Source organism: Pseudomonas sp. TUM22785, from assembly GCF_028198105.1.
Lineage (GTDB): Bacteria > Pseudomonadota > Gammaproteobacteria > Pseudomonadales > Pseudomonadaceae > Metapseudomonas > Metapseudomonas solani.
Window position 1 is genome coordinate 6316566 of the sequence record NZ_CP116239.1, and the last position, 115343, is coordinate 6431908.

Genomic DNA, 115343 nt, shown 5'->3' on the forward strand with positions numbered 1-115343 from the left:
GGTGCATGTCCAGCAGGATGAGGTCGAACGCCTGCTGGCGGCAGGCGGCCAGCGCTGGCTGGGCGTCCTCCACGGCCTGCACCCGGTGGCCGTCCCGCTCCAGCAGCCCCTGGGCCACGTCGCGGTTCAGGGCCACGTCCTCCACCAGCAGCACCTGCAGGGCACGACCCACGGGCGCATTGCCCTGCGGTCGGGCGACCGGCGACGTCGCGGGCTGCAGTTCGATGTCGAACCAGAAGCGGCTGCCCTCGCCCTCCCGGCTTTGCAGGCCGATCTGCCCGCCCATGGCGTCCACCAGCCGCTTGCTGATGGCCAGCCCCAGGCCGCTGCCACCGTAGCGGCGGGTGACGTCATCACTGGCCTGGACGAAGCGCTCGAAGATCCGCGCCTGGGCCGCCTCGGGGATGCCGATGCCGTTGTCGCTGACCACGAAGCGCACCCGCTGGGCTGCACCCGGCGCGGGGCTGGCGGTCACCTCCACCCGTACATCGCCGTCGGCGGTGAACTTCACGGCATTGGCCATCAGGTTGCTCAGCACCTGGCGGAGGAACTGCTCGGCCCCTCGGCAGCGGCGGTTCACAGACGGGTCCAGGCGCAGCGAGAGCACGGTGCCGTTGGCCTCGGCGCGGGGCTCCAGCAGCGTCAGCACCTCGTCCAGCAGCTCGCCCAGGTCGAACTCGACGGCCTCCGGCAGGCTCACCCCGTCTTCCAGGCGGGCGAACAGCAGGACTTCGTCCAGCACCGCCAGCAGGCCTTCCCCGGCCTTGTACAATGCATGCAGGCGCTTGCGCTCCAGCGTGCCCAGGTCGGCGTCGCGCAGCAGTTCGGCCATGCCGAGGATGCCGTTGAGCGGGGTGCGGATCTCGTGGCTCATGGTGGCCAGGAAGCGCATCTTCGCCTCGTTCGCGGCCTCGGCCTCCTCCTTGGCGCGCTGCAGGCTGGCGGTGCGCCGCTCGACCTGCCGCTGCAGCTCGCTGCGCTCGTGCCCCAGGGCCTGGCGCATGGTGTCGAGGGCCTGGGCCACGGTGTCGATCTCGTCGTGCCTAGTCCGAGCACGCTTGTCCAGCAGGAGCGGCTGCTGAAGGTCACCCTCGGCCATGCGCTGGGCAAAACCGGCCATGCGCTCCAGGTGACGCGTCACCAGGCTGTGGAACAACAGGCTCAGGGCCACGGCAAGACCGCAGAGGAACACGCCCATCCACAGCAGACCATCCAGCCCGCTCTGCCAGAGGCGCCGATGAACGGCCCCCAGATCGGTGGCCAGGGTCAGCTCGCCCAGGTGACGCTGCTCCCCGTCGGGCGGCTGATAGTCCAGCGAGAAATGCTCCACCCGCACCGGGCCGGGCACCTGGATATCGCCCTGGACCAGAGTGAAATCCTCGCTGGCGAGGCTCGCCCAGGCGACATCGGGAAAATCCACCAGCCCGCGCAACTGCACTTTGAGCTGGGCCTGGTCGAGGTCCCAGAGGCTGCGCTCGAAGCTGGCCAGGTAGCCGCTGCGGATCAGTTCCAGGCGCTGCTCGATGGCCTGCATCTCGCGCCGGTATTCCAGGCCCAGCTGCACCGCGCCGGCCAGCAGGGTGAAACACAGGCTGAAACCGAGAACCCGCTGCAGCAGGCGCCGGGCCAGCGGCCCGGGGGCGTGCCAGGCATTCATGGCGCCTCCAGGGCATCTCTAAAAACTACCTGCGTTGCCATTGCTGCGTTAAAAACAGGCTCAAAGTGCTCATTTACACTGCGTAAACTGCGCTTTTTCGCCTGTTTTTGCCTTGCACTGACGGCCTCGCCTACGTTTTTAGAGGTGCCCTCCAGGGGGCGACCCTGGGTGCGGTAGTCGCGCTCGCTCTCCTCCAGCCAGCGCTGCAGGCTGCCGTCGGCCTGCAGCGCCAGCAGGATGCGGTCGATGTCGTCGAGCCTCGCCAGGAGTGGCGAACGCCGCGACACGGCCAGCCGCAGGTAGTCCACCGCCAGGGGCTCGGGCGCGTCGACGATGGCCTCGCCTCCGGGCATGCCCGCCACGAAGAGCCGCCCGGTGCGCCGCTCGTAGGGGATGAAGTCGATGCGCTGGCGGATCAGCTTGCCGAAGTTCTGCCGGCTGTCCGAGACGTATTCGATGCGCCCCTGGCGGGTGACGAAGCGGTCGAACTCGGTGCCGTAACTTTCCCCGAACAGCAGCCCGCCGCGGTATCCGGCGAGATCGGCCAGGCTCTTCACCGCCAGGGGCTTATGGCGGTTGTAGAACAGCGCGACCTCCTCCCGCAGCACCGGCGCCTCGGCGAACGCCAGGTGCTGCTGGCGCTCCTCGGTGCGGTAGGCCAGCACCAGGTCGACGCGACCGCTGGCGGCGTCCATGAGGCATCGCTTCCAGTTGCCGAGGACCACCACCTGCATCTCGTAGCCCAGCTCCTCGAGCACCCGCTTCACCACCTGGGGCGCCAGGCCGCGCACGGCCTGGCCATCGCTCCAGGACACGGGCGGGTAAACCGGGTAGTCGCAGTAGCGCATGGCCTCGGCCGACAACCCGAGGCTGCACCAGCCCCAGGCCAGGAGTGCCAGCCAACGCATGCTCAAGCCTCGCTGGGGGTGGCCGTGAACAGGTAGCCGGCGCCGTGGATGGTGATGATCAGTTGCGGGTCGGCGGGATCATCGCGCAACTTGCGGCGCAGGCGCCCGACCAGCACGTCGATGGAGCGGTCGTTGGGCAACCATTCACGGTTGCGGATCTGGTCCATCAACTGGTCGCGGTTGAGGGTGTGGCCACTGTTGCGCAAGAAGGTACTGAGCAGTTGGAACTCGCCTTGCGTCAGCAGCGTTTCATGGCCGGAAGAGTCGATGATGCGCCGCCTGTCGGCATCCAGCAGCCAATCGCCGAACTGCTTGAGGACCTGGCGGACGGGACTGTGCTCCGCCTGGGCATGGCGAACCCTGCGAACCAGGTTCTTCGTCCGGGACACCAGCTCACGAGGGTTGAGGGGCTTGATCACATAGTCGTCCGCCCCGCACTCCAGGCCGACGATGCGGTCGATCTCATCGTTGCGCCCGGTGATCAGGATGATGCCGATCTCGGACCTGACCCGAAGCTCGCGGGTCAGGGTCAGCCCGTCCTTGCCTGGCAGACGGATGTCCAGCAACACCAGCTCGACAGGCTGGCCAAGATGGGAGGTCTCGGCCAACAGGACTTCAGCCTGCTCGGCATCGGCCGCGCAGAAGACCTCGTAGCCTTCATCGCCCAGGTAGGTCCGGAGCAGCTCACGAATCACCGGATCGTCGTCGACGACCAATACACGGGGAACCATCGCCATCACCCTTCACCTCCGGCGTACCGGAGATGTTTCTTATTCTGGTTTTCGGACGGTGACACCGAGGCCATGGCCTGGTGGCAGCAGCAGACTAGCCACTACTGAACAAACGATCAACAAGCGGATGTTCCGCCCTGAAAGCGCCGGTACGCGCCAGCCTGAAGGCCATCGACCCAGGCCTCGCAAATCAATACGCCCTGGTGGGGTGTGAAGGTCGTGGGGTTGAGCCCGGACTCCAGCCACAATCCATCCAGCAGCGCGCTCAGGCTTATAGCGGCCAGACCGGCGTCGAACGCGTGCCAATCCTCTTCGTCTGCCAAAAGGGCCAGGGCCCCGGCCAGCAGGTTGCGGTAATCGCCATAGGATTGATCGTGAATGCTCCTGATCGACTCGAGGCGAGTCACCGCACCCCAGAACACCAGCCAGGCGTCGAGCAGTTGGGGATCGAGCATCTCTGGCGAGAACGAGGCCTGGAAGAAGGCGGAGAGGCGCCTGCGGGCCGGGGCCGGGGCAGACTCGACGGCACAGTGCAGCAGGCCCATGACCCGCCCACTGACCGCCAGGTAGGCCTCGGCCACCAACGCATCCTTGCCCTCGTAGTGATGGTTGATCAGGCCAACGGAAACGCCGGCCTCGGCGCAGATCTTGCGCACGGAGGCGCCCTGGAAACCGTAGCGCTTCAGGCAGACCAGGGTAGCGTCCACCAGCAGGGCCTTGCGCTGCTCCGGCTCCAGCCGGGAAAACCGCACTTCCGTATTCATGTTAGGTCCTGTTGGTGCAACCACAAAAACGCCGGAGCCCGGCCCCGCAGAATGATACGTGGACACTCCGGGAAAAACCGACCCCGATCGAACGATTCATCGCCGGGACCGTTTCAGTCCCGGTAGTCGGGGGCCACCCGCTCCAGCAGCCTCAACAGCGCCTGCCAGGCCAGGTCCATCGCATCCGGGTCGGTCAGCTCGCCCTCCCCGACCGGTTGCGCGGGCTCGTTGAACTGGCGCTGGGTGTGCTCGCAGACTTCATGGGGCGGCAGCAGCAATTCGCCGCCGGCCTGTGCCGCCACCTGGATGTCGCAGGCCTTCTCCAGGTAGTACATGCGCAGGAAGGCCTGTGCGGGCGTCTCGCCAACGCTGAGCAGGCCGTGGTTGCGCAGGATCATCACCGGCTTGTCGCCCAGGTCCGCCACCAGGCGCTTCTGCTCATCGAGGTTGAGCGCCACGCCTTCGTAGTCGTGGTAGGCGACGCGGCCATAGAACTCCATGGATATCTGGTTCACCGGCAACAGCCCCGCCGGCTGCGCGGCCACGGCACAGCCGGCGCGGGTGTGGGTGTGCAACACGCACTGGGCATCTTCGCGGGCGGCATGGATGGCGCTGTGGATGACGAAGCCCGCCGGGTTGACCTTGTAGCGGGTGGGCTCCACCGCTTTGCCCTGCAGGTCGATCTTCACCAGGTCGCTGGCACGGATCTCATCGAACATCAGCCCGTAGGGGTTGATCAGGAAGTGATGCTCCGGCCCGGGTACCCGCACCGAGATGTGGGTGAAGATCAGGTCGGTCATGCGGAAGTGGGCGATCAGCCGGTAGCAGGCGGCCAGTTGCTGGCGCAGGGCGCGCTCCTCGGGGGAGCAGGACGATGGGGGCAGCGGGGCGTGCAGCGGCGTCATGGAAGGCTCCAGGGTCGATCGAAAAGGAAGCGGCCCACCGCCGAGGTGGGCCGGGCAAGGGGCACCCTATCAGCGTACCGCCCAGGCGTTGAAGCGCTCCTCCAACTCCTCGCCATGATCGACCCAGAACTCCACATCCATCGGCAGGCTCGCCGCCAGCGCATCGGGCGTCACCGGGATCCAGCGAGCCTGTTCGGCGTCCAGCGCGGCGGCAGCATCGCGGTTGGTCGGCCCGTAGGGGATACGGCGGATGTACTCCAGCTGCGGCGCCTTGCGGTTGGCGAAGGCGATCAGTCGCTCGGCCTGCTGCGCATGCCGGGAGCCCTTGATGATCGCCCAGTAATCCATGCCGTATAGGCTGCCCGGCAGCACCAGGTCGAGGTTGCGTCCGGCCTGGTGCGCCGCCGCCACGCGCCCGGAATAGGACGAGGTCATCACCACGTCACCGGCGGCGAGCCACTGGGTCGGCTGGGCGCCCGCCTCCCACCACTGGATCTGCGGCTTGATCTGGTCGAGCTTGGCGAAAGCGCGGTCCACGCCGCCCGGGCTGGCGAGCACCTTGTACACGTCGGCCACCGGCACGCCATCGGCCAGCAGGGCGAACTCGAGGTTGTACACCGCACGCTTGCGCAACCCGCGCTTGCCGGGGAATTTCTCCAAGTCCCAGAAATCGGCCCAGGACGTGGGCGCGACCTTCAACCGGTCGGCGTCATAGGCCAGGGCGACACCCCACACCAAGGCGGCCGAGCCGCACTCCTGGGCGGCGTCATCGATCAGCCGCTCACTGCCGCCCATGCGTTGCCAGTCCAGCCGCTCGAACATTCCGCTTTCACAGCCCCGCACCAGGTCCGGCCCTTCGATCTGCACCAGGTCCCAATCGACGTGGCCGGTGTCGGCCATCACGCGGATGCGCGCCATCTCGCCGTTGTATTCGCTCTGGATGATCGGCTTGCCGTCTTCGGCCTCGAACGGCTTGAAGAAGGCTTCGCTCTGGGCCTTCTGGCCGTCACCGCCATAGCCGACGACCACCATGTCGGGTGCGCCCTGGGCCGCCACGGCGGGCATCAGCGCGGCCAGCAGGGTGATGAGAGACAGGTTCGGGAAGCCGCGCGAAGGGCGCGAAGAGTCGTGTCGCATGAGGTTCTCCCATTGTTCTTGTTGTGCAGGGATGGCCCGTCAGGGGGCACGCATCACGCTAGTTGCCACCCAGTTAAAAAACAAGTTGATTTTTTACTACAGGTAAATCAGTAATGGATTAATAAGAATTCCAGCAACCCCGACGAGGATTGCCATGCACGCCTTCCCGCACCTGTTCGAACCCCTGCACATCCGTGGCAAGCGCCTGAAGAACCGCATCATGTCCAGCGGACACGACACCAGCCTGCCCACCGACAACCGGGTCAACGACGCGCTGATCGCCTACCAGCGAACCCGCGCCGAAGGCGGCGTCGGGCTGATCGTGCTGCAGGTGGCCGGGGTGCACGACAGCGCCCGCTACACCTCGCACGTGCTGATGGCCACCGACGACACCTGCATCGAGGGCTACCGCGAACTGGCCGAGGCCTGTCAGGCCCACGGCACCCTGGTGCTGTCGCAACTGTTCCACCCCGGGCGGGAAATCATGGAGACCGCCAGTGGGCTGCTGGCGGTGGCCTATGCGCCCTCGGTCAGCCCCAACGAGCGCTTCCGGGTAATGCCCCGGGCGCTCGACCAGCGGATGATCGACGAGATAGTCGCCGGCTACGGCACCGCCACCCGCCGTCTGCGCCAGGCCGGCCTCGATGGCGTGGAAGTGGTGGCCAGCCACGGCTACCTGCCCGCCCAGTTCCTCAACCCCCGGGTCAACCACCGCGAGGATGGCTACAACGGCGACCTCGACGCGCGCCTGCGCTTTCTCCGCGAGGTGCTGGCGGCCGTTCGCCAGGCCGGCGGCGAGGACTTCATCGTCGGCCTGCGCATCTCCGCCGACGAGCGCGATCCGCAGGGGCTCAGCGAGGATGAATCGCTGCAGGCCGTACTCGCCCTGGAAAGCGAGCTGGACTACGTGCACCTGGTAGCCGGCACCTCCGCCTCCCTCGGCGGCGCCGTGCACATCGCGCCGCCCATGGCCATCGCGGCGGCCTACCTCGCGCCGACCGCGGCCTGGTTCAAGGCACGACTGCACATCCCCCTGTTCGTCACCGGGCGCATCAACCAGCCCCAGGAAGCGGAGCAGATAATCGCCAACGGCCAGGCCGATGTCTGCGGCATGACCCGCGCCCTGATCTGCGACCCGTTGATGCCGGAGAAAACCGTCGGCGGCCGCGTCGAGGACGTGCGCGCCTGCATCGCCTGCAACCAGGCCTGCATCGGCCACTTCCACAAGGGCTACCCGATCTCCTGCATCCAGCACCCGGAAACCGGCCGCGAGCTGCGCTATGGCCAGCCGGCCAGAGCCACTCGGGCACAGCGCATCATGGTGGTCGGCGGCGGCCCAGCCGGCATGAAGGCCGCCGCCGTGGCGGCGCAGCGTGGCCATGAGGTGACCCTGTTCGAAGCCGCTGCGCAGCTCGGCGGCCAGGTGCTGCTGGCGCAACTGCTGCCCCGGCGCAGTGAGTTCGGCGGTGCCGCCACCAACCTGCAGCGGGAAATGGAACTGGCCGGCGTGAAGGTGGTGCGCAGTACCCGCGTCGACCGTGCCCTGGTGGAGCGCGAGCGCCCGGACCAGGTGATCATCGCCACGGGCGCCACGCCTTACTGGCCGGATTTCGAGCGCGGCGGTGCTCTGCAGGTGGTCGATGCCTGGCAGGTGCTCAGGGGCGAGGTGCAGCTCGGCCCTTCGGTGATGGTCGCCGACTGGCGTTGCGACTGGATCGGCCCCGGCATCGCCGAGCACCTGGCGCGCAACGGTCACCGGGTGCATCTGGCGGTGAATGGCACCCACTGCGGCGAAAGCCTGCCCCTCTATGTGCGCGACCAGATGGTGGGCGAGCTGCACCGCCTCGGCATCCCCATCACGCCCTACGCACGGCTCTATGGCTGCGATGACGACACCGTCTACATGATGCACACCGCCAGCGGCGAGCCCATGCTGTTCGAGGCCGTGGATACCCTGGTGCTGTGCCAGGGCCACCAGCCGCTGGATGAGCTGGGGGCGACCCTGGAAGGCCTGGTGCCCTTCCAGCGCATCGGTGATTGCCTGGCCGCACGCACGGCGGAGGAAGCCATATTCGAGGGGTTGCAGGCGGCCTGGGAAATCTAGGGCGCGACGGGCCCGCGCCTGCTTTACAATGCCGCGTTCGCGCGGGGCCAGCCCTCCGCCCAGCCCCAAGGACCGGAGGGATCATGAGCCCCAGCCTGCCGCCGCCCGGCACCGCCAATGCGCCCGAGAGCCAGTTCCTCGGTACGCGCATCCGCGCCCTGCGCAAGCGCCGCGACATGACCCTCGCCGAGCTGGCCGAACAGAGCTCGCTGACCGCCGGCTACATCAGCCAGCTGGAACGCAACCTGGCCTATCCCTCGATCCCCGCGCTGTTCAACATCGCCCGCAGCCTGGGCGTGACCATCCAGTGGTTCTTCGCCAGCGAAGCTCCCACCGCCGAAGCGGACAAAGGCTATGTGGTGCGCAAGAACAGCCGCATGAGCCTGCACTACGACGACGGCATCACTGACGAGTTGCTCAGCCCGCAGCCGAGCCGCTCGCTGGAAATCCTCCACTCGCGATTCCCCCCGGGCACCTACAGCGAAGAGAGCTACAGCCACGAGGGCGAAGAAGCGGGTTATGTACTCAGCGGTGAATTCGAGCTCTGGGTCGGCGAACGCCACTTCCTGCTGGGAGAGGGCGACAGCTTTGCCTTCTCCAGCCAGGAACCCCACCGCTATGGCAACCCCGGCGACAAGGACACGCTGATCCTCTGGATCATCACCCCGCCGACCTTCTGAGACGGGCCTGGCCCGGGCTCACCCCAGCAGGCGGGCGAGCCCCGCGAGCAACCGCTCCAGCGCCCCCTGGTTGGCCCTGAGCACCGCCAGCCCGGCATCGTGCATGCGGGTCGCGGCAGCGCTGTCGCGCCAGAGGCTGGCGACAGCGCTCTGCAGCGCTTCGGCGTCGGCCACTTCGATCAGGGCGCCGTTGTCGCGCAACTGCGCGGCGATGTCGAGGAAGTTGAACAGGTGCGGCCCACTGAGCACGGGCTTGCCCAGCGCCGCGGGTTCCAGCAGGTTGTGCCCGCCATTGGGCACCAAGCTGCCACCGACGAAGGCAATGTCGGCCAGGGCGAAGAGGAACAGCAGCTCGCCCATGGTGTCGCCCACCAGCACCGACGTCGCGGCGGTCAGCGGCTCGCCGGTGGAGCGACGCACGGCGGCGAAACCTTCGCGGCGGCACAGTTCGAATACCGGGTTGAAGCGCTCCGGGTGACGGGGTACCAGCAGCAGCAGCGCATCGGGGCGCTCGGCCAGCAGTTGGCGATGGGCGGCGAGGATGATCTCGTCCTCCCCCGCATGGGTGCTGGCGGCGATCCAGACCGGGCGTTGCTCGGCGCTCCACTGCCGGCGCAGGTCGGCGGCGCGGACGGGCAGCTCGGGGTCGATGCGCAGGTCGAACTTGATCGAGCCGGTCACCGTCACCGCTTCGGGACGGGCTCCGAGGGTGCGGAAGCGCTCGGCCTCGGCTTCGGTCTGCACCGCGAGCCAGCTCAGCTCGGCGAGCATGGGCGCCGTCAGCTTGTGGAAGCGCGCGTAGCCACGGGCGGAACGCTCGGACAACCGCGCATTGGCCAGCACCACCGGCACGCCGCGCGTGTGGCACTGGTGGATATGGTTGGGCCACAGCTCGGTTTCCATGATCACCGCCAGCTTCGGCTTGAGCAGGCGCTGGAAGCGCGCCGCCGCCCAGGGCAGGTCATAGGGCAGGTAGCAGTGCTGCACCTGGTCGCCGAACATCGCGCGGATGCGTTCGGAGCCGGTGGGGGTCATGCAGGTGACGGTGATCGGCAGTTGCGGGTGGCGTTCGCGCAGGGCGCGGATCATCGGCGCCGCGGCGATGCTCTCGCCCACGGATACCGCATGGACCCAGATGCCGCCCGGTTGCAGGGGCGGCAGGCCGAAGGCGAAGCGCTCGGCGATGCGCCGGGCATAGGCCGGCGCGCGCCAGGCCCGCCAGGCCAGGCGCAGGGCGATGAGGGGCAGGCCGAGGTGGAACAGCAGGGTATAGAGGGTGCGATTCATGGGCGCGGAGCTTATCAGAGCACGGGCCCGGGATCAGCCGACGGCCTTGAGGTGCTCGGCGAAGCAGTCGGCCAGCCACAGCGCCGCCGGGCCCAGCGCCTCGTCGCGGCGGCACACCAGCTCCACCACCAGCGGCGGCGGCGTCCAGTCGCTGCTCAGCTCCACCAGCTGGTTCTGGTAGGTCGGGTACTGCACCACGTGGCGTGGCAGCCAGGCCCAACCGAGGTTGCGCATCAGCAGCTCGGCCATGGTGTAGAAGCTGTCAGTACGCCAGATCGACGGGCTGAGCTGCTCGCCGCCGGGGTAGCGGCTGTCCTGGGGCGCCATCAGCAACTGGCGATGCCGGGCCAGCTCGCGGCGGTCGACATGGCCGACGCCCGCCAGGGGATGGCCGACGCCACAGACGGTGACCATTTCGATGGTGCCCAGGCGCTGGCGCTCCAGTGCCTCGGGCATCTGCTCGTGGTGGAACAGCAGGCCCAGGTCGGCGCGGCGCTCCAATAGCTTGCGCGCCACATCGCCCTGGGCACCGCTGGCCAGCTGCACCTCCAGCAGGGGGAAGGCCTGGGCCAGCGCCTCCAGGCTGTCGAGCACCGGCTGGTAGGGCATGGCTTCATCCTGGGCCAGGCGCAGGCGCACCTCCTCGCCCCGCACCAGCCCCAGCGCGCGGCCCTCCAGGCGCTCGCACTGGCGCAACACTTCTCGCGCCTCCTCCAGCAGGGTGCTGCCCGCGGCCGTCAGGCGTGGCTGGCGCCCGCTGCTGCGCTCGAACAGGGTGACGCCGAGATCCGCCTCCAGCAGGGCGATGGCGCTGCTGACCGCCGACTGCACGCGGTTGAGCCGGCGTGCCGCCGAGGAGAACGAGTGGCCCTCGGCGACGCTGACGAACAGGCGGATCTGCTCCAGGTTCCACTGCATGACCTATCTCCTATTCAGATAGGTAATCACTTTATCCCATCATCCAGATGACTAGAATCGGCAGCCTGATTTCAAAGGAGGCCATCATGACCGGCTATCTGTACCTCGCCATCGCCATCACCGCCGAAGTGATCGCCACCACCTCGATGAAGGCCCTCGACGGCTTCAGCAAACCCGTTCCGCTGCTGCTGGTGGTGATCGGCTACAGCATCTCCTTCTGGATGCTCAGCCTGGTGGTGAAAAGCATCCCCGTGGGCATCGCCTATGCGATCTGGGCGGGGCTGGGCATCGTCCTGGTGAGCATCGCCGCGGTCTTCCTCTACCAGCAGAAGCTGGATCTCCCGGCCATGCTCGGCATGGGCCTGATCGTCTCCGGCGTGGTGGTGATCCAGCTGTTCTCCAACAGCACCGGCCACTGATCCACGTCGGCCCCGCCTCACGGCGCGCGTTATACTGCGCGCCGGTTTTCTTCGAGGCAGCTTCCATGTCCCAGGTTCTCAGCACCGACGTCCTCATCGTCGGCGGCGGCGTCGCCGGTCTCTGGCTCGCCGCACGCCTGCGCGGCCAGGGTTACTCCACCCTGCTGGTGGAGAACGCCAGCCTCGGCGGCGGCCAGAGCGTGAAGTCCCAGGGCATCATCCACGGCGGCGCCAAGTACGCCCTGCATGGCGCGCTGACCGGCGCCTCGGAAGCCATCGCCGACATGCCCCGCCGCTGGCGCGAAGCCCTGGCCGGCAACGGCGAGCTGGACCTGCGCCCGGTGCGCCTGCTGTCCGACGCCCATTACCTGTGGTCGCCCGGCTCGCTGGCCGGCAACATCACCAGCTTCTTCGCCAGCAAGGCGGTACGCGGCCGCGTCGACCAGGTCAAGGGCGACGCCCTGCCCCCGGCGCTGCAACACCCGAAATTCAAGGGCAAGGTCTACCGCCTCGCCGAACTGGTGCTCGACGTGCCGAGCCTGATCCAGCGCCTGGCGGACCTCGCCGGCGACGGCCTGCTGGCGGGCCACAACATCGAACCGCTGCGCGAGGGTGACGAACTCGTCGGGCTGGTGGTCGATGGCCGCGCCATCCGCGCCCAGCGCATCGTCCTCAGTGCCGGCGCCGGCAACGAGGCGCTGCTGCAGGCCCTGGGCATCCAGCAGCCCGGCATGCAGCGCCGCCCGCTGCACATGGTGATGGTCAAGGCGCCCAGCCTGAAGCCGCTCTACGCCCACTGCCTCGGTGGCGGCCCCAAGCCGCGCGTCACCGTCACCACCCACCCAGCCGCCGATGGCCAGTGGGTCTGGTACCTGGGCGGCGACATCGCCGAAGCCGATGGCGTCGCGCGCAACGAAGCCGAGCAGATCGCCGCCGCCGAGAAGGAACTGCGCGACCTGCTGCCCTGGATCGACCTCTCCGCCGCCCAGTGGGCGACCCTGCGGGTGGACCGCGCCGAACCGAGCCAATCCGGCCTGGTGCGCCCGGACAATGCCTTCCTCGCCGACCAGGGCCGCCTGCTGGTGGGCTGGCCGACCAAGCTGGCGCTGGCCCCGGACTTCGCCGACCGGGTGATCGCCGCCCTGGAGCGCGACGGGGTGCAACCGACCCAGCAGCCGCCCCTGCCCGAACTGCCGCGCCCGAGCCTGGCGCAACCGGTATGGGAGGAACTGCTATGAGCCAGAGCAGCCTGCATCACCTGCACCGCCCCCTGGGCGACACCGGCCTGGCGGTCTCGCCGCTGGGCCTGGGCACCGTCAAGCTGGGCCGCGACCAGGGCGTCAAATACCCTTCCGGCTTCACCATCCCCGATGACGACGAAGCCGGCCGCCTGATCGGCCTGGCCCGCGAGCTGGGCATCAACCTGATCGACACCGCACCGGCCTATGGCCGCAGCGAAGAGCGCCTCGGCCCGCTGCTGCGCGGCCAGCGCCAGGACTGGGTGATCGTCAGCAAGAGCGGCGAGGAGTTCGAGGCGGGCCAGTCCAGCCATGACTTCAGCCCTGCGCACACGCGCCGTTCGGTGGAGCGCAGCCTCAAGCGCCTGGAGACCGACTACATCGACCTCCTGCTGCTGCATTCCGACGGCGACGACCTGCGCATCCTGCAGGACAGCGGCGCCTACGAGACCCTTGCCGAGCTCAAGCGCGAGGGCAAGATCCGCGCCTTCGGCCTCTCCGGCAAGACCGTGGAAGGCGGCCTGCTGGCGCTGGAGCGCGGCGACTGCGCCATGGTCACCTACAACCTCGCCGAACAGGGCGAGAAGCCGGTGCTGGACTATGCTGCCAGTCACGCCAAGGGCATCCTGATCAAGAAGGGCCTGGCCAGCGGCCATGCCTGTGTGGGAGCCGGCGTCGACCCGGTGAAGGCGAGCTTCGAGCTGATCTTCGGCCACCCGGGCGTCGGCAGTGCCATCATCGGAACCATCAATCCGCTGCACCTGTCCCACAATGTCACGACGGCCGCCGAGGTGCTGAAAGGCCGTCCCTAGAGCGCCGCAACTGCGGCCGACCCCGACGCAAGAAGGAGCCGACATGCCGCGAATACTCGCCCGTAAAGACCCGGGGGCGTTCAAGACCCTGCCCCTCCATGTCGAGGCCAATGCCGATGGCCTGGCCTACCAGGCCCTGGGGCTGCCGCTGAACTTCACCCAGATGCTCGAACGCCGCCGGCGCCCGGCGGAGATCGCCGACAGCCAGCGTTTCGCTGTCGAGCTGGCCAACCTGGGCGTCTCCGTGCGCCTGACCCTGGAGCTGCAGGGCCGCGAATACTGGGTGCTGGTGCGCCAGCGCCGGCTGGACCGCGGCGACACCGTGCTCAAGCTGATCTCCGGCTATGTGCCGGCCCATGAGCTCAACCTGCCGCTGCTCACTGCCATCCAGGAAGTGGCCGAGGAATGCCTGATCGAGACGCCCGAAGGCTGGCTCGGCGGGCGCTTCGCCGACACCTGGTTGCCCACGCCCTACCAGCGCCAACTGCATTACCGCGAGGCCAGCCACTTCCGCCTGAGCCCGCTGTCCGGCGCCGCACGCCCGGTGCAGAGCGGCAGCCTGACCCTGCTGGAGCGCCCCCGCGCCTATGTGCACCTGCCCACCGCCTCGTTGCAGCTGGTCTACGACATGAGCCTGGAGCTGCCCCGCGACGCTCGCCAGCTGAGCTTCTTCCACGTCGATGAAAGCCTGCGCGACGGCGAGCTGGTGGCCGCACTGGAGCGTCGCCGCCCGGACATCTACCTGCTGGCCCGCGACCACGGCAAGCCCACCGGCGAGCTGCTGACCCTGCGCAATGGCGAACTCAAGCCCGCCAGCACCCGGGGCATCTGGCTCTCGGAAAGCTTCGCCGAGCAGGACGGTTGGCTGGTGCGCGATGAACGCATCCGCTGGAAGGACTGGCTGGCCCGCGTCGGCACCGCCGAACAGGCCAAGCGCCTGGCCTGCTGAGCCCCTGATAGAGCCCGGCACCACAAAAAAAGAACCCCGCCGAGGCGGGGTCAATCGGGCACTACAACAGAATCACTTGAGTTCGCTTGAGCTCTTGCCCAGCAGGCGACGGGCGATGATCAGCAGCTGGATCTGCTGAGTCCCCTCGAAGATGTCGAGGATCTTCGAATCCCGCGCCCACTTCTCCAGCAGCTCGTCCTCGCCGTAGCCGAGGGCGCCGACCAGCTCCACACACTTGAGCGTCACCTCGTTGGCCACGCGCCCGGCCTTGGCCTTGGCGATGGAGGCCTCCTTGGAGTTGGGCAGCTTGTTGTCCGCCATCCACGCAGCCTTGAGGGTCAGCAGGCGCGCGGCCTCCCATTCGGCTTCCAGGCGGTAGAGGGTCGCCTCCACATGGCTGACGCTGAGCAGCGGCTTGCGGTAGTCGAAGGTGCAGCCGGCCTTCTTCAGCAGCTCACGGGTGCGGTCCAGGGAGGCCTTGGCCACGCCGATGGCCATGCCGGCCACCAGCGGGCGGGTGTTGTCGAAGGTCTCCATCACCCCGGCGAAACCCTTCTGCACATCGATCTCGGCATTGCCCAGCAGGTTGGCCGCCGGCACCCGGCAATCGCTGAAGCTGATGGACGCGGTGTCCGAGGCCTTGATACCGAGCTTCTTCTCCAGGCGGGTGACGCTCATGCCGGGCGTGCCCTTCTCCACCACGAAGGACTTGATCGCTGCGCGGCCCAGGCTCTTGTCCAGGGTCGCCCAGACCACCACCGCGTCGGCGCGCTCGCCGGAGGTGACGAAGATCTTCTCGCCATTGAGCACGTAGTGGTCGCCATCCTTCACCGCCGTGGTGCGGATGGCTGCGGAGTCGGAGCCACAACCCGGCTCGGTGATGGCCATGGCCGCCCAGGTGCTGCCGAAGCGCTTGAGCTGTTCCTCGTTGGCCACCGCCGCGATGGCGGCGTTGCCCAGCCCCTGGCGCGGCATGCCCAGCAACAGGCCAACATCGCCCCAGCAGAGTTCGATCACGCCCAGCAGCGCCGAGAGGTTGCCGCCGTTGCGCACGCCCTCCTCCACCTGCCCGCTGCCGCGCTTGCTGGCGGAGGTGGCACCAACGGCGTCGGGGGAGCCGGCGTTCATGCCGTCCAGCAGCGCAGCCAGCAGGTCCAGCTCCTTGGGATAGGCATGCTCGGCCTTGTCGTACTTGCGGGAAATGGGGCGGAAGTAGTTGGCCGCCACCTGGTGCGCCTGGTTGGCCAGGCCACGGAACTTCTTCGGGGTTTCAAGGTTCATCGTCATCCCCTTAAAGGTGCAAGCCGCCGGCCATGATGGCCACGGCGCGGAGGTCGCGGTACCAGCGCTCGGCCGGGTGCTCCTTGGTGAAACCGTGGCCACCGAGCAGTTGCACCGCGTCGGTGCCGATCTTCATCGCCTTCTCGGCGCACAGCAGCCGCGCCAGGTAGGCCTCGCGCTGGAACGGCTCGCCGCGCTCGGCCCGGGCACAGGCACGCCAGACCATCATGCGCATGGCGTCGAGCTCGATGGCGATGTCCGAGACCATGAAGGCGACGCCCTGCCGATGGCTGATGGGCTCGCCGAAGGCGACACGCTCGTTGCAGTAGGTGACCACGTAATCCAGCGCCGCCTGCCCGGTGCCCAGGGCCAGTGCGCACCAGCCCAGGGTGGCGAGGTCGAGGAAGCGTTGGTAGTCGAAATCGGCCGCGGCCAGACGGTTCTCCAGCGGCACCTTGACGCCCTTGAGCTGCACCCGCGCAGTGGAGCAGGCCTTCAGGCCCATGCCGGGTTCGGCCTGGCGTTCCAGCCCCTTGGCACCGCCCTCCACGAGGAACAGGGCCGGGCCGTCTTCGGCTTCGGCCGCGACGATCAGCTGGCTGGCGTTGAGCCCTTCGAGCACCAGGCTCTTCTCACCAGACAGCTGGTAGTGCTTGCCCTTGCGCCGCGCCTTGGTGGCCAGGCGATGGGGATCGGCCAGCAACCCCGGCTCGCTGACGGCGATGGCCATCAGCGGCGGGCGCTCTTCGCCCACGAAAGCCGGCAGCCAGCGGGCCTGCTGTTCGGGCGAGGCGGAACGACGGATGCAGTTGGCAGCGGAAAGCGGCACCAGCAGGGAGGCGGCCAGGGACAGGTCGCCCTGCCCCAGGGCCTCGGCGATCAGCGCGTTGCTGATGACGGTACGTTCGCCAGCCATGCCGCCGTGCACCTCACCCACGCCGTAGTGGGCAAGACCCAGCTCCAGCGCCTGGTTGAGCAGCTCGGCGGGGATGGCGCCACGGGCGTCGGCGTCATGGGCCGCCGGACGCAGCACCTCCAGGGCGAAACCCTGGAGCATCTCGCGGATCATCTGCTGCTCGTCGGACAGGGACAGGTCGAACAGCGCATCCGGATCGGCCGCACGCGGCTTCTTGGCGGCCTTGCCGGAACGCTCGGCGACCATCTGGAAGCCGGCACGGCTGCCGGTGTAGAGAAGTTTCTCGAAGGGTTTGCGCAGCTTGAACCGGTCCGGCCAGTCGGCCTGGGCAACGCGGTTCAGCACGGACAGGGCGCGTCCCTGTGCATCGGTACTCATGGGCATCTCGCTCCACGCGGGGTGAGGATGCCTCGATGATGCGCGCCGCGAATGGGCGCGCCTATGACCGACGGGACGCAGGCGAGTGGCACGACGGCCACCCACCCGGGGGAGGATCAGCGGCTGCGGATCTTCTCGACGATGGCGGTGGTGGAGCTGTTCTCCACCAGGCCGAGCACGCGCACTTCGCCGCCGTAGGCCTTGACGATGTCGGCACCCACCACCTGCTCGATGCCGTAGTCGCCGCCCTTGACCAGGATGTCCGGCTTGACCTGGCCCAGCAGGCGCTCGGGGGTGTCTTCGCCGAAGCTCACCACCCAGTCGACGGCACCGAGGCCGGCGAGCACGGCCATGCGCCGGTCCACCGAGTTGATCGGCCGGCCGGGGCCCTTGAGGCGGCTGACCGAGGCGTCGTCGTTGACCGCCAGCACCAGGCGATCACCCTGGGCACGGGCCTGCTCGAGGTAGGTCACGTGGCCGGCATGGAGGATGTCGAAGCAGCCGTTGGTGAAGACGATCTTCTCGCCGTGGGCGCGGGCGTCCTCGATGGCCAGCAGCAATTGGTCCAGGCTGAGCACACCGCGCTCGGAGCCCTGCTCGCGCTGCACGGCACGGCGCAGCTCGGGTGCGCTGATGGCGGCGGTCCCCAGCTTGCCGACCACGATGCCGGCGGCCAGGTTGGCGAGGGCGACGGCCTGGGGCAGGTCCTCGCCGGCAGCCAGGCTGGCGGCCAGGGTGGAGATCACGGTGTCGCCAGCGCCGGTGACGTCGAACACCTCACGGGCGCGGGCCGGCAGGTGCAGGGCAGGCTGGTCCGGGCGCAGCAGGGTCATGCCGTGTTCGCCACGGGTCACCAGCAGCGCGCCGAGGTCCAGCTCACGCATCAGCTGCGCGCCCTTGGCGACGAGGTCGGCCTCGTCGGTGCAACGCCCGACTATGGTTTCGAACTCGTTGAGATTGGGGGTGATCAGGCTGGCACCGCGGTAGATGCCGAAATCCTTGCCCTTGGGGTCGGCCAGCACCGGGATGCCCTTGCGACGGGCGGCCTGGATCAACGCCTGGTGGTTCTTCAGCGCGCCCTTGCCGTAGTCGGAGAGCACCAGCACCTTGACCCCGGAGAGCAAGCGCTCGACTTCGACGGCCAGTGCTTCGGCGTCGGTCTCGAAGGGCTCTTCGAAGTCCATGCGCAACAGTTGCTGGTGGCGGCTCATGACCCGCAGCTTGACGATGGTCGGCTGCGTGGGGATGCGCTGGAAGCGCGCGTCGACGCCAGCGGCGCCGAGGCTGGCGAGCAGGCTGGCGGCGGCCTCGTCCTCACCGGTCACGCCCACCAGGGCAGCCGGCGCGCCGAGGGCGGCGATGTTCAGCGCCACGTTGGCGGCACCACCCGGGCGATCCTCGATCTGGTCGACACGTACCACGGGCACCGGCGCTTCAGGGGAAATACGCGAGGTGCCGCCATGCCAATAACGGTCGAGCATGACATCGCCCACCACCAGAACGGGGGCCAGATCGAAACGGGGCATGGTGAGCTTCATGAAGACTCCAGGAGCATGGAAAAACGGCGCGGATCATAACATAGCAGCTGACCCGCCCCGTCGCCGGAGGCCGTCAATCGGAAAGGCGTCTCACCCAGAAAAGCTCGTGGCGGCGCACCGCCTTGCGGAAGAAGTCGTCCTCACCGCTCTCCGGCCAGCGCCGTGCGGCGAGCAGCCACTGGATGGTCCGACGCAGGCGCTTCTTGAACGACAGCGGCACCTGCAGGTCATGCTGCATGGCCAGCGCCTGAGCCTTGTCCAGGCGTGCCTGTTCACAGAGCACGGGGCTCCACAGGGCATCCGCCGGCAGCGGATCGATGCAGGGTGGCAGCGCGATGCCGCCACCGGCCGGGCCCATGGGCCAGCGGTCGTTGTCCACCAGATGGTTGGCGTAGAGCAGTTGCACGGAGGGGGTCCAGCCACTCTGCTCGATGGCCTGGTCCAGGGCGCGACTGGCCTGGATATGGTCCGGGTGCGGATCGAGCTGCGGATGGGGGACCACCACCACGTCGGGCTGCAGGCGCGCCAGCAGGGCCGCCAGGTCGCCCACCAGGTTGCGCCAGCTCGACGCGCCATCGAGGTCGCCGGGCAGGGCCAGGGCATTGAAGCGGCGCACGCTGCGGATGTCCGTCTCGCCCGACTCTAGCGAGGCGAAGGGTTTGTCCGGCTCGGCCTCCATGGCCTCCAGGCGCAGGCAGTAGTAGCCGAGTTGCAGGCAGCGGGTGGCCGGCACACCGCCCCATAGCGGTACCGCCAGGCTGCTCCAGCTGCGCAGGCGGCCCTTCAGGCGGGCGGCGGCGGCGCTATCCAACCCCAGGCGGCGATACACCTGAGCCTCGATCTCGCCCTGGGTCAGGGTGACGATATGCACATCGCTGCAGCGGCTATAGAGGCCGAAGGCCGCCAGCTCGGCATCATCCGCATGGGGCGCGATGACCAGCACCTTCTGCTTGGCGTAGTCGGGGTTGCTGAAGGCATAGAGCGAAGCGCCGGGAGCCAGGCGGCAGAAGCGCCCGCGCAGACGCAAAGTCCCAGCGGCGAGCGCGGCCTGGGCACCGGAAAGGTTGAGGTAGCGGCGCCCATTCACCCCGCGCTCGAAATCCTGGCGATCGGTGCACTCACCGCAGTCGATCAGTACATGAGGGTCTAGCCAGCGGCCAAGCCAGCCGCAGCGGATATTGACCTCCAGCATCAGGGTATCGACGCCCACCGGCAGATTTCCGGCTGCCGCCTCGACGCGCCCGTCCACCAGGCGCACTGGCAGCGGCTCGATGCCGGCCGGGAAACGGTATTGATAGTCGTCACGGGGGGAGTAGAACAGGTGGTCGGCGAACCAGGCCTCGTGGGCTATCCAGCCGAGCACCAGAAGCACTGGCGTGGTGCTCCAGGAACCGAACCAGTCCAGCGCAACCAAGACCAGCAGGGCGCCAAACATGAACAAACGCTTATGGCGCCGATGACGGCGCAGGAGCAGTTGCTTGCGTGTTTCCATTCACTCACACCCGAAAGACGGGAACCTTGTTGCACCAACGATCCTTGTATTCCACATCCGCGCGCCCGAACGAATAACGCAGGGCCTTGCCTCTGGCCCGGGCATCCTCCCAGGCGGCCTGCGTATTGACGAAGCTGAGAACGCTGCCAGGGCTGAAGTCCCGGCTTTGTGGATCGACGCCGCCGTTGATGTATTCGGCGCTGATCCATTCTGGAGATTCCACCCTGTACACCACCTGAACGGCGATGGGTGCTCGCTCCAGCATTAACAGGCTGCCGCTGAGGAACTCCCGGAGCAGCCCGAACACCTCTTCCAGATGCCCCTTGCCAGGCACATCGAACCCCCAGCGGCGCTCGAACAGGTCGGTATAGATAGTGGCCAACTCGCCAGCGCTGAGTTCAGCGACCGGGCGCAAGGTGCCACCCGCCTCTTCCAGCAACCGCAACTCACGGCGCTGGTTGTAGCGGAATTTCTTGGAAAACTCCTCGGGAGCACGGCACAGCGCCAGCGACTCTTTCTGCAGGCGCAATCCTAGCAAGCGGCTGCGGTTGGGCTCACCCAGGTAGCTGCTGCGGTGACGTAGGACAGCGCCGCTATCAGGGCGCGCCGGCAGGATGACCTCGGCGTTACCGAGGTCGAACAGGTGGCGTTTGCCAGCACGCTTGAGCACGTCCCGCGACAACGCGAGATAACGACCCCAGGTAGGGATCGCGGCCACCGGCTCGTCACCCTCGAACCAGCCGAGGTAACGCACGGGAATACCCGCCATCGCGGACAGGCGCTCCACCACATCCGGATGGGTCATCAGGCTGCCGCCGAAACGCAACCAGACGGCAGCGTAGTCGGCGGCACTCAAGGAACGCCAACCGCGCTCACGGCAGGCGCGTATCAGGTTCAGCACGGCCCGGTCCCTGGGAATGGACGCTTCATCTCAGACACATCGACGGCTCAACCGCGCTCCGCCGCCTGGACCTTGTCCTCGGCGAACTGGTTGGCATGCAGGCGCGCGTAGTAGCCATCCAGGGCGATCAGCTCGGCGTGGTTGCCGCGCTCGACGATGCGACCCTGGTCCATGACCAGAATCAGGTCGGCCTTCTCGATGGTGGAGAGGCGGTGGGCGATGACCAGGGTGGTGCGGCCATCCATCACACGGTCCAGCGCCTTCTGGATGTGGCGCTCGGATTCGTTGTCCAACGCAGAGGTGGCCTCGTCCAGCACCAGCAGCGGTGCGTTCTTCAGCAATGCACGGGCGATCGCCAGGCGCTGGCGCTGGCCGCCGGACAGCAGCACGCCGTTCTCGCCGACGTCGGTGTCCAGGCCGTGAGGCAGCTTTTCGATGAACTCGCTGGCATAGGCCGCCTCGGCCGCCTGCTCGATATCCGCACGCGGCGCACCGGCGAGGTCGCCATAGGCGATGTTGTTGGCCACCGAGTCGTTGAACAGGTTGACCTGCTGGGTGACCAGGGCGATATGCCGGCGCAGGTTGCGCAGACGGTAGTCCTGGACCTCGACACCGTCGAGGAGGATCTGCCCCTCGCTGTGCTGGTAGAAACGCGGGATCAGGTTGGCCAGCGTGGACTTGCCGCTGCCCGAGCGTCCCACCAGGGCGATCATCTGCCCTGGCTCGGCGGTGAAGCTGATGCTGTCCAGAACGGCCTTCTCGGTGCCGGGGTAGCGGAAGCTCAGGTCCCGTACTTCCAGTCGGCCAACGACCCGCTCGCGCTCGACGGAACCGGTATCCGTCTCCGGCACCTCGTCCAGCTGTTCGAAGATGCTCTCCGCCCCCGCAACGCCCTTCTGCACGGTGGAACTTACTTCGGAGAGTTGTCGGATAGGTTTTGGAAGCAGGCCGGCGATCGTGATGTAGGCGACAAGATCACCTGCCGAAGACTCACCGCGCATGTAGAGCACGAGGAACATCAGCACCGCCATTGCGGAAAAAATCACCAACTGCAGCATCGGCGTGTAGACGGCACCGGTCTTGGTCATGCGTAATTGCTTGTCGGTATTGCTCTGGCTGGCCTCGAGGAAGCGTGCCTCCTCATAAGGCTCGCCGCCAAAGCTGCGCACCACGCGGTACCCCTGGATAGTCTCGGACGCCACATGGGTGACATCGCCCATGGCCACCTGGATCTTCTTGCTCTGTTTGCGAAACTTTCGGCTTGCTCCTGTCACCATGAAAGCGATCAGCGGCAGGATCGCCACCATCACCAGAGTCAGCTCCCAGTTCATCCACAGCAAAGTGGCGAACAGGAAGATCACTGTCATGCCTTCACGGATGACAACCTTGATGGCGTCCGTTGCAGCACCCGTGACCATGGTGACGTTGAAGGTGATGCGAGAAATCAGATGACCGGAATTATTGTTATCAAAATAGCGGTTGGGTAATACCAGCAGGTTGTTGAACAGCGCCACCCGCAGGTCATGCACCAGCCCAAGGGAAACCTTGGCCAGATAGTAATTGCCCAGGTAAGAGCCCAGGCCCTGCCAGGCTGCGATCAGCACGATGAGCAATGGCACCGCCTGCAACAGCTGCAGATCACGCAGATAAGGGATATTGGGGAAGAGCACAGCTTCAGGGTTGCTCAGCCCGTCCACAAAGTACTTGAGAATCCCGCCCAGCATGGGCTGCGTGGAAGCGAAGATGATGAAGCCCAGAATACTGACCAGAAACATACCGACATAGGGGCGGACGTAGCCCAGCAGGCGCAGGTATATTCGCAGACTTGAAGTCGATGGCTGATCGTGACGACTCATAGGGCTCGGTACTCGAAAAAGAGCGCGGATTGTAGCACAGCGCCCCAAAGTCTCCGCCAACCGCGCCTCTCCCTTGGGGTAAGATACGCAGCCACTGAACGAGGCCCTTCGATGCAAGTTCTGAATCACGAGACTTATCTGGAGCTCAGCTCTGGAGCCGAAGTGCTGGAGCGAGATGGGCATGGGGAGAAGGTGCTGCTCCTAGTCGATGGCAGCATCCTCAAGTTGTTCAGGCGCAAGCGGCTTCTTTCTTCCACTGCTTTTTATCCTTACGCCCAGCGCTTTTCTGACAACGTCGAACAACTCAAGCATAAGGGGATACCTTGCCCAGAGATGATCGGCGTCTATCGAGTCAGGGGACTTGATAGAGATGTGGCGCACTACAAACCCCTTCAGGGAGAAACCCTAAGGCATATGAAGAACAGGTTAAGCAATGGTGATGTCCTCAGGAAGCGCCTGGGTATATTCATTGCAGAACTTCATGCCAGAGGAATTTACTTCCGCTCCCTGCACCTTGGAAACATCATCCTTACCCCTGATGACGAGCTGGGACTCATAGATATTGCAGACCTAAAAAGCCAGAGCAAGGCGCTCAGCCAGTCAATGCGACTGCGAAATTTCCATCATCTGTTGCGATACCAGGAAGACCGAAACTGGCTAATCCCAGAACAGAATACGGTTTTCCGCGACGCTTACTTGTCCGCCACAGAACTTGGCAACCGCACAACCTTCAGAGACCGCTTGAACTCCTTATGAGCGAAGACAAACAGCCGTATAGCCTCGCGACATTAAACAGCCACTTCGAGAAGGCCGCCGATTGGCTAACCGCCCACATCCTTCCTGCAGGATTATTCGTGCTACTGACAGGGATGTTCTGGGTTTGGGATCGAGCGCTCTACCACAAAGCTTATTATCTATTTCTGGCAACTCCGACCCTGCTTATCCTGTTGCTACGCCCCAAACGGATAAAACACCTGCTTTCATCCCCGCTGCTCATTGCATTTGTGGCGTTTAGTATCTACACACTGATTACCTTGAGCTGGACAAGCTCCGAGGACTCCGCAAGCTCTCTCGCGAAGCGCCCCGTCTATGTACTGTTTCTATTCTTCGCTACCGGCCTGCTGGCACATGTCGCGCCAGACAGAATCATGGGCAGCATACGTTGCAGTGCATGGCTCGCAAGCCTTGCTGGTGCCATGACCCTCGCATTCTATCTATATAGCGGAACATCCGATCGCCTAGCGGGGTACGGTGCGCTCTACAATCCACTCTTGAGTTCTCATGTCTATGGCTTCTTTCTCGTAGCCTGGGGGGGACTGTGGTTTTCTAAGAAACAAATTCTCGACATCCCATCACTCGTATCACTGGCCATCCTAGGTGCACTGATCATCGCCACAGGCTCGAGAACACCACTGCTGGCAATAGCGGCGGCAGTTATCTGGCTAGCCGTAATTCAGTGGAACAGGCGCAGCCTGATCGTATTGGCAATATTGGGACTTGTCGGAACATCGTTGCTTCTGCTTTTCCCCGAGGCGTTGATCAACAGGGGACTGTCCTATCGCCCCGAGATCTGGCAGCGGGCCTGGGCTCTCATCATGGAGAAGCCCTTGCTTGGGCACGGATACGATGCGCCATTGGCAATACCGGTGCCGGGCCTGATTACTATGGCCGACCCTCACAATATGTTGCTGGCCGTGGCGTACTACTGCGGCTTCATTGGCCTGGCATTGTGGCTGGCACTCTATCTAACTGCCCTTCTAACAGCCTTGCGCAATCACCAGGAACCGCTCGCCCGCATCGCATCGACGCTGCTGATCTTTGGATTCGTCGCCAGCATGACAGAAGGAGGAGCGTTCCTTTCCCGCCCCAAAGAGCACTGGTTCCTTATCTGGATTCCCATGGCACTTATATTGGCGACAGAGGTCATAGCCAAGAACAAGCAGCGTCAACTACACAGCCAAACGAAATGATCAAAAACCAGTAAAAGTCCACGCTCGTAAAACATGGACTTGCTTTGATCCCCTATAAGGGGAGGGGGGGGCAGCCAGACTTCGGAGTTTGGACGTAGGGTGTGCCACGCACACATAGAGTTCGCCGGAAGCACCGTGCAGCGGTGCGCGCGGTGTTCAGCCGGGGGACATAGGTGACAGGTGTCGGGAGACATAGGTAACGCATTTAGGCTTACGGAATCCTTCGAAGAGGAGTTCGAGCGATGCCGTGGCAGGAGTGCACCACCATGTCGATACGACGTGAATTCGTACTGTTGGCCCAACACCCGCAGAGCAACATCCGGGAGCTCTGTCGACGCTACGGCATCAGCCCCAAGACGGCTTACAAATGGCTGGAGCGATATCAAGAACTGGGTGATTCCGGTCTGCAGGACCAATCCCGTCGTCCGCTGACGAGTCCTGGACGCACCAGCGCCGAGCTGGAGCGAGAGGTGGTGCGCCTGCATCACCAATTCCCTTATTGGGGCGCTCGCAAGCTGCTCCATCTGTTGCCAAAGGCCATGGATCGCCCTCATCACAGCACCCTCGATGCGATTCTTCGGCGCCACGGCTGCCAGGTGCGCTATCACGCCGAGGACGTACAGGCGCCAGCTACCCATCGCTACGAGCACAAGCGGCCAAACGAGCTCTGGCAGATCGACTTCAAGGGCAACTTCCATCTTTCGGACCGCAACTCACCACGTTGCCACCCGCTGACGGTACTCGATGACCATTCACGCTTTGCGCTCTGCCTGGAGGGCTGTGAAGGGGAACGCCTGGAACTGGTGCGCCCCAAGCTGGCCGCGGTTTTCCGTCGCTATGGGCTGCCATGCCGGATAACGGCCGACAACGGCCCGCCCTGGGGCTCAAACATCGAGGGCGGCCTATCCGCCCTGGAAGTCTGGCTGATGCGCCTGGGTATCGATGTCAGTCATAGCCGCCCTTATCACCCGCAGACGCAAGGCAAGCTCGAGCGTTTCCATCAAACCCTCAAGCGTGAGCTGCTGCATCGCAGCTTCAGTGACATGGAGCACTGCCAGCGCGTGATGGACCAATGGCGAGACCAGTACAACCAACAACGACCTCATGAGGCACTGGGCCAGTTACCACCGATATCGCGCTATCAGCCAAGCCTAAGGGCGTACCCGGAGCAATTGCCGGAAATCGAGTACGAGCCGGAGGACAAGGTGCTCAAGGTAGGGGGAACCGGACAGGTGCAATTCAAAGGGAAAAGCCGGTTCGTCGGTGGTGGGTTATTGGGCGAGCGAATCGCAATACGCCCCACCGGTGTGGATGGTGTCTACGATGTGATTTTCATCCATAAGACAATCCGCCAGTTCGACCTGAGAGAGAAGAAGTAACGACCAGCAACCCGTTACCCATGTCCCCCGACAAGCGTTACCCATGTATCCCGGCTAAACACACGGCACACCCTACGGCACATGTTCATCCTGCTGGGGCTCTCAATTCAAATCGTCACAGGCAGAGTCGATGACTCATGACCACGCCCTAAGGACGTGGTTCCCCAAGTTCAAATGAGAAGTGCGCCGTCTAGCTCATGAGCGAGCAAGTAGGCGCCAAACCCCTCTCAACGTCTTCGCACCCCAGTACCTGAGTGGGATGTTCGCAAGCAACTCGCGCGCCAGAGCCTTATCTTTTTTCGCACACTTCAGCAGCATCGAATTTCGGTAGTTCGCACATACCTGCTCGTAAGCAGGGTGCCCACTGAAACGATCATAAGTCCGCAGAACGTTATCGACCATGAATCTGTAATTCTTGTAGGTATTACTCTCATGAACCCGATAAAGAGCCAGCACTTCAGCCAAGACATCAATGAAGTAACCTGCATTGGTTATCTTCAGCTCCACCATTAGATCCTCAAGGCGCACATCCACCTCGAATCCACCAACTTTCTCCAGCGCCTCGCGGCGAAATAACAACGTAGGAGCAGGCGCACCAGGCTTTCGGTTGAGAAATACATCCTCGAAGTCCAGTCGACGAGCAGAGCTGCAGCCCACTTTCCCCTCGGTCGCGCCAAGAGCATCTATGATGCGGATGTTTCCTGCGCAGATTCCCACCTCAGGCCTCCCTGACATATAGGCGACCTGGGTCTTGATCCGTTCAGGAAGCATGATGTCATCCGAGCCAAAAGGAGCAATCAGGCTTCCTTTCGCCCGAGCAACGGTCTCATTTAGTGTTCGCGAGAGCCCCTTGTTGGACTGGGTTCTAAAGTCGAACCCATGGGCCTGCCGAAGCAACTCGATGCGGGCAACGCTGTCATCACTGGAGCCATCATCTACCACCAGCAACTCGATATTCGTGTAGGTCTGTCCCAACACGCTAAGAATACTGGCCTCAATGTAGGGAGCATGGTTATAGGATGCAATAATCACACTGACCAAGGGCAACTGCTGGTCACTCATCTGAATCTACTCACATTGGGACTGAGGCGCTCGCGAAGCATGCTCCAAAAGGATGGAGGCTGAAACGAAGGCCAGGGCTCATTTATCACGTCAGACATATGCCGCGCCAACCTCACATGACTGAGATGCTCTTCCACAAACCGGCGACCACTATAGGAGATTGATATTGCTTGTCTGGGGTCGTTTCGCAGAGCGGCCAACCGTGCACGCAGCTCCTCAATATCGGAATAAAGGACCAGATCGATACCATCTCTGAGGCCAATGGCACTTTCCTCTATTCCCTGACGCCAAGCGAATAGAACACATCCACTTGCCATTGCCTCGAAGTTCTTGGCCATGTACTCGCCCAAGCCTACATCTGCGCTGATGAAGAACTTGATCCGATTAAGCATCCCCCAATATGGACGACCGGGCTCCGTACGCAGCAGCTGGAGAGGTTCGAGCTCAACCAACTGATCCAGAAGGGCTTTTCGCCCTGCATAAGCCGCACTCGCAGTGCGCCCAATGAACCCCAACTCGACGTCACGCTCAACGGCTTCGCTACAGACCATACGGGGATCATAGCCCTTGGGAATGAAGTAGACACTGAAGCCTTCCGCCCTGAGCCTCTCTGCAACGCCTGCCCCAGTCACTATCACACGCGCATTGGGAAGGCTTCGGTAGAAGCGACTGAACCGCCCCTTCCAACGAGAGTTATCCAGATAGTTCTGGCAGGCGTCCTCTTCATATATCAGAAGCCCCGGAATCCGGCGAAGGACGTGAGCCTGATTGGCGATGTTTTTAAAATGCAGATCGATCAATACGCGATCATATCTGGCGAGGTCCAGGCCGCAGAAGAACTGCTTCAGGTTACGTTGATCACTCTTGCTCAGCAGCTTCAGGTCGAGATCAACAGACCTCCCCAACTCTTCGTAAACACAAGAAATATCGGGCTCTCGCCGTGCAGAACTTAGGGCCAGAACCTTCATCAACGTCGTGTCAGACACAGAACGAGCGCCTTGCGGGTATATGACCATTTGAACAACGCTCGCCAGTCCGTTCGCAGCGCCTCCCTGTAGTAATGCCGGGCACCTGCATGATCACCAGCCAGCATGCAGGTACGGAACAGCGACAGACAACGCTGCGCCCTGTAGCGATGACGCAATCCTTGCCCCGCAGCGGGCAGGCTGCCGAACACCTCATCAACCAATTTCAGATCCACCTTCCGTGCGGCCTCGGCGCTGTGCCGCAGGCTGTCAGGGTGTTTGTGAATGCGTGCAAGGGAGAAGTCCAGGCGTCGTACCGGGCCTTGAGCCAGGGTGTAGGCGAACACGGGGATATCTTCGCTGTGCCGCAGGTGCTCCGGATAGGGGCGCTGGAGCAGGAGATCGCGCCTGAATACGCAGGCGCCGTGGCTGATGGCGATGGTCTTGTCCAGCAGGTAAGCGGACAGGCGCTGCTGCAGGTCGTTCGGCACTTCGGAAGCTGGGTGCTCGCGCTCGCGGCCATCAGGCTGAACCGCTACGTGCCCGGCCAGCCACAGGCCGGTATCGGGGTGTGCACGCAACTGCTCACTAAGCCGGGGCAGCACACTCGGCGCCAACTCGTCGTCGGCGTCCAGCAGCAGTACGAAACGGCCGCTGGCAAGGCGCACGCCATGGTTACGCGCGGCGGAGGGGCCGGCGTTTTCCTGACGGACCCCATGGAAGCGCTCGCCGTAGCGAGTCGCCAGTGCTTCGAATACAGCCGGGGTGTCATCGCTGGAACCATCGTCGATGACCCAGAGCTCTACGTCTCCATCAGCCTGGGAGAGCACCGACTCGACCGCTCGCGGCAGCACCCTGGCGTAGTTGTACGCCGGGATGATGACGCTGAGCAGCGGACTATCCGACATTGTCATACCAATCCACGCCATCCTTGACGACCAATACATCTTCCATGATCAGGTACTGCAGATCGGAGCCGTAGAACATGTTCAGCGCGTCGGTGGGTGAGCAGATCATCGGCTCGCCGCGACGGTTGAGGGAGGTGTTCAGGGAGACGCCGTTGCCGGTGAGGTTCTCCAGCTCCTTCATCAGGTCGTACCAGCGCGGGTTGTGGCGGCGCTCCAGTACCTGGGCACGGGAAGTGCCGTCCTCGTGCACCACTTCGGAGACGCGCTCCTTCCACTCGTCATTGACCTCGAAGGTGAAGGTCATGAACGGGCTCGGGTGGTCGACCTTGAGCATCTGCGGCGCCACGGTGTCGAGCATCGACGGGCAGAAGGGCCTCCAGCGCTCGCGGAACTTGATCTGTTCGTTGATGCGGTCGGCGACGCCGGGAATGCTCGGGCAGCCGATGATGGAGCGACCGCCCAGGGCACGGGGGCCGAACTCCATGCGGCCCTGGAACCAGGCCACCGGGTTGCCGCCGACCATGATGCTAGCGATGCGCTGCGGGGTGTTTTCGATGCGCTTGAACACCGGCTTGTTCGGGTGCTTGGCGCAGGCGGCGATGACGTCCTCGTTGGAGAAGGCCGGGCCGAGGTAGACGTGCTCCATCTTCTCCACCGGCACACCGCGCTTGTGCGAGACGTAGGCAGCGGCGCCGACGGCGGTGCCGGCATCACCGGAAGCGGGCTGCACGAACAGCTCCTTCACGTCCGGGCGGGCGATGATCTTCTGGTTCAGCTTGACGTTCAGCGCACAGCCGCCGGCGAAGGCGATCTTGCCGGTCTCGCGGAGGATGTCGCCGAGGTAGTACTCCATCATCTCCAGCGCCAGCTTCTCGAACAGCGCCTGCATGCTGGCGGCGTAGTGGATGTAGGGGTCGTCGGCGATGTCGCCCTGGCGTTTCGGGCCGAGCCACTCGATCAGCTTGGGCGAGAAGTAGTAGCCCTTGCCGTTTTCCTTGTAACGACGGAAGCCGATGACGTTGGCGTACTCGGTGTTGATCACCAGCTCGCCGTTCTCGAACTTGGCCAGGCGCGAGAAATCGTACTTGGCGGCGTCACCGTAGGGCGCCATGCCCATGACCTTGAACTCGCCGTCGAGCATCTCGAAGCCGAGGTATTCGGTGATCGCGCCATAGAGGCCGCCCAGGGAATCCGGGTCGAAGAATTCCTTGATCTTGTGGATCTTGCCGTTCTCGCCCCAGCCGAAGAAGGTGGTGGCGTACTCGCCCTTGCCGTCAATCCCGAGGATCGCGGTCTTCTCCTTGAAGCCGGAGCAGTGGTAGGCGCTGGAGGCGTGGGCCAGGTGGTGCTCCACCGGTTCGATCTTGACTTTCTTGGCGTCGAAGCCCAGTTGCTCCAGGCACCAGACGATCTTGTTGCGGTAGCGCTTGTAGCGGCGGTTGCCCATGAGGATCGCGTCGAGGGCGCGGTCCGGGGCGTACCAGTAGCGCTTGGCGTACTGCCAGCGGGCCTTGCCGAACAGGCTGATGGGGGCGAAGGGAATGGCCACCACATCGACGTCGGAAGGTTTGATGCCGGCCTGCTCCAGGCAGAATTTGGCCGATTCGTAGGGCATGCGGTTCTTCGCGTGCTTGTCGCGCACGAAGCGTTCTTCTTCGGCGGCCGCGATCAGCTTGCCGTCGATGTAGAGCGCGGCGGAGGGGTCATGGCTGAGGGCGCCAGAAAGGCCGAGAATCGTCAGTGCCACAGTGTTAAGCCTCTTGAAAGCAGCTGGCAGCCTGGTACGGGAAGCCCGAGGCGCCAGCGGTCATATGGTTCACAGCCCAGAGGCTGTTTCTTCCAGCTTCAAGCACTCGGCTTCAAGCTGTCTTTCGGTAAACGTCGGTCCAGCAACTGGTGCAACGCCGAATCGGCGGGCCAGTTGCGCAGGAAGCGGGCACGGTCGCGGGCGTAGGCCCGGGCGAAACTGCGCTCGCTTCGGTGTTGCTGCACGGCATCCAGATCGATGAGGCACCAGGCGCCGTTCTGCCAGAACAGATTGTGTCCCTTGAGGTCGCCATGGCTGATGCGCTCACGGATCAGCGCGGCGAACAGACGGTCCAGCGCCTGCAGATCGGCTTCGGCCGGCAAGCCATTGCCTTGCGGATCGGCCTGGGCTTCCTGAAAACGGGCGATTATATCGTGCCCGGGCAGATATTCGGTAATCAGGTAGGCGCGGCTGCGCAGCCAGCACCAGCGGCGCTCGATCATGGCCAGGGGCTGCGGGGTGGCGATGCCGAGGAAGGCCAGGCGATTGCCCTCCTTCCAGCTGTGCCAGGCACGACTGGGGCGCCAGAAGCGCTTCAGCCAGTGCAGCGGGCCCTTGATGTTGTAGCGCTTGAGCAGCAATTGCCGCCCGCCGGCTTCCACCTGCGCCACCGTGGCGGTGCCACCGCCCTTGAGCAGACGACCGGCGGCGAGGGCCGCATCCGGCTCGGCCAGCAACGGCGACAGGGCATCCAGCGCATCACGCCGGGCGGCGCGGAAACCGAAGGCCGAGCCAATCACGCTGAACAGGCTGCAATCACGGCCGACCTTGGCGAGGAAGTCGCGCAGGCGCCAGCGGCGTACCCGGGCGATCTCCTTCTGCAACATCTCCAGCGGCAACGCGTGCTCGCCGTTGGCCAGCAGGTAGTGCACCAGCAACTCTTCGAGGAAGGGGTCGAGGTCCGCCGGCAACTGGGCGAAGAACACCCCGAGGTTGGCCAGTACCTTGTCCCGCGCCAGGCTCTGCCCGGGGGATTCGCCGCGTACGCCGCCACCGTCGATCAGCTGCAGCGCGCCCTGGTGGCGAAGGATGTTGTCCAGATGCAGGTCTTCCTGGACCAGCCCCTTGCCATGCAATTGCCCGATCAGGGCCAGCGCCTCACCCAGCACGGCCTGCTGGCCATCGGAGAGCGGCGCCTCGGCTTCCACCGCGCGCCACTCGTCCCACAGGCTGCTGGCGCCTTCCAGGTAGTCGAACAGCAGCCAGCCGCCCTGCCCTGCGGCAAAACCTTCGGCCAGCAGCGCCGGCGTCGGCAACCCCTGCTGGGCGAGCAGTTTTGCACCGGCCAGCTCCCGCTGGTAATGACGTTCGGCCTTGGCGCCGACCATCAGCTTGGCCAGCACCTCGCGGCCCTGCCAGCGGGCGAGGCCGACATAACGCTGCCCGGGCAGCACGCGGAACAGGCGGATCAGCTCCAGGCCATCCGCAGCGTCCACGGCCAGCGGCAGGTTCGGTGCGCGCCCGGCACCGGCGAGTTCGGCCAGCTTCAAGCGCGACGCTCCTTGTTGCGACGACGCGCGCCGAGGCGGCGGACCCAGGTATCGATATCGCTGCTGGAGTGCTCGGCGCCCAGGTAGGCCACCAGCAATTCGCGGAGCTCGCTCTCGCCCCAGGCGTTGGCACGGCGCACCAGCGGCTCCAGATCCTTGACCCGATCCCGGCGCCCCAGCAGCAGCGGGCGCGTTTTCTCCAGGTCGATCAGGCAGCTTTCGTAGTGGCCGCCGCTTTCGCGCAGGAAGATGTGCTTGGGGTAGAAGCAGCCATGCACCTGGCCGGCACCATGCAGCCGATGGGCAAGCGTGCCGACGGCGAGGATGATCGCCGCGCGCTGCTCCTCGCCCAGACTGGGCCAGCGCTCCAGCAGCTCGGCCAGTTCGGTCCAGCCATCGAGGGCACGGGTAAGCAGGATGGCGCGGCGTTCGCCGTGCACCTCCCGCTCGGCGAAGAAGGCCGCGCGCAAGGCCGGGACCTCCAGCACCTGGTAACGCTGGATATTGCGGAATTCGCGGGCGAAGGTGGGCTCGCCGAACGGGTGCGCCAGGCTGCGACTGAGGTAGTTGCTCTGCCGCTTGAGGTAATAGACGGCATCACCCAGGTCGAGGCGGAACACGCTGCTCCAGCCGCCACGGCCGGTATTGGGGGCGTCCACCGCCTCGAGCTGCAGGTTCCACAGCGCCTCGAAGTTGTCGAGGCCATGACGGGCCAGGATGTCGCGGTCACTGGCGGCGATGAAGTCGCTCATTCGCGTCCCTCGAAGAAGCCGATGATCTGCCTGATACGCCGCTTGTCGGCGACGTTCAGGCGCTGGCGCCCGCGGTATTGCAGGTAGAAGCGCAGGCGCTGGGTGCGGCTCAGCTGGTACTTGGCCACCTTGTCCAGGCAGGCCAGGTCCTTGGTGATGCGGCGCCGCAGGAAGGGGCCGAACCAAAAGGCGCCGGTGGGGCAATCGATGAGGAACAGCTCGCCCTCGTCGTTGACCAGCAGGTTGCGCCACTTCAGGTCGTTATGGGCGAAGTGGTGGTCATGCATGGCGCGAGTGGCGCGGGCCAGCTGGCGGCTGACGCCATCCACCCAGGCCGCATCGTCCAGGCGCGGGTCGTCACGCAGGGCCAGCGCCGCCATATCGGCGGTGCGCTCCAGCTCACGGGTGATCAGCGCGCCACGGTGGAAAAGCCCGCAGCGCCGCTCCAGGCCCCAGCCCACCAGCGGTGCCGTGGGGATGCCCCACTTGCTGAAGCTCTTGAGGTTCTGCCATTCGGCCTTGACCCGCGGTCGGCCGATCCAGCGGCGCAGGCCCTTGCCCGCCCCCCAGTAGCGTTTGACGTAGTAGCGGATGCCCGCATGCTCGATCCGCAGCACTTCGGAAAGCGGGTCACCGGTGATCCAGTCGCCCTTGAGGGCGAACACCGCATCGAGGTCGGCGAACAGGCCAGCGGCGCTTTCGTCGAGTCCGGGCGCCAGTTTCCAATCGCTCAATCCGCTGCTCCTTCCACGTACTTGCGCTGGTAGCGCACCAGCAGGCGCGCAGCCTTCTGTTCCATCCAGGCCAGCAGAGCGATCTCTTCGCGCAGCACCTGGCGCAGCGGTTGCTGGAAATAGACCTGGAGGAAGCGCAGCTTGTCGTGGCGGGTCAGGCCGATGTTCAGCGCCGAGAAATACAGGGCCGCCAGGTCCTTGTCGCGCCAGCGGCGCGGCGTGCTCGCGCGCACCTGGGCGCGGTGCAGGTCGATCACCGAGAGGCGGAAGTCCCCGGGCGTGACCGGCTTGTCGGTGTGCAGGAGGAAGTGGCAGATGTAGCAATCACGATGATTGACGCCCGCGCGGTGCATCTCGCGCACCATGCGCGCCACCTCGTCGATCAGTGCGCGCTTGAGCTTCAGCGGCGGCGGGTTCTGCTGCCAGTCGAGGCTGAAGTCTTCCAGGCTGATGGTCGGCGCCAGCTCTTCGGTGACGATGAAGGAGTGCTGCTGCGCAGGGTTGCTCCCGCGCTCGCCGAAGGCCACCGCGGTCATGGTCGGCACCCCCACCTGCTGCAGGCGCTGGATGGCGGCCCACTCCAGGCCGGCGCCGAGCACCGGCAGCTTGGCGGTGATCAGGTTCTTGAAGATCTCGCCCCAGCCGATGCCACGGTGGATCTTAACGAAATAGCCGCGCCCGTCCACCTCGGTGCGCAGGGTGCGCCGGGCCTCCAGTTCACGGAAGACCTCGCCCTGCAGCTTCTCGACCTCGGCGAAGGCGTCGCGCCCGGCCCAGAGGTCCTTGAAGGGTTGTGCGAGCACCAGATTCATGGGCGCGCCTGCAAGATCACGTCGGCCGCGCGCTGCGGCATGCTGTAGAGGTCCGCCGCATCGGCGAAGGCCAGGCCATTGCGGGCCCACTCGTTGCGGGCGTTATCGTTGTCGAGCATTTCGGCCAGCATGCGGTTCAGCTGCTCCTGTTCGAAGGGGCTCGGCACCACGCGGCCTGCCCTGGCCTCGTCGATGTAGTGGGCGTAGCCGCAGACGTCGGTCACCAGCACCGGCAGCCCGGCGACCAGCGCCTCCAGCAGCACGGTCCCGGTGTTTTCGTTGTAGGCGGGGTGGATCAGCAGGTCGGCGCCCAGCAGGAAGCGCGGGATGTCGCTGCGACCCTTGAGGATTTCGACCTGATCGGAGATACCCAGCGTCTTCATCTGCAGGATGAAAGGCTTGGGGTCGTCCTGGCCGATGACGATCAGCCGCGTGCGTTTCTTCAGCGCCTTGGGCAGCGCGGCCAGTGCGCGCAGGCTGCGGTCCAGGCCCTTGGTCTTGAAGCCGGAGCCGATCTGCACCAGCAGCAGCTCGTCGTCCGCCAGCTTGAACTCGCGGCGGAACTCGGCGCGGATCTCGGCGGCGTTGGCCGGGGCGCGGCGGTCGGCGGCGATACCCGGCGGCAGCAGATGGAAGCGCTCGGCCGGCGTGGCGTAGTGCTTCACGAACAGCGGTTGCTGGACCTCGGAGATCATCAGCACCTCGGTTTTCGACTCGGGGGCGAACACGGCCCGCTCGTAGTCGGCGAAGTGCTTGTAGCGGCCCCACTTGCGGTACAGGCCATTGCGCAGGGTCTGCGCCTTGTCCTCGAAGCAGGGGTCGGCGGCGTAGTACACGTCCAGGCCGGGCATCTTGTTGAAGCCGATCACCCGGTCCACCGGGCGCTTGGCCAGGTCGGCCTCGACCCAGGCGGTGAATTTCTCGTTGCGCTTGTGGTTGAACAGCGCCTTGACCGGCGCGATCAGCACCTCGAAACCGTCCGGGATGTCGCCTTCCCAGATCATGGTGTAGACGCGGATGGCGTGCCCACGGCGCTGGCAATCCTGGGCGATGCGCATGAAGTCGCGCTGCAGGCCGCCGAACGGGAAGTACTTGTAGAGCACGAATGCCAGTTGCATCAGTGAGTGTCCTCGGTCAGCAGCAGGGCCTCCAGCTGGGTGGCCACGCGCTGCGGATTCAGCCGGGTGAAGCACAGGGGCTGCTCGCGTTTCAGGTCGAAGCGGCGCTTGTCTTCCTCGGTCGGCTGGTAGGTGCAGGTCTTCTTCAGGCAGGGCGCACAGGGGAAGTCGCTGCCCAGGTGCACCTGCGAACGGCCGTAGGCACCGGTGAAGCCGGGGTTGGTCGGCCCGTAGAGCGACAGGGTCGGGACGTCCAGCGCCGCTGCCAGATGGCCCAGGCCGGTGTCGACCGCCACGCAGGCACGGGCGCCCGCCAACACCTTGGCCATGCCGGCCAGGGATAATTTGGGGAGCACCGCGGCGTTTTCCAAGCCCTCGGCGATGCGCTCGGCCCGTGCCTTCTCGTTCGGGCTGCCCCAGGGCAGGCGCAGGTTCCAGCCGTGCTCGCAGACCCGTTCGGCCAGGTCACGCCAGTAGGCTTCCGGCCAGTGCTTGGTGTCCCAGGTGGTGCCGTGCAGGAACAGCAGGTAAGGCGCGCTGCCCGGTGCATCGGCCAGCAGCGAACGGCTAAGTCCGTAGTCGCCGGTGGTGGTCGGCAGCGGGTAGTCCAGCGCCTTGGCGAACAACTGGCGTACACGCTCGACGGCGTGCTGCCCCCAGGCCACGGAGTGGGCCTGGTCGTAGAAGCGCGCGGCGATGGGTTCGCGGGCGGACTCGCGGTCCAACCCGGCCACGGGCGCCTTGGCGTAACGGGTCAGCCAGGCACTCTTGAACAGCCCCTGGGCGTCAATGATCAGGTCGTAGCGGGTCTCACGCAGGCGCGCCTTGAAGCGCTTCCACTCGCCGCTGCGGATGGTCTGCATCAGGTTCTTGCGCCAGCGGCGGATGGCCACCGGGATGACCTGCGCCACCGCCGGGTGCCAGGCGGGGATCTCGGCGAACCCCTCCTCCACCACCCAGTCGAACTGGATGCCGGGGATGGCCCGGGCGGCATCGGTGAGCGCCGGCAGCGTGTGGATCACATCACCCAGGGACGAGGTCTTGACCAGCAAAACCCTCATTCAGCGACCTCGGCCGGATCGGCCACCAGGCGCCCCAGGGCATCCATCACTGGGCGCGGCTTGAGCTGGCGCAGGCAGTTGTAGTGGCCGAAGCGGCAGGTGCGGTCGAAGCAGGGGCTGCACTCCAGGCCCAGGCGCACCACTTCCACCTGTTCCGCCAGCGGCGGAGTGAACAGCGGCGAGGTGGAACCGTAGACGGCCACCAGCGGGCGGTTCAGCGCAGCGGCCACATGCATCAGGCCGGAGTCGTTGGAGACCACAGCGCCGGAGCAGGACATCAGGTCGATGGCCTCGGCCAGGCTGGTCTGCCCGGCGAGGTTGATCACCTCTTCGCGCAGGCCCGGGATCAGGCGCATGCGGATGTCTTCGCCACCGGGGTGGTCGTTCTTCGAGCCGAACAGCCAGACCTGCCAACCGTCGCGGACCTTCAGCTCGGCGACCTTGGCGTAGTGCTCGGCCGGCCAGCGCTTGGCCTCGCCGAACTCGGCGCCGGGGCACAGGGCGAGGATGGGGCGGTCGAGACTGAGGCCGAACTTGGCCAGGGCCGCGTCGCGGCTCGCCGGTTCGATGTTCAGGGTCGGGCGCGGATAGGGCTGCGGCAGCTCGGCGCCGGGCTCGTAGGCCAGGGCCATGAAGCGCTCGATCATCAGCGGGTAACGGGACTTGTCCAGCTTGCGGATGTCATTGAGCAGGCCGTAGCGCATCTCGCCCTTCCAGCCCGTGCGCTTGGGGATGCCCGCGAAGAAGGGCACCAGCGCCGACTTCAGCGAGTTGGGCAGGAGGATCGCCTGGTCATAGCGACCGGCGAGGGACTTGCCGATGCGGCGGCGCGTGGCCAGTTCCAGCATGCCGTGGCCGAGCGGGAAGCTCAGGGCCTGGCGCACTTCGGGCATGCGCTCGAGGATGGGCCGGCTCCACTCGGGTGCCAGGACGTCGATCTGGCAGTCGCCATGGCGGGCCTTCAGGCACTGGAAGAGTGTCTGCGCCATCACCATGTCGCCCACCCAGGAGGGGCCAACGATCAGAATATTCATAAAGGCAGCTTCGGGGCCTCAAGCGACAAGCCGCAAGCTTCAAGCAGTACCCACTGCTTGCGGCTTGCGGCTTGCACTTTGCAGCCTTGTCTATTTATTTGACCAGGGTGCGCCACTCGGCGTGCGCGGCGGTCTTGCCGGTCACCAGGTCGAAGTAGGCCTTCTGCAGCTTCTCGGTCACCGGACCACGGCTGCCGATGCCGATCTTGCGGCCGTCGACTTCGCGGATCGGGGTGACTTCAGCGGCGGTGCCGGTGAAGAAGGCTTCGTCGGCGATGTACACCTCGTCACGGGTGATGCGCTTCTCGACCAGCTTCAGGCCCTGCTCTTCGGCCAGGCGCAGCACGGTGTTGCGGGTGATGCCGTTGAGGCAGGCGGTCACTTCGGGGGTGTAGAGCACACCGTCCTTGATGATGAAGATGTTCTCACCGGAACCCTCGGCCACGTAGCCTTCCGGGTCCAGCATCATGGCCTCGTCGGCGCCGCCGGAAATGGCTTCCTGCAGGGCCAGCATCGAGTTGATGTAGGCACCGTTGGACTTGGCGCGGGTCATGGAGATGTTTACGTGGTGGCGGGTGAAGGAGCTGGTGCGCACCTTGATGCCCTTCTGCAGCGCTTCCTCGCCCATGTACGCGCCCCAGTTCCAGGCGGCGACGATGACGTGGACCTTCAGGCCGGTGGCACGCAGGCCCATGCCTTCGCTTCCGTAGAACACCATCGGGCGGATGTAGGCGCTTTCGAGGTTGTTCTCACGCACGGCGGCGCGGGTGGCCTCGTTGATCTGATCCTTGGTCCACGGGATCTGCATGTTCATGATGTGAGCGGAGTCGAACAGGCGGTCGGTGTGCGCCTGCAGGCGGAAGATCGCCGTGCCGTCCGGGGTGTTGTAGGCGCGCACGCCTTCGAACACGCCCATCCCGTAGTGCAGGGTATGGGTCAGTACGTGAGTGGTCGCTTCGCGCCACGGCACCAGTTCGCCGTCATACCAGATCACGCCATCACGATCGGCCATCGACATATTTGCCAGCTCCTCAAGAATTCGATTGATTCAGCTCGGCGAGTTAGCAGGCTGCTGAAAAACTAACTGCGTTGCCGCTACGGCGTTGAAACGCCCTCAAAATGCTCATTTACCACACGTAAACTGCGCTTTTTTCGGCCGTTTTCGCCTTGTATCGGCTGCCTCGTCTACGTTCTTCAACGGCCTGTTAGCTCAAGCCCAACTCACGCCAGATCCGCATCACGCCTTGGCGCTCCGCGTGGAACTGGTCACCACTCACTACGCCCGGCTGCTTCTGCAACGCCTGCCGGTGGGCGGCGGAGCGATAGGCCTTGTAGGCCTCCTGCAGCAGGCTGACCGCTTCACCGGACAGCAACCCGACCTGCTCGAGGCCGTCGAGAATGCGGATGTTATCGGTGTAGCGCACCAGCTCCGGGTGCTGTCGCGACCAGGCAAGGGCCGCATATTGCACCATAAATTCGATATCGACGATACCGCCGGCGTCCTGCTTCAGATCGAAGGGAGCGGTGGTTTCGAAGGCGTTCGCAGCGGTTCCCGCCGCGGTCTCGCGCGTTCCCAGGGTGGTGCGCATCTTCGCCCGCATCTCGCTGACCTCCTGGCGCAGGGTGTCCAGCTCGCGCTCGCGGCCGAGCACCGCCAGGCGCACCGCCTCGAAGGCCGTCGCCACGCGCTTGCAGCCCACCAGCACGCGGGCACGCACCAGCGCCTGGTGTTCCCAGGTCCAGGCCTCGTTCTCCTGGTAGCGCTGGAAGGCGCCCAGGGAGCTCACCAGCAGGCCCGCCGCGCCCGAGGGGCGCAGGCGCATGTCCACCTCGTAGAGCGAGCCGGAGGTGGTCTGGGTGGTGAGCAGGTGGATGATGCGCTGGCCCAGGCGGGTGAAGAACTGGGCGCCGTCTATGGGCTTGGCACCGTCGGTCTCAGCCTGCGGGTCGCCGTCATGGATGAACACCAGATCGAGGTCGGAACCGTGGCCGAACTCCAGGCCACCCACCTTGCCGTAGCCGACGATGATGAAGTCCGGGTCGCAGTCGCTGCCATCGGCACGGTGCGGCACCCCATGACGGGCCACGGTATGCCGCCAGGCCAGGGCCAGCACCTGATCGAGAATGGCCTCGGCCAGCCAGGTCAGGTAGTCGCTGACCTTCATCAGCGGCAGCGTACCGGCAATTTCGGAGGCCGCCACCCGCAGGCTGTGGGCCAGCTTGAAGTGGCGCAGGGCTTCCATCTGCTGCTCGAGGTCGTCCTCGGGGATACGGGTCAGCCGCTCGCGCAGCTCGGCCGCTAGCTCGGGCGCCAGCGGCGGGTGGTAGAGGCGGCCCTCGTTGAGCAACTCGTCCAGCAACAGCGGATAGCGAGCGATCTGCTCGGCGATCCAGGGGCTGGCAGCGCAGAGGGTGATCAGGCGCTCCAGGGCACCAGGGTTCTCGCTGAGCAGCACCAGGTAGGCCGAGCGCCGGGCCACTTTCTCCACCAGCGGCAGCACGCGCTCCAGCACCAGATCAGGGTTGGCGTGTTCGCTGGCCATGGTCAGCAGGCGCGGAATGAAGGCGTCCATACGCTCGCGACCGAGGCGCTGCATGGCACGCAGCTGCGGGCCGTTACGCAGGTCGATCAGGCGCTTCATGGCCGCCAGCGGGTCGAGGAAGCCGGATTCGCTCAGTTGCCGGCAGGCGCTCTCTTCATCCAGGGCGTCTTCCCACAGCGGCAGCCACTCGCCGCCGATGCAGGCGTCCTGCGGGCCGGCGTCCTCGTCTTCGTCCGGGTCGGCGATGACCTGATGGAAGTGCCACTCGACACGGCCGCGCCAGTACATCAATCGCTCATGGAAGGCCGCCCAGTCATCGAAGCCCATGATGAAGGCGACGCGGGCCCGATCCAAGTCGTTGTCCGGCAGCATCTGCGTCTGCCGGTCGGCAATGGCCTGCAGGGCGTGCTCGGTATAGCGCAGGAAGGCATAGCCATCGCGCAGCTCGGCCACCACGGCCGACGGCAGGTAGCCCTGCCCTTCCAGGGTGGCCAGCACCTTGAGCAGCGGGCGTTGCTGCAGGCTCAGGTCGCGCCCGCCGTGAATGAGCTGGAAGGCCTGGGCGATGAACTCCACCTCGCGGATGCCCCCGGAGCCAAGCTTGACGTTCTCGGTCATGCCCTTGCGGCGCACCTCCTGCTGGATCAGCTGCTTCATCGAACGCAGCGCCTCGATGGCGGAGAAGTCCAGGTAGCGGCGGTAGACGAAGGGCCGCAGCATCTCCAGCAACTGCGCGCCGGCCTGCTGGTCACCGCCGACCACCCGCGCCTTGATCATCGCGTAGCGTTCCCAGTCGCGGCCCTGGTCCTGGTAGTACTGCTCCAGCGCATTGAAGCTGAGCACCAGCCCGCCGGACGAGCCGTAGGGGCGCAGGCGCATGTCGACGCGGAAGACGAAGCCGTCGACGGTGATGGCGTCCAGCGCCTTGATCAGCTTCTGGCCGAGACGGATGAAGAACTCCTGGTTATCCAGGGCGCGCTTGGCACCCTCGGTCTCGCCGCCTTCCGGGTAGCCGAAGATCAGGTCGATGTCCGAGGACAGGTTCAGTTCGTGGGCGCCCAGCTTGCCCATGCCGAGGATGACCATGTGCTGCGGCAGCCCGGAACGGCGCCCGGTGGGGGTGCCGAACTGCGCGCAATGGCGCTCGTAGAGCCAGTGATAGGCGCGGTCGATGCAAGCGTCGGCGAGATCGGAAAGGTCGCGGCAGGTTTCCGCGAGGTCCGCCTGGCGGGTCAGGTCGCGCCAGATGATGCGCACCTGCTGGCGGTTGCGAAAGCGCCTCAGGCGGCGCGCCAGCTCATCTTCACTCTCGCACTCAGCAAGAACTGAATCCAATTGTGTACACAATTCACTGGATTTAAGTGTACATTCCAGCTCGCCCGATTCCGCCAGCTGCATGAGCATCGCCGGATCGCGCTGCGCCTGCTCGGCCACGAAGTCACTGGCCGCGCACACCCGCTGGAATGCCTGCTGCCGTTCGTCGGGCCAGCCCTCGAACACCCGCCGCGGAGACTCCGGCAGGCCCTCCCCAGCGGAGGTGAAAGCCTGGCGCGCACGGTCGGCGAGCGATTGCAATTGCGGGGGAAGGGCGACAAGCGGGGGCAGGCTCATGGTCTATCCTGTGATCGGCGTACGCCGGGCCTGTGGTTGCTGGCCTTGCACCGCCCATCTGTAGTTTTACTACGAAAGATTGTGTCCAGAGTGCTGAAACGGCCGTCGAAATGTAGTAAAACTACACAAGGCCGGTTCGACCCCCGGTAAATCCAAGAATTAGCTTCTGCCCGCCCAAAAGGCTGGCAGTGAACATAGGCGTCCGATTCTGGAAGCCTTTCCGCCCTGGAGCAAGCCATGCAAGACCTCGATCCCGTCGAAACCCAGGAATGGCTGGACGCCCTGGAATCGGTTCTCGACAAAGAAGGCGAAGACCGCGCGCATTACCTGATGACCCGTATGGGTGAACTCGCTACCCGTAGCGGTTCGCAGCTTCCCTATGCCATCACCACGCCCTATCGCAACACGATCCCCGTCACCCACGAAGCACGCATGCCTGGCGACCTGTTCATGGAACGCCGCATTCGCTCGCTGGTACGCTGGAACGCGCTGGCCATGGTCATGCGCACCAACCTGAAGGACTCCGACCTGGGCGGTCACATCTCCAGCTTCGCGTCCTCGGCGACCCTCTACGACATCGGCTTCAACTACTTCTTCCAGGCCCCCACCGACGAACACGGCGGCGACCTGATCTACTTCCAGGGCCACGCCTCCCCCGGTGTCTACGCCCGCGCCTTCATGGAAGGCCGCATCACCGAAGACCAGATGAACAACTTCCGCCAGGAAGTCGATGGCAACGGCCTGTCGTCCTACCCGCACCCCTGGCTGATGCCGGACTTCTGGCAGTTCCCCACCGTATCCATGGGCCTCGGCCCTATCCAGGCGATCTACCAGGCACGCTTCATGAAGTACCTGGAAAGCCGCGGCTTCATCCCCGCCGGCAAGCAGAAGGTCTGGTGCTTCATGGGCGACGGCGAGTGCGACGAGCCGGAATCCCTCGGCGCCATCTCCCTGGCCGGCCGCGAGAAGCTCGACAACCTGATCTTCGTCATCAACTGCAACCTGCAGCGCCTCGACGGCCCGGTTCGCGGCAACGGCAAGATCATCCAGGAACTCGAAGGCGTGTTCCGTGGCGCCCAGTGGAACGTCAACAAGGTCATCTGGGGTCGCTTCTGGGACCCGCTGCTGGCCAAGGACGTCGACGGCATCCTGCAGCGCCGCATGGACGAAGTCATCGACGGCGAGTACCAGAACTACAAGGCCAAGGACGGTGCGTTCGTCCGTGAGCACTTCTTCAACACCCCCGAGCTCAAGGCGATGGTCGCCGACCTCTCCGACGACGAGATCTGGAAGCTCAACCGTGGCGGCCATGACCCGTACAAGGTCTATGCGGCCTACCACCAGGCGGTCAACCACAAGGACCAGCCCACCGTCATCCTGGCCAAGACCATCAAGGGTTATGGCACCGGTGCCGGCGAAGCGAAGAACACCGCGCACAACACCAAGAAGGTCGATGTCGACAGCCTGAAGTCGTTCCGCGACCGCTTCGACATCCCGGTGAAGGACGACGAGCTGGAAAACCTGCCCTTCTTCAAACCCGAGGAAGGCAGCGCCGAAGCCCGTTACCTGAGCGAGCGCCGTGCCGCACTGGGTGGCTTCGTGCCCCAGCGTCGCGCCAAGAGCTTCAGCATCCCGACCCCGCCGCTGGATACCCTCAAGGCCATCCTCGACGGCTCCGGCGACCGTGAAATCTCCACCACCATGGCCTTCGTGCGGATCCTCTCGCAGCTGGTCAAGGACAAGGAAATCGGCCAGCGCATCGTCCCCATCATCCCGGACGAAGCACGTACCTTCGGTATGGAAGGCATGTTCCGCCAACTGGGCATCTACTCCTCCGTCGGCCAGCTCTACGAGCCCGTCGACAAGGACCAGGTGATGTTCTACCGCGAGGACAAGAAGGGTCAGATCCTCGAGGAAGGCATCAACGAAGCGGGCGCCATGAGCTCCTTCATCGCCGCCGGCACTTCCTACTCCAGCCACAACCAGCCGATGCTGCCGTTCTACATCTTCTATTCGATGTTCGGCTTCCAGCGTATCGGCGACCTGGCCTGGGCCGCTGGCGACAGCCGTACCCGTGGCTTCCTGATCGGCGGCACCGCCGGCCGCACCACGCTCAACGGCGAAGGCCTGCAGCACGAGGACGGCCACAGCCACATGCTGGCCGGCACCATCCCCAACTGCCGCACCTTCGACCCCACCTATGGCTATGAACTCGCGGTGATCATCCGCGAAGGCATGCGCCAGATGACCGAAGAGCAGCAGGATGTCTTCTACTACATCACCGTGATGAACGAGGCCTACACCCAGCCCGCCATGCCGGCCGGTGTCGAGGAAGGCATCATCAAGGGCATGTACCTGCTCGAAGAGGACAAGAAGGAAGCCGCGCACCACGTGCAGCTGCTGGGCTCGGGCACCATCCTCCGCGAAGTCCGCGAAGCGGCGAAGATCCTCCGCGACGAGTTCAACGTCGGCGCCGATGTCTGGAGCGTCACCAGCTTCAACGAACTGCGCCGCGATGGCCTGGCCATCGAACGCCACAACCGCCTGCACCCGGGCCAGAAGCCCAAGTCGACCTACGTCGAGCAGTGCCTGAATGGCCGCAAGGGTCCGGTCGTGGCCTCCACCGACTACATGAAGCTGTTCGCCGAACAGATTCGTCAGTGGGTGCCGAGCAAGGAATTCAAGGTCCTGGGTACCGACGGCTTCGGCCGCAGCGACAGCCGCAAGAAGCTGCGCCACTTCTTCGAAGTGGACCGCTACTGGGTTGTCCTGGCGGCACTGGAAGCCCTCGCGGATCGCGGCGACATCGAACCGAAAGTGGTGGCCGAGGCCATCGCCAAGTTCGGCATCGACCCCGATAAGCGCAACCCCCTGGACTGCTGAGGAGACGCATTGTGAGTGAGTTGATCCGCGTACCCGATATCGGCGGCGAAGGCGAAGTGATCGAGATTCTGGTCAAGGTCGGCGACCGCGTCGAAGCCGACCAGAGCCTGGTCACCCTGGAATCCGACAAGGCCAGCATGGAAGTCCCCTCGCCCAAGGCCGGCGTGGTGAAGAGCCTGAAGGTGAAGATCGGCGACCGCCTCAAGGAAGGCGACGACCTGATCGAACTGGACGTCGAGGGAGCCGCCGCTGCGGCACCCGCGCCCCAGGCTCCGGCCGCTGCCCCCAAGGCGCAGGAGAAGCCCGCTGCCGCACCGGCACCGGCGGCCCCTGCCAGTGAAAGTGTCCAGGACGTGCACGTCCCGGACATCGGTTCCGACAGCAAGGCCAAGGTGATCGAGATCCTGGTCAAGGCCGGCGATCGCGTCGAAGCCGACCAGAGCCTGATCACCCTAGAGTCCGACAAGGCCAGCATGGAGATCCCCTCGCCCGCCGCAGGCGTGGTCGAGAGCGTCGTGGTCAAGCTGGATGCCGAAGTCGGCACCGGCGACCTGATCATCAAGCTGCGCACCGCAGGCACCGCCCCGGCTGCCGCCAAGGCCGCCGAAGCACCTGCCGCCGCACCGGCACCGGCCCCCGCCGCTGCGCCGGCCGCTCCGGCTGCCGAAGCGGTGCAGGACGTCCACGTCCCGGACATCGGCTCCGACAGCAAGGCCAAGGTGATCGAGATCCTGGTCAAGGCCGGCGATCGCGTCGAAGCCGACCAGAGCCTGATCACCCTGGAGTCCGACAAGGCCAGCATGGAGATCCCCTCGCCCGCCGCAGGCATCGTCGAGAGCGTCGTGGTCAAGCTGGATGCCGAAGTCGGCACCGGCGACCTGATCCTCAAGCTGCGCACCGCGGGCGCCGCCCCGGCTGCCGCACCAGCACCCGCCGCGCAGGACAGCCAGCCGGTGCATCGCGTACCGGCCGGCGCCAGCCCGGCCGTTGCCGCCGAGGTCAACGCCATCGCCTCGCTGTCGGCCGCTGCCGCCGGCAGCGCCGGCGCCCCGGCCCGCTCCAACGGTGCCAAGGTCCATGCCGGCCCGGCGGTGCGCCAACTGGCCCGTGAATTCGGCGTCGAGCTGGGCGCGGTCACCGCGACCGGCCCGCACGGCCGCGTGCTCAAGGAAGACGTGCAAGCCTACGTCAAGGCCGTGATGCAGAAGTCCAAGGAGGCCCCGGCGGCTGCCGCAGGCGCCACCGGCGGTGCCGGCATTCCGCCGATCCCCACCGTGGACTTCAGCAAGTTCGGTGAAATCGAAGAAGTGGCGATGACCCGCCTGATGCAGGTCGGCGCCGCCAACCTGCACCGCAGCTGGCTCAACGTCCCGCACGTGACCCAGTTCGACTCTTCCGACATCACCGAGCTGGAAGCCTTCCGCGTCGCCCAGAAAGCCGTGGCCGAGAAGGCCGGCGTCAAGCTGACCGTGCTGCCGCTGCTGCTGAAAGCCTGCGCCTACCTGCTCAAGGAATTGCCGGACTTCAACAGCTCCCTGGCCTCCAGTGGCAAGGCGCTGATCCGCAAGAAGTACGTGCACATCGGCTTCGCCGTGGACACCCCGGATGGCCTGCTGGTCCCGGTGATCCGCAACGTCGACCAGAAGAGCCTGCTGCAACTGGCGGCCGAAGCTGCTGCCCTGGCCGAGAAGGCCCGGACCAAGAAGCTCTCGGCGGACGACATGCAAGGCGCCTGCTTCACCATCTCCAGCCTCGGCCACATTGGCGGCACCGGCTTCACGCCGATCGTCAACGCGCCCGAAGTGGCGATCCTCGGCGTGTCCAAGGCCACCATCCAGCCGGTCTGGGACGGCAAGGCCTTCCAGCCGCGCCTGATGCTGCCGCTGTCGCTGTCCTATGACCACCGCGTGATCAACGGCGCCGCCGCCGCGCGCTTCACCAAGCGCCTGGGCGACGTGCTGGCGGATATCCGCACCATGCTGCTGTAAACCTTTGCTTCATCGCGAGCACGCCACGCTCGCACCTCGACCCCGCCCCTTTAGGCGGGGTTTTTTTTGCCTGGAAAAACCACTGAAGGAAACCCACGCCCATCGCCCAGGCGTCGTCCTACGGCAGCCCGTATCGTGCGTTCAGAAAGGAGGAAAGGCACGCAGCCCATCAGCCGGTGCCGATGGGCTTCGTCGCTGCAGCCAGGTCAGCCCTTCTGCAGATTGCGGATCAGGAAGCTGAAGGCCTTGGCCAGTTGTCCGGCGCCATCGAGATCCCGGACGATGGTCAGCATCGGTTCCGTGGAGCCGGGCACGTTGAGCACACAGGCCTGGCCTTCGCGAGGGCACGCGTAGCTGATGCTCGGATCGACGCCGAACACCGGCAGCAAACGGTTGCGTACCGAAACCCCGGTGCCCGAGGTGGCACGCACCTCTTCGCGCAGCATCAACTCGCCCGGCTTGGCCAGGCTCACCTGGTACTCCAGGTCGCGGCGGTCGCTGGAACCCACCTGGTAGCCGGCGCTCAGGGCGTAGGTCCTGAGCAGCGCATTGGTATGCGCAAACAGCGCCTTGCGCTCGTCGTCGGTCAGGTAGAGACGCTTGATTTCCGTCAGGTAACGGGTCTGTTCGGCGCTGCTGAGAACAGGCTCAGCAGCGGCCACCGAGACCGGTGATAAAAAAAACAGCCCACATAGCACCAAAGCCCCACCAAGTTGTCTTGTCAGCCCCATCCGCATGATGCACCCTTGCCCGACGCCATAATATGAAGTGGGCCGAGGCCCGACTCGGTCAGCATACTGGAACCCACCCGCCCGATGAAAAGCCATCCCGATGCCGCCAGCCGTACGGTGGCCGAGGTTGTGACGCAGTTGCCAGTCCCTTCGCGGCTTGGCCTCATGCGTTTCGAGCGGCTCAACGAGGCCAGCTGGGCGCTGCTGTTCCTCGACCCCAATTGCGAACGCCAGATCGGCCTGCCGGCCACCGAGCTCTGTGCCCTGGTCGGCTCGCCCTACGCCAGCCTGATGTCCCCCGAAGCGCGCTACCGCCTGCATGACGAAATCCAGCGTCAGCTGACCGGCAGCGCCAGCTACCAAGTGCAGTACGGCCTGCACACCCCCGACGGCGTGCGCACCATCCTCGAACTCGGCGAAGCCTTCCAGCAGCACGGCCGCAACCTGCTGCGCGGTTACCTGCTGCCGGTGGACGTCGACGACCGTGAAGACGATGACCATCGCCTCAGCGAACTGGAAGCCCAGAACCAGCGCCTGAAAAGCTCCCTGGATCTCTACCAGCGCTCCCAGGAAGACCACCTGCAGCATCTGATCCGCTCCCGCGCGCAGCAGAGCCTGATCGTGCGCCTGGCCCGCCACCGCTACAGCCCCGGCGACCCGGCCCTGGAAGCGGCCAAGCTGATCACCCAGGCCGCCTGCGAGGCCTACGAGGTCTCCCGCGCCTCCCTGTGGATGTTCGATGGCGACCTGCTGCGCGCCATCACCCTCTACCGGCGCGACCAGGACCACCACGAACACCCGGGCGCCATCGACGTCAGCCGCTACCCGCAGTACCTCGAAGCCCTGCACAGCGGCCGCGCCATCGACGCCCACAACGCCCAGCGCGACCCGCGCACCATCGAGCTGGTGGACGACTACCTCAAGCCCCAGGGTGTGGTCGCCCTGCTCGATGCCAGCGTGCGCATCGGTGGCGAGGTGGTCGGCGTGCTGTGCCTGGAACACACCGGCGGCCAGCGCGTCTGGCAGACCGATGAAATCGCCTTCGCCGGCGAGCTGGCCGACCAGTTCGCCCAGGTCCTGGTCAACCAGCAACGCCTCGACGCCACCAACGCCCTGCACCTGTTCCAGCGCGCCGTCGAACAGAGCGCCAGCGCCTTCCTGCTGGTGGACCGCGACGGCCTGGTGGAATACGTCAACCCCAGCTTCACCGCCATCACCCAGTACAGCTCCGACGAAGTCCACGGCCGCCGCCTCTCCGAGCTGCCAGCCCTGGAAAACCTCAGCGACCTGCTGTTCGACGCCCGCTCCAGCCTCACCACCAGCAACAGCTGGCAGGGCGAGTTCCGCAGCCGGCGCAAGAACCTCGAGCCGTACTGGGGCCAGCTGTCCATCTCCAAGGTGTTCGGCGAGAACGGCGAACTGACGCACTACATCGGCATCTACGAGGACGTCACCCACAACAAGCTGGCCCAGCAGCGCATCGAGAAGCTGGCCTACACCGACAACCTCACCGGGCTGGGTAACCGTCCCTACTTCATCCGCAGCCTCGAAGAGCGCTTCCAGAGCGACCACGAGTCGCCCCTCTGCCTGCTGCTGGTGGACATCGACAACTTCAAGCGCATCAACGACAGCCTCGGCCACCAGACCGGCGACAAACTGCTGGTCAGCCTCGCCCGCCGGCTGCGCAACACCCTCGGCCAGGGCGACATCCTCGCGCGCTTCGCCAGCAACGAATTCGCAGTGCTGCTCGATGGCGCCGACCTGGAGAGCGGGCAGAAGACCGCCGGGCAGATCCTCCACACCCTCGACAAGCCGCTGTTCGTCGACAACCAGCTGATCAGCGTCACCGGCTCCCTGGGCCTGGCCTGCGCGCCCCAGCATGGGCGTGATCCGCAGACCCTGATGAAGCACGCCGGCCTCGCCCTGCACAAGGCCAAGGCCAACGGCAAGCACCAGCTGCAACTGTTCACCGAAACCCTCAACGCCGAGGCCAGCTACAAGCTGTTCGTCGAGAACAACCTGCGCCGCGCCCTGGCACAGAACGAGCTGGAAGTCTTCTACCAGCCCAAGCTGTGCCTCAAGTCCGGGCAACTGCTGGGCATGGAGGCGCTGCTGCGCTGGCAGCACCCGGAGCGCGGCATGATCCGCCCCGACCAGTTCATCAGCGTCGCCGAGGAAACCGGGATGATCATCCCCATCGGCAAATGGGTGATCCGCGAAGCCTGTCGCATGAGCCGGCGCCTCAGCGCCTCGGGCATGGGCGATGTGCAGGTGGCGATCAACCTCTCGCCCAAGCAGTTCAGCGACCCGGACCTGGTGGGCTCCATCGCCGCCATCCTCCACGAGGAGCAACTGCCCCCGGGCCTGCTGGAACTGGAACTGACCGAAGGCCTGCTGCTGGAAGCCACCGACGACACCAAGCACCAGCTCAACCGTCTCAAGACCCTAGGCCTGACCCTGGCCATGGACGACTTCGGCACCGGCTACTCGTCCCTCAGCTACCTGAAGAAGTTCCCGATCGACGTCATCAAGATCGACCGCAGCTTCATCAAGGACATTCCCGACAACCAGGACGACATGGAAATCACCTCCGCGGTGATCGCCATGGCCCACAACCTCAAGCTCAAGGTCGTCGCCGAAGGTATCGAGAGCGCCTCCCAGCTGGCCTTCCTCCGCCGCCAGCGCTGCGACGTCGGCCAGGGCTACCTATTCGACCAGCCCATTCCCGGGCACCTGCTGCTGGAAAGCCTGCGCCGCTACCCCTGCCGCCCGCAGCCCTGAGCCCTGAGCCCTGAGCCCTGAGCCTGCTGTAACATCGGCCATTCCCGCAGGTCTATCGACCAGCCACCCAATCAGGAGAACGCCATGGTCCTGCGCTCGCAGATCCTCGCTCACAAAATCGAGCTGCCCACGGCGGCACAGGCGCTGCCCGGCCGTGAATCGCCGATGCCGGTGCCCGACGCCCACTTCGTCAACGGCCGCCCGCTGCAAGCCCCCTTCCCCGCCCACCTGCAACAGGCGGTGTTCGGCCTCGGCTGTTTCTGGGGCGCCGAGCGCCGTTTCTGGCAACAGGAAGGCGTCTGGTCCACCGCGGTCGGCTACGCCGGCGGCCACACCCCGAACCCGACCTACGACGAAGTCTGCTCCGGCCTCACCGGGCACACCGAAGTGGTGTTGGTGGTGTTCGACCCGCAGGTGATCAGCTACGAGAAGCTGCTCTCGGTGTTCTGGGAAGCCCACAACCCGACCCAGGGCATGCGCCAGGGCAACGATATCGGCACCCAGTACCGCTCGGCCATCTACTGCAGCGACGCCGCCCAGCTGGAAGCCGCCAAGGCCAGCGAAGCCCGCTTCCAGGCCGAACTGAGCAACTCAGGCTTCGGCGCCATCACCACCGAAATCGACGAAGCCCCGACCTTCTATTACGCCGAGGCGTATCACCAGCAGTACCTGGCGAAGAATCCGGGGGGTTATTGCGGGTTGGGGGGGACGGGGGTTTGTATGCCGGCCTGACGGCCGGGAGAGGGGAGTTTCAAGCTACAAGCTGCAAGTAAGAACAAAGCGCCTTTGCTCTTAACTTGCGGCTTGCGGCTTGCGGCTTGCGGCTTGCGGCTATCAACTGTCCGCAATAATCCAATCCAACCGCCAGCCACCCTGACTCTGCGCAAGCTTTTCGCTCAGCCAGGGCAGCAGTTGGCGCAGTTCCTCTTCCAGTCCCCATGGCGGGTTGGCGATGGCCAGGCCCGAGCCGTTGAGGCCGAGGGCGTTGTCCGCCGGGTGCACCATCAGTTCCACGCGCAGCAGCTTGGGCGCGCCGGAGGCTTCCAGGCCTTGGTAGAAGCGCTTGAGCTGGCGCTGGTCCTTGATCGGGTACCAGATCGCCACGACTGTCTGGCGCATGCGGCCGATGGCTTCCTTCAGTGCGGTGACGCAGCGCTCCAGCTCGTCGGCTTTCTCGAAGGGCGGGTCGATCAGCATCAACGCGCGCTTCTCGGCGGTGGGCAGCAGGGCGCGGGGCAGGTGCCAGCCTTCGCCCAGGTGCACGGCAACGCGGCGGTCGCCGGCCATGTTTTCCTTCAGCGCCTGGCCGTCTTCCGGGTGCTTTTCGTTCAGGTGCAGGCGGTCCTGCGGGCGGGTCAGCTGGCGTGCCAGCTCCGGCGAACCGGGGTAGTGGCGCAGCGCGCCATCGGGGTTCAGGGCGTGGAGCACGCCGAGGTAGTCCACCATCAGTTCCGGCAGGTCGGGCTGGCCCCAGAGCCGGCCGATGCCCTCCTCCCATTCCCCGGTGCGGTTGGCCTGGTCGCCGGCCAGGTCGTAGAGGCCGACACCGGCGTGGCTGTCGAGGTAGGCGAAGGGCGCCTCCTTGCGTGACAGCAGGGCGATCAGGCGGGCCAGGGTCAGGTGTTTGAGCACATCGGCGTGGTTGCCGGCATGGAAGGCGTGACGGTAGTTCATGGTGTGGGAATCCTCGCGAGGCGCGCAGTTTACCAGCCGCGACGCTGGCCGGGTTTTGCCGCTTTATCACCCTTATGGATGTTGCTAGGCGACCTTCATTCACCGTTCTAGACTCCGGCCATCCAACCGGAGATCCGACATGTCCGAGACCCTGCTCAGTTCCCGCAACCTGGCCTTCGAACTCTACGAAGTGCTGGACGCCGAAGCCCTGACCCAGCGCGAGCGCTTCGCCGATCACAACCGCGAAACCTTCGACGCCGCCATCGGCACCGCCCGCAGCATCGCCGAGAAATACTTCGCCCCGCACAACCGCAAGGGCGACGAGAACGAGCCGGAGTACCACAACGGCGCCGCCACACTGATCCCGGAAGTGAAGCCCGCCGTCGACGCCTTCCTCGAAGCCGGCTTCCTCAACGCCACCCGCAGTTTCGAGCAGGGCGGCATGCAACTGCCCACGCTGCTGTCCCAGGCCTGCTTCGCCCACTTCCAGTCGGCCAACGTCGGCAGCTCCGCCTACCCCTTCCTGACCATGGGCGCGGCCAACCTGATCGAGAGCTTCGGCAGCGACGAACAGAAGCAGCGCTTCCTGCAGCCGATGATCGACGGCAAGTTCTTCGGCACCATGGCGCTCACCGAGCCCCACGCCGGCTCCTCGCTGTCGGACATCCGCACCCGCGCCGAACCGGCCGGTGACGGCACCTACCGCATCAAGGGCAACAAGATCTTCATCTCCGGCGGCGACCACCCGCTGTCGGAGAACATCGTGCACATGGTGCTGGCCAAGCTGCCGGACGCCCCCGCCGGGGTCAAAGGCATCTCGCTGTTCATCGTGCCCAAGTTCCTGGTCAACGACGACGGCTCCCTCGGCAAGCGCAACGACGTGATCCTCGCCGGCCTGTTCCACAAGATGGGCTACCGCGGTACCACCTCCACCGCCTTGAACTTCGGCGACAACGGCGACTGCGTCGGCTACCTGGTGGGCAAGCCCCACGCCGGCCTGTCCTACATGTTCCAGATGATGAACGAGGCGCGCATCGGCGTCGGCATGGGCGCGGTGATGCTCGGCTACGCCGGTTACCTCTACTCCCTGGAATACGCCCGCGAGCGCCCCCAGGGCCGCCTGCCCGACGGCAAGGACCCGACCAGCGCCCAGGTTGCGATCATCGAGCACGCCGACGTGCGCCGCATGCTGCTGACCCAGAAGGCCTATGTGGAAGGCGCCTTCGACCTCGGCCTGTACTCGGCCCGCCTGTTCGACGACACCCAGACCCTCGCCACCGAGGAGGAGCGCAAGCAGGCCCACGAGCTGCTCGACCTGCTCACCCCCATCGTCAAATCCTGGCCCTCGGAGTTCTGCCTCAAGGCCAACGAACTGGCGGTGCAGATCCTCGGCGGCCACGGCTACACCCGCGAATACCCGGTGGAGCAGTACTACCGCGACAACCGCCTCAACCCCATCCATGAAGGCACCCACGGCATCCAGTCCCTGGACCTGCTGGGCCGCAAGGTGGCGCAGAACAACGGTGCCGGCCTCAAGCAGCTGACCCGCCTGATCAACGACACCTGCCAGCGCGCCAGCGCCCACGGTTCACTCGACGCCCTGCGCCAGCCGCTGGAGCAACTGGTGTCGCGCCTCTCCGCCGTGACCCTGGCCCTGCTCGGCGACCTGATGCAGGGCAAGGTCAACCAGGCCCTGGCCAACTCCGCGCTCTACCTAAACGCCTTCGGCCACGCGGTCATCGGCTGGCGCTGGCTGGAACAGGCGATCCGCGCCGAAGAAGGCCTGGCCCGTGGCAACGCCGCCGACGCCGACTTCTACAAGGGCAAGCTGCAGGCCGCGCGCTACTTCCTCACCTGGGAAGTGCCGGGTGTGCACCACGCCCTGGCCATTCTCGAAGCCCGCGACGACACCTGCCTGGAAATGCGCGACGCCTGGTTCTGATTTCAACTTTTCAGGGTTTCCCTGCCCCGCGCACATGCGGGGCTTTTTTTGCCTGCGAATCGGCCAGCCCACCGATGACCGGCTCGGCACCGGCATTCCCCGGATCGTCAAATCGACCTCGGACAATATCCTGACCACCTGGTCGAATCCGTGAACACAGGCTTCGGCCCTGTTCAAAAAACCTGTGGATTTATGCCGATCAGCGCTTGCGGCGCGTTGCGGGTAGCAGGTTAGAATCCAGCTGGCATGCACACTGCATGCATCCCTCCAGCGTCACCCCCGACATCATTGCCAGGAGCTTCAATACGTGGATGCAGCCACCATCAATAGCCTGTTCCTGATCGGCGCGTTGCTGGTCGGCGCAAGCATTCTGGTGAGCTCGGTTTCCTCGCGCCTGGGCATCCCCATCCTGGTCATCATCCTGGCCGTGGGCATGGTCGCCGGCATCGATGGCCCGGGCGGCATCGGCTTCAGCAACTACCCGCTGGCCTACCTGGTAGGCAACCTGGCGCTGGCCATCATTCTCCTCGACGGCGGCCTGCGCACGCGGGTCTCCAGCTTCCGCGTGGCCTTGTGGCCGGCGCTGTCGCTGGCCACGGTCGGCGTCTTGATCACCACCGGGCTGACCGGCATGGCCGCGGCCTGGCTGTTCAACCTCGACATCATGCAGGGCCTGCTGATCGGCGCCATCGTCGGCTCCACCGACGCCGCGGCGGTGTTCTCCCTGCTCGGCGGCAAGGGCCTCAACGAACGGGTCACCGCCACCCTGGAGATCGAGTCCGGCAGCAACGACCCGATGGCGGTGTTCCTCACCGTCACCCTGATCGACATGCTGGCCAAGGGGCAGAGCGAAATCAGCCTGTCCTTCCTCGGCCATCTGGTCAGCGAGTTCGGCATCGGCGCCCTGCTCGGCCTCGGCGGCGGCTGGCTGCTGCTGCAACTGATCAACCGCATCAACCTGCCCAATGGCCTCTACCCGCTGCTGGTGGTGAGCGGCGGCCTACTGGTGTTCGCCCTCACCAACTTCCTGCACGGCAGCGGCATCCTCGCCGCCTACCTCTGCGGGCTGGTGCTGGGCAACCGCCCGATCCGCTCGCGCCACAGCATCCTGCACATGCTCGACGGCATGGCCTGGCTGGCGCAGATCGGCATGTTCCTGGTGCTGGGCCTGCTCGTCACGCCCCACGACCTGCTGCCCATCGCCCTGCCCGCCCTGGGCCTGGCGCTGTGGATGATCCTCTTCGCCCGCCCGCTGTCGGTGCTGATCGGGCTGATCCCCTTCCGCGCCTTCCATGACCGCGAAAAGGCCTTCATCGCCTGGGTCGGCCTGCGCGGCGCGGTGCCCATCATCCTCGCGGTGTTCCCGATGATGGCCGGCCTGCCCCACTCGCAGCTGTACTTCAACCTGGCGTTCTTCATCGTCCTCGTCTCCCTGCTGCTGCAGGGCGCCAGCCTGCCGCTGGCGGCCAGGCTGCTGCGGGTGACGGTACCGCCGGAGCCGGCGCCCATCTCCCGCGCCGGGCTGGAGATCCACCCCACCAGCGAGTGGGAGCTGTTCGTCTACCGCCTGGGCGCGGAGAAGTGGTGCATCGGCGCCGCCCTGCGCGAACTGAAGATGCCCGAAGGCACCCGCATCGCCGCGCTGTTCCGGGGCACCGAACTGCTCCACCCTTCGGGCAGTACCGTGCTGGAGGCGGGCGACATCCTCTGCGTGGTCGGCCACGAGCACGACCTCTCCGCCCTCGGCAAACTGTTCAGCCAGGCGCCCCAGCGCGGCCTCGACCTGCGCTTCTTCGGCGACTTCGTCCTCGAAGGCGATGCCCAGCTCTCCGCCGTCGCCTCGCTCTACGGCCTCAAGCTGGAGAACATCGACGGCACCCAGCCCCTGGGGCGCTTCATTTCCCACGAGATCGGCGGCGAACCCATCGTCGGCGACCAGGTGGAGTGGAACGGCCTGACCTGGACCGTCGCCCTGATGGAAGGGAACAAGGTGCGCAAGGTGGGCGTCAAATTCCCCGAAGGTCACGGGCGCCCAGGCCCCGGACTGTTCCTCTGAAGGCGCGGCACGTCCCACCACGGGCGCCGCGCCTGGCATATCATTAACCGCACTTTTCCCAGAGCCGCCCCCAGCGACCATGTCTTTCCTGCGCCCCCTCATTGCCGCCGCCCTCATCGGCTTCAGCCTCGGTGTGACCAACCTGCACGCCGCCGAACCACCGACCAGCGCCAAGGTCCAGCAAAGCCTGGACACCCTGGCCGAGCGCAAGCTGTCCGAAGCCGAGCAGAAGGCCGTGCAGCAGGTGCTGGAACAGACCCTGACCCTGCTGGGCAACGAAGCCGAGAGCGAAAAGCGCCTGGCCGACCTCAAGCGCCAGCTCACCGACGCCCCGCGCCAGACCAGCGACGCCCAGCGCGAATTCACCCGTCTCAAGGCCAGCAAACCGGTGGACGTCACCGAGCGCTACAGCAAGTCGTCCCTGGCCCAGCTCGACCAGTTGCTCAACCAGCGCAGCACCCAGCTGGCTGACTGGCAGAAGGACCTGGCCGAGGCCAACAGCCTGATCATCACTGCCCAGACCCGCCCCGAGCGCGCCCAGGCCGAGATCGCCAGCAACCAGGCCCGTGCCCAGCAGATCAACGCCACCCTCAAGATCGGCAAGGAAGGCAGCAAGGCGCTCTCCGACGAGCAGCGCGACCAGTACAACGCCGAACTCGCCGCCCTCGACGCCCAGACCCAGCTGCGCCGCCAGGAGCTGGCCGGCAACAGCCTGTTGCAGGACCTCGGCAACAGCCGCCGCGACCTGCTGGTGGAGCGTATCCATCGCCTGGAGCAGGAAACCCAGGCCCTGCAGTCGCTGATCAACGACAAGCGCCGGGAAAGCTCCGAGCAGACCGTCGCCGAACTCTCCCGCGAGGCGCAGAAGGCCACGCCCGACAGCCTGCTGGCCGCCGAAAGCGCCACCAATCTCAAGCTCTCCGACTACCTGCTGCGGGCCACCGACCGCCTCAACGAGCTGACCCAGCAGAACCTGCAGACCCGCCAGCAACTGGACACCCTCAGCCAGGCCGACCAGGCCCTGGAGGAGCAGATCAGCGTGCTCAAGGGCAGCCTGCTGCTGTCGAAGATCCTCTACCAGCAGAAGCAGGCCCTGCCGCACCTCAAGCTCGACGGCGACCTGGCCGACGAGATTGCCGACATCCGCCTTTACCAGTTCGAACTCAGCCAGCAGCGCGACAAGCTCAACAGCCCCCAGGCCTACGTCGACGATCTGCTGTCCCGCCAGCCCGCCGACCAGGTCACCCCGGAACTGCGCGCCACCCTGCTCGACCTGGCCACCACCCGCACCGAGCTGTTCGACCGCCTGAGCCGCGAACTCAACGCCCTGCTCAACGAATCCATCACCCTGCAGCTCAACCAGAAGCAGCTGCAAAGCACCTCCCAGGCGTTGCGCGCGACCCTGGAAGAGCAGATGTTCTGGATTCCCAGCAACAAGCCACTGGACCTTTCCTGGATCAAGAACGCCCCGCACTACCTGCAACGCCAGCTCGCCGACGTGCCCTGGGGTTCAGGCCTGGCCGAGCTGGGCGAAGGCCTGGTAGACCGCCCCTGGCTGTTCGTCCCCCTGCTGCTGATGATCGGTGCGCTGCTGTGGCGGCGCAGCTGGATCTACGCCAAGCTCACCGACCTGCACCAGGACATCGGCCACTACAAGCGCGACAGCCAGATGCACACGCCCCTGGCGTTGCTGCTGAACGTCCTCCTGGCCCTGCCGGTGACCCTGTTCCTCGCCCTCTGCGGCCTGGCCCTGCAGATCGACGCCCGTGGCCAGAACGCCACCCTCGGCGCCGCGCTGATGGAAATGGCCCAGGCCTGGCTGGTGTTCTACACCCTGTACCGCATCCTCTCCCCGGGCGGCGTCGCCGAGCTGCACTTCCGCTGGCCGCGCCCGCAGGTGTCCCTACTGAGCAAGCAGATCCGCCGCCTCGGCATGGTGGTGATGGCCCTGGTGGCCGTGGTCACCGTCGCCGAGCACCAGCCCCAGGCGCTGGCCGAGGACGTGATCGGCATCATCGTCGTCATCTCCTGCTACGCCCTGATGGCCCTGGTGCTGAGCAACCTGCTGCTGGCCGAGCCGATGCGCGAGCACACCTCGCCCTTCCGCTTCCTCATCGGCCTGGGCTTCACCCTGCTGCCGCTGGCGTTCATCGTCGCCGTCGGCTTCGGCTACTACTACACCTCGCTCAAGCTCACCGACCGCCTGATCAACACCCTCTATCTGCTGATCCTCACGCTGGTCATCGAGGCCGCCTTCGTCCGCGGCCTGGCCGTGGCCGCCCGGCGTCTGGCCTACGCGCGCGCCCTGGCCAAGCGCCAGGCGCAGACCAAGGAGAACGCCGAGGGCGAGGAAGTGGCGGTGGAAGAGCCGACCCTCGACATCGAGCAGGTCAACCAGCAGTCCCTGCGCCTGATCCGCCTGGCCCTGCTCGGCACCTTCATCGCTGCCATGTACCTGGTCTGGGCCGACCTGATCAGCGTCTTCGCCTACCTCGACGAAGTGACCCTCTACCAGTACGCCGCCGGCACCGGCGACGCCGCCACCCAGGTGCCCATCAGCCTGCTCGACGTGCTCGGCGCGCTGATCATCGCCGGCATCACCACGGTGCTCGCACGCAACCTGCCCGGCCTGCTGGAAGTGCTGGTGCTGTCGCGCCTGAGGCTCGCCCAGGGCAGCGCCTATGCCACCACCACCCTGCTCTCCTACGCCATCGCCGGCATCGGCTTCGTCAGCGCCCTGTCCACCCTCGGGGTCAGCTGGGACAAGCTGCAGTGGCTGGTGGCCGCGCTCTCGGTGGGTATCGGCTTCGGCATGCAGGCGATCTTCGCCAACTTCATCTCCGGCCTGATCCTGCTGTTCGAGCGCCCGGTGCGCATCGGCGACCTGGTGACCATCGGCACCGTCACCGGCACGGTGAACCGCATCCGCATCCGCGCCACGCACATCACCGACAGCGATCGCAAGGAAGTGATAGTCCCCAACCAGACCTTCCTCACCAGCCAGCTGATCAACTGGACCCTGACCGACACCGTCACCCGCATCGTGCTGGTCTACAACGTCAATCGCGGTGCCGACCTGGAACTGGTGCGCAAGCTGCTGCTGCAGGCCACCCAGGAGAACACCCGCGTGCTGCGCGACCCGGCCCCCAACGTGCAGCTGAAGACCTACGGCGCCACCACCCTGGAGCACGAGCTGAAGATCTACGTGCGCGAGCTGGGCGACCGCGGCCTGGCCACCGACGAGCTGAACCGGCGCATCGACCAGCTGTTCCAGGAACACAACATCAACATCTCCTCGGTGCCGAAGATGGACGTCATCCTCAGCCGCAAGGTCGAGGCCCACGCCCCGGTCGAGGAAGCTGCCGCCGACGCCGCCGAAGAGCAGGCCAAGTAGGCCGCTGCCACGCGGGGACCACCGGTCCCCGCGACTTCCCCCGGCTCCGGCCGCGTGACAAGCTGAGCCCATGAAAAGACTCGACGACCTGCAGTTCGACAACCGCTTCGCCCGCCTGGGCGATGCCTTCTCCACCGAAGTCCTGCCCGACCCGCTGGCCGACCCGCACCTGGTGGTGGCGAGCCCGGCGGCCATGGCGCTGCTCGACCTGGACCCGGCCGAGGCCGAAACGCCGGTGTTCGCCGAGCTCTTCGCCGGGCACAAGCTCTGGTCCGACGCGGCCCCGCGCGCCATGGTCTATTCCGGGCACCAGTTCGGCAGCTACAACCCGCGCCTCGGCGATGGCCGCGGACTGCTGCTGGGCGAGGTGGTCAACGACGCTGGCGAGCACTGGGACCTGCACCTCAAGGGCGCGGGCCAGACGCCCTACTCGCGCATGGGCGACGGCCGCGCGGTGCTGCGCAGCTCGATCCGCGAGTTCCTCGCCAGCGAACACCTGCACGCCCTGGGCATCCCCAGCAGCCGCGCGCTGTGCGTCACCGGCTCCAGCACCCCGGTGTACCGCGAGAAAAAGGAAAGCGGCGCCATGGTCATGCGCCTGGCCCCCAGCCACGTACGCTTCGGCCACTTCGAGTACTTCTACTACACCCGTCAGCACGAGCAGTTGAAGACCCTCGGCGAGCACGTGCTGGCCTGCCATTTCCCCGAGTGCCTCGACGCCGACGAACCCTGGCTGGCGATGTTCCGCACGGTGATCGAGCGCAACGCCGAGATGATCGCCGGCTGGCAGGCCTATGGCTTCTGCCACGGGGTGATGAACACCGACAACATGTCGATCCTCGGCATCACCTTCGACTACGGCCCCTACGCCTTCCTCGACGACTTCGACGCCAACCACATCTGCAACCACTCCGACGACAGCGGGCGCTACAGCTTCAGCAACCAGGTGCCCATCGCCCACTGGAACCTCGCCGCCCTGGCTCAGGCACTCACGCCGCACATCGCCGTGGAGGCCCTGCGCGAGGCACTGGAGCTGTTCCTGCCGCTGTACCAGGCGGCCTGGCTGGACCGCATGCGCCGGCGCCTGGGCTTCACCCAGGCAGAGGATGGCGACGAAGCGCTGGTGCAGCGCCTGCTGCAACTGATGCAGACCAGCGCAGTGGACTACAGCCTGTTCTTCCGCCGCCTGGGCGACAGCGCGCCCGAGCAGGCGGTGGCCGTGCTTCGGGACGATTTCGTCGACCTCGCCGGCTTCGACGCCTGGGCCGCGCAGTACGTCGAGCGCGCCGCGCGCGAAGGCGACGGCCAGGACGCCCGCCGCCAGCGCATGCACGTGGTGAACCCGAAGTACATCCTGCGCAACTACCTGGCCCAGCGCGCCATCGAGGCCGCCGAGCGTGGCGACTACAGCGAGGTGCGCCAGCTGCACGCCGTGCTCGCCCGTCCGTTCGACGAGCAGCCGGGCATGGAAAGCTACGCCGAGCGCCCGCCCGAATGGGGCAAGCACCTGGAAATCAGCTGCTCTTCCTGAGCCCCCGAGCCCTCGGCGGGCCTCAGCGGGCCAGCCCCTGGGTCTGCTCCACGCGCCGCAGCAGGTAAGGGAAGAAGGGGTTGGACGTGGCACGCTGCAGCGCGCCCATGTCCATCACCAGCGCACCCCGCTCGCCCCGCAACGACAGGTCACCCAGGTGGATGCCGAAGTCATCGGCCGGGTCGGGGCGCCGGCCATACAGCCCATCGCTCTCGGGGAAGGGCACAGCCACGTGGGACAGCGAGAACAGCTCACGGGGGAAGGTCAGCTCCAGCGGCGTCACCCACTCTTCCCGGGCACCGGCTTCGGTCACCCGCTCGACCACCTCGCGGCTGCTCGCCGTGACATTGGTGACCACCGCCGTGCGGTAGTTGCGCGGCGGCGGCGGCAGCAGGCGCGCCAGCGCCAGGCTCGCCTCCGGCCGCAGCAGCGGACCGAAATCCACCGAGCGGTTGATGTCGAACAGCACCAGCTCGCTGCCGTTGTCCGGCAGCAGGCGGTAGAGCCCGTCCACCACCGCTGGCGTGCTCACCGTGGCATCCACCACCGACTGGAAGGTCAGCAGCGGCGGCATCGCACTCAGGCCGTCACGGTGCGAGGCCCGCTGCAGCTGTTCCTGCAGGGCCGCCGTGAGCAGGTAGGACTGGCGCGCGCCGTTGACCGGAAAGGAGTTGTACTTGAACGGGTTGTACTCGGGCAGCAGGTCCAGCCAGGCGGCCTTGGCGAAGGCCGGGAACACCGCCGGCCAGCCCGCCACCCCGGCGAAACGCGCATAACCGGCCACGCCCACCATGGGCGAGAGCAGCACCAGCCGCTCGGCCCGGGGCAGCGCCGGGTCCTCCAGGGCATCCAGGGAATACTTCAGCGCCAGCGCGCCGCCATTGGAGTAACCCACCAGCCGCAGCGGCCGCGGCTCGCCCACCAGACGCCGGGCCTCGCGCACGGCCAGGCGGGTGGCGGCCAGCCACTGCTGCCAGCTCACGTCGGTCAGCGCCGCCGGCACCGTGCCGTGGCCCGGCAGGCGCAAGCCCACCACCACGAAGCCCGCCTGGCGGTAGCGCAGCGCCAGGTGGCGCAGGCTGTAGGGCGAATCGGTGAGGCCGTGCAGCATCACCACCGCGCCCACCGGCTCGCCTTCCGGGCGCAGCAAGTAGGAACGGTTCCAGTCCTGGTGGAAGTGCCCGGGGTAGAGCGGGCTACCGGGGAAGTAGCGGTTCGCCGGCACCCGTTCCTCGGGCTCCAGGCGCTCGCTGACCTGCTGGCGCACCTGGTCGAAGACATGGGCTTCGGCCCCCATCCAGGCGGCCCAGTCCGCCTGGTCCAGGGCCTTCTCGTCGAGCTCGTCCGGCACGAAGCGGTGCCAGGGCAGCAGCGCCGGCTCGCCCTGGATATCCAGCACCCGCACGGCGAAGACCAGCAGCACCGCCAATGCCATCAGCAAGGCGCCACGCCCCAGCCACCGGATGATCCTTGTACGCATCGCCCCCGCTCCCGCCTTCAGGCCCCGGCCAGCAACCAGTCCAGCCCCATGCGTACATGCTCCTCGGTGCTGTCCACCAGGGGCAAGGGCGAATCACAACCGTCCAGCAGCAGGCCGATCTCGGTGCAGCCGAGGATCGCCGCCTGGGCACCCTCGTCCTTGAGTTGCTGCAACTGCGCCAGGTAGAAGGCCCGCGCCTCGGGCAGGAAGCGGCCCAGGCACAGCTCCTGGAAGATCACCCGGTCGATCTCCACCATGGCCGGCGCATCCGGCACCTGCACGCGAATGCCGAAGCGCTCGCCCAGGCGTTGCCGGTAGAAGTCCTCCTGCATGGTGAAGCGCGTGCCCAGCAGCGCCGCCCGCTCGCAGCCTTGTGACTCGATGGCCGCCCCTACACCGTCGCCGATGTGCAGCAGGGGGATGTCCACCGCTGCCTCGATCGCCGCCGCCACCTTGTGCATGGTGTTGGTGGCCAGCAGCAGGGCCCCGGCGCCGGCACGCTCCAGGCCTTGCGCAGCGGCAGCCAGCTGGCGCCCTGCCTCGTCCCAGCCACCGGACTTCTGCAGGGCGGCGATGCCGGCGAAATCCACCGAATGCAGCAGCAACGGCGCCGAATGCAGGCCGCCCCGCGCATCGCGCACGCCTTCGTTGAGCAGGCGGTAATAGCTCAGGGTCGACTCCCAGCTCATGCCACCCAGTACACCCAGCAACCTCATGACGCGTTCTCCCGAGCAAAATCCCAGCCTAGCCCAGGCAGGCGTGCTGCCCGGACATACAGTTATCCGGCGATGGGCAGGTACAGCCGCAACGGGCCACCCGAACCTTTGAAAATGGAATATGAACCTGCGGAAATCTTCTTAGACTCTCTAAGCAAAGCCGCTTATCTTCGCCGCCTGCTTATTCCAGCCTGTTCTACCACCCACTGTCAGGCACCGTACCCCGCATGAAGATCCGCAATCTCGACCTCAGCCAGAGCCCGATCAACACCGAGCACGAGGCACTGGGCATCCCCCCCGTCGAGGACTTCGTCAGCCACCCCGACAACCACCCGGTGCTGCGCGCCGCGATGTGGTTCGCCGTGCTGGTGCTGGTCAGCCTGCTGGGCTTCCTCGCCTGGCGCCTGTTCTTCGGCGACCACGGCGGGGCCACCGGCCTGGACATCATCGAACGCACCCTCAGCAGCCCGACCTTCTGGAGCGCGGTGGCCGTGGGCTTCCTCGCCCAGGTGGTGGATGGCGCGCTGGGCATGGCCTACGGCATCACCGCGACCACCTTCCTGCTCACCGCCGGCGCCTCCCCCGCTGCCGCCAGCGCCAGCGTGCACATCGCCGAAGTCTTCACCACCGGGCTCTCGGGCATTTCCCATGTGAAGCTGGGCAACGTCAACAAATCCCTGTTCCTGCGCCTGCTGCTGCCCGGCATCATCGGTGCGGTGCTCGGCGCCGTGCTGATCACCACCTTCGACGGCGCCGCGCTCAAGCCCTTCATTTCCGCCTACCTGCTGCTGATGGGCCTGTACATCCTCAGCAAGGCCTACCGCCATGTGGCCCAGCGCCGGGCGCCGAAGCACGTGGCCAAGCTGGCCCTGTTCGGCGGTTTCGTCGACGCCGCCGGCGGCGGTGGCTGGGGTCCGGTGGTCACCAGCAGCCTGCTGGGCTCGGGCAGCGACCCGCGCACCACCATCGGCTCGGTGAACTTCGCCGAGTTCTTCCTGACCATTTCCAGCGCCACCTCCTTCATCCTCCTGGCCGGTGAGCTGAACACCTGGATGCTGGTGGCCGGGCTGGTCTTCGGCGGCCTGTTCGCGGCGCCCTTCGCCGCCATGCTGTGCAAGAAGCTGCCAGCGCGCACCCTGCTGACCCTGGTCGGCACCCTGATCACCCTGATCAGCGCTTTCAACATCTACATGGCCCTGCGCTGATCGGGCGGTTCTAGCCACCGAACTTTTCGGTCTAGCCGCGCCAGCCGCTGATTGCTTCAGGTCATTGACCGCACCCCTTCCGCTTTCACATGCTGCGCTCCTTCATCAGCCCCGAAGGAACGCAGCCACAATGAAACCGGAAACCCTTGCCATCCACGCCGGCTACAGCCCCGACCCGACCACGCGTGCGGTGGCGGTGCCGATCTACCAGACCACCTCCTACGCCTTCGACGACACCCAGCACGGCGCCGACCTGTTCGATCTCAAGGTGCCCGGCAACATCTACACCCGCATCATGAACCCCACCAACGACGTGCTGGAGAAGCGCATCGCCGCGCTCGAAGGCGGCGTCGGCGCCCTGGCCGTGGCCTCGGGCATGGCCGCCATCACCTACGCCATCCAGACCGTCGCCGAAGCCGGCGACAACATCGTCTCGGTGGCCAAGCTCTACGGCGGCACCTACAACCTGTTCGCCCACACCCTGCCGCGCTCCGGCATCCAGGTGCGCTTCGCCGCCCACGACGACATCGCCGCCCTGGAAGCACTGATCGACGAACGCACCAAGGCGGTGTTCTGCGAATCCATCGGCAACCCGGCGGGCAACATCATCGACCTCGCCGCCCTGGCCGCCGCCGCGCACCGCCATGGCGTGCCGCTGATCGTCGACAACACCGTGGCCACGCCCATCCTCTGCCGCCCCTTCGAACACGGCGCGGACATCGTCGTGCACTCGCTGACCAAGTACATCGGCGGCCATGGCAACAGCATCGGCGGCATCGTCGTCGACTCCGGGAAGTTCCCCTGGGCCGAAAACAAGGCGCGCTTCCCGCTGCTCAACACCCCGGACGCCTCCTACCACGGCGTGACCTACACCGAAGCCTTCGGCCCCGCCGCCTTCATCGGCCGCTGCCGCGTGGTGCCGCTGCGCAACATGGGCGCGGCGCTGTCGCCGTTCAACGCCTTCCTCATCCTCCAGGGCCTGGAAACCCTGCCCCTGCGCATGGAGCGCCACACCGAGAACGCGCTGAAGGTCGCCCACTTCCTCCAGGCCCACCCGCAGGTGGCCTGGGTGAAATACGCCGGCCTGCCGGACCACCCCGAGCACGAACTGGCCCAGCGCTACACGGCGGGCAAGCCGGCGGCGATCCTGTCCTTCGGTATCGTCGGCGGCGCCGAGGCGGGTGCGCGCTTCATCGACGCGCTGAAACTGGTGGTGCGCCTGGTGAACATCGGCGATGCCAAGTCCCTGGCCTGCCACCCGGCCTCCACCACCCACCGCCAGCTCAACGACGAGGAGCTGGAAAAGGCCGGCGTGCCGCGCGACATGGTGCGCCTGTCCATCGGCATCGAGCACATCGACGACATCCTCGCCGACCTCACCCAGTCCCTCGAGGCCGCACGGGGCTGATGATCAGGGGTTGATATTCGGCGGGTCGGCTCCAGATCAGGGGAATCTGTTCCGGAGCCGACCATGACCGATCCCCTGATGATCCCCTGCGCCCACTGCGCCGGGCTCAACCGCATTCCCGCCGAGCGTCTGGGCGACTCGCCCCGCTGCGGTCACTGCAAGTCCGCCGTGGTCCCTGCCACGCCCTTCGACCTGAACGAAGCCGGCTTCGCCAAGCAACTGCGCGGCGACCTGCCCTTGCTGGTGGACGTCTGGGCCGACTGGTGCGGTCCCTGCAAGGCCTTCGCCCCCACCTACCAGCAGGCCGCCGCCCAGCTCCACGGCCGCTGCCGCCTGGGCAAGCTGGACAGCGAGGCCAACCGCCAGCTGGCCGGGCAACTCAACATCCGCTCCATTCCCACGCTTATCCTGTTCAAGGGCGGTGTTGAAGTCGCACGCCAGAGCGGTGCCCTGCCCCTGCCGCAACTGCTGGGCTGGCTGAAGAGCCACGGCATCTAGAACGCCAGGGCGGGCGCAGCTCCGGCTAGCCTTGCCCGGCGTACATCTCGTTCAGCGCCCGCTGCATCTCCTCGGCGGAGACCTGGCGCTTGTGGGTGGAGATGGTCCAGGTGTTGCCGAACGGGTCGATGACCCGGCCTTCCCGCGAGCCGAAGAACATATCGGCCACCGGGCTCAGCTCACGGGCGCCTTCGCGTATCGCCCGGGCGAAGGTCGCGTCCGAATCGGGCACATAGATCTGCGCCAGCAGCGGCTGCTCCGGCCAGCCCTCCATCGACTCGCCGAGGTTGATCCGCGAGTCGCCGAACCTCAGCTCGCAATGCACCACCTTGCCGTCCGGCGTCGTCAGGCGGAGCAGCTCTTCCGCGTCGAACACCGCCTGGTAGAACCTGACGGCACTGGCCAGGTCGCTGACGATGCTGTTCGGGGTAACGGTATTGAATCCCTGCGGTTTGAAGGTGGTGTTCATGGGCTTTCCCTGCTGGTTCGAGCGAGCGCGACATGCGCAGGCCCATTACTACCCTAGGCAATGAAGCGCGTCCGTTACAGGCTCAACCTCCCGGTGAAAGTCCCACCTAACGGCCGGGTCCTGATCGTTTCGGTCACCCGCGCTGGCCGTCCCGGTCATTGCCGCCGACGCGCATCCGGCTAGGCTCCTGGCATTCGTCCTGCCGGAGTTCGTCATGCAATTCAACGAAGAGATGGCCCGCCACTTCACCGAAGACAAGATCACCTTCGTACGCCGCATGGGCCTCAAGGCCGTGGCCCTGGAGCCGGGCTACGTGAAGCTGCTGGTGCCCCTGGCCGGCAACGAGAACCACATCGGCACCATGTACGCCGGCGCCCTGTTCACCCTGGCGGAGATTCCCGGCGGCGCGCTGTTCATCACCAGCTTCGACACCCGCCGCTTCTACCCCATCATCAAGGACATGAGCCTGCGCTTCCGCCGCCCGGCCAAGGGTGATATCAGCGTCGAGGCGCGCATCGGCGCCGAGGAGATCGAGCGCATCCAGGCCGAGGCCAGCGCCAACGGCAAGGCCGACTACCTGCTGGAACTGGAGCTGGTGGACGCCACCGGCGAGGTGGTGGCGCAGAGCCGCGGGCTGTACCAGCTGCGCGCCCACTGAGCCTCGGACGGATTGCCCTGGATCAACTTGCCGTGCGGCCAATTGCCCCACAGTGGCACCTCACCCGGAGGTGCCACCCATGTTCAGCCATATCCTCATCGCCCATGACCTGAGCCGCGAAGCCGACCTCGCCCTGCAACGTGCCGTGGACCTGGCGCGCCAGTACAACGCCCGCCTGACCCTGCTGCACGTGCTCGAAGACCACCTGCCCAACGCCCTGCAGGACAACCTGCGCGAAGGCGCCCAGCGCCTGTTCCAGCAGCGCCTGGAGCAGCTCGGCGCACCGCCCGCCCAGGTACTGCTGCGCAAGGGCCGCCCGGCCCTGCAGATTCTCGAAGAGGTGGAAGAGAGCCAGGCCGACCTGCTGGTGATCGGCAACCACCACCACAACGCACCGGAGCTGTTCATCGGCACCACCCTGGAGCGCGTGGCCCGGCATATCGACATTCCCTTGCTGCTGGCCGTGAGTGAAAAGCCGGCCCCCTACCGCAAGGGTTTCACCGCGCTGGACTTCTCCCTCTGCGCCTGCGACGCGCTGCGCAGCGCCTGTAGCCTGCTGACCACCGAAGGCCACCTGCAGGCGGTGAACGTGATGGAGATTACCGGCCGCCTGCTGGCCAAAGCGGGCAGCTCCAGCGAATACCTGAAGACCCAGCGCGAGCTGCTGGAGCAATTGCTGAAGGACGAACTGGGCAACGTCACGGCAGCGCCGACGGTCAGCCTGGAGGTCACCCACGGCTCACTGCCGCGCGCCCTGGACGACGCCATCGCCGCCGCCCAGCCGCAGTTCATCACCCTCGGCAGCCACGGCCGCAGCATGATCTCCCAGGCCCTGCTGGGCAGCCTGGCGCTGCACTATCTGCAGCGCCCGCCCTGTGATGTGTTGGTGGTGAAGTAGGCGGCAAAGCCGCAAGCGGCGAGCCGGAAGCTTCAAGCTTCAAGCTTCAAGCTTCAAGCTTCAAGCTTCTAGAAGATTGTGCAGCTCGACGAATTGCTGGGTGAGCTTGTGGCTGCGGTCCAGGTGGATCAGCGGGGTGCAGGCCTGGTGGGATTCGCGCATCTTCACCGAGCTCATCAGGTTCACCGGCAGCACCGGCAGGCCCTCGGCGATGAGTTCGTCCAGCAGTTGCTGGGGCAGGCTGGCGCGGGGCTGGAATTGGTTGACCACGATGCCTTCCACCTCCAGGCCGTCGTTGTGGTCTTCCTTCAGCTCCTCGATCTCGGCCAGTAGGCCGTAGAGGGCATTGCGCGAGAAGCTGTCGCAATCGAAGGGGATCAGCACGCGATCGGCCGCGATCAGCGCCGAAACCGTATAGAAATTCAATGCCGGCGGCGTATCCAGGTAGATACGGTCGTAATCCTCGGCCAGCTCGTCCAGCAGCTTCGCCAACTTGTTGATCTTGTGCTTGGCCTCCAGCTTCGGCTGCAGGTCGGCCAGCTCCGCCGTGGCGGTGATCACGTGCAGGTTGTCGAAAGGGGTTTCGTAGATATCCACCTTGCCCTTCTTGCCGAACGGCCCGGACGACAGGGTCTGCTTGAAGAAGTCGGCGATCCCCATGGGGATGTCCTCGCCGGTCAGGCCCGTCAGGTAGTGGGTGGAGTTGGCCTGGGTGTCGAGGTCGATCAGCAGCGTGCGATAACCCTCCGATGCACTCACCGCCGCCAGGTTGCAGGCGATGCTCGACTTGCCCACGCCGCCCTTCTGATTGAACACCACTCGCCGCATCACACACCTCCCGGGTCCCTTGGATAGTCCCGGATTCTATGCAAAGCCCGTGACAAGGGCGAGCACTGACGGGCCTTTCTTACCAGCGGGAATTTATGTGCCTTACATCTGAAGATTGTGTCTGAAGTTTGCGAAGTAACCCGACGGTCGGGGATAATGCGGCACTTTGCTATGGCGTCATCGACAAGGCCTTTGTCGTTCAGGGATTGCCAGTCGACAAGGACGCCCACAGGGGCCGGGAAGAGCTCTTAGCGTGACTCACTTCAGTATCGAACAATGGCGTGCCTGGGCCCCGGGTCTGGAAAGCGAGGACGACTGGCGCGCCTGGTGCAGGCAACCGTTCGCGCCTGCCGACCTCACCGTGCAACCCGATGTCTCCTTCCTTCCCGCCATGCAGCGGCGGCGCCTGTCGCGCCTCGCACGCATGGCGATGAGCGTCGCCTGGCCCCTGGCCGCCGAGGGCGAGCAACTGCCCATGGTGTTCGCCTCGCGCCACGGCGAAACGCCCCGCACCCTGGCCCTGCTGCAGGACCTGGCGCGCGGCGAGCCGCTGTCGCCCACCCAGTTCAGCCTTTCCGTGCACAACGCGATCATCGGCCAGTGGTCGATCCTGCGGGGTGATACCAGCGAGATGACCGCCCTGGCCGCCGAAGGCGACGGCCTGGAGCATGCGGCCCTGGAAGCCGCCGGCATGCTCGCCGAAGGCGCCCCGGCCGTGCTGCTGGTGGTGACCGAAGAGTGCCCACCGGACATCTACCGACCCTGGGTTGAGGATGTGCCCTTCCCCTACGCCGTCGCCCTGCGGCTCGCGCCCGGGGACCAGTGGCAGCTGAAGCTGTCCCCCGAAGCGCCGGAACAGGCGCCGGAACCCTGGCCCCATGCACTGGGCCTGCTGCAAGCACTGCTTAACGATCTGCCCCACCGTCAGCATCAATGGAAGAGCCGTAAATGGACCTGGCAACGCAACCGGCCCTGAACGCCCGCCCCAACGCCCCCTACTGGTGGCGCCTGATCGCCACCGCGCTGTCCTTCACCCTGTTCGGGGTCGGTGGCGTGCTGTTGCGCATCGTCGTGTTCCCGCTGCTGTCGCTGCTGCCCGGCAGCGCCCTCGACCGCCGCCGCCGCGCCCGCGCCACCACCAGCCGGCTGTTCTGGCTGTTCGTGCAGTTCATGTACCGCAGCGGCGTGCTCACCTATGAAGTGGAAGGCGCCGAGCGCCTCGGCCGCCCCGGGCAGATGATCATCGCCAACCACCCCTCGCTGATCGACGTGGTGGTGCTGATCGCCCTGATCCGCGATGCCAACTGCGTGGTCAAGCAGAGCCTGTGGGACAACCCCTGCATGCGTGGCCCGATCCGCGCCGCCCAGTACATCAGCAACAGCGGCAGCATGGACATGCTCGACGAGGCCGCCGCCGCCCTGCAGGAAGGCCAGACCCTGATCGTCTTCCCCGAAGGCACCCGCACCACGCCGGGCCAGGCCCCGCAGTTCCATCGCGGCGCCGCCGCCATCGCCCTGCGCGGCGCCCGCATCGTCACCCCGGTGACCATCACCGTGACCCCGACCACCCTGACCAAGGCCGAGCCCTGGTACAGCATCCCGGCGCGGCGCTTCCACTTCCACCTGCGCGTCGGTCACGACATCGACCCGCAGAGCTTCGCCGCACAGGGGCCGGCGCCGATCGCCTCGCGCCGCCTCAACGACCATCTGCATCAACACTTCATGAAGGAGCTCGGCCTGGATGAGCGCTCTGCAGCTTGAAATCAAGAACCTGATCATCGAGGCCCTGGGCCTCGAAGACATCGGCCCCGACGACATCGACGCCGAACAGACCCTGTTCGGCGAAGGCCTGGGCCTGGATTCGGTGGACGCCCTGGAACTGGGCCTGGCCATCCAGAAGCGCTTCGGCATCAAGATCGACGCCGATGCCAAGGACACCCGCAAACACTTTGCCAACGTGGCCAGCCTCGCGGCCTTCGTCTCGGCACAGAAAGCCGCTTGAGGAAAGACCGCGATGCAAACCCGTGACGAGATCTTCACCACCCTGCGCGACGCCCTGGTCGAACTCTTCGAGCTGGACCCGGCGCAGATCAGCCTGGAATCCAACCTCTACGAGGACCTGGAGATCGACAGCATCGACGCCGTCGACCTGATCGACCACATCAAACGCCACACCGGCCGCAAGATCGCCGCCGAGGACTTCAAGGCCGTGCGCACCGTCAGCGACGTGGTCGAGGCCGTGCACCGCCTGGTGAACGAGCCCGCATGAGCCGCCTGATCGGGCTGCTGCTGGTGCTGGCCGGGCTGGGCTACCCCTTCGCCGTGTACTACGGCATGGAGCACCTGTCGCCGCGCCTGTTCGCCCTGCTGCTGGGCGGCCTCTGGCTGGCCCGCAGCCTCAGCGCCGCGCAACGCCCCGGCAACCGCTGGACGGCCATCGCCGCCCTGGGCTTCTGCCTGCTGCTGGGGCTGGTCAACCAGGCCGACCTGCTGCGCTGGTACCCGGTGCTGATGAGCGCCGTGCTGCTGGGCCTGTTCGGCGCCAGCCTGGTCTATGGCATGCCGCTGGTGGAACGCCTGGCGCGCCTGCGCGAGCCCGAGCTGCCCGAGGTGGCGGTGCGCTACACCCGCCGCGTCACTGCCGTCTGGGCACTGTTCTTCCTGGCCAACGGCCTGATGGCCGCCGCCCTCACCCTCTGGGCGCCGCTCAGCTGGTGGACCCTCTACACCGGCTTCATCGCCTACCTGCTGATGGGCCTGCTGTTCGCCGGCGAGTGGCTGGTGCGCCAGCGTGTGCGGAGGTTCGCGTGAACTGGATCGCCCCCCAGGACCTGCTACTCCACACCGCCGCGCACCGCCCGGTCACCCTCGCCCCGGCGCTGGACCAGGCCACCCTCGCCCAGCGCGCCCTGCGCCTGGCCGGTGCCTTCCAGGCCCGAGGCATCCAGCGCGTCGCCCTGTATCTGGAAGACGGCGCCGAGCTGGCCACCGCCCTGCTGGCCGCCTGGCGCGCCGGCATCGACGTGCTGCTGCCAGCCGACGCCCAGGCACAGACCCGCAAGCGCCTCGGCGAACACTGCGACCTCTGGCTCGACAACCTCGATGGCCTCGACGGCGAGCCCCTGGCCCCCGCCGCGCTGGACCTGGACGCCTGCCGCCTGGTGCTCTGCACCTCCGGCTCCAGCGGCGAAGCCAAGCTGATCGACAAGACCCTGCGCCAGCTGGCCAACGAGGTCGAAGCCCTGGAAGCGCTTTGGGGCGGCGATCTGGCTGGCGCCACCCTGGTGGCCAGCGTCTCCGCCCAGCACATCTACGGCCTGCTGTTCCGCGTGCTCTGGCCCCTGTGCGCCGGCCGCCCCTTCGTGCGCCGGGCCCAGCCCTTCGCCGAAGACATGCAGCAGGCCAGCCTGGAGGCCGGCGACTTCGCCTGGGTCGCCAGCCCCGCCCTGCTCAAGCGCATGGGCGACAACCTCGACTGGCCCGCCCTGGGTGGCGTACGCCGGGTGTTTTCCTCCGGGGGCGCCCTGCCCGCCGACGCCGCTGCCGAGCTGCAGCAGCGCCTCGGCCAGTGGCCCACGGAAATCTACGGCAGCTCCGAGACCGGCGGCATCGCCTGGCGCCAGGGCGGCGCCCTGTGGCAGCCCTTCGCCGGCGTCGAACTGGGCCGGGACGAAGAAGGCGCGCTGAACCTCGCCTCGCCCTACCTGCCCGCCGGCCACCGCGAGCAGACGGCCGATGCCGTGCGCATCGACGCCGACGGCCGCTTCGAACTGCTCGGCCGGCTCGACCGCATCGTCAAGCTGGAAGAGAAACGCATCTCCCTACCCATGCTGGAACAGGCCCTGGGCGAACACCCCTGGGTGGCCGAGGCCCGCCTGGGCGTGGTGCAGGAAGGCCGCGCCTTCCTCGGCGCCCTCGTGGCCCTGAGTGCTGAGGGCATCCACGCCCTGCGCAATCAGGGCCGTCGCGCCGTCACCGAAACCCTGCGCCGCCACCTGGCCGGCCATTGCGAAGCCATCGCCCTGCCGCGCCGCTGGCGCCTGCTGCGCCAGCTGCCCTGGAGCAGCCAGGGCAAGCTGCCCCAGGCGCTGGTGGAAACCCTGGTCAGGGCGCCGCGCCCGAAAACGGTGGAGCCGCTGGCCAGCCGCGAAGCCGACGGCGAATGGCAGCTGGAGCTGGAGGTGCCGCTGGACCTGGCGCACTTCTCCGGCCACTTCCCGCGCACCCCGGTGTTGCCTGGCGTGGTGCAGATCGACTGGGCCCAGCAGCTGGCCCGCCAGCTCATGGACCTGCCGCCACGCTTCGCCGGCATGGAAGTGCTGAAGTTCCAGCAACTGGTACGCCCCGGTGATCGCCTGCAGCTGTCCCTGCGCTTCGATGCCGACAAGGGCAAGCTCTACTTCGCCTTCCGCAATGGCGAGGCCGCCTGCTCCTCCGGGCGCATCCTGCTGGTGGCCGCGCATGTTTAAGCCCTGCGCGGTGATCCCCGTCTACAACCACGAACACGCCCTGCCCCTGGTGGTGGACGCCCTGCGCCAGCGCGGCCTGCCCTGCGTGCTGGTGGACGACGCCTCCAGCGCCGACTGCGCACGGGTGATGGACACGCTGGCCGCCCAGCCCGATGTCCACCTGGTGCGCCTGGCAGTGAACCAGGGCAAGGGCGGCGCGGTGATGGCCGGGCTGCGCGAGGCCGGGCGCCTGGGCTTCTCCCACGCGCTGCAGGTGGACGCCGACGGCCAGCACGACCTCGACGACGTGCAGCGCTTCCTCGCCGCCGCCGAGTCCCGCCCCGCGGAGCTGGTGTGCGGCTACCCGCAATACGACAAGAGCGTGCCCAAGAGCCGTCTCTATGCCCGCTACCTGACCCACGTCTGGGTGTGGATCAACAGCCTGTCGCTGTCGATCCGCGACGGCATGTGCGGCTTCCGCGTCTACCCGCTGGCGCCGACCCTGGCGCTGATCGATTCCGCGAGCCTGGGCAAGCGCATGGACTTCGACCCGGAGATCCTCGTGCGCCTGGCCTGGCGCAACCAGCCCATGCACTGGCTGCCGACCAAGGTGCACTACCCACTGGACGGGCTCTCGCACTTCCGCCTGTTCCACGACAACGCGCTGATCTCCAAGATGCACGCCAAGCTGTTCTTCGGCATGCTCCTGCGCGCCCCGCTGATCCTCTGGCGCAGGTGCCGGCCATGAGCGAGGGGCACTGGGCACGCCAGGACGAACGCGGCAGCTTCCTGCTGATGAAGTTCACCGCCCTGGCGGTGCGTCACCTGGGCCGTCGCGTGCTCAGCCCGCTGCTCTACGTCATCGTGTTCTACTTCTTCCTCTTCGGCACCAAGGCCCGGCGCAGCGCCCGCCGCTACCAGGCCAACCTCGCCGCCTGGAGCGGTCGCCCGGAGCTGGCGCCGACCCTCCGTTCGGTGTTCGCCCAGTTCATGGCCTTCGCCGACGCCCTGCTGGACAAGCTCGACATCTGGCGCGGCAAGCTGCCCCTGGAACGCATCGAGCTGGTGGACCCGACCGGCCTGCGCCAGCAACTGCGCGGCGGGCGCGGCCAACTGCTGGTCGGCGCCCACCTGGGCAACCTGGAGGTGTGCCGCGCCCTGGCCGAGCTGGGCGAGAAGGTGCAGATGAACGTGCTGGTGCACACCCGCCACGCCGAGCGCTTCAACCGCCTGCTGGGTGAGGCCGGCGCGAGCCACCTGCGGCTGATCCAGGTCAGCGAGCTGGACCCGGCGATCATGCTGCAATTGAGCGAACGCCTGGAGCGCGGTGAATGGCTGGCCATCGCCGGCGACCGCGTGCCGCTGCACGGCGGGCGCACCACCCAGGTCGATTTCCTCGGCCACCCCGCCGCCTTCCCCCAGGGCCCCTGGCTGCTGGCCGGGCTGCTCAAGTGTCCGCTCAACCTGATGACCTGCCTGAAGATCGACGGCCGCTACAAGGTGTTCCTCGAACCCTTCGCCGACGCCGTGCAGTGGCGCCGTGGCGAACGTGACGCGGTGATCGAAGGCTGGGTCCAACGCTATGCCCAGCGCCTCGGCGAGCTGTGCCTGAAGGCGCCCGAGCAATGGTTCAACTTCTACCCGTTCTGGAACGAACATGACGACACATCAGCCTGAACCCGTGGTCTTCGGCGAACTGCCGCTGACCATCGAGCAGGTCGTGGCCCTGTCCCAGCGCCGCGCCCCCTCCCTGTTGCAGGGCGACGCCGCCTGGCGCGAGCGCATCGCCAAGGGCGCGCGCTTCCTCGACACCCTGCTGGACAAGGAAGGCGTGATCTACGGCGTCACCACCGGCTATGGCGACTCCTGCGTGGTGGCCGTGCCGCTGGAGCAGGTCGAAGCCCTGCCGCGCCACCTGTTCACCTTCCACGGCTGCGGCCTGGGCAAGGTGCTGGACGAGGCCGCCACCCGCGCGGTGCTGGCGGCGCGCCTGCAGTCGCTGTGCCATGGCGTTTCCGGCGTACGCGTCGAACTGCTGGAGCGCCTCCAGGCCTTCATCGACCAGGACGTGCTGCCGGTGATCCCGGAAGAGGGCTCGGTGGGCGCCAGCGGCGACCTCACCCCTCTTTCCTATGTCGCCGCGACCCTTTCCGGCCAGCGTGACGTGTTCTACAAGGGCCAGCGCCGCAGCGCCGCCGAGGTTCACGCCGAACTGGGCTGGCAGCCGCTGGTGCTGCGCCCCAAGGAAGCCCTGGCGCTGATGAACGGCACCGCCGTGATGACCGCCCTGGCCTGCCTGGCCTACGCCCGCGCCGACTACCTGCTGCAACTGGCCACCCGCATCACCGCGCTCAACGTAGTGGCACTGGAAGGCAACCCGGAGCACTTCGACGAGCGCCTGTTCGCCGCCAAGCCGCACCCGGGGCAGATGCAGGTGGCCGCCTGGCTGCGCCAGGACCTGGCTATCGACGCGCCGACGCCGCCGCTGCACCGCCTGCAGGACCGCTACTCGCTGCGCTGCGCGCCCCATGTGCTGGGCGTGCTGGCCGACAGCCTGGGCCTGCTGCGGCAGTTCATCGAGACCGAGCTGAACAGCGCCAACGACAACCCGCTGATCGATGCCGAGGCCGAGCGCGTGCTCCACGGCGGGCATTTCTACGGCGGCCACATCGCCTTCGCCATGGACAGCCTGAAGAACCTGGTGGGCAACGTCGCCGACCTGCTCGACCGCCAGCTCGCCCTGCTGGTGGACGTGCGCTACAACCACGGCCTGCCGAGCAACCTCTCCGGCGCGCCGCAGGCCACGGCCATGATCAACCACGGCTTCAAGGCGGTGCAGATCGGCGCCAGCGCCTGGACCGCCGAGGCGCTGAAGAACACCATGCCGGCCAGCGTCTTCTCGCGCTCCACCGAATGCCACAACCAGGACAAGGTCAGCATGGGCACCATCGCCGCCCGCGATGCCCTGCGCAGCCTGGAGCTCACCGAACAGGTGGCCGCCGCCACCCTGCTGGCCGCCAACCAGGGCGTCTGGCTGCGCCAGCGCGAGAATCCGCGCGCGCTGCCCGAGCCGCTGACCGCCATGCACCAGCAACTGGCCGGGGACTTCCCGCCGGTGATCGAGGACCGCGCCCTGGAAGGCGAGCTGCGCCTGTGCCTGGAGCGCATCCGCGCCCGCCACTGGAGGCTCTATGCGTAGCGCCGGGGTGATCCAGGCCGAGGTGGAAGTCCTCGTGCCCTTCTTCGACGTCGACATGATGGAAGTGGTCTGGCACGGCCACTACGTCAAGTACCTCGAAGTCGCCCGCTGCGCCCTGCTCGACAAGCTCGGCCACAACTACTCGCAGATGCGTGACGCCGGCTATGCCTGGCCGATCATCGACCTGCAGCTGCGCTACATCCGTGGCGCCCGCTTCGGCCAGACCATCGTCGTGCGCGCCGATCTGGTGGAGTGGGAGAACCGCCTGAAGATCAACTACCTGATCACCGACGCCGCCACCGGCGAGCGCCTGACCCGGGGCAGCAGCGTGCAGGTGGCGGTGGAGATCGCCACCCGCGAGATGCTGCTGGCTTCGCCCAAGGTGTTCGTCGATGCCGTGGAGCGGGCACTGCCATGACCGCCCGCCTGCTGCGCGCCTTGCTGCTGGTGCCGGCCCTGCTGGCGGGCTCGCTCGCCCAGGCCTTCGACCTCGACCAGCTCGCCGCGCAACTGGGCAAGCCCGCCGTGGTGCGCGGCCCCTTCGTGCAGGAGAAACACCTGCGCGCCCTGCCCAGACCGCTGACCAGCGAAGGGCATTTCGTGCTCTCCCGCGAGCAGGGGCTGCTCTGGCTGCTGGAGAAGCCGCTGCAGCAGGACTACCGCATCGGCGCCGCCGGCATCGCCCGCCGCGTCGACGGCCACTGGCAGGCGCAGCCCGGCCAGGACGTCGCCGCCCAGCAGAGCCGCCTGTTCCTCGCCGTGCTCAAGGGCGACCACCAGGGCCTGGCCCGCGACTTCCAGCTGCAGCTCAGCGGCGACGCCGCCCACTGGCAGCTGCAACTGACCCCGAATTCGCTGCTGCTCAAGCAGATCTTCAGCGCCATCCAGATCCAGGGCGGCGCCCTGGTGGAACGCATCGAACTGCGGGAGACCCAGGGCGACAGCACCGTGCTGCGCCTGCCGGCGAGCGAAGCGGGCGATGCCCTCGATGCCGCGGAGGCACGTGACCTTGCGCCCTGAACGCCTGCTGCCGCGCCTGTTCCTGCTGGGCCTGGTGGCCCTGCTGGCGCTGGCCGCCTGGCAATGGCGCAACGGCCCGCCGGTGGCCGCCGACATGCTTGCCCTGCTGCCCCAGGGCGCCGGTGACGCCTGGGTGCAGCGCGCCGAGCAGCGCATGCAGGAACCGCTGAACCGCGAGGTATTGCTGCTGGTGGGCCACACCGACGCCGGGCGCGCCCAGGCCCTGGCCCGGCAGATTGCCGAACGCTGGCAAGGCGAACCGCGCTTCGAGCGCGTGCAATGGAGCCTGCAGGCCGACCTGCCCGCCCTGCGCCAGCAACTGCAGGACAGCCGCCTGGCGCTGCTGCCCCGTGCCGACCGCCGGCTGCTGGAGCAGGCGCCCGAACGCTTCATCGCCCAGCGCGCCGAACGCCTCTTCGACCCTTTCTCCGCCGTCGCCCTGGTGCCTGCCGAGGACGACTGGCTGGGCATCGCCGGCCTCGCGCAGAAGGCCCTGGTGCCCGCCAGCCGGGTGCAGACGGACCTGGCCAGTGGCGCGCTGCAGGTGCAGGACGGCGGCACCACCTGGGTGCTGCTGCGTGCCCGCACCAAAGACGGCGCCTTCGACATGCAGGCACCGCCCTGGCTGGCCGGCGAAGTGGCCGGCGCCCGCCAGGACATCGAAGCCGATGGCGGTCGCCTGCTCGCCGCCAGCGGCCTGCTCCACGCCGCCGCCGGCCAGGCCAAGGCGGCCCGTGAAATCAGCCTGATCGGCGGGGGCGCCAGCCTCGGCACCCTGCTGCTGATGCTGGTGGTATTCCGCCGCCCGCGCACCCTGCTCAGCCTGCTGCCGGTGGGCCTGGCCCTGGGCGCGGGCTGCAGCGCCTGCGTGCTGGTGTTCGGAGAGATCAACGCGCTGACCCTGGTGCTCGGCGCCAGCCTCACCGGCGTCGCCGCCGACTACCCGCTGCACTACCTGAGCAAGAGCTGGACCGGCCAGCCCTGGCGCGCCTGGCAGGCGGTACGCGACACCCTGCCGGGGCTCAGCCTGAGCCTGGGCACCAACCTGATCGGCTACCTGGCCCTGGCCTTCACCCCCTTCCCGGCGCTGACCCAGATCGCGGTGTTCTCCGCCGCCGGCCTGGTCACCGCCTACCTCTGCTCGGTGTGCCTGCTGCCGGCGCTGCTGGGCAACCTGCGCCTGGCGCCGCCGACCGCGCCCCTGCGCCTGGCCGAGCGCCTGCTGGCCTGCCGCGAGCGCCTGCTGGCGCGCACCGGCAGCCTGCCCTGGCTGCTGGCCCTGTTGGCCTTCTGCGCCGCCGGCCTGTGGCAGGTGCAGCCGCAGAACGACCTGCGCCAGTGGCTCGGCGCCGAACCGCGCCTGCTCGATGAAGCACGCGAGATCGCCCGCCTCACCGGCCTGCAACCCACCAGCCAGTTCTTCCTGGTGCGGGGCGACAGCCAGGAGCAGATGCTCCAGCGCCAGGCCGCGCTGGCCGAGCGCCTCGACGCGGCGGTGGCCGACGGCAACCTGCAGGGCTACCGCGCCCTCAGCCAGTTGGTCGCGCCCGAAGCGCAACGGCAGGCTCTGCGCGACGCGCTTGCGCGGCTGCCGCAGCACTGGCAAGCGCTGCTCGACCTGGGCATCCCCGCCGAGGTGCTGGAGAACGAGGTCAACCGGCTGCGCAGCCAAGCCCCGCAAACGCTGGATGCAGCCCTGGCCGGCCCTCTGGGCGAGGCCTGGCGCCCGCTCTGGCTCGGCAGTGACGACCAGGGCCGCGCCGCCGGCATCGTCAGCCTGCAAGGGCTGGCCTCCCCGGCGCTGATGGCCGATGCCGCGCGAGGCCTGGACGGTGTGCAGCTGATCGACCGCATCGGCGAGCTCAACCAGCTGTTCGCCGCCACCCAGTTCAGCGCCGCCGAGCTCAAGCTGGCTTCCTGCGCGGCCATTCTCGTGCTGCTGTGCATCCCCTTCGGCCTCGGCGGCTCGCTGCGCATCGTCGCCCTGCCGCTGCTGGCGGCGCTGGCGTCCCTGGCCTGCCTCGGCTGGCTGGGCCAGCCGCTGACCCTGTTCAGCCTGTTCGGCCTGCTGCTGATCACCGCCATCGGCGTCGACTACGCCATCCTCATGCGCGAAGCGGTGGGCGGTGCGGCGGTGAGCCTGCTGGGCACCCTGCTGTCGGGCATGACCAGCTGGCTGTCGTTCGGCCTGCTGCTGCTCAGCCAGACCCCGGCCATCGCCAACTTCGGCCTGGCCATCAGCCTCGGCCTGTTCTTCTGCTTCCTGCTCGCCCCCTGGGCACAGGCCGCACAAGCCCATGGCAAGGAGGTGCCGGCGTGAGCGTCATGCTGTTCTGGATCGGCCTGCTGGCGCTGTTCGCCCTGGCCACCTGGGGGGGCCGCAAGCTGGGCCTGATCCCCATCGTCAGCCAGCTGCTGCTGGCCAGTTTCGGCCTGCCGCTGGTGATGCTCTGGCTGGGCGCGCCCGTGGGCCTGGACAACGCCCAGGTGCTCGCCGCGCCCTGGCTGCAGTCGCTTTACGGAGTGGCCTTCACCCTGCTGCTGGGGCACATCCTCAGCGATGTGATCGACCTGCGCCTGCAGGCCTCCAGCGTGAAGATCGCCCTGCCGAGCTTCTTCCTGCCGTTCTTCTGCGGACTGGGCTGTGCCCTCTGGCTGCTGCCGGCCGACGGCCTGCTCTCGGCCATCGCCGTGGGGCTGCTGTTCGCCCTGACGGCGATCCCCGTGCTGTTCCTCTACCTGCGCCACCTGGGCTACGACGAGGCGAGCATCCGTCGTCTGCTGCAGGCGGCGATCCTGATGGACCTGATGTGCTGGAGCATCTTCGGCCTGGCCCAGGGCAGCGCCGCGCCCACCACCCTGCTCTGGCCGCTACTGGCAGCGCTGCTGCCGCTGGCGCTGTACCTGGCGCGGGTGCGGGCGCCGCTGGTCTACAGCCTGGCGTTCTTCGCCCTGCTGCTGACCCTGCAGCAGCTCAAACTCAACGCCCTGGTGTTCGGCATCGCCTACCTGCTGGTGATGGCGGCGCTGCGCCTGCCCTTCCGCCTGCCGCTGCCGGCCGGCGTGTTCCACGCCGTGCAGGTGTGGCTGGCGGTGCCGCTGATCCTCGCCTTCGGCCTGCTGCAGATCGACTGGCACACGGCCTGGCAGAACTATTCCTGGCTGCAGTTCGGCGCCCTGCTGGTGCTGCCCATCGTCAGCAAGCTGGCGGGCAACTGGCTGGGCCTGTCCTGGGCCGAGGGCCGCCTGGCGGCCAGCCCGGTGAAGTGGCGCGAAACCGTGCTGCTGAACACCCGCGGCCTCACCGAAATCGTTTTTCTCAACCTTCTGTTCCAGCAGCACATCATCAGCGCGCAGCTGTACTTCGCGCTGATGCTGATGGGATTGATCGCCACCCTGTTGCCGGCCCTGACGCGCAGAGCGCACGCGCCCGCAGCCCCCGCCCCGGAAAGGAGTCCCCATGAAGCCCATTGAAATCCAGCAGCGTCAGGTCGTGGTCATCGGTGCAGGCCCTTCCGGCGCCATCGCCGCCGCCCTGCTCAAGCGCAAGGGCCACGATGTGCTGATCCTCGAGCGCCAGCGCTTCCCGCGCTTCTCCATCGGCGAGAGCCTGCTGTCCCATTGCCTGGACTTCATCGAGGAGGCGGGGATGCTCGAAGCGGTCATGGCCGCCGGCTTCCAGATCAAGCATGGCGCGGCCTTCGCCTGGGGCGAGCGCTACACCGATTTCGACTTCCGCGACAAATTCACCCCGGGCAAGGGCACCGTCTTCCAGGTGCAGCGGGCCGACTTCGACAAGCTGCTGGCCGACCAGGCCGCACTGCAGGGCGTGGAAATCCGCTACGAGGAAGAGATAGTCGCCGCCGAGTTCGGGGGTGATTGCCCGCTGCTCACCGTGCGCCGCCTCGACGGCAGCGAGTACCAGGTGGAGACCGCCTTCGTCCTCGACGCCAGCGGCTACGGCCGGGTGCTGCCGCGCCTGCTGGACCTGGAAGCGCCCTCCAGCTTCCCGGTGCGCCAGGCGGTGTTCACCCACATCGAGGACCGCATCGACGATGCCGGCTTCGACCGCGAGAAGATCCTCATCAGCATCCACCCCGAGCACCGCGACATCTGGTTCTGGCTGATCCCCTTCAGCAACGGCCGCTGCTCCCTGGGCGTGGTGGGCGAGCCCAGCCACTATGCGGGCCGCCCCGAGGACCTGGACGCCTGCCTCAAGGGCTTCATCGCCGAGACGCCGAACCTGCGCCGCCTGCTGGCCAATGCCGTGTGGGACACCCCGGCCCGCGTCCTGGGCGGTTACTCGGCCAACGTCAAATCGCTGCACGGCCCGGGCTTCGCCCTGCTGGGTAACGCCGCCGAGTTCCTCGACCCGGTGTTCTCCTCCGGCGTGACCATCGCCATGCGTTCGGCGAGCATGGCCGCGGCCGTGCTCGACCGGCAGCTCAACGGCGAGACGCCGGACTGGGAAAGCGAGTTCTCCATCCCGCTGAAGAAGGGCGTGGACACCTTCCGCGCCTATGTCGAAGGCTGGTACGAAGGCAGCTTCCAGGATGTGATCTTCCATGCCGGCGGCTCGCCGGAAATCCGCGGGATGATCTGCTCGATCCTCGCGGGCTACGCCTGGGACGAGCGCAACCCCTTCGTCGCCGAGCCCAAGCGCCGGCTGCGGATGATCAGCGAATTCTGCGCCAGCGAATGAGGGAGCCGACCATGGAACGCGCCGCCGCCACCTACGTCGAGGAGACCCGCTTCGGCTTCTGGTTCCTGCAGAGCCACACCTGGCAGCACCACGTGCTGCGCGTGGCGATCAACGACCTCAAGGGCCTGTTCGCCGAGCCCCTGCCGGAAGCGCCGGTGCTGCTGGACGCCGGCTGTGGCCAGGGCAAGTCCTTCGGCCTGCTGAATGCGGCGTTCGCCCCCGCGCGGATGATCGGCCTCGACGCCGACCCGCACAGCCTCGACTGCTCCCGCGCCGAGGCCGAGCGCCTGGGCCTGGAAGTGCAACTGGTGAGCAGCGACTGCGCCGAGATCGCCCTGCCGGACGCCAGCGTCGACCTTCTCTTCTGCCACCAGACCTTCCATCACCTGGTGGAGCAGGAGCGCGCCCTGGCCGAGTTCTGGCGGGTGCTGAAGCCGGGCGGCTACCTGCTGTTCGCCGAGTCCACCCGCTATTACATCGACACCTGGGTGATCCGCTGGCTGTTCCGCCACCCGATGCACGTGCAGCGCACCGCCGAAGAATACCTGGAGATGCTGCGCGGCCAGGGCTTCGCCTTCGAGCCGCGCAACGTGTCCTACCCCTACCTGTGGTGGAGCCGCTCCGCCGACTTCGGCTTGCTGGAGCGCTGGGGCCTGCGCAACCCGCCGCCGCCCGGCCAGCGCAACGAGACCCTGGTCAACGCCGTGGCACGCAAGCCCCTGGAGAATGACGGCCGATGAGACGCCTGCTGCTCGCCGGCCTGTGCCTGCTGCTCGCCGCCTGCGCGGCGCGTACGCCGGTGCCCGAGCGGCCGCCGAGGCTGGAGCTGCCGCAGTCATTGCAGGTGCAGCGCCAGGCCGACGGCGAGGTGCGTGACTGGCTGCTGGTGGTGCAGGCCGAAGGGCCGGCACTGCGCTGGTCGCTGTTCGACCCCCTGGGCGTGCCCCTGTCGCGCCAGCTGCTGCAGGACGGCAGCTGGCGCAACGACGGCCTGCTGCCGCCCAACGACGAGGCCCGCGAACTCTTCGCCGCGCTGCTCTACGCCCTGGCCCCGGTCGAGGCGCTGCAACCGGCCTACGCCGGTATCGAGCAACGCATCGCCACCGATGGCCGGCGCGAGCTGGCCGGACGCTGGAGCATCGCCTACCGCGCGCCGCTGGACTTCGACCTGCAGCGCCGCGACGGCCCGCACTACCGAATCACCGCCCTCGACGAGGAACCCCGATGACCACCAATCTCAATGCCCTGGGCCTGGTCTGCGCCCTGGGCCAGGGCAAGCAGGCAGTGGCCGACGCGCTGTTCGCCGGCGACGCCTCGGGCATGCGCCGCCAGGGTGGCTGGGTCGCCGAGCGCGAACTGAGCATCGGTGCCGTGCCCGGCGAATTGCCGGCCATGCCGGCCGGGCTGGAGGATTGCCAGAGCCGCAACAACCAGTTGCTGCTGGCCGCCGCCCTGGAGATCGAGCCGCAACTGCGCGCCGCCATCGAGCGCCATGGGCTGGACCGGGTGGGCATTGTCCTCGGCACCAGCACCTCGGGCATCCAGGAAGCCAGCGAAGGCATCGGCGAGCACCTGCGCAGCGGCACCCTGCCGGACGACTACCGCTACCCACAGCAGGAACTGGCCGCACCGGCGGCCTTCCTCGCCGCCTGGCTGGGCACCCGCGGCCCGGCCTATTGCATCTCCACCGCCTGCACCTCCAGTGCCCGCGCCCTGATGAGCGCGCGCCGGCTGCTGGCCCTGGGCGTGTGCGACGCGGTGATCTGCGGTGGCGTGGATTCCCTCTGCGGCCTGACCCTGAATGGTTTCAGCGCCCTGGAGGCGGTTTCCGCCGAGCCCTGCAACCCGCTGTCGCGCAACCGCAACGGCATCAATATCGGCGAGGGCGCAGCGCTGTTCCTGCTGGACCGCGAGCCGGGCCCCATCGCCCTGCTGGGTGCCGGCGCCTGCTCCGACGCGCACCACATCTCGGCCCCCGAGCCCAGCGGCATCGGCGCCCAGCGCGCCATGCGTCAGGCGCTGGCCGACGCCGGCACCTGTGCCGAGGGCATCGACTACCTGAACCTGCACGGCACCGCCACTGCGCACAACGACGCCATGGAGAGCCAGGCCACCGCCGCGCTGTTCCCGGCCGGGGTGCCGGTGTCGTCCACCAAGCCGCTGACCGGCCATACCCTGGGCGCCGCCGGCGCGCTGGAGGCGGCCTTCTGCTGGCTGGCCCTGAGCGAACACAACCGCGACCGCCTGCTGCCGCCGCACCTGTGGGACGGCGACGCCGACCCGGAGCTGCCCGCGCTGCACCTGGTGCGCCACGGCGGCGCGCTGGAGAAAGCCGGCGGCCGCCGGCTGATGAGCAATTCCTTCGCCTTCGGCGGCAGCAACATCAGCCTGATCATCGGAGATGCGCCATGAACGACTGGCCGATTGCCGAGCTGGTCCCCCACGCCGGGGACATGATCCTCATCGACCGCGTGCTGCGCTTCGGCGACGAGGACGTGGAAACCACCGCCACCGTGCGCCCCGGGCTGTTCAGCCAGGACGACGGCAGCCTGCCGGCCTGGGTCGGCGTCGAGCTGATGGCCCAGAGCATCGCCGCCTACGCCGGCTGCCAGGCACGCCAGGCGGGACAACCCGTGGAGCTGGGCTTCCTGCTCGGCACCCGCAACTTTCAATGCGACGTCGACCGCTTCCCGGCCGGCGTCGAGCTGCATATCCGCGCCACCCGGACGCTGCAGGACGACAACGGCATGGGTGTCTTCGAATGCCAGCTGGACGGGCCCGGCATCGCTGCCTTCGCCCGTCTCAATGTCTTCCGCCCGCCGCAGGTGGCCCGTTACCTGGAGGAACCCCAACAATGAGCGAGACCATCCTGGTCACCGGCTCCAGCCGCGGCATCGGCCGCGCCATCGCCCTGCGCCTGGCGCGCGCCGGCTTCGACCTGGTGCTGCACTGCCGCTCGCGCCGCGATGAGGCCGAGGCGGTGAAAGCCGAGATCGAGGCCCTGGGCCGCCATGCCCGGGTGCTGCAGTTCGACGTGTCCGACCGCGCCGCCTGCCGCGATCAGCTGGAGGGCGATGTCGAAGTCCACGGTGCCTACTACGGTGTGGTGTGCAATGCCGGCCTGACCCGCGACGGCGCCTTCCCGGCACTGACCGAGGAGGACTGGGACAGCGTGCTGCGCACCAACCTGGACGGTTTCTACAATGTGCTGCACCCGCTGTGCATGCCGATGATCCGCCGCCGCAAGCCGGGCCGCATCGTGTGCATCACCTCGGTCTCGGGGCTGATCGGTAACCGTGGCCAGGTCAACTACAGCGCCTCCAAGGCCGGCGTGATCGGCGCCGCCAAGGCCCTGGCCATCGAGCTGGGCAAGCGCCGCATCACCGTCAACTGCGTGGCCCCGGGGCTGATCGACACCGAGATCCTCGACGAGCAGGTGCCGGTGGAGGAGATCCTCAAGATGATCCCGGCCCAGCGCATGGGCACGCCGGAGGAAGTGGCGGGCGCCGTGAATTTCCTGATGTCCGAGGAGGCGGGGTACATCACCCGCCAGGTCCTCGCTGTTAATGGTGGGTTGTGCTGATGAAACGCGTCGTCATTACCGGCATGGCCGGCGTCACCTCCCTGGGCAACGACTGGGCCGGCATCTCGGCCAACTTCCTGGGCAACCGCAGCGGCATCCGCCGCATGGACGAGTGGGACCGTTTCACCGAGCTGAACACCCGCCTGGCCGGCCCCATCGACGACTTCGCCACCCCCTCGCACTGGACCCGCAAGCAGATGCGCAGCATGGGCCGTGTTTCCAAGCTGGCGGTCTACGCGGCGGAACGGGCCCTGGCCGATGCCGGGCTGGCGGGTGACGCGATGATCCAGGACGGGCGCATGGGCGTGGCCTGTGGTTCGTCCACCGGCAGCACCGACGAGATCAAGGCCTTCGGCAACATGTTGCTGAACTCGGTGGCGGACGGCCTCAACGCCAACTCCTACGTGCGCATGATGCCGCACACGGCGGCGGCCAATATCAGCATCTTCTTCGGCCTCAAGGGCCGCCTGATCCCCACCTCCAGCGCCTGTACCAGCGGCAGCCAGGGCATCGGCTATGCCTATGAGGCGATCAAGTTCGGCCGCCTGCCGATGATGCTCGCCGGTGGCGCCGAAGAGCTCTGCCCCACCGAGGCGATGGTGTTCGACGCGCTTTACGCCACCAGCCTGAAGAACGACGCCCCGCACACCTCGCCGCGCCCCTACGACAGCGGCCGCGACGGCCTGGTGATCGGCGAAGGTGCCGGCATCCTGGTGCTTGAAGAACTGGAGCACGCCCTGGCCCGTGGCGCGAAGATCCACGCCGAGATCGTCGGCTTCGGCTGCAACGCCGACGGCCAGCACACCACCAAGCCGGAGCAGGCGACCATGCGCGGCGCCATGGAACTGGCCCTGCAGGACGCCGGCCTGGCGCCCGAGGCCATCGGCTACGTCAACGGCCACGGCACCGCCACCGAGCAGGGCGACGTGGCGGAATCCCTGGCCACCAGCAGCCTGTTCGGCGCGCGCATGCCCATCAGCTCGCAGAAGAGCTTCCTCGGCCACACCCTGGGCGCCTGCGGCGCGCTGGAGTCCTGGTTCAGCATCGAGATGATGAACAGCGACCAGTACATCCACACCCTCAACCTGGATGCCGTGGACCCGGCCTGCGGCGAGCTCGACTACCTGCGCGGCGAGCCCCGGCAGATGAGCAACGAGTACGTGATGAACAACAACTTCGCCTTCGGTGGGGTCAACACCTCGTTGATCTTCCGTCGCTGGCGCTGAGCAGAAAACAACCGATATCCCAACAAGACCGTCAAGGAGACACCATGAGCCTCAAGACCTGGACCGCTGTTGCTGTACTGTCCGCCGCTGTTCTGCCCGGTATCAGCCAGGCCCGCGATACCGTGCATTACCTCGACTTCAACACCGTGGTCACCGAGGCCGTGCAAGCGGGTCGCCTGGATGGCAGCGTGAAGTTCTACCTGGCCGGCAACACCCCGGCCGGCAAGGTGACGGTGATCAACCCCAACATCACCACCAACCAGAAGACCAACGCCTTCAACAAGAGCGACGAGGAAGCCTGCCGCTGGGTGCTGCAGTCCGCCCTGATCCGCCTGCAGGACGCGGCCAAGGCGGCCGGCGCCAACGCGGTGGTGGACATCGCCAGCAACTACAAGAGAAAGGAATACAAGGACGCCGCCAAGTATGAGTGCCACGCCGGTGCCTTCGTGGCCGGCGTAGCCCTCAAGGGCGCCATCGCCAACGTCAAGTAAGGCGTTGCTGCTGTTGAACAAGGCCGCGCAAGCGGCCTTTTTCATGGGCGCGGGAAATGCCCTGAACGAATTAGCTGACCTAAAAGTCAACTCAATCGAGACCGACCCAGCCCTCGAGGAGACCCGGCATGCCCCAGCACACATTCACCCTTCACTACCGCTTCCACAACGAACCGCGACACCACGCGCTGGAACTGGACCGGCGGCCCGCCCCCGGGGAAGCCGCCATGCACCTGCTGGTGCTGCACTTCGCCGATGCCGAGAACAGCCTGCTGATGCCGCCGGCGGACGCCACCGAGGAAGAGGTGATCCAGCAGGCCGAGCTGCTGGGGATAAGCGATATCCGCCTTTCCTGAGCACTACGGAGATAGGCGCTCCTTGTCGATGAACGGCGCAGATGACATCAAATTGCCACCTTCGTATAGTGCCGCGGCCCACGCGCAACGCGAAAAGCCATCAGGGCCCGGGCATACGCCAAGACGACAAGGAGCTGATCTTGCGCAACTTCCAAAGGAACCTGTTTCTCTCGTTCGCCCTCTCCACCACGCTGCTTTCCGGGTGCGCCAGCATCGTCAGTGACAGTGCCTATCCGGTATCGGTGAGCAGCACGCCGGTGGGGGCGAATTTCGAGATCAAGGACAGCACGGGGAACGTGATCCACAGCGGCACCACACCGGGGACGGTGACGCTGAAGTCCGGCCGCGGCTACTTCAAGAAGGCCAACTACACCATCGCCTTCAAGAAGGAAGGCTTCGCCGACCAGGAGATCAAGCTGAACTCGAGCCTCAACGGCTGGTACTGGGGCAACCTGCTGTTCGGCGGCCTGATCGGCATGCTGATCGTCGACCCACTGACCGGCGCGATGTACAAGCTGCCGGAAAACACCGCGGCGGACCTGGGCAACCAACTGGTCGGCCAGGCCGGCGGCAAGGACCTGACGCTACTCACCATCGACCAGATCCCCGAGGACCGCAGGGCGGAACTGATCAAGGTGAACTGAAAGGAAAAAGGCCGCATCAGCGGCCTTTTTCATGGGCGAGTGCCACTCAGCGGTGGTACTGCGCCGACAGCTCGTGGACGGCCTCGAAGAAGGCGCCGGCGTTGGCCGGGTCGACTTCCGGGGTGACACCGTGGCCGAGGTTGAACACCTGGCCGCTGCCCTGGCCGTAGGCGGCGAGGATACGACCCACCTCGGCGCGGATGGCGGCGGGGTTGGCGTAGAGCACCGCCGGGTCCATGTTGCCCTGCAGGGCGACCTTGGAACCGACGCGGGCGCGGGCGCTGCCGATGTCGCAGGTCCAGTCCAGGCCCAGGGCCTCGGCGCCGCTGTCAGCCATGGATTCCAGCCACAGGCCGCCGCCCTTGGTGAACAGGATCACCGGGACGCGACGCCCGTCATGCTCGCGGATCAACCCATCGATGATCTGCTTCATGTAGGCCAGGGAGAACTCCTGGTAGGCCGCCGCCGAGAGGCTGCCGCCCCAGGAGTCGAAGATCTGCACCGCCTGGGCGCCAGCGAGGATCTGCCCGTTGAGGTAGGCGATGATCGATTTCGCCAGCTTGTCGAGCAGGGCGTGCATGGCCTGGGGATCGTTGTAGAGCATCGCCTTGGACTTGCGGAAGTCCTTGCTGGAGCCGCCTTCGACCATGTAGGTGGCCAGGGTCCAGGGGCTGCCGGTGAAGCCGATCAGCGGCACGCGGCCGTTGAGCTCGCGGCGGATGTTGCGCACGGCGTCCATCACGTAGCCCAGGTCCTGCTCGGGATCGGGGATCGGCAGGGCCTCGACGTCGGCCAGGCTGCTGACCACCTTCTTGAAGCGCGGGCCTTCGCCGGTCTCGAAGTACAGGCCCTGGCCCATGGCGTCGGGGATGGTGAGGATGTCGGAGAAGAGGATCGCCGCGTCCAGCTGCGGGTAGCGGTCCAGCGGCTGGATGGTGACTTCGCAGGCCAACTCGGGATTTTTCATCAGGCTGACGAAATCACCGGCCTTGGCGCGGGTGGCCCGGTATTCCGGCAGGTAACGACCGGCCTGGCGCATCATCCAGACGGGGGTGACATCAACGGGCTGCTTGAGCAGGGCGCGGAGGAAACGGTCGTTCTTCAAGACGGTCATGGCAGTGTCCAACGAAAAAGTGCGGGCATTTTCGCAAAGCCCAACGCAAAAGGCACGGCGGGTGCCGTGCCTTTTGTCTATAGCGACAGAATGTCGCGGCGAGGAGCTACAAGCTACAAGCCACAAGCCCGAGTTGAAGCGGGCTCAACTTGCAGCTTGAAGCTTGCCGCTTGTGACTGCTCCTCAGCTCGGATCGTAGGGTGGACCACGCTTCACCGGTCCACCGCAACGGAGCCCGGGTCGGCACCGCCGGTGGATGCAAAGAGCGGCATCCACCCTACGCCCCTTCCAGCTTCAGGCTTCAGGCTTCAGGCTTCAGGCTTCAGGCTTCAGGCTTCAGGCTCAGACCCCCAGATAATCGAGGATGCCTTCGGCAGCGTTGCGGCCTTCGAAGATCGCCGTCACCACCAGGTCGGAACCGCGGACCATGTCGCCGCCGGCGAAGATCTTCGGGTTGCTGGTCTGGTGCTTGAACGGGTTCTGCTCGGGGGCGACCACACGGCCCTGGCTGTCGATGCTGATGTCGAACTGCTCGAACCAGGAAGCCGGGCTCGGGCGGAAGCCGAAGGCGATCAGCACGGCTTCCGCCGGAATGATCTCCTCGGAGCCCGGGATCGGCTCGGGGCTGCGACGGCCACGGGCGTCCGGCTCGCCGAGACGGGTCTCGACCACCTTGACGCCTTCCACCTTGTCTTCGCCGACGATGGCGATGGGCTGGCGGTTGAAGAGGAATTTCACGCCCTCTTCCTTGGCGTTCTTCACCTCTTTGCGCGAGCCGGGCATGTTTTCTTCGTCGCGGCGGTAGGCGCAGGTCACCGACTTGGCGCCCTGACGGATGGAGGTGCGGTTGCAGTCCATCGCGGTGTCGCCGCCGCCGAGGACGACGACGCGCTTGCCCTTCATGTCGATGAAGTCTTCCGGCGCCTTTTCGAAACCAAGGTTGCGATTGACGTTGGCGATGAGGAAGTCGAGCGCGTCGTGCACGCCCGGCAGGTCTTCGCCCGGGAAGCCGCCCTTCATGTAGGTGTAGGTGCCCATGCCCATGAACACGGCGTCGTACTCATCCAGCAGTTGCTGCATGGTGACGTCCTTGCCGATCTCGGTGTTCAGGCGGAACTCGACGCCCATGCCGGTGAAAACTTCACGGCGGCGGCTGAGGACGGTCTTCTCCAGCTTGAATTCGGGAATGCCGAAGGTCAGCAGGCCACCGATCTCGGGGTTCTTGTCGAACACCACCGGGGTCACGCCGTTGCGCACCAGGATGTCGGCACAGCCGAGGCCGGCCGGGCCCGCACCGATGACGGCGACGCGCTTGCCGGTGGGCTTGACCTTGGACATGTCCGGGCGCCAGCCCATGGCGAAGGCGGTGTCGGTGATGTACTTCTCCACCGAGCCGATGGTGACCGCGCCGAAACCGTCGTTGAGGGTGCAGGCACCTTCGCAGAGGCGGTCCTGCGGGCACACGCGGCCGCAGACTTCCGGCAGGGTGTTGGTCTGGTGGGACAGTTCGGCGGCGGCCAGGATATTGCCTTCCGAAACCAGCTTCAGCCAGTTCGGAATGAAGTTGTGCACCGGGCACTTCCACTCGCAATAGGGGTTGCCGCAACCGAGGCAACGGTGCGCCTGGTCAGCCGCTTGCTGCGGCTTGAACAGGTCATGGATCTCGACGAATTCGCGCTTGCGCTGACGCAGCAGCTTCTTCTTCGGATCCTTGCGCCCGACCTCGATGAACTGGAAGTCGTTGTTCAGACGTTCAGTCATTTGAAAAACCTCTTAACAGCAGCGGCAAGCTACAAGTTGCAAGCTGCAAGACTCATCACGGTTAGCCAGCGGGCCCGGCGTGCATCACGCTCGGGCTCGCGGCTTGGGCTGCTTGTTATTGCGGGTTGGCTCGGGTGCTGGAGAGCAGCGACGCCAGGTTCGCGGCCTTGGGCTTGACCAGCCAGAACTTGCGCAGGTAGTCGTCCAGGTTCTCCAGCAGGTGGGCGCCCCACTCGCTTTCGGTTTCCTTGACGTACTCGGCCAGCACGCTTTGCAGGTGGCTGCGGTAAGCCTCCATCGCCTCGTTGCTGATGCGCTGGATTTCCACCAGTTCGTGGTTGACCCGGTCGACGAAGCTGTTGTCCAGGTCGAGCACGTAGGCGAAGCCGCCGGTCATGCCCGAGCCGAAGTTGTAGCCGGTCTTGCCGAGGACGCAGACGAAGCCGCCGGTCATGTATTCGCAGCAGTGGTCGCCGGTGCCTTCCACTACGGTGTGGGCGCCGGAGTTGCGCACGGCGAAACGCTCACCTGCGGTGCCGGCGGCGAACAGCTTGCCGCCAGTGGCACCGTACAGGCAGGTGTTGCCGATGATGGCCGACTCCTGGGTCTTGAACGGGCTGCCCTTGGGCGGGGTGATGACCAGCTTACCGCCAGTCATGCCCTTGCCGACGTAGTCGTTGGCGTCGCCTTCGAGGTACAGGTTCAGGCCACCGGCGTTCCACACGCCGAAGCTCTGGCCCGCCGTGCCCTTGAAGCGGAAGGTGATCGGCGCCTTGGCCATGCCCTGGTTGCCGTGCACACGGGCGATTTCGCCGGAGACACGGGCACCGATGGAACGGTCGCAGTTGCAGATATCCAGGGCGAACTCGGCGCCGCTCTTGGCGTCGATGGCAGCCTTGGCCATCTCGACCATCTTCTCGGCCAGCAGGCCCTGGTCGAACGGAGGGTTCTTCTCGACTTCACAGAACTGCGGCTTGTCGGCCGGGACCTTGTCGCTGCCCAGCAGCGGGGACAGGTCCAGGTGGCCTTGCTTCTCGGTCTCGCCGGGGAGCATTTCCAGCAGGTCGGTACGGCCGATCAGCGCGCCCAGGCTCGGCACACCGAGCTTGGCCAGCCACTCGCGGGTGTCTTCGGCGACGTAGGTGAAGTAGTTGGTGACCATCTCGACGGTGCCGATGAAGTGGTCCTTGCGCAGCTTGTCGTTCTGGGTGGCGACGCCTGTGGCGCAGTTGTTCAGGTGGCAGATGCGCAGGTACTTGCAGCCCAGGGCGACCATCGGGCCGGTGCCGAAGCCGAAGCTCTCGGCGCCGAGGATGGCGGCCTTGATCACGTCGAGGCCGGTCTTCAGGCCACCGTCGGTCTGTACCCGGACCTTGCCGCGCAGGTCGTTGCCGCGCAGGGTCTGGTGGGTTTCGGCGAGGCCGAGCTCCCAGGGGCTGCCGGCGTACTTGATGGAGCTCAGCGGCGATGCGCCGGTGCCGCCGTCGTAGCCGGAGATGGTGATCAGGTCGGCATAGGCCTTGGCCACGCCGGCGGCGATGGTGCCGACACCGGCTTCCGCCACCAGCTTCACCGAGACCAGCGCCTTGGGGTTGACCTGCTTGAGGTCGAAGATCAGCTGCGACAGGTCTTCGATGGAGTAGATGTCGTGGTGCGGCGGCGGCGAGATCAGGGTCACGCCGGGAACCGCATAGCGCAGCTTGGCGATCAGGCCGTTGACCTTGCCACCGGGCAGCTGGCCGCCTTCGCCGGGCTTGGCGCCCTGGGCGACCTTGATCTGCAGCACTTCGGCGTTGACCAGGTACTCGGGGGTGACGCCGAAGCGGCCGGTGGCGACCTGCTTGATCTTGGAGCTGCGCACGGTGCCGTAGCGCGCCGGGTCTTCACCGCCCTCACCGGAGTTGGAGCGGCCGCCGAGGCGGTTCATCGCCTCGGCCAGGGCCTCGTGGGCTTCCGGCGACAGGGCGCCGAGGGAGATGCCGGCCGCGTCGAAGCGCTTGAAGATGGCGTCCAGCGGCTCGACCTGATCCAGGGACAGCGGCTGCTCGGCGAGTTTCACCTTGAGCAGGTCGCGCAGCATCGACACAGGGCGGTTGTCCACCAGGGCGGCGTATTCCTTGTACTTCTCGTAGTTGCCCTGCTGCACGGCGGCCTGCAGGGTGTTCACCACGTCGGGGTTGTAGGCGTGGTATTCGCCGCCGTAGACGAACTTCAACAGGCCGCCCTGCTGGATCGGCTTGCGGTTGTTCCAGGCCTCATTGGCGAGCAGCTTCTGCTCGGCCTCGATGTCGACGAAGCGCGCACCCTTGATGCGGCTGGCAACGCCACGGTAGCTGAGCTCGACCACTTCCTCGGACAGGCCGACGGCTTCGAACAGCTGCGCACCGCGGTAGGAGGCGATGGTGGAGATGCCCATCTTCGAGAGGATCTTCAGCAGGCCCTTGGAGATGCCCTTGCGGTAGTGCTTGAAGACTTCGTAGAGATCGCCCAGGACTTCGCCGGTGCGGATCAGGTCGGCCAGCACTTCGTAGGCCAGGTAGGGGTAGACGGCGGAAGCGCCGAAGCCCACCAGGACGGCAAAGTGGTGCGGGTCACGCGCGGTGGCGGTCTCGACCAGGATGTTGCAGTCGCAACGCAGGCCTTTCTCGGTCAGGCGGTGGTGCACCGCGCCAACGGCCAGGGAGGCGTGGGCCGGGAGCTTGCCGGGGGCGATGTGGCGGTCGGTGAGGACCAGCAGCACCTTGCCGGAGCGCACGGCTTCTTCGGCCTGGTCGGCGATGTTGCGCACGGCGGCTTCGAGGCCGACGGACTCGTCGTAGTTGAGGTCGATGACCTGGCGCTCGAAGCCTTCGCGGTCGAGGCTCATCAGCGCACGCCACTTGGCGGGGGAGATCACCGGGCTGCTGAGGATCACGCGGGTGGCGTGCTCGCGGGACTCGGAGAAGATGTTGCGCTCGGCGCCCAGGCAGATTTCCAGGGACATCACGATGGCTTCGCGCAGCGGGTCGATCGGCGGGTTGGTGACCTGCGCGAACTGCTGGCGGAAGTAGTCGTAGGTGGAGCGCACACGACGCGAGAGCACGGCCATCGGGGTGTCGTCGCCCATGGAGCCGACGGCTTCCTGACCCTGCTCACCGAGCGGGCGCAGGACCTGATCACGCTCCTCGAAGGTGACCTGGTACATCTTCATGTACTGCTTCAGCTGGTCACTGTCGTAGCTGGCCACGCCATGGTCGTCGTCGAGCTTGGCCTGGATGCGCACGGCGCTCTGGCGCAGCCACTGCTTGTAGGGGTGGCGCGACTTGAGGCGGTTGTCGATGTCGTCGGTGGTCAGGACCTGGCCGGTCTCGGTGTCCACAGCGAGGATCTGGCCCGGGCCGACGCGGCCCTTGGCGATCACGTCCTCGGGCTTGTAGTCCCAGACGCCGATCTCGGACGCCAGGGTGATGTAGCCGTTGCTGGTGGTGACCCAGCGGGCCGGGCGCAGGCCGTTGCGGTCGAGCAGGCAGACGGCGTGGCGGCCGTCGGTCAGCACGACGCCGGCGGGGCCGTCCCAGGGCTCCATGTGCATGGAGTTGTATTCGTAGAAGGCACGCAGGTCGGCGTCCATGGTCTCGACGTTCTGCCAGGCCGGCGGAATGATCATGCGCAGGCCGCGGAACAGGTCGATGCCGCCGGTGACCATCAGCTCGAGCATGTTGTCCATGCTGGAGGAGTCGGAACCGACGCGGTTGACCAGCGGGCCGAGCTCGTCGATATCGGGCAGCTGGTCGTTGGCGAACTTGGTGCGACGGGCCAGGGCCCAGTTGCGGTTGCCGGTGATGGTGTTGATCTCGCCGTTGTGGGCGAGGAAGCGGAAGGGCTGCGCCAGCGGCCACTTCGGCAGGGTGTTGGTGGAGAAGCGCTGGTGGAAGACGCAGATGGCGGTCTGCAGGCGTTCGTCACCCAGGTCCGGGTAGAACTGCTGCAGGTCGGCCGGCATCATCAGGCCTTTGTAGATGATGGTCTTGTGCGAAAAGCTGCAGATGTAGTGCTCGCTGTCGTCGGCGTTGGCCACCGAGGAACGACGGCGGGCGCTGAACAGCTTGATGGCCATTTCCTGGTCGGAGAGGCCTTCACCGCCGATGAACACCTGCTCGATCTGCGGCAGGCGCTCCAGCGCCAGGCGACCGAGGACGCTGGTGTCGGTAGGCACCTTGCGCCAGCCGATCAGCGTGAGGCCGGCGGCTTCGATCTCGCGGTTCATGTTGGCACGGGCGGCTTCGGCGCGGGCCTGGTCCTGGTTCAGGAAGACCATGCCGACGGCGTATTGAGCCGGCAGTTCGACCGCGAACTCGGCCTTGGCCGTGGCACGCAGGAACAGATCGGGTTTCTGGATCAGCAGGCCGCAACCGTCACCGGTCTTGCCGTCGGCGTTGATACCGCCGCGGTGGGTCATGCAGGTCAGTGCTTCGATAGCGGTTTGCAAAAGATGGTGGCTTGCCTCGCCTTGCATATGGGCGATCAAGCCGAAACCGCAGTTATCCTTGAACTCATCAGGATGGTACAGACCTGCTTTCATAGGGAACTCTCACCAGGAACTGCCTTGTTAAAAAGGCAAAATTGCTTTGTAGTTCAACCACTTACCACACGCGCAGGACTAGGCGCCAGCTTTGCGCAGGCAAAAGGGAGGTCATTGTACATATCCACCTGGCTCGTCACAAATCTTCACGACGATCTAATGAAAGTTTATGTCGCCAAACAGAAGGATTAGACCGGAAGGTCGTGCTATCGACCCTCCGGTCACGGAGGCGGGAGGGAGGGGACGCCCACTGTCAGCGGGCGATTTCCTGCTGGATGCTGGCGAAGCTCTTGGGCCAGGGCTTGCCGGCCTGGACCTTGGCGGGAAGGCCCTTGATCGCGGCCTGGGCGGCGTTGCGACTGGCGAAGTTGCCGTAGGTGACGACGTACAGCGGTTTACCCTGGTGGACCTTCTTGAAGTAACGGTACTCGCCGCCATTCTGCTGGACGAACGCCTTGGCGCTGCCTTCGGAGCTGGTGCCGAGAATCTGCACGGCATAGTGGCCGCCAGCCTGGGAGCGGTACCAACCATCACCTGCACCGGCGGATGCGGTGCCGGCGCTGGCCACAGTCGGCGCGGCAGCAGGCTTGACTGCGACAGGCTTCTCGGCCGGCTTGGCGGGCGGGGTGGCCGCAACGGCGGGCTTCGCAGGTGCTGCCGGAACCGCAGCAGGTGCGGACGAAGCCGAGGTCGGCGCCGTGGCGATCGGCTGGATAGGTTTGACCGCCGCTGGCTGCTGGGTAATCACCGGAGCCGGCGGCACGGCCGGAGCGGCACCTGCAACGGCGCCAACGGGCGGCGCTACCGTGGTGACGGTCGGCGGGATGGTCGCCTGAGAACCGGGCTGGGCACCGCCGTCATCGAGATCATCCTGGCCAGCGGCCTGGGCCAGCGGTTCACGGATCACCGGCTGGGCCTCGCCCACTAGGGGCAACGGCAGCGGTTGCGAGGAGCCGGCGAACTCGACGGCAGGTGCACCGCCCGGCGCCGGGGCCTGGCCAGCGGGCGCTTCAGCAGCGGGTGCCGGCTGCTGCCCCATGGGCAGTTGCGCAGTGGTGGGCTGGTTGGAAGCCGGGCTATCCGAGCGATTCTGCATCGCCAAGGCCGCAACCACGCCAATCGCGACGACCCCCAGTGCCAGCAGGTGCTTCTTCGGTAGATTCAAGCTGAACCCTCCTTTGCGCGAGGCCCCCCGCTCGGCGAGCATGGCCTCGACCAACAGTTCACGAGCGGACTGATTGATGCCGCCGGGCCAACCACCGGATTGCAGATGAACGTCCTCGATCTGCTCTTCGGTCAGCAGCTCAATCCCCTGTCCGGCGCCCTCGAGCCGCTGCGCCAGATATTCGCGGGTTTCGTCCTCGCTGTAGGGCAGAAGTTCAATGGCGTGGAAACGTTCTTCACCATCGGCCAGCAGTTCCAGGCGCGGCAGCAGGCTGGAATCAGCGAAGAGAAACACGTGCGGGCGCGCTTCACTGTTGCCCGCAGCCAGTGCCAGCAGGTTGTCGAGGCCTGCATCGTCGAGTTCTTCGGCATCGTCCACCAGCAGGTAGACCTCCTGGCCGGTCAGCGCCAGCTGCCCGACCTGGGCAAGGATGGAGCGCGAGTCGGTCTGCGCCACACCCACCCCCTGGGCGACCAAACGCATCAGGCCACCGGCCTCGGCTGCGCCACGGGCGGATATCACCACGCTTTGCACCGCCTGCTTGTTGGTGCTGGCGACCAGCGCCTGGCGCAGCAGGGTCTTGCCGCTGCCCTGGGGACCGGTCACCACCAGCAGCAGCTGGCTGTAGCGGGCCAGGTGATGCAGCTGCCCCAGCACCGGCTTGCGCTGGGCGGGATAGAACTTGAAGCCGGGTACCCGCGCGGCGAAGGGGTCGTGGGTGAATTGGTAGTGGGCCAGGAAGGCCTCATCGGCGTGCAGGCTGGTCATGGGACTCTTTTTACTCTCCAAGCTGGTCAGCCAGGGCGCGGTAGTCCGCGCTCAGGGTGTCGTCCAGAATATTTCGCGGGTAATCCGCCGTCACATCGGCCTCGCCGATCGCGCGCAACAGCACCAGGCGCAGCTGACCGTCGAGGACCTTCTTATCAACTGCCATGTGCTCGAGGAACTGCGCAGGCGTCATTTCCTCCGGCGGCACGATGGGCAGGCCGGCATCGCGCAGCAGGCGGATCGAACGATCACGCTCCTCTTCGCTGATCCAGCCCAGGCGCCGGGACATCTCCAGGGCCATCACCGTACCGGCCGAAACCGCCTCGCCATGCAACCAGACGCCATAGCCCATGTGGGTCTCGATGGCGTGGCCGAAGGTATGGCCGAGGTTGAGGGTGGCACGCACGCCGGACTCGCGCTCATCGGCACCCACTACACGCGCCTTGGCGGCGCAGGACCGCTCGATGGCTTCGGTCAGGGGTTCCTGTTCCAGGCTGCGCAGGGCTGGCATGTGCTCTTTCAGCCAGGGCAGGAAAGGCTCATCGCAGATCAGGCCGTATTTGATCACTTCGGCGAGGCCGGCGGAGAGCTCGCGCGGCGCAAGCGTGCGCAGCGTCGCAGTATCGATGATCACCGCCTGGGGCTGGTAGAAGGCACCGACCATGTTCTTGCCCAGCGGGTGGTTGATACCCGTCTTGCCACCCACCGAGGAATCCACCTGGGACAACAGCGTCGTGGGCACCTGGATGAAGTCGACGCCGCGCTGGTAGCAGGCCGCCGCAAAGCCAGCCATGTCGCCGATCACCCCACCACCCAGGGCAATGATGGTGGTACGACGGTCATGACGCGCCGTGAGCAGGCCGTCGAAGATCAGCTGCAGGGTTTCCCAGTTCTTGAAGGCTTCGCCATCGGGCAGCACGATCGGCTGCACCTTGTAGGCGGAAAGCGTGCGGGTCAGCTGTTCGAGGTAGAGCGGGGCGACGGTCTCGTTGGTGACGATTGCCACCTGCTTGCCGGCGATGTGGGGCGCGAAAAGCTCGACCTGCGACAGCAGGCCAGCGCCGATATGGATGGGATAACTACGCTCGCCAAGATCGACCTGAAGTGTCCGCATGGGGCCCCCGCTATGAAAAGGGCACTAGGATAGCGCAGTTCCGCCCCTGCTTTAACGGGGTGGCAGTGCCTGCAATCGTTCGAGTATCTCCTGCACCACCATGCGCGGCGGCCGCTCGTCGGTCTCGATGATGATGTCAGCGATTTCGCGGTAGAGGGGATCGCGGATAGCCATGAGGTCGCGCAGCACTCGGCCTGGATCAGCAGTGCGCAGCAAAGGCCGGTTGCGGTCGCGGGAAGTGCGGTCGATCTGCTGCTCCACCGAGGTGTGCAGATAGACCACGCGGCCGCCACCCCTAAGCGCTTCCCGATTGGCAGGGCGCAAGACAGCACCGCCACCGGTCGCAACTACCACCCCATCAGCGAGGCAGAGCTCTTCCAGCATCGACTGCTCGCGATCGCGAAAGCCCTGCTCGCCCTCGACATCGAATATCCAGGGGATGTCCGCGCCCGTCCGCTGCTCGATTTCCTTATCGGAATCCTTGAAGGGCAGGCGCAGTTCTTTGGCAAGCAAACGCCCGATGGTGCTCTTTCCAGCTCCCATCGGGCCAACGAGGATCAAATTACGCACTGATGTCAGCGACTCACCGCAATAGCCTGGTTGTTCATGATACGCGGGGTGAGGAAGACCAGCAGCTCGGATTTACTATCTTCCACCACGTCACGCTTGAACATACGTCCCAGGTAGGGAAGATCGCCAAGGAAGGGAACCTTGTCAGTCGTTTTGGTTTGCGTATTGGAAAAGACACCGCCGATCACGATCGTCTCGCCGTCGCTTACCAGAACCTTTGCATTGACCTCGTTCTTGTTGATAGGGGGAACGCCATTGACTTGCCGGGAGAAGTCCGGGGCATCCTTCGTCACCTTGACTTCCATGATAATGCGGTTGTCTGGCGTGATTTGAGGTGTCACTTCAAGGGACAGCGCAGCCTCTTTGAACGACACGGTAGTCGCGCCACTTGAACTGGCTTCCTGGTAGGGAATCTCGGCCCCTTTCAATATCTTCGCAGTCTCTTTATCGGAGGTGACTACCTTGGGCTGAGATACGATCTCGCCATTACCGGTTTTCTCCATCGCAGAGAGTTCGAGATCGAGAATCGTATTGTCTGTTACGAAACCAATACCAATGGAGGAGCTAGCATTAGAGACCCCCATGTCAACAAACGTTCCTAGGGCAGTATTGGGACTGGTATTTCCGCCGCCGACCCGGTTACCCCCATCCCCGCCGATAACAAAATTATTGTCACCAACACGGGCACCACGCCAGTTCACACCGAGCGATTTATCATAGTCCACATTAGCTTCAACAATACGGGCCTCAATCATTACTTGGCGAACCGGAATGTCCAGCTGGGCCACAATACGTCGCAGCTCGTCTAGCTTATCTTGAGTCTGATAGGCAATGATGCTGTTAGTACGATCATCAACAGTAACGGAGCCACGCTCATCACTGCCAGCAGTCTCGTCGCCGCTGGTGACAGACTGGAATAGCTTGGCGATGTCTGCGGCCTTGGCATAGTTCACCTGAATGAGCTCACGGCGCAGTGGTGCCAGTTCGGCAATCTGCTTCTGAGATTCAAGTTCCTGGCGCTCACGCGCAGCGATCTCGTCTGCCGGCGCAACCAGCAGTACGTTACCGACCTTGCGCTTATCAAGGCCCTTGGTCTTCAGGACGAGATCCAACGCCTGATCCCAGGGCACATTCTGCAGACGCAGTGTGATATTGCCTTGAACGGTATCCGAGGCCACCAGGTTGAGATCGGTGAAATCGGCGATCAACTGCAGCACCGAACGCACATCGATGTCCTGGAAGTTCAGCGACAGCTTCTCACCGGAGTAGGCAAAACGTTCGCTCTTGCGCTTCTCGACATCATCCTGCGTCAGTGGCTTGATGCTGACGGTAAGCTTGTTATCGGTCTGATACGCCAGGTAGTCGTAATAGCCAGTGGGCTCGATGGTGATACTCGCATTCCCCGAGGAGCCAGAGGCACTGACGAATTGAACGGGGGTCGCGAAGTCCTTCACATCAAGACGGACACGCAGAGATTCAGGAAGCTGGGTCTTGGAGAAATCGAGGCGGATCTTGCCACCCTGCTCCTGAATATCCGGGCTCACAGTTGGGTCGGACAGGGTGATGACAACATTGCCCTCGCCCTGATCGCCGCGCTGGAAATCGATATTGCTGATCGCCTTTCCGGTCGCTGCAAAAGTCTTAACGGGCGCAGCTGCGACAGGGGCTACCACAGGAGCGGCACTAGCAACTTGCTGACCGGCGACGGCTGCCTCACCGACTATGACGAAGAGATTGTTACCCTCAACACGCGTGCTGTAAGGCACGAGTGTCGCTAGATTGACGATCAATCGAGTACGGTCTTTCGCTTCGACGATAGTGACGCTGCGCGCATTACCAACGCCGAGCTCACGGTTCTTGCTACCCAGCTTGTTGGCCACCCCGGGAAGATCCAGAGCAATGCGCGCCGGCTGCTCGATGGTGTAACCCCGGGGCGCCACAATGGGCTCATCAAAGGCGAGTTTCAGCTCAACCTTGCCGCCGGGCAAAGCCGCTACATCGAGGCCTTGCAGGTCAGCGGCCAGCAGTACTGGCGACAACATGGCGGCCAATAGAGAAATACCGAGGCGCGAAAGCGAGCTGTTCATTATCTGATTCCGTTGTGCAGACCGGTGTTTGTTGTTCATAAGTCACCCCGCCCTTAAGAGCGTTCCTTGAGCGTGAGACTGCGCGGGCGCTCCAGCCAGCCGCCCTCTCCGTCCGGGACTATCTCGACGACGTCAATCTTGGATTCATTGATAGCGATGACTTTGCCATCATTGCGGCCCAGGAAATCGCCAACCCTTATTCGGTGCACCCCACCCGCACCCCGAACAAGCGCGAACATACCTCCCTCATTGGAAAGCGTGCCCACCATCTCGAATGCTTCGATATTGAAGCCTTCAAGGAATTGCTTGACCCGAGTTTCATCCGGGTGCACATCCTTGCTGCCCTTTATCTTGTTCGCAAGATCGATCTTGACCGGTGGCTGGAAAGGGCTACGCAAGGCTGCAGCGCTGTATGTAAATGCCTCATAGGGCTGGAATTTCGGGAGAGGCTCGATCGACCCCTTCGGACGAGCACGAACCTCATCCATGTAGGCTTGAAGATCAGCAAAATCACCACCATTGCCGCAGCCGGAAAGACTAACCAACAGCAGACCAGAAAGAATAAGACGGGTGCTGGTAATCATTTCTGCAGCCCCTTGTCGTTATAGCGATAGGTCTTGGCCAGGATACTCATGCGCAACTGCGTGGTGCTTCCATCATAGGCAGGAGCAATGCTGAAATCATGCAGCGTCACGATGCGGGGAAGGCTGGCAACTCCGCTCACAAAGGTGGCCAGGTCGTGGTACGTCCCCACGACCGATATCTGGATTGGCAGCTCGATATAGAACTGCTGGGCAGCTTCCGGCAGGAGCTTGATCTCCTCGAACTCCAACCCGCTACCAAGACCAGTGCGAGTGATGTCCTCCAGCAAGCCGGGAACTTCGGTATCGCTGGGCAGTTGCCGAAGAAGGGCACCAAAGGAAGTTTCCATTTCCTTCATTTGATCTTTATAGGCTTCGAGGTTGGCCGCCTGGAAAGCCTTTGTCGTGAACTGCTGCTTGAGCGTTTCTTCTTCGGCGCGCTGTTGATCGAGCTGAAGTTCCAGATCCTTGAGATGGAAGTTGTAACCCAGTGCAAGGACAGCTGCGACCAGCAGGACGCAGGCGATTACTTTTACCGCCGCCGGCCAGGAGCCAACGTTGTTGAAGTCGAGGTCATTCAAATCGACCTTGCGGAGACTTTCGAGCGAATCAGCCAAGCTCATTTCTTGGCTCCTTCTGCGTCGGCAGCAGGCTGGGTCTGCTGCACGGTCAACTGGAAGACATTTGCCTGGTCGACCGCGCCGGCAGTAATCGCCTTAACCTCGGTAAGGTTCGGAGCAGTCAACCATTCGGAGGCATCGAGATTACGCATCAGGTTGGAAACCCTGTTGTTGGACTCGGCAGCGCCAACGATGGCGATGCTTTGCCCTTTCATCGCTACGTTCGTGAAGAAGACCCCATCCGGCAACGTGCGCACCAACTGGTCGAAAACGCGACCAATGATGGGGCGGTTGCCCTGCAGGTCCTGAATGATCTTCATCCGCTCGAGCAGTTGCTGGCGACGCGTCTTGAGCTCGCTGATCTCTTTGATCCGAGTGTCCAGCACCGCAATTTCCTTGCGCACGAACTCGTTACGCGCCTGCTGGTTCTCGATCTCGCCGTTCAGGTACTGATCGCCGAGGAAAACCAGGCCGGCCGAGATCACCAGCACACCCGCAAGGGCCACGAGGAATCGCTGCTTGCGTTCCTCGCGCAGCTGCTCCCGCCAGGGGAGTAGGTTGATGCGCGCCATCAGTCGAAACTCCTCATCGCCAGTCCGCAGGCAATCATCAGCGCCGGGGCATCACTGGCCAATGCGCCCGCATTGACCTTGCCACTCAGCGCCATCTCCGCGAAGGGGTTGGCAACCTGGGTAGGAGTGCCGATCTTCTGCTGGATCAGTCGATCCAGATCAGGAATGGACGCCGTGCCACCCGCCAGGAGGATGTAGTCAACATCGTTGAACTGGCCCGCAGCGAAGAAGAACTGCAGCGAACGAGACACTTGCTGGACCACAGCGTCCTTGAACGGCTGCAACACTTCGCTGTCGTAGTCATCCGGAAGACCGCCCTGCTTCTTGGCAAGACCGGCTTCTTCCACGGACAGGCCATAGCGTCGCTGAATCTCCTCGGTGAGCTGACGCCCGCCAAAAAGCTGCTCGCGGCTGTAGATGGTCCGCCCATTGTGCAGAACGCTCAGCGTCGTCATGGTCGCGCCGATATCCACTACCGCGACAGTCAGCTCGTCATGGCCACTGCCCAGCTGCGCAGCGAGCAGCCCATAGGCACGTTCCAGCGCATAGGCTTCGACATCGACGACCTTGGCGGTCAGACCTGCCAGTGCCAGCGCCGCCTCACGGACCTCGACGTTCTCCTTGCGACATGCCGCAAGCAGCACATCAACCCGCTCGGAGTTGCGCGAAGACACACCCTGCACCTCGAAGTCGATGGCGACTTCTTCGAGCGGGTAAGGGATGTACTGGTCCGCCTCGATCTTCAGCTGGTTTTCCAACTCGTCGTCGGAAAGACCGGCATCCATCTCGATGGTCTTGGTGATCACAGCGGAGCCCGCGACGGCAACCGCCACGGATTTTGAGCTGGCTTTCGCTTTGCTCAGAACGCGAGACAACGCCTGGCCGACCCCCTCCAGTTCGGCGATGTTCTTTTCGACCACAGCATTCGGTGGGAGCGGCTCGACGGCGTAGGCCTCTACCTTGTAGCGGCTTCCCGAGCGACTCAATTCAAGGAGCTTGACTGAGGTCGAGCTTATGTCGATCCCCAGCAGCGTATTCGCTTTCTTGTTGAAGAGCCCTAGCACGACCGATTTCCTATCAGCATCCGAGACTTACGGACGATTTATGTTTTTCCACATTAAATAACAGTCTTGACAGAAGCGCAAATGGCGACCCAGGAAAAAAAACGCTTATAATGTGAACAGTTTTTCCCTTTTAAGATCTGCTTCCGCTTAACTCATTCTTTTATCTGGAAATCCAAGAGCCTTGATACGCCTGCTGAAGTTTTTCTGGTGGTCCTGCGTCGCCGTTTTTTGTGGGCTGTTGCTCAGTTTCAGCGGCGCTTACCTCTACCTTAGCCCGACTCTTCCTTCTGTCGATTCCCTACGCAGCATCCAGCTGCAGATCCCGCTGCGCGTGTACAGCAGCGACGGCAAGCTGATCGCCGAATTCGGCGAGATGCGCCGTGCGCCCATCCGCTTCGCGGACATACCACCGGAATTCATCCAGGCATTGTTGGCTGCCGAGGATGACAACTTCGCCAACCATTATGGCGTCGACCTCACCAGTCTGGTGCGCGCTGCCACGCAATTATTGAAAAGTGGTCATATCCAGAGCGGCGGCAGCACCATCACCATGCAGGTGGCGAAGAACTATTTCCTCACCAGCGAGAGAAGTTTCTCCAGAAAGATCAATGAAATACTTCTCGCCCTGCAGATAGAACGGGAGCTCAGCAAGGATGAAATCCTCGAGCTCTACGTAAACAAGATCTACCTCGGCAACCGCGCCTACGGTATCGAAGCTGCCGCCCAGGTGTACTACGGCAAATCGATCCGTGATGTCAGCCTGGCGCAGATGGCGATGATCGCCGGCCTGCCCAAGGCCCCCTCGCGCTTCAACCCGCTCGTCAACCCTGCACGCAGCAAGGAGCGCCGCGACTGGATCCTTGGCCGCATGCTCAAGCTCGGCCGCATCGACCAGGCACGCTACGACCAGGCGATAGCAGAGCCGATCGACGCCAGCTACCACGTACCGACGCCGGAAGTGAACGCGCCCTATGTTGCCGAAATGGCCCGCGCCGAGATGGTCGGCCGCTTCGGCAGCGAGGCTTATACCGAAGGCTTCCGCGTCACCACCACAGTGCCGAGCGACCTGCAGGAAGCGGCCAACAACGCACTGCGCGGCGGGCTGATGGAATACGACCAGCGCCACGGCTATCGTGGCCCGGAATCACGCTTCCCCGGCATGACCCGCGAAAGCTGGACACAGGAACTGGCCAAGCAGCGAACCATTGGCGGCCTGGAGCCGGCGATCGTCACCCAGGTGGAGAAAAGCGGCCTCCTCGTGCTCACCCGTGGCGGCAAGGAAGAAACCGTCGGCTGGGACAGCATGAAATGGGCCCGCCCCTTCCTCAACACCAACAGCCTCGGCCCACGCCCCCAGCAACCGGCCGATGTCGCCCAGGTCGGTGACCTGATCCGCGTCCAGCGCCAGGCCGATGGCAACCTGCTTTTCGTCCAGCAGCCGGCAGCTCAAAGCGCACTGGTATCCCTGGATCCGCAGAACGGCGCAATCCGCTCCCTGGTCGGTGGCTTCTCCTTCGAGCAGAGCAACTACAACCGCGCGGTCCAGGCCAAGCGCCAGCCCGGCTCGAGCTTCAAGCCGTTCCTCTACAGCGCCGCCCTGGACAACGGCTTCACCGCCGCCAGCCTGGTCAACGACGCCCCCATCGTCTTCGTCGACGAGTACCTGGACAAGGTCTGGCGCCCGAAGAACGACAACAACACCTTCCTCGGCCCGATCCGCCTGCGCGAGGCGCTCTACAAGTCACGCAATCTGGTATCGATCCGCCTGTTGCAGGCCGTGGGCATCGAATACGCGCTGAACTACATCAGCCGCTTCGGCTTCAACAAACAGGAACTGCCCCGCAACCTGTCCCTGGCCCTGGGCACCGCCACGTTGACGCCCATGGAGATCGCCAGCGGCTGGAGCACCTTCGCCAACGGCGGTTACAAGATCCAGCCCTACCTGATCGATCGCATCGAAAGCCGCGACGGCAAGGTGATCTTCACCGCCAACCCGCCTTCCGTGCCGAAAGACGACGCGCCGGACACCGAGGTCGCCCAGACGGTCGCCGCACCGGATAGCCGCCTGCCGAGCGTCGAGCATCAGGAGCCGGCGGTAGCCGAGCGCATCGTCGACGCGCGTACCACCTACATCCTCAACAGCATGCTGCAGGACGTGATCAAGCGCGGCACCGGCAGACGCGCACTGTCCATGGGTCGTGGCGACATAGCCGGCAAGACCGGCACCACCAACGAATCCAAGGACAGCTGGTTCTCCGGCTACAACGCCGATTACGTCACCACCGTCTGGGTCGGCTTTGACCAGCCGGAAAGCCTCGGTCGCCACGAGTACGGCGGCACCGTCGCCCTGCCCATCTGGATGACCTACATGAGCGCGGCCCTGAAGGACAAACCGGAGCACGTGCTGCCCGAGCCCGAAGGCATACTCACCCTGCGCATCGACCCCCTGAGCGGCCGCGCCGCCGCGCCAGGTGCACCCAACGCCTTCTTCGAACTGTTCAAGAGCGAGGACTCACCGCCGCCGATGAGCGAGTTCGACCCAGGCATGAGCGCCCCGGGCAGCCCACTGCCCGCAGACGAAGCAGCACCCATCGATCTGTTCTGATCACGGGTGCCAACCAAAAGCCCGCCTCCATGACGGGCTTTTTGCTTCACCCCAGAGAAATAGCAGCCAATAAAAAACCCGCCGTGAGGCGGGTTTTTTCATCGACTGACGGATCAACCGTTGAACACGTCATCCACCGACTTCAGCGGATAGTGTTTCGGGTAGGGCAGGGTCGCCACGCCGGACTCGATGGCAGCCTTGGCCACGGCATCGGAAACGATGGTGATCAGGCGCTTGTCCATGGGCTTCGGAATGATGTACTCACGGCCGAACTCCAGGGAGTCCACGCCGTAGGCATCACACACATCCTTGGGCACCGGCAGCTTGGCCAGGTCACGCAGGGCCAGTGCGGCGGCGATCTTCATCTCTTCGTTGATGCGGGTGGCGCGAACGTCCAGGGCACCACGGAAGATGAAGGGGAAGCCCAACACGTTGTTGACCTGGTTCGGGTAGTCGGAACGACCGGTCGCCATGATCACATCGTTACGGGTCGCGTGGGCCAGCTCCGGCTGGATCTCCGGATCCGGGTTGGAGCAGGCGAAGACGATCGGGTTCGGCGCCATGCGCTTGAGGTCTTCGGCGCTCAGCAGGTTGGCACCCGACAGGCCGACGAACACATCCGCACCTTCCAGCGCGTCCGAGAGGGTGCGCTTGGGTGTTTCATGGGCGAAGACCGCCTTGTACTGGTTCAGATCGTCGCGGCTGGCATGGATCACGCCCTTGCGGTCGATCATGAAGATGTTTTCGACCTTGGCACCCATGCTCACCAGCAGCTTCATGCAGGAGATGGCTGCAGCGCCCGCGCCGAGGCAGACGATCTTGGCTTCCGGCAGGCTCTTGCCGGCGATTTCCAGAGCGTTGAGCATGCCGGCAGCGGTCACGATCGCGGTGCCGTGCTGGTCATCGTGGAAGACCGGGATGTCGCACTGCTCGATCAGGGTGCGCTCGATCTCGAAGCACTCGGGGGCCTTGATGTCTTCGAGGTTGATGCCGCCGAAGGTGATGGAGATGCGCTTGACGGTGTCGATGAAGGCCTGGGGGCTCTCGGCGTCGACTTCGATGTCGAACACATCGACACCGGCGAAGCGCTTGAACAGCACGCCTTTACCTTCCATGACCGGCTTGGAGGCCAGCGGGCCGAGGTTACCCAGACCGAGGATCGCGGTGCCGTCGGAGATCACTGCCACCAGGTTGCCCTTGCCGGTGTACTTAAAGGCCAGCTCCGGATCGCGGGCGATCTCGCGGACGGGCTCGGCCACACCCGGGCTGTAGGCCAGCGACAGGTCGCGGGCGGTGGCGGTCGGCTTGGTCAGCTCGACGCTGAGTTTCCCGGGACGGGGCTGGGCGTGGTACTCGAGAGCGGCAGTTTTCAGATCAGACATTTTGGCATTCCGCTTTTACTGTTGTGACAGACGGACGGGCGAGGATACGCAAGATACCGGGGGGCGACAAGACTGTTCAGTCACGCTGCGTCAAGCCCTCTAACGTACGACTTTAAGCCAATCCCCGGCTTTCGGCTCGCCGATTGGATACAAATTATTCATCAATCGGATACGATTTTCCAGCTCGACGGGATCCCCCGGCAAACCAGCGCCGCGAGCCATGCTCCTGATGGTTTCACCGGCCTTCACCTGCACCAGATGCAGCCGCAGGGGCTGGGCCAGGTTCTTCTCTTCGGGCTTGAGCGAGCGGAAGCTGTGGATGACGGAAAGGAAGTTCGCATCCTCCGTTTCCAGGGAGGCCCTTCCTCTCATCCCAGCGATAAAGAGATACGCCTGATCCCCTTTGAAGACGACAGCCACACGTCGGGCGGAATCGCCGGGAATCACCGCCGTCACGCCTATCACGCCATCCTTGCTGAACGTCTCCTCCATCACCAGGCGCTGGCGGCCCCCGCGTTTGTGCAGCAACTCCGCAGGCGTCAGCCCCGGGGTGCGCTCCGCCAACTGCATGGCGATGAAGGCCTGCTGGTCGGCGGTGTGACCGATCAGCGCATCGGACCTGTTGATCAGCCCCCAGCCATCCGGGTAGCGCAGCGCGAAATCCAGGCCGACGTGATAGAACTGCTGCCCGCGCTGGATGCCCGACTCGGCGGAGTCACCGAAGGGCAAGCCCTCGATGGCCTTCAGGTAGGCATCACGGTTCACCTCCTGCTGCCCACCGGCCAGGGCGCGAGCCGGCCCGACCACCTGCTGCAGGCGCGTGTCGTTATCCGGGTGGGTGTCGAAAACGCCGTGGTAGCTGCCCGACTCGGGTACTTCCTGCCCCTTGCGCTTGGCCTCGTCGCGGGCGAACGCCTCCTGATTCTTCAGCACCTTGACCACCTCGATCATCGCCTGGGGGTCGTAGCCGCTACGGGCCAGGTACTGGGCGCCAAGGCCATCAGCCTGCAACTCCATGTCACGGCCGTACCCCCGGACCATCGCGCCGCCCAGCACATTGGTCAGGTCGCCCGCCGCACTGACGCCGGTGCCGATGGCCACCGCCTGGCCAAGGATGTTCCAGGCCTGGGACTGGCTCTGCTGCTGCACGCTGTGGCGCGCCGTCACGTGGCCCACCTCGTGGGCCAGCACCGCCGCCAGCTCCGCCTCGGAGTTCAGGTAGGCCATCAGGCCGCGATGTATATAGATGTAGCCGCCCGGCAGGGCGAAGGCGTTGATGTCCGGCGAGTCGACCACGGTGAAGATGTAATTGAGGTTGGCGCGATGGCTGTGCTTCGCCACGCGCTCGCCCACCCGCTGCACATAAGCCTGCAGCCGATCATCGGCGTAGCGCGGGTATTCCTTCTGGATCTGCTGGTTGTAGCGACTGCCGAGGTCGAGTTCCTGTCTTTCGCTCATCATCACGAAGTTGCGCTCGCCGGTGGCCGGGTTGACGGCGCAGCCGGTGAGGAGGGAGAGCAGTAGACAGAGCAGCAGAATAGGCAAAGCGGGCATGGATCACCTCGGCGACCGCTCGCGCAACCACTGCGTCCTGCGGGGCTATGCGGTTTTTACGCTGCAGCCGGGGGCCGGTCAATCACCGCCCTTGCGCAGGGGCGGGCGAACACCGGAAACGAAAAAGGCGCCCATCGGGCGCCTTTCTCTGTACAGCTGGAAGGCTTCATCGAAGCCTTCCCGGCTATTCGGTCGCTTATTTGGCGCCGAATACACCGAAACGCTGCTTGAAGCGATCGATACGGCCGCCGGTGTCCAGGACTTTCTGCTTACCGGTGTAGAACGGGTGGCACTCGGAGCAAACGTCGAGGCTGATGTTCTTGCCCAGGGTAGAGCGGGTCTTGATGACGTTACCGCAGCTGCAGGTAGCTTCGATCGCTACGTATTCGGGATGGATTTCCGGTTTCATGGCTTGATCCTCAGGTCTGGCGTGCCGCCACCCGACCCTATGTCGAGCACCGCACGGAAACAGGCGCGAGATGATACCAGAGCTTCGCCATCACGCAAGTCGGCCGCCACGCCTGGCGACGTGCGGCCGTGCTAGGATCGCCGCGCCCATTCGGAGACCCCCGTGCCCAACGCCATCCTGCGCCTTGCCCTGCCCTCGCCCCTGCGCCGCCTGTTCGACTACCGCGCGCCCGCTGGCGTATCGGCCCGGCAGTTGCAGCCCGGCGTGCGCCTGCGCGTGCCCTTCGGCCGTCGCGAGGTAATCGGCGTCCTGGTGGAAGTGGCCGAGCACAGCGATGTCCCCGAAGACAAACTGCGCCCGGCCCTGGAACTGCTCGACCAGAAACCGCCGCTGCCCGCCGAGCTGTTCAAGCTCTGCCTGTGGACCGCCCAGTACTACCAGCACAGCCTCGGCGACACCCTCAGCTGGGCCCTGCCCGTGCTGCTGCGCCAGGGCGAGCCGGCCGAAGCGCGCCAGGAGCGCTTCTGGCATGTCAGCGAAGGCGCCCGCGCCGACGACCCGCGCCTGGCCCGCGCACCGCGCCAGCGACAGGCATTGACCACCCTCGCCCAGCACCCCCACGGCGTCGCCCACCAGTTGCTCGGCCAATTGCAACTGAACAAGGACAGCCTCGACCTGCTGCAGGAAAAGGGCCTGGTCTACATCGAGACACGCCGCAGCACCGCCGCGCCGCGCCACGAGCACTGGCTGGCCCAGGCCGAGCTGCCGCTCAACGCCGAACAACGCGCCGCCTACGACGCCGTGTATTCCACGTTCGGCCAGTTCAACGCCTTTCTCCTCGCCGGCGTCACCGGCAGCGGCAAGACCGAGGTCTACCTGCAATTGATCCGGGAAACCCTCGCTGCCGGCAAGCAGGCACTGGTGCTGATCCCCGAGATCAACCTCGGCCCGCAAACGCTGGAGCGTTTCTCCCGCCGCTTCAACGCACGCATCGCCCTGCTGCATTCGGCGGTCAACGACCGCGAGCGCCTCGATGCCTGGCTGGCGGCCCGCGACGGCGAGGCCGACATCATCATCGGCACCCGCTCGGCACTGTTCACGCCGATGAAGAACCCCGGCCTGATCATCATCGACGAGGAGCACGACACCTCCTACAAGCAACAGGAAGGCCTGCGCTACCACGCCCGCGACCTGGCCCTGGTACGCGCACGCCAGGACAACATCCCCATCCTTCTCGGCTCCGCCACGCCCTCTCTGGAAAGCCTGCAGAACGCCCACGCCGGCCGCTACGGCCTGCTGCGCCTGACCCAGCGCGCCGGCGGCGCCCGCCAGCCACGCTTCCTGCGCCTGGACATCAAGAGCCGGCCGCTGGACTCGGGCCTCTCCGGGCCGCTGCAACAAGCCATCGAGCAGACCCTCAAAGCCGGCCAGCAGGTGCTGGTGTTCCTCAACCGCCGCGGCTTCGCCCCGACCCTGCTGTGCCATGACTGCGGCTGGATCAGCCAATGCCCGCGTTGCGATGCCCGGATGACCCTGCACCAGCGCTCCGGCGAACTGCGCTGCCACCACTGCGGCCACACCCAGCGCCAGCCCCGCGCCTGCCCGGACTGCGCCAAGGTCGACCTGCGCCCCGTCGGCGCCGGCACCGAGCGGGCGGAAGAGCGCCTGAACATCCTCTTCCCGAACGTCCCCGTGCTGCGCATCGACCGCGACAGCACCGCGCGCAAGGACGCCATGAACAAGCTCTTCGCCACCATCAACAAGGGCGAGCCCTGCATCCTCGTGGGCACCCAGATGCTCGCCAAGGGGCACCACTTCCCTCGCGTCACCCTGGTCGCGATCCTCGATGCCGACGGCGGGCTGTTCTCCGCCGACTTCCGCGCCAGCGAGCGCATGGCCCAGCTCATCGTCCAGGTGGCCGGCCGTGCCGGGCGTGCGGAAGAGCCGGGCCGGGTGATCATCCAGACCCACCTCGCCGACCACCCGCTGCTGGTGCAACTCACCGAGGAGGGCTACTTCGCCTTCGCCGAGCAGGCCCTGTCCGAGCGTCGCGCCGCCGGCCTGCCGCCCTTCGCCCACCTGGCACTGCTGCGTGCCGAAGCGCACAAACCCGGGCAGGCCGAGGAATTTCTCGATGCCGCCTGCGCCGAAGCGGAACATTTGCTCGCCGAACAGGGTCTGTCCGGCATCGAGTTGCTCGGCCCGGTGCCCGCCCCCATGGAGCGCCGTGCCGGCAAGCACCGTGCGCAGTTGCTGGTCCAGGCCAATGCCCGCGCCACCCTGCACCGCCTGCTGACGCCCTGGAGCCTGGCCCTGGAGCAGTTGCCTGGCGGGCGCAGCGTGCGCTGGTCACTGGATATCGACCCGATCGATCTTTTCTAGCGGCAGGTCGCGTTCCAGGGCCGCCGCCAAGGGCTTCCCACATGCGGCTTGGCGCTTGCCGCTTGAAGCTGCGGGCTCCGCGCACCGATAATGCCCAGTTTTCAACCAGCGCCCAGGCGCCGCCGTACCCCGGCCGAGAGCAGAACATGAAAGACACCATTCGCCAGCTGATCCAGCAAGCCCTGACCCGTCTCGCCAGCGAAGGCGTGCTGCCCGAGGGCCTCAGCCCGGCCATCCAGGTGGAAAACACCAAGGACAGGACCCACGGCGACTTCGCCAGCAACATCGCCATGATGCTGGCCAAGCCGGCCGGCCTGAAGCCGCGCGACCTGGCCGAAAAACTCATCGCCGCCCTGCCCCAGGACGACCAGGTGAGCAAGGTGGAGATCGCCGGCCCCGGCTTCCTCAACTTCTTCCAGAACACCCAGGCCCTGGCCCAGCGCCTGGACGCCGCCCTGGCCGATGCCCACCTGAATGTGCGCAAGGCCGGCCCGGCCCAGCGCGTGGTCGTCGACCTCTCCGCGCCGAACCTGGCCAAGGAGATGCACGTCGGCCACCTGCGTTCCACCATCATCGGTGACGGCGTGGCGCGCGTACTGGAGTTCCTCGGCGACGAGGTGATCCGCCAGAACCACGTGGGCGACTGGGGCACCCAGTTCGGCATGCTGCTGGCCTTCATGCAGGAACAGCCGGTGGGCAGCGACGCCGAACTGGCCGACCTGGAAGGCTTCTACCGCGCCGCCAAGAAGCGTTTCGATGAATCCAGCGAATTCGCCGATCGCGCCCGCGAGCTGGTGGTCAAGCTGCAGGCCGGCGACGACGAGTGCCTGCGCCTGTGGAACCGCTTCAACGACATTTCCCTGAGCCACTGCCAGGCCGTCTACGACCGCCTGGGCGTGAAGCTCACCATGGCCGACGTCAAGGGCGAGAGCGCCTACAACGACGACCTGGCCAATGTGGTCGCCGACCTGCGCGCCAAAGGCCTGCTCACCGAGAGCGACGGCGCCCTCTGCGTGTTCATGGACGAGTTCAAGAACGCCGAAGGCGACCCGCTGCCGCTGATCGTGCAGAAAGCCGGCGGCGGTTACCTCTACGCCACCACCGACCTGGCCGCCACCCGCTACCGCAGCGGCGTGCTCAAGGCCGACCGCGCCCTGTACTTCGTCGACCAGCGCCAGGCCCTGCACTTCCAGATGGTCTTCGCCGCCGCGCGCCTGGCCGGCTTCGTGCGCCCCGACTTCGAAATGGAACACATGGGCTTCGGCACCATGAACGGCGCCGACGGCAAGCCCTTCAAGACCCGCGACGGCGGCACCGTGAAGCTGATCGACCTGCTCAACGAAGCCGAAGAGCGCGCCTACGCCCTGGTCAAGGAAAAGAACCCGGAGCTGAACGAGGCCGAGCTGCGCCAGATCGGCTGCGCCGTCGGCATCGGCGCCGTGAAGTACGCCGACCTCTCCAAGCACCGCACCAGCGACTACAGCTTCAACTTCGAGCAGATGCTGAGCTTCGAGGGCAACACCGCGCCCTACCTGCTCTACGCCTACACCCGTACCGCCAGCGTGTTCCGCAAGCTGGGCAAGGGCATCGACGAGATCGGCGGGCAGATCATCCTCGCCGCCGAACAGGAGCAAGCCCTGGCCGGCAAGCTGGCGCAATTCGCCGACACCCTCAACAACGTCGCCGCCAAGGGTGTGCCGCACATCCTCTGCACCTACCTCTACGACCTGGCCGGCCTGTTCTCCAGCTTCTACGAGAACTGCCCGATCCTCGCCGCCGAGGAAGCAGCCACCCAGCAAAGCCGCCTGCGCCTCGCCGCGCTGACCGGCCGCACCCTCAAACAGGGCCTGGAGCTGCTCGGCCTGCAACCCCTGGAACGCATGTAACGGACTATGGCGAAGAAGAAAGCAGCACCCAAGCGCGGGGCCAGCCGCTACCAGGCACCGCCGAAGAAGCCGGTGCCGGGCTGGGTCTGGCTGGCGATGGGCCTGGTCATCGGCGGCTTCGTGGTCATGCTGATGAAGCTCGAGCCCGGTCGCGACGACATCCGTCGCACCAAGCCCGAGCAGCAGCAGGCGGCGAACGGCAAGCCGACGCCGCGCCCGCAA

The 115343-nt window shown here is 65.9% G+C and carries 95 protein-coding genes and 1 pseudogene (2 of these 96 cut by a window edge); 49 read left to right on the forward strand and 47 right to left on the reverse strand.

Going from position 1 to position 115343, the window contains the following annotated elements:
• The 6 genes and pseudogenes from PI990_RS28725 to PI990_RS28750 form a co-directional block, all read right to left on the reverse strand.
• On the reverse strand, nucleotides 1–1657 hold the 5' portion of the coding sequence (locus tag PI990_RS28725) for an ATP-binding protein (RefSeq protein ID WP_271659205.1). It extends 569 nt beyond the left edge of the window; 1657 of the gene's 2226 nt are visible here — the first part of the coding sequence; its start codon is at nucleotides 1655–1657; its stop codon lies beyond the left edge, outside the window.
• A 170-nt stretch (nucleotides 1658–1827) separates the two neighbouring features.
• A pseudogene (locus PI990_RS28730) lies at nucleotides 1828–2571 on the reverse strand (substrate-binding periplasmic protein); the annotation flags it as partial.
• A complete protein-coding gene (locus PI990_RS28735; protein WP_184490562.1) occupies nucleotides 2568–3302 on the reverse strand; it encodes a response regulator in 735 nt (244 codons plus the stop codon). The gene PI990_RS28735 and the pseudogene PI990_RS28730, both read right to left, overlap by 4 nt.
• A gap of 110 nt (nucleotides 3303–3412) precedes the next feature.
• Nucleotides 3413–4060, reverse strand: coding sequence for a TetR family transcriptional regulator C-terminal domain-containing protein (locus PI990_RS28740; protein WP_271659206.1), 648 nt, complete (start codon nucleotides 4058–4060; stop codon nucleotides 3413–3415).
• A gap of 113 nt (nucleotides 4061–4173) precedes the next feature.
• Complete coding sequence (locus PI990_RS28745; RefSeq protein ID WP_271659207.1) at nucleotides 4174–4965, reverse strand: class II aldolase/adducin family protein; 792 nt, start codon at nucleotides 4963–4965, stop codon at nucleotides 4174–4176.
• Between the two features lie 69 nt (nucleotides 4966–5034).
• Nucleotides 5035–6102, reverse strand: coding sequence for an ABC transporter substrate-binding protein (locus tag PI990_RS28750; RefSeq protein ID WP_442969306.1), 1068 nt, complete (start codon nucleotides 6100–6102; stop codon nucleotides 5035–5037).
• Nucleotides 6103–6256: 154 nt separating this feature from the next.
• Here PI990_RS28750 and PI990_RS28755 point away from each other — a divergent pair, with 154 nt between their 5' ends.
• Together PI990_RS28755 and PI990_RS28760 are read left to right on the forward strand one after the other, a co-directional pair.
• Nucleotides 6257–8206, forward strand: coding sequence for an oxidoreductase (locus tag PI990_RS28755; protein ID WP_271659208.1), 1950 nt, complete (start codon nucleotides 6257–6259; stop codon nucleotides 8204–8206).
• Between the two features lie 83 nt (nucleotides 8207–8289).
• Complete coding sequence (locus PI990_RS28760) at nucleotides 8290–8886, forward strand: cupin domain-containing protein (RefSeq protein ID WP_263403797.1); 597 nt, start codon at nucleotides 8290–8292, stop codon at nucleotides 8884–8886.
• 18 nt (nucleotides 8887–8904) lie between these two features.
• Here PI990_RS28760 and waaA read toward each other — a convergent pair whose 3' ends face one another.
• Together waaA and PI990_RS28770 are read right to left on the reverse strand one after the other, a co-directional pair.
• The gene (gene waaA, locus PI990_RS28765) at nucleotides 8905–10173 is read right to left on the reverse strand and encodes a lipid IV(A) 3-deoxy-D-manno-octulosonic acid transferase (RefSeq protein WP_271659209.1); all 1269 of its coding nucleotides are present in this window, start codon (nucleotides 10171–10173) and stop codon (nucleotides 8905–8907) included.
• Nucleotides 10174–10206: 33 nt separating this feature from the next.
• Nucleotides 10207–11091: a LysR family transcriptional regulator gene (locus PI990_RS28770; protein ID WP_184490568.1), complete on the reverse strand. Its 885-nt coding sequence runs from the start codon at nucleotides 11089–11091 to the stop codon at nucleotides 10207–10209.
• 86 nt (nucleotides 11092–11177) lie between these two features.
• Here PI990_RS28770 and PI990_RS28775 point away from each other — a divergent pair, with 86 nt between their 5' ends.
• The 4 genes from PI990_RS28775 (at nucleotide 11178) to PI990_RS28790 (ending at nucleotide 14509) form a co-directional block, all read left to right on the forward strand.
• Nucleotides 11178–11510, forward strand: coding sequence for a DMT family transporter (locus PI990_RS28775; RefSeq protein WP_021219791.1), 333 nt, complete (start codon nucleotides 11178–11180; stop codon nucleotides 11508–11510).
• Between the two features lie 65 nt (nucleotides 11511–11575).
• Nucleotides 11576–12748 (forward strand): NAD(P)/FAD-dependent oxidoreductase, encoded by a 1173-nt coding sequence (locus tag PI990_RS28780; RefSeq protein WP_271659210.1) that lies wholly within the window; start codon nucleotides 11576–11578, stop codon nucleotides 12746–12748.
• Nucleotides 12745–13560 (forward strand): aldo/keto reductase, encoded by an 816-nt coding sequence (locus PI990_RS28785; RefSeq protein ID WP_271659211.1) that lies wholly within the window; start codon nucleotides 12745–12747, stop codon nucleotides 13558–13560. Before PI990_RS28780 ends, PI990_RS28785 begins: the two co-directional genes overlap by 4 nt.
• A gap of 43 nt (nucleotides 13561–13603) precedes the next feature.
• Complete coding sequence (locus PI990_RS28790; RefSeq protein WP_271659212.1) at nucleotides 13604–14509, forward strand: metal ABC transporter ATPase; 906 nt, start codon at nucleotides 13604–13606, stop codon at nucleotides 14507–14509.
• 72 nt (nucleotides 14510–14581) lie between these two features.
• Here the strand turns inward: PI990_RS28790 and PI990_RS28795 are convergent, their stop codons facing one another.
• From PI990_RS28795 to msbA, 6 genes are all read right to left on the reverse strand, one after another.
• Nucleotides 14582–15790, reverse strand: a complete 1209-nt coding sequence (locus tag PI990_RS28795; RefSeq protein ID WP_021219795.1) for an acyl-CoA dehydrogenase family protein — start codon at nucleotides 15788–15790, stop codon at nucleotides 14582–14584.
• A 10-nt stretch (nucleotides 15791–15800) separates the two neighbouring features.
• Nucleotides 15801–17090 (reverse strand): acyl-CoA dehydrogenase family protein, encoded by a 1290-nt coding sequence (locus tag PI990_RS28800; protein WP_271659213.1) that lies wholly within the window; start codon nucleotides 17088–17090, stop codon nucleotides 15801–15803.
• A gap of 110 nt (nucleotides 17091–17200) precedes the next feature.
• Nucleotides 17201–18622, reverse strand: a complete 1422-nt coding sequence (gene hldE / locus PI990_RS28805; protein WP_271659214.1) for a bifunctional D-glycero-beta-D-manno-heptose-7-phosphate kinase/D-glycero-beta-D-manno-heptose 1-phosphate adenylyltransferase HldE — start codon at nucleotides 18620–18622, stop codon at nucleotides 17201–17203.
• 73 nt (nucleotides 18623–18695) lie between these two features.
• Complete coding sequence (locus PI990_RS28810) at nucleotides 18696–20114, reverse strand: PIG-L deacetylase family protein (RefSeq protein WP_271659215.1); 1419 nt, start codon at nucleotides 20112–20114, stop codon at nucleotides 18696–18698.
• 4 nt (nucleotides 20115–20118) lie between these two features.
• On the reverse strand, nucleotides 20119–21015 hold the full coding sequence (locus PI990_RS28815) for a GNAT family N-acetyltransferase (RefSeq protein WP_271659216.1): 897 nt from the start codon (nucleotides 21013–21015) through the stop codon (nucleotides 20119–20121).
• 47 nt (nucleotides 21016–21062) lie between these two features.
• On the reverse strand, nucleotides 21063–22871 hold the full coding sequence (msbA, locus tag PI990_RS28820) for a lipid A export permease/ATP-binding protein MsbA (RefSeq protein ID WP_271661370.1): 1809 nt from the start codon (nucleotides 22869–22871) through the stop codon (nucleotides 21063–21065).
• A gap of 111 nt (nucleotides 22872–22982) precedes the next feature.
• Here msbA and PI990_RS28825 point away from each other — a divergent pair, with 111 nt between their 5' ends.
• From PI990_RS28825 to PI990_RS28835, 3 genes are all read left to right on the forward strand, one after another.
• Nucleotides 22983–23627: a toluene tolerance protein gene (locus tag PI990_RS28825; RefSeq protein WP_271659217.1), complete on the forward strand. Its 645-nt coding sequence runs from the start codon at nucleotides 22983–22985 to the stop codon at nucleotides 23625–23627.
• Entirely contained in the window at nucleotides 23624–24841 is a 1218-nt protein-coding gene (locus tag PI990_RS28830) for an O-antigen ligase family protein (protein WP_271659218.1), read from the forward strand. The genes PI990_RS28825 and PI990_RS28830 overlap by 4 nt, the downstream gene beginning before the upstream one ends.
• Before the next feature lie 242 nt (nucleotides 24842–25083).
• Nucleotides 25084–26220, forward strand: coding sequence for an IS481 family transposase (locus tag PI990_RS28835; RefSeq protein ID WP_271659219.1), 1137 nt, complete (start codon nucleotides 25084–25086; stop codon nucleotides 26218–26220).
• Nucleotides 26221–26415: 195 nt separating this feature from the next.
• Here the strand turns inward: PI990_RS28835 and PI990_RS28840 are convergent, their stop codons facing one another.
• The 13 genes from PI990_RS28840 to glnE all read right to left on the reverse strand — a co-directional run bounded on the left by PI990_RS28840 (nucleotide 26416) and on the right by glnE (nucleotide 42117).
• Complete coding sequence (locus tag PI990_RS28840) at nucleotides 26416–27282, reverse strand: glycosyltransferase (RefSeq protein ID WP_271659220.1); 867 nt, start codon at nucleotides 27280–27282, stop codon at nucleotides 26416–26418.
• Nucleotides 27279–28250, reverse strand: a complete 972-nt coding sequence (locus tag PI990_RS28845; RefSeq protein ID WP_271659221.1) for a glycosyltransferase family protein — start codon at nucleotides 28248–28250, stop codon at nucleotides 27279–27281. Before PI990_RS28845 ends, PI990_RS28840 begins: the two co-directional genes overlap by 4 nt.
• A complete protein-coding gene (locus PI990_RS28850; RefSeq protein ID WP_271659222.1) occupies nucleotides 28250–29155 on the reverse strand; it encodes a glycosyltransferase family 2 protein in 906 nt (301 codons plus the stop codon). Before PI990_RS28850 ends, PI990_RS28845 begins: the two co-directional genes overlap by 1 nt.
• Nucleotides 29145–30902 carry a carbamoyltransferase family protein gene (locus PI990_RS28855; RefSeq protein WP_271659223.1) on the reverse strand — a complete coding sequence of 586 codons (1758 nt, stop codon included), beginning with the start codon at nucleotides 30900–30902 and terminating at the stop codon, nucleotides 29145–29147. The genes PI990_RS28850 and PI990_RS28855 overlap by 11 nt, the downstream gene beginning before the upstream one ends.
• 98 nt (nucleotides 30903–31000) lie before the next feature.
• Nucleotides 31001–32452, reverse strand: a complete 1452-nt coding sequence (locus PI990_RS28860) for a lipopolysaccharide kinase InaA family protein (protein WP_271659224.1) — start codon at nucleotides 32450–32452, stop codon at nucleotides 31001–31003.
• Nucleotides 32449–33204, reverse strand: coding sequence for a lipopolysaccharide kinase InaA family protein (locus PI990_RS28865; RefSeq protein ID WP_271659225.1), 756 nt, complete (start codon nucleotides 33202–33204; stop codon nucleotides 32449–32451). Before PI990_RS28865 ends, PI990_RS28860 begins: the two co-directional genes overlap by 4 nt.
• Complete coding sequence (locus PI990_RS28870; protein ID WP_271659226.1) at nucleotides 33201–33938, reverse strand: lipopolysaccharide kinase InaA family protein; 738 nt, start codon at nucleotides 33936–33938, stop codon at nucleotides 33201–33203. The genes PI990_RS28865 and PI990_RS28870 overlap by 4 nt, the downstream gene beginning before the upstream one ends.
• Entirely contained in the window at nucleotides 33935–34750 is an 816-nt protein-coding gene (rfaP, locus tag PI990_RS28875) for a lipopolysaccharide core heptose(I) kinase RfaP (protein WP_271659227.1), read from the reverse strand. Before rfaP ends, PI990_RS28870 begins: the two co-directional genes overlap by 4 nt.
• Complete coding sequence (locus PI990_RS28880) at nucleotides 34747–35868, reverse strand: glycosyltransferase family 4 protein (RefSeq protein ID WP_263403815.1); 1122 nt, start codon at nucleotides 35866–35868, stop codon at nucleotides 34747–34749. The genes rfaP and PI990_RS28880 overlap by 4 nt, the downstream gene beginning before the upstream one ends.
• Entirely contained in the window at nucleotides 35868–36929 is a 1062-nt protein-coding gene (gene waaC, locus PI990_RS28885; RefSeq protein WP_265169948.1) for a lipopolysaccharide heptosyltransferase I, read from the reverse strand. Before waaC ends, PI990_RS28880 begins: the two co-directional genes overlap by 1 nt.
• On the reverse strand, nucleotides 36926–37963 hold the full coding sequence (gene waaF / locus PI990_RS28890; protein ID WP_271659228.1) for a lipopolysaccharide heptosyltransferase II: 1038 nt from the start codon (nucleotides 37961–37963) through the stop codon (nucleotides 36926–36928). Before waaF ends, waaC begins: the two co-directional genes overlap by 4 nt.
• A 94-nt stretch (nucleotides 37964–38057) precedes the next feature.
• On the reverse strand, nucleotides 38058–38981 hold the full coding sequence (ilvE, locus tag PI990_RS28895) for a branched-chain-amino-acid transaminase (protein WP_021219812.1): 924 nt from the start codon (nucleotides 38979–38981) through the stop codon (nucleotides 38058–38060).
• 187 nt (nucleotides 38982–39168) lie between these two features.
• Complete coding sequence (gene glnE, locus PI990_RS28900; RefSeq protein ID WP_271659229.1) at nucleotides 39169–42117, reverse strand: bifunctional [glutamate--ammonia ligase]-adenylyl-L-tyrosine phosphorylase/[glutamate--ammonia-ligase] adenylyltransferase; 2949 nt, start codon at nucleotides 42115–42117, stop codon at nucleotides 39169–39171.
• A gap of 237 nt (nucleotides 42118–42354) precedes the next feature.
• Between glnE and aceE the strand changes: the two genes are divergently transcribed.
• Nucleotides 42355–45000 (forward strand): pyruvate dehydrogenase (acetyl-transferring), homodimeric type, encoded by a 2646-nt coding sequence (gene aceE / locus PI990_RS28905; protein ID WP_021219814.1) that lies wholly within the window; start codon nucleotides 42355–42357, stop codon nucleotides 44998–45000.
• Between the two features lie 11 nt (nucleotides 45001–45011).
• A complete protein-coding gene (aceF, locus tag PI990_RS28910; RefSeq protein ID WP_271659230.1) occupies nucleotides 45012–46988 on the forward strand; it encodes a dihydrolipoyllysine-residue acetyltransferase in 1977 nt (658 codons plus the stop codon).
• Nucleotides 46989–47194: 206 nt separating this feature from the next.
• On the opposite strand, the gene PI990_RS28915 is transcribed toward aceF, so the two are convergent.
• Nucleotides 47195–47725 (reverse strand): hypothetical protein, encoded by a 531-nt coding sequence (locus PI990_RS28915; RefSeq protein WP_184490586.1) that lies wholly within the window; start codon nucleotides 47723–47725, stop codon nucleotides 47195–47197.
• 78 nt (nucleotides 47726–47803) lie between these two features.
• Between PI990_RS28915 and PI990_RS28920 the strand changes: the two genes are divergently transcribed.
• Nucleotides 47804–50500: a putative bifunctional diguanylate cyclase/phosphodiesterase gene (locus PI990_RS28920; RefSeq protein ID WP_043242261.1), complete on the forward strand. Its 2697-nt coding sequence runs from the start codon at nucleotides 47804–47806 to the stop codon at nucleotides 50498–50500.
• Nucleotides 50501–50584: 84 nt separating this feature from the next.
• Nucleotides 50585–51232 (forward strand): peptide-methionine (S)-S-oxide reductase MsrA, encoded by a 648-nt coding sequence (gene msrA, locus PI990_RS28925; protein ID WP_263403822.1) that lies wholly within the window; start codon nucleotides 50585–50587, stop codon nucleotides 51230–51232.
• Nucleotides 51233–51334: 102 nt separating this feature from the next.
• Here msrA and PI990_RS28930 read toward each other — a convergent pair whose 3' ends face one another.
• Entirely contained in the window at nucleotides 51335–52174 is an 840-nt protein-coding gene (locus PI990_RS28930) for a 23S rRNA (adenine(2030)-N(6))-methyltransferase RlmJ (protein ID WP_043242257.1), read from the reverse strand.
• Between the two features lie 139 nt (nucleotides 52175–52313).
• Here PI990_RS28930 and PI990_RS28935 point away from each other — a divergent pair, with 139 nt between their 5' ends.
• The 4 genes from PI990_RS28935 to selO all read left to right on the forward strand — a co-directional run bounded on the left by PI990_RS28935 (nucleotide 52314) and on the right by selO (nucleotide 61097).
• On the forward strand, nucleotides 52314–54116 hold the full coding sequence (locus PI990_RS28935; RefSeq protein ID WP_271659231.1) for an acyl-CoA dehydrogenase: 1803 nt from the start codon (nucleotides 52314–52316) through the stop codon (nucleotides 54114–54116).
• Between the two features lie 307 nt (nucleotides 54117–54423).
• Entirely contained in the window at nucleotides 54424–56172 is a 1749-nt protein-coding gene (locus tag PI990_RS28940; protein WP_271659232.1) for a potassium/proton antiporter, read from the forward strand.
• Between the two features lie 79 nt (nucleotides 56173–56251).
• The gene (gene mscK, locus PI990_RS28945; protein ID WP_021219822.1) at nucleotides 56252–59566 is read left to right on the forward strand and encodes a mechanosensitive channel MscK; all 3315 of its coding nucleotides are present in this window, start codon (nucleotides 56252–56254) and stop codon (nucleotides 59564–59566) included.
• A gap of 70 nt (nucleotides 59567–59636) precedes the next feature.
• A complete protein-coding gene (gene selO, locus PI990_RS28950; RefSeq protein WP_271659233.1) occupies nucleotides 59637–61097 on the forward strand; it encodes a protein adenylyltransferase SelO in 1461 nt (486 codons plus the stop codon).
• A 22-nt stretch (nucleotides 61098–61119) separates the two neighbouring features.
• Here the strand turns inward: selO and PI990_RS28955 are convergent, their stop codons facing one another.
• Both PI990_RS28955 and PI990_RS28960 read right to left on the reverse strand, forming a co-directional pair.
• The gene (locus PI990_RS28955; protein WP_271659234.1) at nucleotides 61120–62577 is read right to left on the reverse strand and encodes an alpha/beta hydrolase; all 1458 of its coding nucleotides are present in this window, start codon (nucleotides 62575–62577) and stop codon (nucleotides 61120–61122) included.
• Nucleotides 62578–62594: 17 nt separating this feature from the next.
• Complete coding sequence (locus tag PI990_RS28960) at nucleotides 62595–63293, reverse strand: aspartate/glutamate racemase family protein (protein ID WP_271659235.1); 699 nt, start codon at nucleotides 63291–63293, stop codon at nucleotides 62595–62597.
• Nucleotides 63294–63520: 227 nt separating this feature from the next.
• Between PI990_RS28960 and PI990_RS28965 the strand changes: the two genes are divergently transcribed.
• From PI990_RS28965 to trxC, 3 genes are all read left to right on the forward strand, one after another.
• Entirely contained in the window at nucleotides 63521–64498 is a 978-nt protein-coding gene (locus PI990_RS28965) for a sulfite exporter TauE/SafE family protein (RefSeq protein WP_021219826.1), read from the forward strand.
• Nucleotides 64499–64628: 130 nt separating this feature from the next.
• Nucleotides 64629–65906 (forward strand): bifunctional O-acetylhomoserine aminocarboxypropyltransferase/cysteine synthase, encoded by a 1278-nt coding sequence (locus tag PI990_RS28970; RefSeq protein WP_021219827.1) that lies wholly within the window; start codon nucleotides 64629–64631, stop codon nucleotides 65904–65906.
• Between the two features lie 63 nt (nucleotides 65907–65969).
• Nucleotides 65970–66404, forward strand: a complete 435-nt coding sequence (trxC, locus tag PI990_RS28975) for a thioredoxin TrxC (RefSeq protein ID WP_271659236.1) — start codon at nucleotides 65970–65972, stop codon at nucleotides 66402–66404.
• Nucleotides 66405–66429: 25 nt separating this feature from the next.
• Here the strand turns inward: trxC and PI990_RS28980 are convergent, their stop codons facing one another.
• On the reverse strand, nucleotides 66430–66873 hold the full coding sequence (locus PI990_RS28980) for a VOC family protein (RefSeq protein WP_021219829.1): 444 nt from the start codon (nucleotides 66871–66873) through the stop codon (nucleotides 66430–66432).
• A gap of 214 nt (nucleotides 66874–67087) precedes the next feature.
• Here PI990_RS28980 and PI990_RS28985 point away from each other — a divergent pair, with 214 nt between their 5' ends.
• Together PI990_RS28985 and PI990_RS28990 are read left to right on the forward strand one after the other, a co-directional pair.
• Nucleotides 67088–67531 carry a YiiD C-terminal domain-containing protein gene (locus PI990_RS28985; protein ID WP_021219830.1) on the forward strand — a complete coding sequence of 148 codons (444 nt, stop codon included), beginning with the start codon at nucleotides 67088–67090 and terminating at the stop codon, nucleotides 67529–67531.
• A 79-nt stretch (nucleotides 67532–67610) separates the two neighbouring features.
• A complete protein-coding gene (locus PI990_RS28990; RefSeq protein ID WP_271659237.1) occupies nucleotides 67611–68429 on the forward strand; it encodes a universal stress protein in 819 nt (272 codons plus the stop codon).
• Nucleotides 68430–68489: 60 nt separating this feature from the next.
• Here the strand turns inward: PI990_RS28990 and PI990_RS28995 are convergent, their stop codons facing one another.
• Nucleotides 68490–69257 (reverse strand): ParA family protein, encoded by a 768-nt coding sequence (locus tag PI990_RS28995; protein ID WP_263400872.1) that lies wholly within the window; start codon nucleotides 69255–69257, stop codon nucleotides 68490–68492.
• A 253-nt stretch (nucleotides 69258–69510) separates the two neighbouring features.
• On the opposite strand from PI990_RS28995, the gene PI990_RS29000 reads away from it, so the two are divergent.
• The 23 genes from PI990_RS29000 (at nucleotide 69511) to PI990_RS29110 (ending at nucleotide 88926) form a co-directional block, all read left to right on the forward strand.
• Nucleotides 69511–70233 carry a beta-ketoacyl synthase chain length factor gene (locus PI990_RS29000; protein WP_021219833.1) on the forward strand — a complete coding sequence of 241 codons (723 nt, stop codon included), beginning with the start codon at nucleotides 69511–69513 and terminating at the stop codon, nucleotides 70231–70233.
• On the forward strand, nucleotides 70206–71018 hold the full coding sequence (locus tag PI990_RS29005) for a lysophospholipid acyltransferase family protein (protein WP_263400874.1): 813 nt from the start codon (nucleotides 70206–70208) through the stop codon (nucleotides 71016–71018). Before PI990_RS29000 ends, PI990_RS29005 begins: the two co-directional genes overlap by 28 nt.
• Nucleotides 70999–71259, forward strand: a complete 261-nt coding sequence (locus PI990_RS29010) for a phosphopantetheine-binding protein (RefSeq protein ID WP_021219835.1) — start codon at nucleotides 70999–71001, stop codon at nucleotides 71257–71259. Before PI990_RS29005 ends, PI990_RS29010 begins: the two co-directional genes overlap by 20 nt.
• Before the next feature lie 12 nt (nucleotides 71260–71271).
• Nucleotides 71272–71526, forward strand: coding sequence for an acyl carrier protein (locus tag PI990_RS29015; protein WP_021219836.1), 255 nt, complete (start codon nucleotides 71272–71274; stop codon nucleotides 71524–71526).
• The gene (locus tag PI990_RS29020) at nucleotides 71523–72068 is read left to right on the forward strand and encodes a hypothetical protein (protein WP_271659238.1); all 546 of its coding nucleotides are present in this window, start codon (nucleotides 71523–71525) and stop codon (nucleotides 72066–72068) included. The genes PI990_RS29015 and PI990_RS29020 overlap by 4 nt, the downstream gene beginning before the upstream one ends.
• Complete coding sequence (locus PI990_RS29025; RefSeq protein WP_271659239.1) at nucleotides 72065–73726, forward strand: acyl-CoA synthetase family protein; 1662 nt, start codon at nucleotides 72065–72067, stop codon at nucleotides 73724–73726. Before PI990_RS29020 ends, PI990_RS29025 begins: the two co-directional genes overlap by 4 nt.
• Nucleotides 73719–74453, forward strand: a complete 735-nt coding sequence (locus PI990_RS29030) for a glycosyltransferase family 2 protein (RefSeq protein ID WP_271659240.1) — start codon at nucleotides 73719–73721, stop codon at nucleotides 74451–74453. The genes PI990_RS29025 and PI990_RS29030 overlap by 8 nt, the downstream gene beginning before the upstream one ends.
• Complete coding sequence (locus tag PI990_RS29035) at nucleotides 74450–75382, forward strand: LpxL/LpxP family acyltransferase (protein WP_265169974.1); 933 nt, start codon at nucleotides 74450–74452, stop codon at nucleotides 75380–75382. The genes PI990_RS29030 and PI990_RS29035 overlap by 4 nt, the downstream gene beginning before the upstream one ends.
• The gene (locus PI990_RS29040; RefSeq protein ID WP_031288416.1) at nucleotides 75363–76904 is read left to right on the forward strand and encodes an HAL/PAL/TAL family ammonia-lyase; all 1542 of its coding nucleotides are present in this window, start codon (nucleotides 75363–75365) and stop codon (nucleotides 76902–76904) included. The genes PI990_RS29035 and PI990_RS29040 overlap by 20 nt, the downstream gene beginning before the upstream one ends.
• Nucleotides 76897–77322, forward strand: coding sequence for an acyl-CoA thioesterase (locus PI990_RS29045; RefSeq protein ID WP_184490606.1), 426 nt, complete (start codon nucleotides 76897–76899; stop codon nucleotides 77320–77322). The genes PI990_RS29040 and PI990_RS29045 overlap by 8 nt, the downstream gene beginning before the upstream one ends.
• A complete protein-coding gene (locus PI990_RS29050; protein ID WP_271659241.1) occupies nucleotides 77319–77924 on the forward strand; it encodes an outer membrane lipoprotein carrier protein LolA in 606 nt (201 codons plus the stop codon). The genes PI990_RS29045 and PI990_RS29050 overlap by 4 nt, the downstream gene beginning before the upstream one ends.
• Nucleotides 77914–80244 carry an MMPL family transporter gene (locus tag PI990_RS29055; RefSeq protein WP_271661371.1) on the forward strand — a complete coding sequence of 777 codons (2331 nt, stop codon included), beginning with the start codon at nucleotides 77914–77916 and terminating at the stop codon, nucleotides 80242–80244. The genes PI990_RS29050 and PI990_RS29055 overlap by 11 nt, the downstream gene beginning before the upstream one ends.
• Nucleotides 80241–81398, forward strand: a complete 1158-nt coding sequence (locus PI990_RS29060) for a sodium:proton antiporter (protein ID WP_271659242.1) — start codon at nucleotides 80241–80243, stop codon at nucleotides 81396–81398. Before PI990_RS29055 ends, PI990_RS29060 begins: the two co-directional genes overlap by 4 nt.
• Entirely contained in the window at nucleotides 81385–82626 is a 1242-nt protein-coding gene (locus PI990_RS29065) for an NAD(P)/FAD-dependent oxidoreductase (RefSeq protein ID WP_271659243.1), read from the forward strand. Before PI990_RS29060 ends, PI990_RS29065 begins: the two co-directional genes overlap by 14 nt.
• An 11-nt stretch (nucleotides 82627–82637) precedes the next feature.
• Nucleotides 82638–83366: a class I SAM-dependent methyltransferase gene (locus PI990_RS29070; RefSeq protein ID WP_265169979.1), complete on the forward strand. Its 729-nt coding sequence runs from the start codon at nucleotides 82638–82640 to the stop codon at nucleotides 83364–83366.
• Nucleotides 83363–83854: a DUF3261 domain-containing protein gene (locus tag PI990_RS29075; RefSeq protein WP_271659244.1), complete on the forward strand. Its 492-nt coding sequence runs from the start codon at nucleotides 83363–83365 to the stop codon at nucleotides 83852–83854. The genes PI990_RS29070 and PI990_RS29075 overlap by 4 nt, the downstream gene beginning before the upstream one ends.
• Nucleotides 83851–85038 carry a beta-ketoacyl-[acyl-carrier-protein] synthase family protein gene (locus PI990_RS29080; RefSeq protein ID WP_271659245.1) on the forward strand — a complete coding sequence of 396 codons (1188 nt, stop codon included), beginning with the start codon at nucleotides 83851–83853 and terminating at the stop codon, nucleotides 85036–85038. The genes PI990_RS29075 and PI990_RS29080 overlap by 4 nt, the downstream gene beginning before the upstream one ends.
• Nucleotides 85035–85484: a hotdog family protein gene (locus PI990_RS29085; protein WP_271659246.1), complete on the forward strand. Its 450-nt coding sequence runs from the start codon at nucleotides 85035–85037 to the stop codon at nucleotides 85482–85484. Before PI990_RS29080 ends, PI990_RS29085 begins: the two co-directional genes overlap by 4 nt.
• Nucleotides 85481–86209, forward strand: a complete 729-nt coding sequence (fabG, locus tag PI990_RS29090; RefSeq protein ID WP_271659247.1) for a 3-oxoacyl-ACP reductase FabG — start codon at nucleotides 85481–85483, stop codon at nucleotides 86207–86209. The genes PI990_RS29085 and fabG overlap by 4 nt, the downstream gene beginning before the upstream one ends.
• Nucleotides 86209–87435: a beta-ketoacyl-ACP synthase gene (locus PI990_RS29095; RefSeq protein ID WP_271659248.1), complete on the forward strand. Its 1227-nt coding sequence runs from the start codon at nucleotides 86209–86211 to the stop codon at nucleotides 87433–87435. Before fabG ends, PI990_RS29095 begins: the two co-directional genes overlap by 1 nt.
• A 44-nt stretch (nucleotides 87436–87479) precedes the next feature.
• A complete protein-coding gene (locus PI990_RS29100) occupies nucleotides 87480–87926 on the forward strand; it encodes a hypothetical protein (protein WP_043246358.1) in 447 nt (148 codons plus the stop codon).
• A 128-nt stretch (nucleotides 87927–88054) separates the two neighbouring features.
• Nucleotides 88055–88282: a hypothetical protein gene (locus PI990_RS29105; RefSeq protein ID WP_271659249.1), complete on the forward strand. Its 228-nt coding sequence runs from the start codon at nucleotides 88055–88057 to the stop codon at nucleotides 88280–88282.
• Nucleotides 88283–88422: 140 nt separating this feature from the next.
• Nucleotides 88423–88926 (forward strand): hypothetical protein, encoded by a 504-nt coding sequence (locus tag PI990_RS29110; protein ID WP_021221334.1) that lies wholly within the window; start codon nucleotides 88423–88425, stop codon nucleotides 88924–88926.
• Nucleotides 88927–88972: 46 nt separating this feature from the next.
• On the opposite strand, the gene hemE is transcribed toward PI990_RS29110, so the two are convergent.
• The 11 genes from hemE to PI990_RS29165 all read right to left on the reverse strand — a co-directional run bounded on the left by hemE (nucleotide 88973) and on the right by PI990_RS29165 (nucleotide 104903).
• A complete protein-coding gene (gene hemE, locus PI990_RS29115; protein ID WP_021221335.1) occupies nucleotides 88973–90040 on the reverse strand; it encodes a uroporphyrinogen decarboxylase in 1068 nt (355 codons plus the stop codon).
• A 342-nt stretch (nucleotides 90041–90382) separates the two neighbouring features.
• Nucleotides 90383–91801, reverse strand: coding sequence for an FAD-dependent oxidoreductase (locus tag PI990_RS29120; protein WP_021221336.1), 1419 nt, complete (start codon nucleotides 91799–91801; stop codon nucleotides 90383–90385).
• Between the two features lie 115 nt (nucleotides 91802–91916).
• Nucleotides 91917–96362: a glutamate synthase large subunit gene (gene gltB / locus PI990_RS29125; protein WP_271659250.1), complete on the reverse strand. Its 4446-nt coding sequence runs from the start codon at nucleotides 96360–96362 to the stop codon at nucleotides 91917–91919.
• 253 nt (nucleotides 96363–96615) lie between these two features.
• A complete protein-coding gene (locus PI990_RS29130) occupies nucleotides 96616–98295 on the reverse strand; it encodes an SPOR domain-containing protein (RefSeq protein ID WP_184489682.1) in 1680 nt (559 codons plus the stop codon).
• A 10-nt stretch (nucleotides 98296–98305) separates the two neighbouring features.
• Nucleotides 98306–99409 carry a 3-dehydroquinate synthase gene (gene aroB, locus PI990_RS29135; protein WP_184489683.1) on the reverse strand — a complete coding sequence of 368 codons (1104 nt, stop codon included), beginning with the start codon at nucleotides 99407–99409 and terminating at the stop codon, nucleotides 98306–98308.
• Between the two features lie 51 nt (nucleotides 99410–99460).
• Nucleotides 99461–99979: a shikimate kinase AroK gene (gene aroK, locus PI990_RS29140; RefSeq protein WP_081672329.1), complete on the reverse strand. Its 519-nt coding sequence runs from the start codon at nucleotides 99977–99979 to the stop codon at nucleotides 99461–99463.
• Nucleotides 99980–99984: 5 nt separating this feature from the next.
• Nucleotides 99985–102066 carry a type IV pilus secretin PilQ gene (pilQ, locus tag PI990_RS29145; protein WP_271659251.1) on the reverse strand — a complete coding sequence of 694 codons (2082 nt, stop codon included), beginning with the start codon at nucleotides 102064–102066 and terminating at the stop codon, nucleotides 99985–99987.
• A gap of 53 nt (nucleotides 102067–102119) precedes the next feature.
• On the reverse strand, nucleotides 102120–102650 hold the full coding sequence (gene pilP, locus PI990_RS29150) for a type 4a pilus biogenesis lipoprotein PilP (RefSeq protein WP_271659252.1): 531 nt from the start codon (nucleotides 102648–102650) through the stop codon (nucleotides 102120–102122).
• Complete coding sequence (gene pilO, locus PI990_RS29155; protein WP_271659253.1) at nucleotides 102647–103270, reverse strand: type 4a pilus biogenesis protein PilO; 624 nt, start codon at nucleotides 103268–103270, stop codon at nucleotides 102647–102649. The genes pilP and pilO overlap by 4 nt, the downstream gene beginning before the upstream one ends.
• On the reverse strand, nucleotides 103267–103839 hold the full coding sequence (locus tag PI990_RS29160; RefSeq protein WP_271659254.1) for a PilN domain-containing protein: 573 nt from the start codon (nucleotides 103837–103839) through the stop codon (nucleotides 103267–103269). The genes pilO and PI990_RS29160 overlap by 4 nt, the downstream gene beginning before the upstream one ends.
• A complete protein-coding gene (locus PI990_RS29165; RefSeq protein ID WP_021221345.1) occupies nucleotides 103839–104903 on the reverse strand; it encodes a pilus assembly protein PilM in 1065 nt (354 codons plus the stop codon). The genes PI990_RS29160 and PI990_RS29165 overlap by 1 nt, the downstream gene beginning before the upstream one ends.
• Nucleotides 104904–105087: 184 nt before the next feature.
• Here PI990_RS29165 and PI990_RS29170 point away from each other — a divergent pair, with 184 nt between their 5' ends.
• Nucleotides 105088–107508 carry a penicillin-binding protein 1A gene (locus PI990_RS29170; RefSeq protein WP_271661372.1) on the forward strand — a complete coding sequence of 807 codons (2421 nt, stop codon included), beginning with the start codon at nucleotides 105088–105090 and terminating at the stop codon, nucleotides 107506–107508.
• A gap of 113 nt (nucleotides 107509–107621) precedes the next feature.
• Here PI990_RS29170 and PI990_RS29175 read toward each other — a convergent pair whose 3' ends face one another.
• From PI990_RS29175 to rpmE, 3 genes are all read right to left on the reverse strand, one after another.
• The gene (locus PI990_RS29175; protein WP_271659255.1) at nucleotides 107622–108890 is read right to left on the reverse strand and encodes a malic enzyme-like NAD(P)-binding protein; all 1269 of its coding nucleotides are present in this window, start codon (nucleotides 108888–108890) and stop codon (nucleotides 107622–107624) included.
• A 99-nt stretch (nucleotides 108891–108989) separates the two neighbouring features.
• A complete protein-coding gene (locus PI990_RS29180; RefSeq protein ID WP_271659256.1) occupies nucleotides 108990–110444 on the reverse strand; it encodes a M48 family metalloprotease in 1455 nt (484 codons plus the stop codon).
• 196 nt (nucleotides 110445–110640) lie between these two features.
• Complete coding sequence (gene rpmE / locus PI990_RS29185; RefSeq protein WP_003453200.1) at nucleotides 110641–110853, reverse strand: 50S ribosomal protein L31; 213 nt, start codon at nucleotides 110851–110853, stop codon at nucleotides 110641–110643.
• A gap of 162 nt (nucleotides 110854–111015) precedes the next feature.
• Between rpmE and PI990_RS29190 the strand changes: the two genes are divergently transcribed.
• From PI990_RS29190 to PI990_RS29200, 3 genes are all read left to right on the forward strand, one after another.
• Nucleotides 111016–113235, forward strand: a complete 2220-nt coding sequence (locus tag PI990_RS29190; protein WP_271659257.1) for a primosomal protein N' — start codon at nucleotides 111016–111018, stop codon at nucleotides 113233–113235.
• 146 nt (nucleotides 113236–113381) lie between these two features.
• A complete protein-coding gene (argS, locus tag PI990_RS29195) occupies nucleotides 113382–115121 on the forward strand; it encodes an arginine--tRNA ligase (protein ID WP_271659258.1) in 1740 nt (579 codons plus the stop codon).
• A 6-nt stretch (nucleotides 115122–115127) separates the two neighbouring features.
• On the forward strand, nucleotides 115128–115343 hold the beginning of the coding sequence (locus tag PI990_RS29200) for an SPOR domain-containing protein (protein ID WP_263400903.1). It continues 486 nt past the right edge of the window; 216 of the gene's 702 nt are visible here — the first part of the coding sequence; it begins with the start codon at nucleotides 115128–115130; its stop codon lies off the right edge, out of view.

Coding starts and splice junctions, on each gene's coding strand:
- PI990_RS28735 (WP_184490562.1), bottom strand. CDS start 3,302: ATGGCGATGGTTCCCCGTGTATTGGTCGTCGACGACGATCCGGTGATT.
- PI990_RS28740 (WP_271659206.1), bottom strand. CDS start 4,060: ATGAATACGGAAGTGCGGTTTTCCCGGCTGGAGCCGGAGCAGCGCAAG.
- PI990_RS28745 (WP_271659207.1), bottom strand. CDS start 4,965: ATGACGCCGCTGCACGCCCCGCTGCCCCCATCGTCCTGCTCCCCCGAG.
- PI990_RS28750 (WP_442969306.1), bottom strand. CDS start 6,102: ATGCGACACGACTCTTCGCGCCCTTCGCGCGGCTTCCCGAACCTGTCT.
- PI990_RS28755 (WP_271659208.1), top strand. CDS start 6,257: ATGCACGCCTTCCCGCACCTGTTCGAACCCCTGCACATCCGTGGCAAG.
- PI990_RS28760 (WP_263403797.1), top strand. CDS start 8,290: ATGAGCCCCAGCCTGCCGCCGCCCGGCACCGCCAATGCGCCCGAGAGC.
- waaA (WP_271659209.1), bottom strand. CDS start 10,173: ATGAATCGCACCCTCTATACCCTGCTGTTCCACCTCGGCCTGCCCCTC.
- PI990_RS28770 (WP_184490568.1), bottom strand. CDS start 11,091: ATGCAGTGGAACCTGGAGCAGATCCGCCTGTTCGTCAGCGTCGCCGAG.
- PI990_RS28775 (WP_021219791.1), top strand. CDS start 11,178: ATGACCGGCTATCTGTACCTCGCCATCGCCATCACCGCCGAAGTGATC.
- PI990_RS28780 (WP_271659210.1), top strand. CDS start 11,576: ATGTCCCAGGTTCTCAGCACCGACGTCCTCATCGTCGGCGGCGGCGTC.
- PI990_RS28785 (WP_271659211.1), top strand. CDS start 12,745: ATGAGCCAGAGCAGCCTGCATCACCTGCACCGCCCCCTGGGCGACACC.
- PI990_RS28790 (WP_271659212.1), top strand. CDS start 13,604: ATGCCGCGAATACTCGCCCGTAAAGACCCGGGGGCGTTCAAGACCCTG.
- PI990_RS28795 (WP_021219795.1), bottom strand. CDS start 15,790: ATGAACCTTGAAACCCCGAAGAAGTTCCGTGGCCTGGCCAACCAGGCG.
- PI990_RS28800 (WP_271659213.1), bottom strand. CDS start 17,090: ATGCCCATGAGTACCGATGCACAGGGACGCGCCCTGTCCGTGCTGAAC.
- hldE (WP_271659214.1), bottom strand. CDS start 18,622: ATGAAGCTCACCATGCCCCGTTTCGATCTGGCCCCCGTTCTGGTGGTG.
- PI990_RS28810 (WP_271659215.1), bottom strand. CDS start 20,114: ATGGAAACACGCAAGCAACTGCTCCTGCGCCGTCATCGGCGCCATAAG.
- msbA (WP_271661370.1), bottom strand. CDS start 22,871: ATGAGTCGTCACGATCAGCCATCGACTTCAAGTCTGCGAATATACCTG.
- PI990_RS28825 (WP_271659217.1), top strand. CDS start 22,983: ATGCAAGTTCTGAATCACGAGACTTATCTGGAGCTCAGCTCTGGAGCC.
- PI990_RS28830 (WP_271659218.1), top strand. CDS start 23,624: ATGAGCGAAGACAAACAGCCGTATAGCCTCGCGACATTAAACAGCCAC.
- PI990_RS28835 (WP_271659219.1), top strand. CDS start 25,084: ATGCCGTGGCAGGAGTGCACCACCATGTCGATACGACGTGAATTCGTA.
- PI990_RS28840 (WP_271659220.1), bottom strand. CDS start 27,282: ATGAGTGACCAGCAGTTGCCCTTGGTCAGTGTGATTATTGCATCCTAT.
- PI990_RS28845 (WP_271659221.1), bottom strand. CDS start 28,250: ATGAAGGTTCTGGCCCTAAGTTCTGCACGGCGAGAGCCCGATATTTCT.
- PI990_RS28850 (WP_271659222.1), bottom strand. CDS start 29,155: ATGTCGGATAGTCCGCTGCTCAGCGTCATCATCCCGGCGTACAACTAC.
- PI990_RS28865 (WP_271659225.1), bottom strand. CDS start 33,204: ATGAGCGACTTCATCGCCGCCAGTGACCGCGACATCCTGGCCCGTCAT.
- rfaP (WP_271659227.1), bottom strand. CDS start 34,750: ATGAATCTGGTGCTCGCACAACCCTTCAAGGACCTCTGGGCCGGGCGC.
- PI990_RS28880 (WP_263403815.1), bottom strand. CDS start 35,868: ATGCAACTGGCATTCGTGCTCTACAAGTACTTCCCGTTCGGCGGCCTG.
- waaC (WP_265169948.1), bottom strand. CDS start 36,929: ATGAGGGTTTTGCTGGTCAAGACCTCGTCCCTGGGTGATGTGATCCAC.
- waaF (WP_271659228.1), bottom strand. CDS start 37,963: ATGAATATTCTGATCGTTGGCCCCTCCTGGGTGGGCGACATGGTGATG.
- ilvE (WP_021219812.1), bottom strand. CDS start 38,981: ATGTCGATGGCCGATCGTGATGGCGTGATCTGGTATGACGGCGAACTG.
- glnE (WP_271659229.1), bottom strand. CDS start 42,117: ATGAGCCTGCCCCCGCTTGTCGCCCTTCCCCCGCAATTGCAATCGCTC.
- aceE (WP_021219814.1), top strand. CDS start 42,355: ATGCAAGACCTCGATCCCGTCGAAACCCAGGAATGGCTGGACGCCCTG.
- PI990_RS28915 (WP_184490586.1), bottom strand. CDS start 47,725: ATGCGGATGGGGCTGACAAGACAACTTGGTGGGGCTTTGGTGCTATGT.
- PI990_RS28920 (WP_043242261.1), top strand. CDS start 47,804: ATGAAAAGCCATCCCGATGCCGCCAGCCGTACGGTGGCCGAGGTTGTG.
- msrA (WP_263403822.1), top strand. CDS start 50,585: ATGGTCCTGCGCTCGCAGATCCTCGCTCACAAAATCGAGCTGCCCACG.
- PI990_RS28930 (WP_043242257.1), bottom strand. CDS start 52,174: ATGAACTACCGTCACGCCTTCCATGCCGGCAACCACGCCGATGTGCTC.
- PI990_RS28935 (WP_271659231.1), top strand. CDS start 52,314: ATGTCCGAGACCCTGCTCAGTTCCCGCAACCTGGCCTTCGAACTCTAC.
- mscK (WP_021219822.1), top strand. CDS start 56,252: ATGTCTTTCCTGCGCCCCCTCATTGCCGCCGCCCTCATCGGCTTCAGC.
- selO (WP_271659233.1), top strand. CDS start 59,637: ATGAAAAGACTCGACGACCTGCAGTTCGACAACCGCTTCGCCCGCCTG.
- PI990_RS28955 (WP_271659234.1), bottom strand. CDS start 62,577: ATGCGTACAAGGATCATCCGGTGGCTGGGGCGTGGCGCCTTGCTGATG.
- PI990_RS28960 (WP_271659235.1), bottom strand. CDS start 63,293: ATGAGGTTGCTGGGTGTACTGGGTGGCATGAGCTGGGAGTCGACCCTG.
- PI990_RS28965 (WP_021219826.1), top strand. CDS start 63,521: ATGAAGATCCGCAATCTCGACCTCAGCCAGAGCCCGATCAACACCGAG.
- PI990_RS28970 (WP_021219827.1), top strand. CDS start 64,629: ATGAAACCGGAAACCCTTGCCATCCACGCCGGCTACAGCCCCGACCCG.
- trxC (WP_271659236.1), top strand. CDS start 65,970: ATGACCGATCCCCTGATGATCCCCTGCGCCCACTGCGCCGGGCTCAAC.
- PI990_RS28980 (WP_021219829.1), bottom strand. CDS start 66,873: ATGAACACCACCTTCAAACCGCAGGGATTCAATACCGTTACCCCGAAC.
- PI990_RS28985 (WP_021219830.1), top strand. CDS start 67,088: ATGCAATTCAACGAAGAGATGGCCCGCCACTTCACCGAAGACAAGATC.
- PI990_RS28990 (WP_271659237.1), top strand. CDS start 67,611: ATGTTCAGCCATATCCTCATCGCCCATGACCTGAGCCGCGAAGCCGAC.
- PI990_RS28995 (WP_263400872.1), bottom strand. CDS start 69,257: ATGCGGCGAGTGGTGTTCAATCAGAAGGGCGGCGTGGGCAAGTCGAGC.
- PI990_RS29005 (WP_263400874.1), top strand. CDS start 70,206: ATGGACCTGGCAACGCAACCGGCCCTGAACGCCCGCCCCAACGCCCCC.
- PI990_RS29010 (WP_021219835.1), top strand. CDS start 70,999: ATGAGCGCTCTGCAGCTTGAAATCAAGAACCTGATCATCGAGGCCCTG.
- PI990_RS29015 (WP_021219836.1), top strand. CDS start 71,272: ATGCAAACCCGTGACGAGATCTTCACCACCCTGCGCGACGCCCTGGTC.
- PI990_RS29020 (WP_271659238.1), top strand. CDS start 71,523: ATGAGCCGCCTGATCGGGCTGCTGCTGGTGCTGGCCGGGCTGGGCTAC.
- PI990_RS29030 (WP_271659240.1), top strand. CDS start 73,719: ATGTTTAAGCCCTGCGCGGTGATCCCCGTCTACAACCACGAACACGCC.
- PI990_RS29035 (WP_265169974.1), top strand. CDS start 74,450: ATGAGCGAGGGGCACTGGGCACGCCAGGACGAACGCGGCAGCTTCCTG.
- PI990_RS29040 (WP_031288416.1), top strand. CDS start 75,363: ATGACGACACATCAGCCTGAACCCGTGGTCTTCGGCGAACTGCCGCTG.
- PI990_RS29045 (WP_184490606.1), top strand. CDS start 76,897: ATGCGTAGCGCCGGGGTGATCCAGGCCGAGGTGGAAGTCCTCGTGCCC.
- PI990_RS29050 (WP_271659241.1), top strand. CDS start 77,319: ATGACCGCCCGCCTGCTGCGCGCCTTGCTGCTGGTGCCGGCCCTGCTG.
- PI990_RS29065 (WP_271659243.1), top strand. CDS start 81,385: ATGAAGCCCATTGAAATCCAGCAGCGTCAGGTCGTGGTCATCGGTGCA.
- PI990_RS29070 (WP_265169979.1), top strand. CDS start 82,638: ATGGAACGCGCCGCCGCCACCTACGTCGAGGAGACCCGCTTCGGCTTC.
- PI990_RS29075 (WP_271659244.1), top strand. CDS start 83,363: ATGAGACGCCTGCTGCTCGCCGGCCTGTGCCTGCTGCTCGCCGCCTGC.
- PI990_RS29080 (WP_271659245.1), top strand. CDS start 83,851: ATGACCACCAATCTCAATGCCCTGGGCCTGGTCTGCGCCCTGGGCCAG.
- PI990_RS29085 (WP_271659246.1), top strand. CDS start 85,035: ATGAACGACTGGCCGATTGCCGAGCTGGTCCCCCACGCCGGGGACATG.
- fabG (WP_271659247.1), top strand. CDS start 85,481: ATGAGCGAGACCATCCTGGTCACCGGCTCCAGCCGCGGCATCGGCCGC.
- PI990_RS29095 (WP_271659248.1), top strand. CDS start 86,209: ATGAAACGCGTCGTCATTACCGGCATGGCCGGCGTCACCTCCCTGGGC.
- PI990_RS29100 (WP_043246358.1), top strand. CDS start 87,480: ATGAGCCTCAAGACCTGGACCGCTGTTGCTGTACTGTCCGCCGCTGTT.
- PI990_RS29105 (WP_271659249.1), top strand. CDS start 88,055: ATGCCCCAGCACACATTCACCCTTCACTACCGCTTCCACAACGAACCG.
- hemE (WP_021221335.1), bottom strand. CDS start 90,040: ATGACCGTCTTGAAGAACGACCGTTTCCTCCGCGCCCTGCTCAAGCAG.
- PI990_RS29120 (WP_021221336.1), bottom strand. CDS start 91,801: ATGACTGAACGTCTGAACAACGACTTCCAGTTCATCGAGGTCGGGCGC.
- gltB (WP_271659250.1), bottom strand. CDS start 96,362: ATGAAAGCAGGTCTGTACCATCCTGATGAGTTCAAGGATAACTGCGGT.
- PI990_RS29130 (WP_184489682.1), bottom strand. CDS start 98,295: ATGACCAGCCTGCACGCCGATGAGGCCTTCCTGGCCCACTACCAATTC.
- aroB (WP_184489683.1), bottom strand. CDS start 99,409: ATGCGGACACTTCAGGTCGATCTTGGCGAGCGTAGTTATCCCATCCAT.
- pilQ (WP_271659251.1), bottom strand. CDS start 102,066: ATGAACAGCTCGCTTTCGCGCCTCGGTATTTCTCTATTGGCCGCCATG.
- pilP (WP_271659252.1), bottom strand. CDS start 102,650: ATGATTACCAGCACCCGTCTTATTCTTTCTGGTCTGCTGTTGGTTAGT.
- pilO (WP_271659253.1), bottom strand. CDS start 103,270: ATGAGCTTGGCTGATTCGCTCGAAAGTCTCCGCAAGGTCGATTTGAAT.
- PI990_RS29160 (WP_271659254.1), bottom strand. CDS start 103,839: ATGGCGCGCATCAACCTACTCCCCTGGCGGGAGCAGCTGCGCGAGGAA.
- PI990_RS29175 (WP_271659255.1), bottom strand. CDS start 108,890: ATGTCTGATCTGAAAACTGCCGCTCTCGAGTACCACGCCCAGCCCCGT.
- PI990_RS29180 (WP_271659256.1), bottom strand. CDS start 110,444: ATGCCCGCTTTGCCTATTCTGCTGCTCTGTCTACTGCTCTCCCTCCTC.
- rpmE (WP_003453200.1), bottom strand. CDS start 110,853: ATGAAACCGGAAATCCATCCCGAATACGTAGCGATCGAAGCTACCTGC.
- argS (WP_271659258.1), top strand. CDS start 113,382: ATGAAAGACACCATTCGCCAGCTGATCCAGCAAGCCCTGACCCGTCTC.